The organism is Gillisia sp. Hel_I_29 (genome assembly GCF_000744275.1).
Classification (GTDB): domain Bacteria; phylum Bacteroidota; class Bacteroidia; order Flavobacteriales; family Flavobacteriaceae; genus Gillisia.
Genome location: NZ_JQLP01000003.1, coordinates 57672 through 173014, shown reverse-complemented (window position 1 = coordinate 173014; position 115343 = coordinate 57672). Strand labels below are relative to the sequence as shown.

At 34.9% G+C, this 115343-nt stretch carries 88 protein-coding genes (1 of these 88 only partly in view); 35 read left to right on the top strand and 53 right to left on the bottom strand.

The genetic code is table 11. From position 1 onward, the window contains the following. Nucleotides 1–565, bottom strand: the 5' portion of a protein-coding gene (locus tag P163_RS04440; protein WP_034888087.1) for a cell surface protein. It extends 1808 nt beyond the left edge of the window; the window shows 565 of its 2373 coding nt (coding positions 1–565); its start codon is at nucleotides 563–565; the stop codon falls past the left edge of the window. A 136-nt stretch (nucleotides 566–701) separates the two neighbouring features. On the opposite strand from P163_RS04440, the gene P163_RS04435 reads away from it, so the two are divergent. Further along, nucleotides 702–1817: a TlpA disulfide reductase family protein gene (locus P163_RS04435; protein ID WP_034888085.1), complete on the top strand. Its 1116-nt coding sequence runs from the start codon at nucleotides 702–704 to the stop codon at nucleotides 1815–1817. Nucleotides 1818–1891: 74 nt separating this feature from the next. On the opposite strand, the gene P163_RS04430 is transcribed toward P163_RS04435, so the two are convergent. Beyond that, nucleotides 1892–2578: an SIMPL domain-containing protein gene (locus P163_RS04430; protein WP_034888083.1), complete on the bottom strand. Its 687-nt coding sequence runs from the start codon at nucleotides 2576–2578 to the stop codon at nucleotides 1892–1894. Nucleotides 2579–2629: 51 nt separating this feature from the next. After that, complete coding sequence (locus P163_RS04425; RefSeq protein ID WP_034888081.1) at nucleotides 2630–3277, bottom strand: rhomboid family intramembrane serine protease; 648 nt, start codon at nucleotides 3275–3277, stop codon at nucleotides 2630–2632. A gap of 53 nt (nucleotides 3278–3330) precedes the next feature. Between P163_RS04425 and P163_RS04420 the strand changes: the two genes are divergently transcribed. Next, entirely contained in the window at nucleotides 3331–4242 is a 912-nt protein-coding gene (locus tag P163_RS04420) for a lysophospholipid acyltransferase family protein (RefSeq protein WP_034888077.1), read from the top strand. A gap of 6 nt (nucleotides 4243–4248) precedes the next feature. Here the strand turns inward: P163_RS04420 and glmM are convergent, their stop codons facing one another. Then, entirely contained in the window at nucleotides 4249–5634 is a 1386-nt protein-coding gene (gene glmM, locus P163_RS04415; protein WP_034888075.1) for a phosphoglucosamine mutase, read from the bottom strand. A gap of 102 nt (nucleotides 5635–5736) precedes the next feature. Here glmM and P163_RS04410 point away from each other — a divergent pair, with 102 nt between their 5' ends. Both P163_RS04410 and ggt read left to right on the top strand, forming a co-directional pair. Further along, nucleotides 5737–6321, top strand: coding sequence for an ACP phosphodiesterase (locus P163_RS04410; RefSeq protein ID WP_034888068.1), 585 nt, complete (start codon nucleotides 5737–5739; stop codon nucleotides 6319–6321). A 9-nt stretch (nucleotides 6322–6330) separates the two neighbouring features. Continuing rightward, a complete protein-coding gene (ggt, locus tag P163_RS04405; protein WP_034888065.1) occupies nucleotides 6331–8037 on the top strand; it encodes a gamma-glutamyltransferase in 1707 nt (568 codons plus the stop codon). A gap of 67 nt (nucleotides 8038–8104) precedes the next feature. Here ggt and P163_RS04400 read toward each other — a convergent pair whose 3' ends face one another. The 7 genes from P163_RS04400 to P163_RS04370 all read right to left on the bottom strand — a co-directional run bounded on the left by P163_RS04400 (nucleotide 8105) and on the right by P163_RS04370 (nucleotide 18972). Continuing rightward, nucleotides 8105–9757, bottom strand: coding sequence for a hypothetical protein (locus P163_RS04400; protein ID WP_034888064.1), 1653 nt, complete (start codon nucleotides 9755–9757; stop codon nucleotides 8105–8107). A gap of 80 nt (nucleotides 9758–9837) precedes the next feature. Continuing rightward, nucleotides 9838–10467 (bottom strand): hypothetical protein, encoded by a 630-nt coding sequence (locus P163_RS04395; protein WP_156100652.1) that lies wholly within the window; start codon nucleotides 10465–10467, stop codon nucleotides 9838–9840. 537 nt (nucleotides 10468–11004) lie between these two features. After that, a complete protein-coding gene (locus P163_RS04390; protein WP_034888060.1) occupies nucleotides 11005–12066 on the bottom strand; it encodes a M12 family metallopeptidase in 1062 nt (353 codons plus the stop codon). A 494-nt stretch (nucleotides 12067–12560) separates the two neighbouring features. After that, the gene (locus P163_RS18700; RefSeq protein WP_034888058.1) at nucleotides 12561–14312 is read right to left on the bottom strand and encodes a thrombospondin type 3 repeat-containing protein; all 1752 of its coding nucleotides are present in this window, start codon (nucleotides 14310–14312) and stop codon (nucleotides 12561–12563) included. Between the two features lie 137 nt (nucleotides 14313–14449). After that, the gene (locus P163_RS17750) at nucleotides 14450–15940 is read right to left on the bottom strand and encodes a hypothetical protein (protein WP_051931115.1); all 1491 of its coding nucleotides are present in this window, start codon (nucleotides 15938–15940) and stop codon (nucleotides 14450–14452) included. Nucleotides 15941–16072: 132 nt separating this feature from the next. Continuing rightward, nucleotides 16073–17749 carry a thrombospondin type 3 repeat-containing protein gene (locus P163_RS04375; protein WP_197055423.1) on the bottom strand — a complete coding sequence of 559 codons (1677 nt, stop codon included), beginning with the start codon at nucleotides 17747–17749 and terminating at the stop codon, nucleotides 16073–16075. A 206-nt stretch (nucleotides 17750–17955) separates the two neighbouring features. After that, nucleotides 17956–18972, bottom strand: a complete 1017-nt coding sequence (locus tag P163_RS04370) for a response regulator transcription factor (RefSeq protein ID WP_034888324.1) — start codon at nucleotides 18970–18972, stop codon at nucleotides 17956–17958. 515 nt (nucleotides 18973–19487) lie between these two features. On the opposite strand from P163_RS04370, the gene uvrA reads away from it, so the two are divergent. From uvrA to P163_RS04350, 4 genes are all read left to right on the top strand, one after another. Further along, nucleotides 19488–22319, top strand: a complete 2832-nt coding sequence (uvrA, locus tag P163_RS04365; RefSeq protein ID WP_034888322.1) for an excinuclease ABC subunit UvrA — start codon at nucleotides 19488–19490, stop codon at nucleotides 22317–22319. 25 nt (nucleotides 22320–22344) lie between these two features. After that, entirely contained in the window at nucleotides 22345–23034 is a 690-nt protein-coding gene (locus P163_RS04360) for a TIGR00730 family Rossman fold protein (RefSeq protein WP_034888053.1), read from the top strand. A gap of 122 nt (nucleotides 23035–23156) precedes the next feature. Continuing rightward, nucleotides 23157–25940, top strand: a complete 2784-nt coding sequence (locus tag P163_RS04355) for a metalloprotease (RefSeq protein WP_034888051.1) — start codon at nucleotides 23157–23159, stop codon at nucleotides 25938–25940. A 216-nt stretch (nucleotides 25941–26156) separates the two neighbouring features. Next, complete coding sequence (locus P163_RS04350) at nucleotides 26157–28568, top strand: thiamine pyrophosphate-dependent enzyme (protein ID WP_034888048.1); 2412 nt, start codon at nucleotides 26157–26159, stop codon at nucleotides 28566–28568. 184 nt (nucleotides 28569–28752) lie between these two features. On the opposite strand, the gene P163_RS04345 is transcribed toward P163_RS04350, so the two are convergent. Beyond that, a complete protein-coding gene (locus P163_RS04345) occupies nucleotides 28753–29592 on the bottom strand; it encodes a 1,4-dihydroxy-2-naphthoyl-CoA synthase (protein ID WP_034888045.1) in 840 nt (279 codons plus the stop codon). Nucleotides 29593–29724: 132 nt separating this feature from the next. On the opposite strand from P163_RS04345, the gene P163_RS04340 reads away from it, so the two are divergent. Beyond that, nucleotides 29725–30204 carry a hypothetical protein gene (locus P163_RS04340; RefSeq protein ID WP_034888044.1) on the top strand — a complete coding sequence of 160 codons (480 nt, stop codon included), beginning with the start codon at nucleotides 29725–29727 and terminating at the stop codon, nucleotides 30202–30204. On the opposite strand, the gene P163_RS04335 is transcribed toward P163_RS04340, so the two are convergent. The 5 genes from P163_RS04335 to P163_RS04315 all read right to left on the bottom strand — a co-directional run bounded on the left by P163_RS04335 (nucleotide 30201) and on the right by P163_RS04315 (nucleotide 34911). Beyond that, a complete protein-coding gene (locus P163_RS04335) occupies nucleotides 30201–31037 on the bottom strand; it encodes a S1 RNA-binding domain-containing protein (protein ID WP_034888041.1) in 837 nt (278 codons plus the stop codon). The genes P163_RS04340 and P163_RS04335 overlap by 4 nt on opposite strands. A 109-nt stretch (nucleotides 31038–31146) precedes the next feature. Beyond that, nucleotides 31147–31485, bottom strand: coding sequence for a DUF2853 family protein (locus P163_RS04330; protein WP_034888039.1), 339 nt, complete (start codon nucleotides 31483–31485; stop codon nucleotides 31147–31149). A 69-nt stretch (nucleotides 31486–31554) separates the two neighbouring features. Continuing rightward, nucleotides 31555–33288: a 2-succinyl-5-enolpyruvyl-6-hydroxy-3-cyclohexene-1-carboxylic-acid synthase gene (menD, locus tag P163_RS04325; RefSeq protein WP_034888038.1), complete on the bottom strand. Its 1734-nt coding sequence runs from the start codon at nucleotides 33286–33288 to the stop codon at nucleotides 31555–31557. Nucleotides 33289–33338: 50 nt separating this feature from the next. Further along, the gene (locus P163_RS04320; RefSeq protein ID WP_034888036.1) at nucleotides 33339–34490 is read right to left on the bottom strand and encodes a chorismate-binding protein; all 1152 of its coding nucleotides are present in this window, start codon (nucleotides 34488–34490) and stop codon (nucleotides 33339–33341) included. Then, entirely contained in the window at nucleotides 34483–34911 is a 429-nt protein-coding gene (locus tag P163_RS04315) for a PaaI family thioesterase (RefSeq protein ID WP_034888034.1), read from the bottom strand. The genes P163_RS04320 and P163_RS04315 overlap by 8 nt, the downstream gene beginning before the upstream one ends. A gap of 43 nt (nucleotides 34912–34954) precedes the next feature. Between P163_RS04315 and P163_RS04310 the strand changes: the two genes are divergently transcribed. Continuing rightward, on the top strand, nucleotides 34955–35599 hold the full coding sequence (locus tag P163_RS04310) for an alpha/beta hydrolase (RefSeq protein WP_034888032.1): 645 nt from the start codon (nucleotides 34955–34957) through the stop codon (nucleotides 35597–35599). Between the two features lie 60 nt (nucleotides 35600–35659). Here the strand turns inward: P163_RS04310 and P163_RS17745 are convergent, their stop codons facing one another. After that, a complete protein-coding gene (locus tag P163_RS17745; RefSeq protein ID WP_051931112.1) occupies nucleotides 35660–37714 on the bottom strand; it encodes a thrombospondin type 3 repeat-containing protein in 2055 nt (684 codons plus the stop codon). A gap of 410 nt (nucleotides 37715–38124) precedes the next feature. Next, on the bottom strand, nucleotides 38125–40038 hold the full coding sequence (gene dnaK / locus P163_RS04300) for a molecular chaperone DnaK (RefSeq protein WP_034888030.1): 1914 nt from the start codon (nucleotides 40036–40038) through the stop codon (nucleotides 38125–38127). A gap of 312 nt (nucleotides 40039–40350) precedes the next feature. Between dnaK and P163_RS04295 the strand changes: the two genes are divergently transcribed. From P163_RS04295 to P163_RS04285, 3 genes are all read left to right on the top strand, one after another. Next, a complete protein-coding gene (locus P163_RS04295; RefSeq protein ID WP_034888029.1) occupies nucleotides 40351–41784 on the top strand; it encodes an L-serine ammonia-lyase in 1434 nt (477 codons plus the stop codon). Between the two features lie 56 nt (nucleotides 41785–41840). Beyond that, nucleotides 41841–42527, top strand: coding sequence for a type II CAAX prenyl endopeptidase Rce1 family protein (locus tag P163_RS04290; protein WP_034888028.1), 687 nt, complete (start codon nucleotides 41841–41843; stop codon nucleotides 42525–42527). A gap of 70 nt (nucleotides 42528–42597) precedes the next feature. Then, nucleotides 42598–43602 (top strand): alcohol dehydrogenase, encoded by a 1005-nt coding sequence (locus tag P163_RS04285; protein WP_034888027.1) that lies wholly within the window; start codon nucleotides 42598–42600, stop codon nucleotides 43600–43602. A 40-nt stretch (nucleotides 43603–43642) separates the two neighbouring features. Here the strand turns inward: P163_RS04285 and P163_RS04280 are convergent, their stop codons facing one another. Continuing rightward, nucleotides 43643–44104, bottom strand: a complete 462-nt coding sequence (locus P163_RS04280; protein WP_034888026.1) for a nuclear transport factor 2 family protein — start codon at nucleotides 44102–44104, stop codon at nucleotides 43643–43645. A gap of 62 nt (nucleotides 44105–44166) precedes the next feature. Here P163_RS04280 and panB point away from each other — a divergent pair, with 62 nt between their 5' ends. From panB to P163_RS04265, 3 genes are read left to right on the top strand one after another with little or no spacing between them, the layout of a single operon-like run. Beyond that, the gene (gene panB, locus P163_RS04275) at nucleotides 44167–44985 is read left to right on the top strand and encodes a 3-methyl-2-oxobutanoate hydroxymethyltransferase (protein WP_034888025.1); all 819 of its coding nucleotides are present in this window, start codon (nucleotides 44167–44169) and stop codon (nucleotides 44983–44985) included. A gap of 17 nt (nucleotides 44986–45002) precedes the next feature. Beyond that, nucleotides 45003–45710: an RluA family pseudouridine synthase gene (locus P163_RS04270; protein WP_034888023.1), complete on the top strand. Its 708-nt coding sequence runs from the start codon at nucleotides 45003–45005 to the stop codon at nucleotides 45708–45710. A 48-nt stretch (nucleotides 45711–45758) separates the two neighbouring features. After that, nucleotides 45759–46610 (top strand): neutral zinc metallopeptidase, encoded by an 852-nt coding sequence (locus P163_RS04265; protein WP_034888020.1) that lies wholly within the window; start codon nucleotides 45759–45761, stop codon nucleotides 46608–46610. 69 nt (nucleotides 46611–46679) lie between these two features. On the opposite strand, the gene argH is transcribed toward P163_RS04265, so the two are convergent. The 29 genes from argH to P163_RS04115 all read right to left on the bottom strand — a co-directional run bounded on the left by argH (nucleotide 46680) and on the right by P163_RS04115 (nucleotide 81890). After that, nucleotides 46680–47954, bottom strand: a complete 1275-nt coding sequence (argH, locus tag P163_RS04260; protein ID WP_034888019.1) for an argininosuccinate lyase — start codon at nucleotides 47952–47954, stop codon at nucleotides 46680–46682. Nucleotides 47955–48013: 59 nt separating this feature from the next. Next, nucleotides 48014–49081 carry a M20 family metallo-hydrolase gene (locus tag P163_RS04255; RefSeq protein ID WP_034888017.1) on the bottom strand — a complete coding sequence of 356 codons (1068 nt, stop codon included), beginning with the start codon at nucleotides 49079–49081 and terminating at the stop codon, nucleotides 48014–48016. Next, a complete protein-coding gene (gene argB, locus P163_RS04250) occupies nucleotides 49081–49860 on the bottom strand; it encodes an acetylglutamate kinase (RefSeq protein ID WP_034888015.1) in 780 nt (259 codons plus the stop codon). The genes P163_RS04255 and argB overlap by 1 nt, the downstream gene beginning before the upstream one ends. A gap of 18 nt (nucleotides 49861–49878) precedes the next feature. Then, complete coding sequence (locus P163_RS04245) at nucleotides 49879–50820, bottom strand: N-acetylornithine carbamoyltransferase (protein WP_034888013.1); 942 nt, start codon at nucleotides 50818–50820, stop codon at nucleotides 49879–49881. 2 nt (nucleotides 50821–50822) lie between these two features. Next, the gene (locus P163_RS04240) at nucleotides 50823–51968 is read right to left on the bottom strand and encodes an aspartate aminotransferase family protein (RefSeq protein ID WP_034888011.1); all 1146 of its coding nucleotides are present in this window, start codon (nucleotides 51966–51968) and stop codon (nucleotides 50823–50825) included. 27 nt (nucleotides 51969–51995) lie between these two features. Beyond that, complete coding sequence (gene argC / locus P163_RS04235) at nucleotides 51996–52961, bottom strand: N-acetyl-gamma-glutamyl-phosphate reductase (RefSeq protein WP_034888009.1); 966 nt, start codon at nucleotides 52959–52961, stop codon at nucleotides 51996–51998. Continuing rightward, entirely contained in the window at nucleotides 52961–54145 is a 1185-nt protein-coding gene (locus P163_RS04230) for an argininosuccinate synthase (protein WP_034888006.1), read from the bottom strand. Before P163_RS04230 ends, argC begins: the two co-directional genes overlap by 1 nt. Before the next feature lie 43 nt (nucleotides 54146–54188). After that, complete coding sequence (locus P163_RS04225) at nucleotides 54189–54815, bottom strand: GNAT family N-acetyltransferase (RefSeq protein ID WP_034888004.1); 627 nt, start codon at nucleotides 54813–54815, stop codon at nucleotides 54189–54191. A 545-nt stretch (nucleotides 54816–55360) separates the two neighbouring features. Continuing rightward, nucleotides 55361–56884, bottom strand: a complete 1524-nt coding sequence (locus P163_RS04220) for a bifunctional GNAT family N-acetyltransferase/carbon-nitrogen hydrolase family protein (protein WP_034888002.1) — start codon at nucleotides 56882–56884, stop codon at nucleotides 55361–55363. A 125-nt stretch (nucleotides 56885–57009) separates the two neighbouring features. Continuing rightward, nucleotides 57010–57648 (bottom strand): response regulator transcription factor, encoded by a 639-nt coding sequence (locus P163_RS04215; protein WP_316930059.1) that lies wholly within the window; start codon nucleotides 57646–57648, stop codon nucleotides 57010–57012. Beyond that, entirely contained in the window at nucleotides 57635–58423 is a 789-nt protein-coding gene (locus tag P163_RS04210; protein WP_034888001.1) for a sensor histidine kinase, read from the bottom strand. Before P163_RS04210 ends, P163_RS04215 begins: the two co-directional genes overlap by 14 nt. A 1103-nt stretch (nucleotides 58424–59526) precedes the next feature. Beyond that, a complete protein-coding gene (locus P163_RS04200; RefSeq protein WP_034887996.1) occupies nucleotides 59527–60270 on the bottom strand; it encodes a hypothetical protein in 744 nt (247 codons plus the stop codon). Nucleotides 60271–60280: 10 nt separating this feature from the next. Beyond that, entirely contained in the window at nucleotides 60281–60652 is a 372-nt protein-coding gene (locus P163_RS04195; RefSeq protein ID WP_034887993.1) for a hypothetical protein, read from the bottom strand. A gap of 273 nt (nucleotides 60653–60925) precedes the next feature. Continuing rightward, on the bottom strand, nucleotides 60926–61789 hold the full coding sequence (locus tag P163_RS04190) for a biotin-dependent carboxyltransferase family protein (protein WP_034887992.1): 864 nt from the start codon (nucleotides 61787–61789) through the stop codon (nucleotides 60926–60928). Next, complete coding sequence (gene pxpB / locus P163_RS04185) at nucleotides 61782–62516, bottom strand: 5-oxoprolinase subunit PxpB (RefSeq protein WP_034887990.1); 735 nt, start codon at nucleotides 62514–62516, stop codon at nucleotides 61782–61784. Before pxpB ends, P163_RS04190 begins: the two co-directional genes overlap by 8 nt. Continuing rightward, on the bottom strand, nucleotides 62506–63249 hold the full coding sequence (gene pxpA / locus P163_RS04180; RefSeq protein ID WP_034887988.1) for a 5-oxoprolinase subunit PxpA: 744 nt from the start codon (nucleotides 63247–63249) through the stop codon (nucleotides 62506–62508). Before pxpA ends, pxpB begins: the two co-directional genes overlap by 11 nt. 10 nt (nucleotides 63250–63259) lie before the next feature. Beyond that, nucleotides 63260–64483 (bottom strand): Nramp family divalent metal transporter, encoded by a 1224-nt coding sequence (locus P163_RS04175; RefSeq protein WP_034887986.1) that lies wholly within the window; start codon nucleotides 64481–64483, stop codon nucleotides 63260–63262. Then, complete coding sequence (locus P163_RS04170; RefSeq protein ID WP_034887985.1) at nucleotides 64480–65640, bottom strand: DUF2891 domain-containing protein; 1161 nt, start codon at nucleotides 65638–65640, stop codon at nucleotides 64480–64482. Before P163_RS04170 ends, P163_RS04175 begins: the two co-directional genes overlap by 4 nt. A gap of 83 nt (nucleotides 65641–65723) precedes the next feature. Continuing rightward, complete coding sequence (locus P163_RS04165; protein WP_034887983.1) at nucleotides 65724–67262, bottom strand: YifB family Mg chelatase-like AAA ATPase; 1539 nt, start codon at nucleotides 67260–67262, stop codon at nucleotides 65724–65726. A gap of 46 nt (nucleotides 67263–67308) precedes the next feature. After that, nucleotides 67309–68166, bottom strand: coding sequence for a BadF/BadG/BcrA/BcrD ATPase family protein (locus P163_RS04160; protein ID WP_034887981.1), 858 nt, complete (start codon nucleotides 68164–68166; stop codon nucleotides 67309–67311). A 93-nt stretch (nucleotides 68167–68259) separates the two neighbouring features. Then, complete coding sequence (gene gap, locus P163_RS04155) at nucleotides 68260–69258, bottom strand: type I glyceraldehyde-3-phosphate dehydrogenase (protein ID WP_034887980.1); 999 nt, start codon at nucleotides 69256–69258, stop codon at nucleotides 68260–68262. Nucleotides 69259–69279: 21 nt separating this feature from the next. Beyond that, nucleotides 69280–70266, bottom strand: coding sequence for a 6-phosphofructokinase (pfkA, locus tag P163_RS04150; protein WP_034887978.1), 987 nt, complete (start codon nucleotides 70264–70266; stop codon nucleotides 69280–69282). A gap of 126 nt (nucleotides 70267–70392) precedes the next feature. Next, nucleotides 70393–71832 (bottom strand): alpha-amylase family glycosyl hydrolase, encoded by a 1440-nt coding sequence (locus P163_RS04145; protein ID WP_034887977.1) that lies wholly within the window; start codon nucleotides 71830–71832, stop codon nucleotides 70393–70395. Nucleotides 71833–71851: 19 nt separating this feature from the next. Then, complete coding sequence (locus tag P163_RS04140; protein WP_231556153.1) at nucleotides 71852–74263, bottom strand: TIM-barrel domain-containing protein; 2412 nt, start codon at nucleotides 74261–74263, stop codon at nucleotides 71852–71854. A 17-nt stretch (nucleotides 74264–74280) separates the two neighbouring features. Beyond that, complete coding sequence (locus tag P163_RS04135; protein WP_034887976.1) at nucleotides 74281–76137, bottom strand: glycoside hydrolase family 13 protein; 1857 nt, start codon at nucleotides 76135–76137, stop codon at nucleotides 74281–74283. 121 nt (nucleotides 76138–76258) lie between these two features. Then, nucleotides 76259–78565, bottom strand: a complete 2307-nt coding sequence (locus P163_RS04130; RefSeq protein WP_034887975.1) for a glycoside hydrolase family 65 protein — start codon at nucleotides 78563–78565, stop codon at nucleotides 76259–76261. A 3-nt stretch (nucleotides 78566–78568) separates the two neighbouring features. Beyond that, a complete protein-coding gene (gene pgmB, locus P163_RS04125) occupies nucleotides 78569–79228 on the bottom strand; it encodes a beta-phosphoglucomutase (protein WP_034887973.1) in 660 nt (219 codons plus the stop codon). Then, complete coding sequence (locus tag P163_RS04120; RefSeq protein WP_034887972.1) at nucleotides 79218–80738, bottom strand: MFS transporter; 1521 nt, start codon at nucleotides 80736–80738, stop codon at nucleotides 79218–79220. The genes pgmB and P163_RS04120 overlap by 11 nt, the downstream gene beginning before the upstream one ends. Before the next feature lie 132 nt (nucleotides 80739–80870). Then, nucleotides 80871–81890, bottom strand: coding sequence for a LacI family DNA-binding transcriptional regulator (locus P163_RS04115; protein WP_034887970.1), 1020 nt, complete (start codon nucleotides 81888–81890; stop codon nucleotides 80871–80873). Nucleotides 81891–82104: 214 nt separating this feature from the next. Between P163_RS04115 and P163_RS04110 the strand changes: the two genes are divergently transcribed. The 4 genes from P163_RS04110 to P163_RS04095 all read left to right on the top strand — a co-directional run bounded on the left by P163_RS04110 (nucleotide 82105) and on the right by P163_RS04095 (nucleotide 89399). Continuing rightward, a complete protein-coding gene (locus P163_RS04110) occupies nucleotides 82105–85017 on the top strand; it encodes a SusC/RagA family TonB-linked outer membrane protein (RefSeq protein ID WP_034887969.1) in 2913 nt (970 codons plus the stop codon). Nucleotides 85018–85027: 10 nt separating this feature from the next. Then, nucleotides 85028–86653: a RagB/SusD family nutrient uptake outer membrane protein gene (locus tag P163_RS04105; protein ID WP_034887967.1), complete on the top strand. Its 1626-nt coding sequence runs from the start codon at nucleotides 85028–85030 to the stop codon at nucleotides 86651–86653. Nucleotides 86654–86668: 15 nt separating this feature from the next. After that, nucleotides 86669–87826, top strand: a complete 1158-nt coding sequence (locus tag P163_RS04100; protein ID WP_034887965.1) for a SusF/SusE family outer membrane protein — start codon at nucleotides 86669–86671, stop codon at nucleotides 87824–87826. Between the two features lie 127 nt (nucleotides 87827–87953). Then, entirely contained in the window at nucleotides 87954–89399 is a 1446-nt protein-coding gene (locus tag P163_RS04095; protein WP_034887963.1) for an alpha-amylase, read from the top strand. Nucleotides 89400–89466: 67 nt separating this feature from the next. On the opposite strand, the gene P163_RS04090 is transcribed toward P163_RS04095, so the two are convergent. After that, nucleotides 89467–90447, bottom strand: a complete 981-nt coding sequence (locus P163_RS04090) for an aldose epimerase family protein (protein WP_034887961.1) — start codon at nucleotides 90445–90447, stop codon at nucleotides 89467–89469. 457 nt (nucleotides 90448–90904) lie between these two features. Here P163_RS04090 and P163_RS04085 point away from each other — a divergent pair, with 457 nt between their 5' ends. The 5 genes from P163_RS04085 to P163_RS04065 all read left to right on the top strand — a co-directional run bounded on the left by P163_RS04085 (nucleotide 90905) and on the right by P163_RS04065 (nucleotide 98847). Continuing rightward, nucleotides 90905–91243, top strand: a complete 339-nt coding sequence (locus tag P163_RS04085; RefSeq protein ID WP_034887959.1) for a P-II family nitrogen regulator — start codon at nucleotides 90905–90907, stop codon at nucleotides 91241–91243. Nucleotides 91244–91268: 25 nt separating this feature from the next. Then, nucleotides 91269–92507 (top strand): ammonium transporter, encoded by a 1239-nt coding sequence (locus P163_RS04080; protein ID WP_034887957.1) that lies wholly within the window; start codon nucleotides 91269–91271, stop codon nucleotides 92505–92507. A 57-nt stretch (nucleotides 92508–92564) separates the two neighbouring features. Beyond that, on the top strand, nucleotides 92565–92816 hold the full coding sequence (locus tag P163_RS04075; RefSeq protein WP_034888314.1) for a DUF1456 family protein: 252 nt from the start codon (nucleotides 92565–92567) through the stop codon (nucleotides 92814–92816). 539 nt (nucleotides 92817–93355) lie between these two features. Then, entirely contained in the window at nucleotides 93356–97918 is a 4563-nt protein-coding gene (locus P163_RS17740) for a gliding motility-associated C-terminal domain-containing protein (RefSeq protein WP_051931111.1), read from the top strand. 2 nt (nucleotides 97919–97920) lie between these two features. Further along, the gene (locus tag P163_RS04065) at nucleotides 97921–98847 is read left to right on the top strand and encodes a type IX secretion system membrane protein PorP/SprF (protein WP_034887955.1); all 927 of its coding nucleotides are present in this window, start codon (nucleotides 97921–97923) and stop codon (nucleotides 98845–98847) included. Between the two features lie 87 nt (nucleotides 98848–98934). On the opposite strand, the gene sucC is transcribed toward P163_RS04065, so the two are convergent. After that, nucleotides 98935–100125: an ADP-forming succinate--CoA ligase subunit beta gene (sucC, locus tag P163_RS04060; protein ID WP_034887954.1), complete on the bottom strand. Its 1191-nt coding sequence runs from the start codon at nucleotides 100123–100125 to the stop codon at nucleotides 98935–98937. 228 nt (nucleotides 100126–100353) lie between these two features. Between sucC and P163_RS04055 the strand changes: the two genes are divergently transcribed. From P163_RS04055 to P163_RS04025, 7 genes are all read left to right on the top strand, one after another. After that, nucleotides 100354–101523, top strand: coding sequence for an MFS transporter (locus P163_RS04055; protein WP_034887952.1), 1170 nt, complete (start codon nucleotides 100354–100356; stop codon nucleotides 101521–101523). A gap of 127 nt (nucleotides 101524–101650) precedes the next feature. Further along, complete coding sequence (gene lysA, locus P163_RS04050) at nucleotides 101651–102859, top strand: diaminopimelate decarboxylase (RefSeq protein ID WP_034887950.1); 1209 nt, start codon at nucleotides 101651–101653, stop codon at nucleotides 102857–102859. 225 nt (nucleotides 102860–103084) lie between these two features. Beyond that, complete coding sequence (locus tag P163_RS17735; protein ID WP_051931107.1) at nucleotides 103085–106162, top strand: PAS domain S-box protein; 3078 nt, start codon at nucleotides 103085–103087, stop codon at nucleotides 106160–106162. Beyond that, nucleotides 106149–106562: a response regulator gene (locus P163_RS04040; protein WP_034887949.1), complete on the top strand. Its 414-nt coding sequence runs from the start codon at nucleotides 106149–106151 to the stop codon at nucleotides 106560–106562. Before P163_RS17735 ends, P163_RS04040 begins: the two co-directional genes overlap by 14 nt. A gap of 161 nt (nucleotides 106563–106723) precedes the next feature. Further along, nucleotides 106724–108592: a DUF389 domain-containing protein gene (locus tag P163_RS04035; protein WP_034887947.1), complete on the top strand. Its 1869-nt coding sequence runs from the start codon at nucleotides 106724–106726 to the stop codon at nucleotides 108590–108592. Between the two features lie 269 nt (nucleotides 108593–108861). Beyond that, nucleotides 108862–109146 carry a rhodanese-like domain-containing protein gene (locus P163_RS04030; RefSeq protein WP_034887945.1) on the top strand — a complete coding sequence of 95 codons (285 nt, stop codon included), beginning with the start codon at nucleotides 108862–108864 and terminating at the stop codon, nucleotides 109144–109146. A gap of 2 nt (nucleotides 109147–109148) precedes the next feature. Then, nucleotides 109149–109463, top strand: a complete 315-nt coding sequence (locus P163_RS04025) for a rhodanese-like domain-containing protein (RefSeq protein WP_034887943.1) — start codon at nucleotides 109149–109151, stop codon at nucleotides 109461–109463. A gap of 33 nt (nucleotides 109464–109496) precedes the next feature. On the opposite strand, the gene P163_RS04020 is transcribed toward P163_RS04025, so the two are convergent. Then, nucleotides 109497–110243 carry a DUF6503 family protein gene (locus P163_RS04020; RefSeq protein ID WP_034887941.1) on the bottom strand — a complete coding sequence of 249 codons (747 nt, stop codon included), beginning with the start codon at nucleotides 110241–110243 and terminating at the stop codon, nucleotides 109497–109499. Nucleotides 110244–110489: 246 nt separating this feature from the next. On the opposite strand from P163_RS04020, the gene smpB reads away from it, so the two are divergent. Further along, nucleotides 110490–110945, top strand: coding sequence for an SsrA-binding protein SmpB (gene smpB, locus P163_RS04015; RefSeq protein ID WP_034887939.1), 456 nt, complete (start codon nucleotides 110490–110492; stop codon nucleotides 110943–110945). Between the two features lie 53 nt (nucleotides 110946–110998). Beyond that, nucleotides 110999–113482, top strand: a complete 2484-nt coding sequence (locus tag P163_RS04010; protein WP_034887937.1) for a DUF5686 and carboxypeptidase regulatory-like domain-containing protein — start codon at nucleotides 110999–111001, stop codon at nucleotides 113480–113482. Nucleotides 113483–113574: 92 nt separating this feature from the next. On the opposite strand, the gene P163_RS04005 is transcribed toward P163_RS04010, so the two are convergent. Continuing rightward, nucleotides 113575–114219 carry a protein-L-isoaspartate(D-aspartate) O-methyltransferase gene (locus P163_RS04005; protein WP_034887934.1) on the bottom strand — a complete coding sequence of 215 codons (645 nt, stop codon included), beginning with the start codon at nucleotides 114217–114219 and terminating at the stop codon, nucleotides 113575–113577. Nucleotides 114220–114373: 154 nt separating this feature from the next. Between P163_RS04005 and P163_RS04000 the strand changes: the two genes are divergently transcribed. Continuing rightward, entirely contained in the window at nucleotides 114374–115339 is a 966-nt protein-coding gene (locus P163_RS04000) for a Gfo/Idh/MocA family protein (protein ID WP_034887932.1), read from the top strand. The last annotated feature ends 4 nt before the right edge of the window (nucleotides 115340–115343 follow it).

The following is a 115343-nucleotide window of genomic DNA, read 5'->3' as shown; positions in this document are numbered from 1 at the left end:
CATCTTCTTCTGTAATATCTATAGCTGTTTCTGTAGGGGTAATATCTATAAAATCGGCATTTAAGGCGATCTTATAATGCTTCAGAATTCCGTTAGCATCAGGAATATCATAATACAAAGGGCGTGAAAAATCTATGGTGTAGCCATAATGATGATTTAGAATTAAGATACATCCATATACATAGAACATATCTTCGTCTAAATTTCTGATAGAAAGTTCAAATTCTTCTCCCGCATTTGCAAGAATCCCTTTTAATCTTTTTGTAGAATTAAAAACGATATTATGGAAAGGTAGAGAAGCCGCCTTAATCTCATTATTAGTAAGAATATTTGGAAAAAGATCGTCCAATAAAATTCTAATAGCATCCTTATATTTATTCAGATCTTCAGGATCATCCAAACCTTCCACAAGCTTGGGAAAAGAAGATACATAATCCAAAACATCTTCCATATAGCTTTTAGCGATACTGCTATGTTCATTATGGATCAAATCCTTGTATTGATCTATAATTTTATGGAAACTAATTTTAATATCTAAAGGAAAGTCCTGTATCTGATTCTTCATAATTGGTAATATAAGATAAAATTACTATTTCTTTTATCCATGCTACTTCACAGCTTATAAATTAACAATTTTTTATAAAGAACCAATCGTTATCCAAAGCTAGTTACGTACTTTTGCAAAAATAATAAATCAATTTATGAAACAATTCTTATCGCTTATATTACTTGTAAGTATTATAGCATGTAATAATGAAAAAAAAGGGTATTCTATTACTGGAGATGCAACCAATATTGAGGATGGAAAAATGGTTTATATCTCTGAGCTAGATTCCAACCTTCAACCCGTTAAAAAAGATTCGGCTGCCATAAAAGATGGTAATTTTACCATAGACCTTCCTGAGGTTACCCAATCTAATCTTAGTATTTTAAATATTGAAGGTATCAATGGAAATGTGATCTTCATTTCTGAAAATGAAACCATCGATTTTAAAGTTTACAAAGACAGTCTTCAAACCTCTGAAGTTACCGGTGGTAAAGAAAATAAATTGTTCTTCTCTTATTTAGATCACTTAAAAGAACTTAATAAGAAAGTAATGAATTTAAGAATGAAGGGGCGTGAGATCATGACAACTTCTAGAGACACCGCAAAATTAGCAGATCTTGGTAAAGAAGAAGGTGCTCTAAAGGATAATGACATGACCTTTAAAAAGCAATTAGTACAAGAAAACCCAAACATGTTTGTTTCTGTTCTTGTGCTTACAGATATGGCTAATCTTGGAGCTCAAGTAGGGGAAGTAAATGAACTTTATGAGTCACTTTCTAACGACGTTAAGAATACTCCTATTGCCAAAAGCTTAAAAGAAAATTTAGATAAAAGAAATGCGGTAGAAGTTGGAAGCAAAGCTCCAGACTTTACAGCTCCCAACCCAGAAGGCAAAGAGATCTCTTTAAATGAATCTTTAGGTAAAGTAACACTTATAGATTTTTGGGCAGCATGGTGTAAGCCTTGTAGAGCAGAAAATCCAAATGTTGTACGTATCTATGAAAAATACCACGACAAAGGATTTAATATTTTAGGAGTTTCTTTAGATAGAGAAAATCAAAAAGACAAATGGATACAAGCTATAGCAGATGATAAATTAACATGGAACCAAGTATCAAATCTAAAGTTCTGGCAAGATCCTATTGCTCAACTTTACGGAGTGAGAGCTATTCCTGCTCAATTTATCTTAGATGAAAATGGAGTTATTGTAGCCCGAAACTTAAGAGGAGATGAGTTAGAAGCGAAAATTAAAGAGTTATTAGAAAAATAGAATCTTATAATATTTTGAATAAAAAAACCGCAAGAATCAACTTGCGGTTTTTTTTATAAGTGATTTTTCAGGTTTTAGTTTAGTTGAAACCCAACATTTACTTTAGCAGTAACTTCTAACTCCCCTGGAGCGATAGTTTCTTGTTGAGCACCATCTGCACTTGCCTTCATCATTTCATTTGCTCTATACATAGGGGGAAAATTATTAGTTTCTATCTCACTAATAGAAATAGCTTTCCCAATAGTTTGCCCTAATGGTTTTACATATTCTTCAGCTTTCGTTTTAGCATCTAATACCGCTAATTTTCTAGCTTCAGCTTCATATTTCTCCATTTCTGAGGATTTGAACTGCACACCATCGATTCTATTTAAGCCCGCTTTAAGCAGACCGCTCATTATTTTTTCATAATTCTTCAGATCGTCCAACTTTATAGATATTGCCTGATTAGCAACATAACTATACGTCTTACTATCATAATTGTAATTCTTATTTAAATTCACATAATCTGTTTGAATGTTCTTTTCTTTCACTCCTTCAGACTTTAGATATTTAATAACCTTATCTACCACTTCATCATTTTGCTTCTTCACCAGTTGTGCATCATCTCCTGTATGCTCGATACGAGATTTAATGGTGACCTGGTCTGGAGTAACCATAACAGATCCTTCTCCCGTAACCATTACCATAGGGGGACTTGGCATTTGTTGAGCTTGCAATGCGAACGTGCTAATTGCTGCAAATAAAATTAAAATTGATTTCATAAGATTGAGTTTTACTGATTTTAAATAAATATTACAATAAGAGTACCAAGCTTAGATCTTTCCTAATTTTTGTAAAATAAATAACACTACAATAGGAATTGCTAGTAGAAAAACCATCAATAGATGCTGCTCTATTACATAAGGTGCCAAAATTAAAGTGATAACATATCCGCCAATTGCACCACCAAAATGGGCATCATGACCTATATTCCCTAATCTTTTCTTCATTCCATAAAGGGTGTACAACAAATAACCAATTCCAAAGATGTAAGCCGGGATTGGTATAATAAAGAACAGTCCTAACATCATATCCGGCCTCAATAAAATTGCAGAGTACAACACTCCCATAACTGCACCACTAGCACCTACGGCAGTATACTCCGGTTCATTCTTATGAAAGAAATAACTTAGCAGGTTTCCAAAGATCAAACTCACTAGGTAGACTAGTAAAAAGCCAATTGGTCCCAGCCAAAATTGAACTACGTTGGCGAAGAAATACAGCGTTAGCATGTTCACGAATAAGTGTGAAGTATCTACATGCAAAAATCCTGAAGTAAAGATTTGATATTTAGCACCCCTATTAATATCTGCAATATTGAATTTATACTTTTCAAAAAAGATAGAATCGTTAAAACCCTTAAATGATATAAGCACGTTTGCTGCTATTATTACAATAGTTACTATACTTAAATCTCCCATACATACCTGTGTTTAGTGCCAAATATACCATATATTTGCTGAAATTTTTATTGATGCAAGGTTTAGTTTTCTGGCTGGTTTATCCTTTTTTATGGCTAATTTCTATTGCACCGTTCTGGCTATTCTATAAGATCTCAGATCTTATTTACTTTCTCGTGTATCACATTATTGGTTACAGATCTAAAACTGTAAGTGAGAATTTACGTCTTGTTTTTCCTGAAAAATCTGAATCTGAGATAAAGGAGATAAAAAAGAAATTCTACCGTCATATGTGCGATATGTTTCTGGAAATGATAAAGAGCATCTCTATCTCTAATAAGCAACTAAAATCTCGCTTTACCTTTACAAATATAGAGGAGATTGAAAAGATCCTAAAAACTAATAAAAGCATTGTTCTTATCTGTGGACATTATGCCAGTTATGAATGGGTAAATGCATTACAATTATATGGTCTTGATTATAAAGGCTATGGAGTATATAAGAAGATAAAGAATAAATATTTTGACAAAATGGTGAAGGATATTCGCGGAAGATTTGATGGCGAACTTATTACTACCATTCAAGCAACACGCACCATAGAACAAAATCAAGAAAAAGGAAGATTAGGTGTGTATGCGATGATTGCAGATCAATCTCCTAAAATTTCCAGAGCTAAGTACTGGACAGAATTCTTAGGTTACCAGGTTCCTGTATTTATTGGAACAGAAAAGTTAGCCAAAACTACAGATATGGTGGTACTTTATTTACATGTTGTAAAATTGAAAAGAGGCTTTTATGAGGCTACCTTTAAGCCTATCACTTATGAACCGCGCGAAGAGCCAGATTATAAGATTACCAATGCTTTCTTAACAGAATTGGAAAAACAGATCAGAGATGAACCGGAATATTATTTATGGACTCATAAGAGATGGAAGCATAGAAATACTCCCATCCCAAATAAAGCCATAACTTTTAAAAGAGACTAAATAAAATTAGGCAATAATAGCCTCTATCTCTTCAATCATTTCTTGAGCAAGATCATCTGCTTTTTGCTGACTTTTTGCTTCTGTATAAATTCTAATAATTGGTTCTGTATTTGATTTTCTCAAATGAACCCAATTTTCTGAAAAATCAATTTTCACCCCATCTACTGTAGAGATCTCTTCTGAATTATGATTGTTCTTTACAGTTTCTAAGATAGCATCTACATCTATTCCTGGAGTCAATTCAATTTTATTCTTACTCATAAAATAAACCGGATATGATTCTTTTAAAGCAGATATGGTTGTTTTTTTCTCAGCAAAATAAGTTAGAAACAATGCTACTCCTACAAGACTATCTCGTCCGTAATGAGATTCTGGATAAATAATACCCCCATTACCTTCTCCTCCAATAATAGCATTTGTATCTTTCATAAGTTGAACAACGTTCACCTCACCAACAGCACTTGCATTATATTTTTGTCCATGTTTTTCAGTTTGATCTCTTAAAGCTCTGGAAGACGATAGATTACTAACTGTAGCTCCAGGAGTTTTGCTAAGTACATAATCTGCACAGGCAACTAAAGTGTATTCTTCACCAAACATCTCCCCTTTTTCATCTATAAAAGCAAGTCTATCTACATCTGGATCTACCACCACACCTAGATCTGCTTTTTCTTTTACTACCAGTTTACTAATATCCCCTAAATGTTCTTTAAGAGGTTCAGGATTATGAGGAAAATGACCATTAGGCTCACAATATAGCTCTACAACTTCAACTCCCATTTTTCTCAACAATGCTGGTATTGCTATACCACCGGTAGAATTAACTGCATCTACAACAACCTTTAAATTCGCTTTAGCAATAGCATCTGCATTTACTAATTTTAGATCAAGAACTTGATCTATATGCCTATCTATGTAATCTTCTATAACAGTAACTTCACCAAGATCATCCACATCTGCAAAATCAAAACCTTCGTTGTCTGCAATTTCTAAGATCTTAGCACCATCATCTCCACTTAAAAACTCTCCTTTATTATTCAGTAATTTTAAAGCATTCCATTGTTTCGGATTGTGACTTGCCGTCAAAATTATTCCTCCGTTAGCCTTCTCTAAAGGGACTGCAATTTCTACTGTAGGAGTTGTAGAAAGTCCTAGATCTATTACATCAATACCAAGACCTATTAAGGTATTCATCACCAACTGTTGGATCATAGAACCTGAAATTCTTGCATCTCTACCAACTACCACCTTAAGTTTCTGATTAGGATGTTCTGTTTTTAACCAACTTCCATAAGCCGCCGCAAATTTCACAGCATCTATAGGAGTTAGATTTTCTGAAGGCTTTCCTCCAATAGTTCCACGAATTCCTGATATTGATTTTATTAAACTCATACTTTTAAAATTTCTGTTTTTATGATTTCGCAAATATACCAACCTATCCCGCTACACCCCAAAAGTTAACACAAATTAAACTATAATTGTTACCTTGTCGGCATGAACTATCTTGCACATATTTATCTTTCAGGAGAAGATAATGATTTGAAGATCGGCAATTTTATTGCAGACTCTATTAAAGGTAAAAAATATCTTACTTATCCGTTAGAAATTCAAAAAGGCATAGTTCTACACCGGACTATAGATAGTTTTACAGATTCTCATCCTGTTGTAAAGCAAAGCGTTCATAGATTGTTTCCAGAATACAGTCATTACAGCGCCGTAATTATAGACATTTTGTATGATCATTATCTTGCAGCCAATTGGAAAGATTTCTCTGATATTCCTTTAGATGTTTATGTAAATAATTTTTATCAATTACTTACAAATAGAAAGTCTGATCTACCCAAAAAAGTTCAGAATTTTCTTCCATATATGATAGAGGATAATTGGCTATTAAGCTATGCCAGTATAGAAGGAATTGGAAAAATACTTTTCCAGATGAATAGAAGGACAGAAAATAGATCTAGAATGGATCTTGCTGTAAAAGAATTGAAACTTTATTATGAACTTTTTGAAATAGAGTTTAGAACATTCTTCCCAGAATTGGAACAATTTGCTGCCCAAAAAATAATCACCTTATAACTTCATTAAATGAGAAGATCATTTCTTTTTTTACTCCTAGCTTCATTTGTTGCTTGTAAATCTCCAAAAGTCCCTGAAAATTTTAAAAGTGCTTCTAAAGAATTAGGACTTATTGCAGATAAGGCAATGGTTGTTTCCGCTCGAGAAGAAGCTTCTAAAATTGCGTCAGATATTATGAAACAAGGCGGAAATGCTTTTGATGCTATGGTTGCCACAGAAATGGCATTGGCAGTTAGTTATCCATTTGCCGGTAGTTTAGGTGGTGGAGGTTTTATGGTTTACAGAAAAGCAAATGGAGAAATTGGAAGTTTAGATTTTAGAGAAAAGGCCCCTTTAGCTGCTTCAAAGGATATGTATTTAAATAAGGATGGCAGTGCAATCCCAGAGAAAAGTCAATTAGGAGCTCTTGCAATTGGAGTTCCAGGAAATATTGCGGGGATTTTCGAAGCTCATGAAAAGTTAGGATCCTTACCTATGTCTAAATTACTTGCTCCAGTAATTTCGCATGCAAAAGAAGGATATGTTGTGACCCAAAAACAAGCTGCTAGCTTCAACGAGTATCTGCCCAAATTTAAAACAGTTAATAAAAGCACTATTTTATATTCTAAACCAATTGAAGCAGGAGATACTATAAAGAATATTGCGCTTGCCAATACATTACAGAGAATTTCAGATAATGGGAGATCTGAGTTTTATGGTGGTGAAACAGGACAAAAATTGGTGCAGCTAATTCAAGATCATGGTGGAATTATAACATTAGAGGATCTATTAGCGTATAAAGCTAAATGGAGAACTCCTGTTACCTTTAACTATAAAGGTCTAAAAGTGATCTCGATGGCACCGCCTTCTAGTGGAGGTGTTGCCCTAGCTCAGATCATGAAGATGATAGAACCATATCCGCTAGAAAAATTTGGACATAATCAGCTTCAAACAATTCAAGTTATAACCGAAGCAGAAAGAAGAGCTTATGCAGATAGAAGTTATTATTTAGGTGATCCAGATTTTTATGAAGTTCCTTTAGACATTATAACCGGGAATAAGTATTTATTGAATAGAATGAATACTTTCTCTTTTGAAAAAGCAACTCCTTCTTCAGAATTAGAACATGGCGAAATATCTGGATATGAAAGCAATGAAACTACTCATTATTCTATTGTAGACCAATACGGTAATGCCATTGCTGTTACCACTACACTTAACGGAGCGTTTGGCTCTAAACTTTATTCTGAAGAATTAGGATTTTTCCTTAATAATGAAATGGATGATTTTAGTGTGAAGCCTGGTGTACCAAATATGTTTGGATTAATTGGGGCAGATGCCAATGCGATTGAACCACAGAAAAGAATGTTAAGTTCTATGACCCCCACAATTGTTGAAAAAGACGGAAAATTCTGCATGAGCGTGGGAACTCCAGGAGGCTCTACCATTATTACCTCCGTACTGCAAACAATTCTTAACGTGCATGATTTTGGAATGACAATGCAGGAAGCAGTTAATGCTCCAAGATTTCACCATCAATGGTTACCAGATGAGATTATGTTCGAGCCTAAAGCTTTTAACAAGGACATCCTGCTAGAACTTCAAAGTAAAGGATACAATATAAATGAGGGAGATGCCAGAATTATAGGTAAAGTAGATGGTATCTTAAAAATGCCAAATGGAAAGTTAGAAGGTGGTGCAGATAAACGAGGTGATGATACTGCTGTGGGATTTTAACTTCAAAAAATTTAAAAATAAAAGAGGACCAAATTGGCCCTCTTTTTTTTATGATATACTACGATTTTTAATCTTGAATAACAGAAATATCAAGTCCTGTCATAATTGAAGGATCATTGGAGATATGAATGTTATCTAAAGCAAAATCATTACCGCTTGGCTCTGTATTACCATCAATTAGAGATAACACTAAAGATCCACTGGCATCTGCTTTTACTTTTAATCCTACTTTAACCCATCCATCAGAATAAGTTACAGTAATAATATCTGCTGGATCATCAAGATCAACCCCATCTACACTAGCAGCTAGTACAATATCATTACTAGGACTCGCGCCATTATAAACATTTCTAACTTCAAAAGTTACGTAATAATCTGAGTTTGGACAAACATCTGCAAATGTAGTTACAAAATATGCATCTACACCTTCTTCTGTAGATCCGTTCAATATAAACATATTCCCATCATGAGTTTCATTTACCCAATGGTTGTGAACAAAATATGGATTGGTAGTGAAGGTATAAGCTCCTTCATCCCAAAGCGGTGCTGCTGCATCTGGAGAAGAACCTGGCACCCATCCTAATGTAGAACGGTAATCATAATTAGTACCGGTTTCCACACTACTATTGTCTAAGAAATCATTATTATCCTGAGAGCTCGCAGTATCATCAAAATCATTCAAATAACTTGTTGGTCTTGAGAAAAGACATGGATCTGAATCATCCTGAAGTCCACAACTTCCTTCTCTGAAGTGATAATATTTAGTTCTATCAACTCCACCTTCATCTGTGTAAAATAAGGTTTCTACATCTTCTTGAGAGAAAACTCCCATTCTAATTGGTTCTGCACTTCCTGGATTACCTTCAGATTCTACTAAATATAATTCAGCATAATACATATCATTTACATTTTGACGATCTGGTAAAGCTACACATAATGGTTCTGCGTAATAATCGTCATTATCATAAGTACCAGTCACGTTTACGTATGGATCTTCTTCGTTAAACAAAGGAGTACCTTTTGGATCTTCAGTATTTCCGCTGTAATTCCAAACATCTAATCTAAATTTTGCAGGATAATGACGACCTGTTTCATCGCAATAATTTCCGAATACACAAAGATAGATAGCTCTTACAGTATCAAAATCAAAAAATAGATACCCATATTCATCAGCAAATCTTATATCATAACACAACACTTCTACGTCTACATATTTTTTAACTCCATTTCTAAGGTCAATGGAAATTGGTAAAGCGGCTGCTACAAAATTTTGGAACATCGCAGGACCATAGTTATCATCCATACGAGGTGCTATATAAATAACATTATCTCCGCTATCCAGCACTGCAAAATACTCTAAAGAGTACATGCCGGCATCTAAAGTTAGTAAGGCAGATTCTTGAGTCATCCAACCTCCTTCACCGTTGTCCATAACTGGTACATCAATATATCCTCCAGAAACCCAGGACATAGTTGTAGAATTCATGATTCCAACTCTAATTTTTGCAGGAGCGGCATCAGAACATTCCGGAACATCACTTAAACTTTGTTCTTGTTTCTGTACAGATTTATTGAAATCTTGAAGCATTGCTCCAAAGGTTAGACTTACTTGCTCTAAGTTCTCACCGGGAGTATCTGCACTACTCTCATCCTTACTACAGGATGTAAACAACATTGCAAATGCTGCAATGGTCATTAAATAAACTTTGTAATTTTTCATAATGGTTTAGTATTAGTTAATATAAAATAGAATGGTTAATAAAATCTTTGATAGTCCTTCTAAGACCTATATGTTTTTCATTAATTAGAATTTGAAGAATATCCAAATTCTTCAGCAAAACGCCTGTTATAACAGAGAACTTCTACCGGAACATAATGCTTTACTCCTTCCCTTATGGGAATATCTAACGGAAGCGATTCTTTTACAAAATTTTGAAATACAAATGCGCCGTAATTTTCGCTTTTTCTAGGTGTGAGATATAATACTTGCGCATCTACTCCACTTTTATCTAAAACCGCAAAATACTCTAAGGTATATGTATCTACAGAAAGTTCTATTTGATCTGATTCTTGAGCAAACCAGGAATCCAATTCCCCATCATTATTAGTATCTACTCCAGCTTGTTTAATCTTTATATCTATAAAGTGATTTTCACTATTTGTTAAATGTACCCAGGAACCTTTGCTGTCTTTTATGGCTACTCTCATAATCAAAGGCCTATTTGGTTTACAATCTGGAATTTCTAATTGAGAAATATCTATTAATTTAGAATTTTCGCTGTTTCGAAGATTACTCAAAATACTTCCGAAGGATATGGAGCCTTTATTTAATTGCTGCTCCGGCTGTATCTGCACCTCCTCTTTTGTACAACTTGTAAGAATAATTGCCAAAACAACTATAATATTTAGATTCCTATAAATTGTATTCATCAGTTCTATTTTAAATTTCATTTAACTGTAATCACTTAGGCACCGATTATCTATCGGTTTTAAAGCAAAAAATAAAAAGTAGGGATATACTAGACGTGGGGGAAAATTATAAGCAAGTATTTATTAAAGTGAATAAAACGCTGCTTTTCTACTAGTCTAATATATAATTATCTTACGTGAGGGAGTATGGGGGAAATCCCCTAATGTTGAAGAATTTGATTAAAGTAATTATCTGAAGGTGAAAATTTTGAGGATGCTCTAAACTTTAACATTTTTTCTATTAACTGAAAGATGCCATCTAATTATACTTAAAATTTGTGAGGAATTTCTACACGAGTGTTTTGTAGAAAAAGTACTTTTACAGTGATATAATGCATCGAAAAACATAGATCTATTGTCTGTATTGCACTTAATTTATTGACTAAAAACAAATATCTCTTAATTATAAAATAAGGATCATTAAAACTTTTATAAATAACTACAAAAAAAAAGATCGATGAGAAAACTCACCGATCTTATATAAATATATGAAATTAATTATCTAGCATAATACCAGCGACCATCAATGATCTCTACTACTTTCCATCCATAAGCACGAGAATAGTAATACCAAAGGTCGTTATGTCTAAGAACCGTCACACCATACAGTGTATAGTACTGTCCGTTAGTATAAGTTGGTGCAGGAGGATTTGGACTTCCACCTTCATTACCTGGATACATACTCTCAATACCTTGCACATCTCCAGAAGATAATCCAGATCTTTGAACGTCATAAAGGCTTCCATCTACTTTAGTAATAGTTGGCTGGCCATTACTTGAGAAAGAATATGGTCCATACATCATTATAGAGCTAAAATCTAAATTAGAGGTAAACTCATCTCCACCCATTCCGCTTTGTGCGTAGGTGTCAAAATTACGCTCTCTTCCACTCTGGATATTAGCGTAGTTAACAGTTATTTGACGATCTCTGTCTACTCTACTCTGCTCATGATAAAGTCCAACTGCATGGCCAATCTCATGAATAGTATTTCCGGTACTACAACCAGAAGCAAGAGTAATAACCTGACCTCCTCCTATCATTCCTACGTAAGAAGAACATCCAGATCCTGGGGTAAAATTAATATAGTTAGATTGATTTGATCTTTGAACAAATTTTAATGAGGTGTTTGCCTCCCAGTGTGCAATTGCATCATTAACTCGATCTTGATCTGGTAAGTTACTGTCTATAGTATAATACACAGTATTATTAGGCCACATACCAGAGGTTCTTCCAACACTTTTTTGCTGTGGTTCTTCACCTTTGTTATACACTAAAGTTTCTGCTTGTTTAGACGTCATACTCTTTTTTATAAGAATATCACCTTCATAAACCAGGTCTCCATTAACATTAGCAACACTTATTTTTTGCCCTCCGTAATAGATCTCTGAAATGCTTCCGGCTTCATCTGGATATGCAGCTTCTACATTGGCTAATGTAGATGTGGTTTCTGCAATTTGGGTAGTAGATTGTTCTGTTTCTTCTAATTCGTTAACTGAATCTTTACTACAAGACAGAATTGCTAGAGCAGGTAGTAAATAAAATAAATTCCTTTTTCTCATAAGTAGGGTAAATAATTTTTAATGAACAGGATTTTTTTTTAAACTGTTCGGGGGTTAAAAAAATTTTCTTTTATCACAGTTCCAAAGGTCATTCCAAAAAATAGAGACACTATCAATTCAAAAGTTTAAAAGTCAATAGCTTATGAAATATACTAGTATAGAACTCTCTAAAAGTTTATACTTATAATAAGCACTCGTACTTTTAAAATAACTACCAAAACATGTAATAAAATTAACTAGATGCAACACCGGTGGGGGGGGAAGAAATACGGTGTATAATTTTAAAGCGATGCGAACATAATAAATTTTATTTAGGTAATCATCATAGATTTAACAACTTAACATAGAAAAGCTGCCCGAAAAGTATTCGGACAGCCTCTTCTATTAACACCTCTAATTATTTAGATAACTAACGGTGATTAATAAAACTAACTCAATGCAACCATCATCCCCCCGGTTGATAGAAGCATTAGAGAAAGTTTTGTAAGAATTAATTATTGTGGTCCAGGAACATCTTCACAGATCACAGCATCTATTGTTATATAGACTGGATAACTATAATTGGCATTAGAAAATGTTAGTGGAATTGCAGCCTGATCACCATTAGATGGAACTATATCATTAGCGCAAAGTGTATGGTAACAATCTGGCAATCTCTCGGTAGAATTTTCATCACTTTGCCATACCTTAACTTTGTAACCTTTGATTTTGTCTGTATCTAAAGGAGTATCTAGCGTAACAACAACATCAGATCCATTAATCTTTACATTAGCAGTTCCAAAAAGTACACTAGGGTTAAGATCTCCCTTGCTTCCTAAAAGCTCTAAATCTGTTTCGCTACTGATCTTATAAATAATGCTAGAATCTTCCAGATCTACAGAAACATTGTAGCATAGACCAATAGTATCTGTAGTAAGTTCACAATCTGAAGATGTACATCCAACAACTACAGGATCTCTCCAACATCCTAATTGTCCTTCTACAGCAACTTGGCCATCCAATCTTAAGGTTGCAGGACAATTATCTTCATCATTAGCTACTCCATCACCATCTATATCGAGATCACAAATATCTCCTATATTATCTCCATCTAGATCTGCCTGATTGCTATTAGAATTTGAAGGGCAATTATCATCACCATTTAGAATTCCATCGTTATCACAATCTGCATCATCATCTTGAAGATCACATTCTCCTCCATTCCCACCACCGGTAGAATCGAACATTGGTGTATCTTCTCCGCACAAACTTCCTTCTCTAAAGTGATAATAAGTATTGTTACCAGATTCTTGATTGTATAGTGCTAATACCTCTGCATCTGTAACTACAAATTGACGTATAACACCCTCATCTGCATCGTAAACATTGTTAAAATCTAACAAGGTTATCTCTATATAATATTTATCTACAACTCCTTTTCTATCTGGTAAAGCTATACAAACTGGTTTTGCGAAGGCATCATTATTATCATAGATCCCTACTTCGTTCATTTGTGCTTCAGATAATAAAGATTCTCCTTTAGGAGCTTCCGGGTCTCCTGAATATTTCCAGGCATTGATATTAAAATGTGCCGGGAAATGTCTTCCAGATTCGTTACAATAATTCCCAAAGGTGCAGAAGGTAATTACATCCACCGTATTAAAATCAAAGAATAAGTATCCATACTCATCTGCAAAACGCTCATCATAACATATCACTTCTACATCTACATATTTCTTAACTCCAGATCTTAGATCTATACTTATAGGCAAGGCATCATCAACAAAATTTTGGAAATTTGCCGGACCGTAGTCATCATTTTCTCTAGGAGCGATCCATAGTACGTTCATTTCTGAATCTAGCACTCCAAAATATTCTAAAGAATAAGTTCCAGCTGTTAATTCCAGATCAGAAGATTCTTTAGTGAACCAGCTTACAACCCCATCATCATTATAATCTCCAGAACCAGCTATGGGTATTTGAATAAAACCACCTTCATCTCCATTTTGTCCTGCAACCCATGTGTCTCCGTTCTTTAAAGCTACTTGTACATATGCCGGCACACCATCAGAACAACTTGGAACATCAGATAGATGTGCTTTTAACTCTGCTCGTTTTGAGACAAAGTCATTTAAAACTGCACCAAATGAAAGAGAAGATAAATTTTTATCTGCATCATCTGTCATATTATTTTCATCCTTACTACAGGATGTAAATAGGAGAGCTATAATAGCCAACCCACTTAAATATTTATTGAAATTTTTCATAATATAATTATTAGAAATATTAGATGATAAAGCATCCAAAGAATGCCAACAAGCTTAATGACTAGATGAACACCTAATATTCGATTTGTTAGAATTAAAAACCTCCTGCAAAATTTTTCTGCAGGAGGTTTAGTTTATTAGTTCAGTTTTTCTAACTCACCGCAGGCAATTGGCAAGAGTGCTTCATAAGAACCGTTTACTGTTTTACCATGTAGAACTATGGCTCTTTTAGTAAGCGGGTTCATTGCACTATTTAATTCTGCTGCAGAAATTAATCCGCCTTGACCTAACATAAAGGTTTCTTGATAATCAATCTCACCAGCAGGACCCATTGCAATAGGTGCAATATCTAGAGGTAATAAAACATTACCGTAGAAAGGAAGTCCTTCTCCCAGAGTTAATATTCCGTCTACTCCAGCAGCATCTGCAGGAGGACAACTTGCATTAGCTCCATCTGCTTTTCCATGAATGTGTTGAGCATGTGGTTTGTCTGCTCCAGATTCTGCACCAATAGCAAGAATACTCACTGTTAATTCATTCCCAAACAATCTTAAGATTGCCGCTCCTTGAACTTTAGAATTGTTCAATGGATCTAGATCTACGCAGTAAAAAGAAGCTTCTACTCCAGGTGTATCAAATATTGGAGGGGTATCCTGTCCTTCACAATCTGATCTAAAGTGATAGTAGGTATTAGTTTCTCCGTTATAAAGTGCTTTTACCTGAGTATCATTAAATACACCATATCTAATTAATTCTCCCGGTCCATCACCATCAAAATCCAATAATCTAATCTCTCCATAATATAGATCTTCTCCATCTCTATCTGGTAAAGCAATACATAATGGCTTAGCATAATCATCTCCATTATCATAAGTACCTACAGTATTCTGTAAAGCTCCATTTGTAAGAGCAGCTCCTTTTGGATTTGCTTCGTCTCCACTATAACTCCAAACTTCCATACTAAAATGTGCTGGAAAGTGTCTTCCACTCTCATCACAGTCATTTCCGAATACACATAATGTAATTGTATCTACATTATTGAAATCAAAGAATAAATAACCATATTCATCTGCAAATCTTTGGTCATAACAAAGAACCTCAACATCTACATATTTTTTCACTCCTAACCTTAGGTCTATACTTAAAGGAAGTGCATTGGTTACAAAACCGGCATAATTAGCAGGACCATAATCATCATCGCTTCTTGGTGCGATCCAAAGCACATTATCTGCTGCATCAAGCACTGCAAAATATTCTAACATATATGTTCCGGCGTCTAGAGTAAGATCGCTAGACTCTTGAGTCATCCACCCTCCATCTCCATTTGGAATTATAGGAATTTCAATAAACCCACCTTCATCACCATCTGCCCCAGATACCCATGATCCATTTTGCATAAGTGCAACTCTAATTTTAGTAGGTGCTCCATCAGAACAGCTAGGAACGTCCCCGGTTAAAGGAGCTTTGGAAACAGCTTTAGTGGCTGTAAAATCATTTAGGACTGCCGCAAAAGATATTGATGTCTTTCCTTCCGGGTTGTCTGCCATAGAGCTTTCATCTTTAGTACAAGAGGAAAACAGCAGTGCAATTATGGCTAAGAAGCCAAAATAAAGTTTAATTTTTTTCATGACACATAGTTTTTAGTTAATAATTAAGAATGGTTAATAAAAGAAGTTTATGCTATCAATTCATAGAACTGATTTTATTTACTAATTGCCTGAGTGTTGTGATATACTAACTCGGTATGATTTATAACTGATTTACTGTTGGGCACAGACATCTGCATGTACTGCCACCCAGAATTCTCCATCTCCAGAATATTTAAAATTGTATATGTTTGGATCTACTGATGATGGGTCTGGGTCTATAATACCATCTGAGTCTGGAAGTTTATCGAATTGACCAGGTGCATCTGTAACAGGCATATTATCACTAGTATAAATATGAATTAGCTTCAGATCTATACCTCCTAAAGATTCAACACTTATAATGATATTAGATCCTTCAGCAGTAATCACTGCTGTACCTACCAATTTTTCAGGGCCTATCTTATTATTTCCTGCTCCGGCATAAATATTAAATGAAGTATTATTTTGAGTTTGCACAGAGAAAAGTTCTGCCCATCCCCATTTAGCACTTACATTTAACCCATCATCATCTTTTTTAGTCCATGTATGGTCTCCAAACATCCAGGCAGTATTACAAGAATCTCCATTTGTAATAGGGCATCCATTATTACTCTCCGGTCCTGGGACTGTCTTACATTCATCTTTACAATCTGGAATACCATCGTTATCTTGATCTAAATTATCATCTACATCAGGACATTCATCACATGCATCCCCAATACCATCAGCATCGCTATCTAGCTGTGCTGGATTATAGGTATTTAGGCAATTATCAATCTCGTCTTCTATCCCATCACAATCAGAATCATTATCTGCACAAGGCTCATCCTCACATCCTTCTCGGAAATGATAATAGGAAGAATTACCATTATCATTGTATAGTGCAAGCACCTCTGCATCTGTAATTGTAAAGCTTTGTTTTAAACCTTCTGGAGCATCATAAGCCCCATCAAAATCTAGAATTGTGATCTCTATGTAATATGTATCTATACCTTTTCCATCTGGTAATGCTATACACAATGGTTTCGCATATGCCTCAATGGGAGTATCATAAAATCCTGTTGAGTTAATCAAGGCACCATTTGTTAAAGCAAAACCTTTAGGATCATTAGGTTCTCCACTAAAGGTCCACGCTTCTAAACTAAATCTCGCCGGAAAGTGGATCACTTCTTCATTGCAATAATTTCCAAATACACAAAGTGTAATAGTCTCTACGGTGGTAAAATCAAAAAACAGATATCCATATTCATCTGCCATTCTTTGATCATAGCACAAAACTTCTACATCTACATATTTCTTTACTCCTGCTCTAAGATCAATTTCTATTGGAAGTGGAGAACTCACAAAGGCCGCAAAATTTGAGGGTCCATATACATCATTAGACCTAGGGGCTATCCATAAAGTTGTATCATTCGCATCAAGAACAGCAAAATATTCTAAGGTATAAGTATCTTCTGGAAGCTCCAATTCTTCTACTTCATTGGTTATCCATGCATCTCCATCAGAAATTATGGAAATTTCTATATAGTTCCCAAGGTCTCCATCTCTACCTGCAACCCATGCACCTAAAGAATTCTTTAATGCTACTCTAACTTTAGTAGGAATTGTTTCAGAACATTCCGGAACATCGCCAGTTACACCTTGCTTTAAAGCAGCTCTGGTAGCTTCAAAATCTTTTAATAAGGTACTAAATGAGATAGACGCAAGATTTGAAGAATCGATCACACCACTTTGCTCATCTTTACTACAAGAAGAAAAAAACATGATTAAACATACCGAAATGGTAATACAGAGTTTAAATTTTTTCATAATCAGATTAGCATTAGATAATGATATTTAGAATGGTCTATAGTTGAAATAATTTATCTTATAGAGATAAATATTAATATTAAATTATAAAGATTTGGGATTTTTAAGACTCACTTAGGGTAGCGGGGGCTAGTCTTATTACAGTAAATGTAATTTCAAAATGTAGGATATGGTATAGGGGAAATCACTTATATTTTAATGTTCCATTAAGCATGACTAACATCAATAAGATTGTGATTAATAGCGTATATGATACTTTCTAAGATAGTTTCAGAATTTGTTCTCTTAATGATATTGGCTCTATGCTTTTCTATAGTTTTTGGAGAAATGAACAAGCGATCTGAAATATCTTTGGTCTTATATCCTTTGCATAATAATTGAATGATCTCTTTCTCTCTAGAGGTAAAACTATAATTGGTTAATTGACTATTTTCTTCAAAACAGGTATTTACCATTTCACAAATACTTCCAATTTCTTCCTTAACGTAAGTATCGTCTTCGGTAAATTGTATCATCATTATATACTGGCCTTGCAGCATTTTATCTAGCTTAGAAAAGCTGATTTTAGCATTTCTAATTTTATGATCTCCAAGCCTTAATGCGGTTCTGGTAGTAGCTTGCATATGCTTACCTCGAGCAAAATTTCTTAAACTTGCCTTTACTTTCGTTTTATTCTCACAGTTTACAAAATCAGTCAATTTTACACCATCTGCGCTGTCAATTTTAAAAGTTTGCTTAAAAGAATCATTCATAGAAACTATTACTTCCTGCTGTAAAAGCACCACAGGATTACTTAATAGGTTGAACAACCCTAAAAATGCATCCTTCCAGTAATTAGAAAGTGATAGATTTGCATAAACTTGATCTATTAAACGTTCACTTAGAGCTGTAGAAGACGCTGCATCATAAAAGATATCATCTAAAAGAGGTTTATAATTAAGATCTATCTCTGCCTTATCTAAAATATTGGCATACATAATTAACCAACTCTTATTCAGAAAATGTGTAGACTTGAAATTCTCCAAATTCTTTAGATCCTGAGTTGTAAAAGAGGTCTGGTCTATAAGAATTATATCTGGTAATAATTTTAAAGCTAATGTATAAGCGGTATGTATAGAACTTACCACGTTCACCTCAAAATATCTACTTAGACCTTCCTGTAATTCACTAATAATTTCTTGCTTATTACTAATGAAAATTAGTTGCTTTTTCTCTGTTCTCATCCTCAAATTTTTTAACAATAAAGATTCCTTACCTTTTAGGTTGATAAACTTCAGATTTGGGCGAATTGTCTTTAATACCATCAGGGCAGATGACATTAAAATTTTCAGGGGGAAAATTGACTATTAAAATAAACGATATCGTAATATATAGTTTGAGCTGGGGAAAACCTTTCAGAAATTTTCAGATTCTTAAAAGGATAGCTCTTTTAGGGATTTTAAATATAGGGGATTCTACCCATTGAAACCAAAAAGTTCTCGTAATATTATCCTTACAAATCAGAGTTAATTCTCTCGTTATAAACGTATTAGAATCAGATAAAAGAAATGCGATCTCTGCTTTTTCCTATCAAAAAATTGCAATTTATTTATCTTTTAAACTAATTTGAGACAGGGTCTTCCTGAAGTAAATATACAAGTTTGAACTAAAAATTTTACCTATAAATTAACAGCTGCTAATTGAGGGTTACTTTTTAGTTTGCAACAGTTTAGGTACCTTTGCCGCCTTGAAAGAAAATATGGCTAGAGCTGAAGAAAATATTGAAGTATTAGGGGCCAGGGTTCATAATTTAAAAAATATTGATGTAACCATTCCCCGAGAAAAATTAGTGGTTATTACAGGACTTTCAGGTTCTGGAAAATCGTCTTTAGCATTTGATACTATTTATGCTGAAGGCCAGAGAAGATATATTGAAACATTCTCTGCTTATGCAAGACAATTCTTAGGAGGTTTAGAAAGACCGGATGTAGATAAAATTGAAGGATTATCACCGGTAATTGCTATAGAGCAAAAAACAACCAGCAAAAACCCTCGAAGTACCGTTGGAACTATTACAGAGATCTATGATTTCTTAAGATTGTTATTTGCGAGAACTGCAGATGCTTATAGTTATAACACCGGGGAGAAAATGGTGAGCTATACAGATGAGCAGATAAAAAATCTTATTATAGAAGATTTTAAGGATAAAAGAATAAGCATACTAGCTCCCGTAATAAGATCGAGAAAAGGGCATTATCGTGAACTCTTTGAGCAAATTGCCAAAATGGGATTTGTAAAAGTGCGAACAGATGGAGAGATTCGAGATATTGTTAAGGGAATGAAACTCGACAGGTATAAAACCCATGAGATCGAGATTGTAATAGACAGACTTAAGATTGATGATAGTGTTCAAAATCAGAAGAGATTAGAAGAAAGCATCAATACTGCCATGTACCATGGAGATGATGTTCTAATGATCATGGAACAGGATTCTGGAGAAATACGTTATTTTAGTAGGAATTTGATGTGTCCTACTACCGGTATCTCCTATCCTAATCCAGAGCCAAATAATTTCTCTTTCAATTCTCCAAAGGGTGCTTGTCCAACTTGTAATGGTATTGGGACACTTCATAAGGTGAATATAGACAAGCTCATTCCAGATGCTTCAAAATCTATTAAGAAAGGAGCATTAGCGCCACACGGACCTCAGAAAAAGAACTGGGTTTTCTCACAACTAGAACTTATTGCAGAACGGTTTGACTTCTCTTTAGCAGATGCTGTAAGTACCATCCCTGCAGATGCGATGAACATGATCTTATATGGAGGGAAAGAAAAATTTTCCAAGGAGTCTAAAAGTATAGGAATTACCAGAGATTTTAAAATTGATTTTGAAGGGATTGCTACTTTTATTGAAACTACCTATCATAATAACGATTCTACTTCTTTAAAGAGGTGGGCGAAAGAATATATGGACAAGATAGAATGTCCAGATTGCAATGGTTCCAGATTAAGAAAGGAATCGCTGTATTTTAAGATCGAAGATCAAAACATAGCAGAGCTAGCATCTAAAGACATTGTAGATCTTGCAGATTGGTTTAATGATCTTGATGCTAAACTTACAGAAAAGCAGCTAGCTATAGCTACAGAAGTTATAAAAGAGATCAAAACGAGATTGCAATTCTTAGTAGATGTGGGTCTTACCTATTTATCTTTAAATAGAGGATCTAAATCTTTATCTGGAGGAGAAGCGCAAAGAATAAGACTAGCTACACAAATTGGTTCTCAACTGGTGGGTGTGCTTTATATTTTAGATGAACCTAGTATTGGGCTGCACCAACGAGATAATGAGAAACTTATCAATTCTCTGGTTGCCTTAAGAGACATAGGTAATTCTGTTATTGTTGTAGAGCACGATAAAGACATGATAGAAAGAGCAGATCATGTTATAGATATAGGCCCGAGAGCTGGAAAACACGGAGGAGAAATAATTAGCCAGGGAACTCCAGAAGAGATCATGAAACATGATACCATTACGGCTGCATATCTTAATGGAACCATGAAAATGGAAATTCCGGATAAGAGAAGGAAAGGAAACGGAAAAACTTTAGAACTTAAAGGAGCCACCGGTAATAATCTTAAAAATGTATCTATAAAAATCCCTTTAGGAAAAATGATCGCGGTTACCGGTGTTTCAGGAAGTGGAAAATCTACGCTTATTAATGAAACGCTATATCCTATAATGAACGCTCATTATTTTAACGGCGTAAAGGTTCCAAAGCCTTACAAGAGTATTAAGGGATTAGAACACTTAGATAAAGTTATAGATATCAATCAAACGCCAATTGGAAGAACTCCGCGTTCTAATCCGGCTACGTATACTGGAGTATTTTCTGAAGTGAGAAATCTTTTCGCAAAAACTCCAGAAGCTATGATTCGCGGTTATAAACCTGGAAGATTTAGTTTTAATGTAAAAGGAGGTAGATGTGAAACTTGTAAAGGTGGCGGGTTACGAGTTATAGAAATGAATTTTCTTCCTGATGTTTATGTAGAATGTGAAACCTGCCAAGGAAAAAGATTTAACAGGGAAACTCTAGAGATTAGGTATAAGGGAAAATCTATTTCTGATGTGTTGGAGATGACCATTAATGAAGCTACTAGCTTTTTTGAATTGATTCCGAAGATCTACAGAAAAGTAAAGACCATACAGGATGTTGGTCTTGGATATATTACATTAGGGCAACAAAGTACTACGCTCTCTGGAGGAGAGGCGCAACGTATTAAATTAGCTACAGAACTTTCAAAAAGAGATACCGGAAATACTTTTTATATTCTTGATGAACCAACTACCGGATTACATTTTGAAGATATACGTGTTTTAATGGATGTTTTGAATACATTAGCAAACAAAGGAAACACTGTGTTGATCATAGAACATAATATGGATGTTATTAAAATGGCAGATCATATTATAGACATTGGTTACGAAGGTGGCAAAAATGGTGGTAAGGTACTTGTAACAGGAACTCCTGAAGAAGTTGCCAAACATAAAAAGAGCTACACCGCTCATTTTCTTAGAAAAGAATTAAATTAAAACTTAGATTTTGAATAAAGACTTGATGAATACAAAGCAAGGCAATAAAGCCTGGAACGAAATTAGAACCAACGATTCTTGGGCCATTTTTAAAATAATGGGAGAATTTGTAAAAGGTTATGAAAAACTTAGTCAGATTGGTCCATGTGTATCCATTTTTGGATCTGCAAGAACAAAACCAGATCAAAAATATTACAAGCTAACAGAACGTATCGCGCAAAAAATTGTAGATCACGGTTATGGTGTAATTACTGGTGGTGGACCAGGGATCATGGAAGCAGGAAATAAAGGAGCACATCTTGGAGGAGGAACTTCTGTTGGTTTAAATATAGACCTACCGTTCGAACAACACGATAATCCTTATATAGATCAGGATAAAAGCTTAGATTTTGATTACTTTTTTGTTAGAAAAGTAATGTTCGTAAAATACTCTCAGGGTTTTGTTGTTATGCCAGGAGGATTTGGAACTTTAGATGAATTATTTGAAGCTATTACACTAATACAAACTAATAAAATAGATAAATTTCCTATTATTCTTGTAGGTACAGATTTTTGGGGTGGCCTAATAGATTGGGTTAGATCTACACTTTTAGATACTTTTGAAAATATAAGTGCTGGAGATATGGATCTTGTTCAAGTGGTAGATACAGAAGATGAGGTTATAGACATTTTAGATAAATTCTATGATGAATATAATCTAAGTCCTAATTTCTAAATTTTTAGTATAGGTTGTTAGCAAGCTAAATTGCTTTAATTATCTTTAATTTCAATTTATATTACTAATAAATTAATGCCCATTCTCCCTTGAACGCTAAGTCAATATTTTTAATTGTTTTTTTGTACGTAGGGGGAATCCTTGGGTATGCCCAAACCCGTACAGAAATTACTGCGGTCTTGAATGACTCTACCAATATTTTTAATATTCAGCAGAAGATCATCTACAAGAATAGCAGTACTTCGGTATTGAAGGATATTTATTTAAATGATTGGGCAAATAGCTTTAGAGATAGGTCTACTCCATTAGCCAAGAGATTTGCAGAAGATTACCTTAGAAGGTTTCATTTTGCGAAAGAACAAGAGCGAGGCTACACTAAGATTTATGGTATTAACGATGCTAATATCCTTCCTTTATCATGGGTGAGATCAGATAGTCTGCCAGATATCGTGCAGGTAAATTTAAGTAAGCCACTTCAACCGGGAGAATCTACAGAGATCAACTTACTCTATCAGGTCAAGATACCTTCAGAAAAATTTACTCGTTACGGTTATGATGACGATGGAAATTTTAAGCTGAAGTACTGGTATATCACTCCTGCAGTTTATGATGGTAAATGGGTTTTGTATAGCGATAAGAACTTAGGCAATCAATACTCCCCTCCTATCAATATTAAACTTAAGTTATCTACTAGACCTTATTTATACGTTGCGTCTCCTTTAACCCAAGAGAAATTAGTTACCGAAGACCAATACAAAACGTCTTATCTTTCTGGTACCAATGTAGTAACATCAGACCTTTACCTCACCAAAACATTTAGATTTGAATCGCTTTCTGCAAATTCAAAAGAAATACTTACTAATTTAGAAGATGAAGGGTTGAACCCGGAGATCAAAACTTTCTTGCTAGAAAGGATCATGAAATTCCTTCAGACCAGGCTGGGCGAGTATCCACACAAATCTTTGATGATCACTAAAGATGATTATCAGGATAAGCCTGTATATGGTCTTAATCAGCTTCCTAAATTTATAAGACCTTTTCCAGATGGTTTTAATTATGATATGAAGCAATTAAAAACCATCATTCATACCTACCTAAAAAATACCGTTTTAATAAATCCCAGAGAAGAACAATGGTTATATGATGCCATACAGATTTCCTTAATGATGGATTATGTAGATGAGTATTATCCTAAAATGAAGTTGCTGGGTAGCTTAAGCAATATTATTGGAATTAGATGGTTCCATGCTTCAGATCTAGAATTTAATGATCAGTATCCTTTCCTGTATGAGCATATGGCTAGAATGCATATGGATCAATCCTTGGCTACTACTCAAGATTCTTTGGTAAAATTCAATCAGAATATTGCCAATGCATATAAAGCGGGAGCAGGATTTCATTATATGAATGACTTTTTAGAAACAGATGCTGTAAAAAGATCTATTTCAGAATTTTATAAAAAGAATGTTCTACAACCAACAAGCAGTGCAGAATTTGAACAAATATTAAAGAAGAATGCTGATAAAGATGTAAACTGGTTCTTTAAAGATTATGTTCAAACCGATGATAAAATAGATTTTAAGATCTCAAAACTTAAGAAAAGTAAGGATTCTCTAGAGGTTACCATTAGAAATAAACGTGCTAATGGTATGCCTGTTTCGTTATATGGGTTAAAAGATGGAAAAGTAGTTTATAAAGAATGGGTAGAAGATATTGGTTCCAGAAAAACGGTTACCATTCCAAGAGATAGCATAGAGCGATTGGCTCTAAATTACAATGCAGCCATTCCAGAAGTTAACAAAAGAGATAATTATAAAGGAGTTACTACTCTTTTTAATAAACCTATACAGTTTAGAATTTTTCAGGATGTAGAAGATCCTCATTACAACCAGATGTTCTTTATGCCAGAATTTAGTTATAACCTTTATGATGGCTTGGCAATAGGACCAAAATTATATAATAAGACCTTTTTAAGCAGAAACTTTGATTTCAGGATTTCTCCAAAATTCGGATTTACGAGTAAGACAATTGTAGGTTCTGCCGCTATTGCCAATACTCAATTTTTTGATGATCAAAATCTTTTTGCTGTAAAATATGGAATTGGAGGAACAAGATTTTCTTATGGTTATGATTTATTCTATAATAAGTACACTCCCTTTTTAGGTTTTTATTTTAGAAACAATTACTTAAGAGATAACTTAAGACAGAGTTTATTTATAAGAAGTGTAAATGTAGAACAAGATCTAAATCCATTAAATCCTGTAGATCAACCAAAATATAATGTATTTAATATAAGCTACAATTTTAAAGATGCCAATTTAGTAGATTACTTCTCTGGAGGAATAGATTATCAATTGGCAAAGAACTTCAGTAAAGTTGCTCTAAACTTAGAATACAGAAAGCTATTCAGAAACAATAGGCAATTAAACTTAAGGTTCTATGCTGGAACGTTCCTATATAATGATGAAACAGACAACGATTATTTTAGTTTTGCATTAGATAGACCTACAGATTATCTTTTTGATTATAATTACTACGGACGTAGTCAAAGTTCCGGACTTTTTAGCCAACAGATAATATTAGCGGAAGGTGGATTTAAATCTAAGCTAGAACCTGCGTATGCAAATCAATGGATCACTACGGTAAATGCAAGCACCAACATTTGGAAATGGATCTATGCTTATGGTGATGTGGGTGCAGTTAAAAACGAATTGAAGAATGCAGAATTTCTTTACGATTCTGGGATCAGACTAAGTTTTGTTGCAGATTATTTTGAACTATATCTTCCAGTTTATTCCAATCTAGGTTGGGAAATTGGTCAGGAAAATTATGATCAAAAAGTTAGATTCATAGTCACTTTAGATATTAATACGCTCATTAAATTGTTTACTAGAGAGTGGTATTAAAGATCAATACCTTTCCAAAAAAACAAAGTCTTAATTTATCTACAATTTTTACTTCTGATTATACAATTCCTAAAATTTAGGCGATATTTGCAAAAAAAATGCAGATATTTTAATCTAAGAACGATTTTACATATTATACCAATAAAAATGGTAAATATCTTGAATTGTATTTAACCTTAGTTTTAGCTATATTTGTTACAATTCAAACTTAATTTCATGCAAAGCGAAACACCATCTAAAGAAACTATATCTTTTGAAGATTTTAAAACAGAAGTTTTAGAAGATTATAAAATTGCAGTCACCAGCCGTGAGTGTAGCTTACTTGGGAGAAGAGAGGTTCTTACCGGAAAAGCTAAATTTGGAATTTTTGGCGATGGGAAGGAAATCCCACAATTAGCAATGGCTAAGGTTTTCAAAAATGGAGACTTTAGATCTGGTTACTATAGAGATCAAACCTTTATGATGGCTATTGGAGCATTAACTATTCAGCAATTCTTTGCCGGTTTATATGCAGATACATCTATAGAAGAGGAGCCAATGTCTGCCGGTAGACAAATGGGTGGTCATTTTGCTACTCATAGTTTAAATGAAGATGGAAGTTGGAAGAACTTAATGCTACAAAAGAACTCCAGTGCAGATATTTCACCTACAGCTGGCCAAATGCCAAGATTATTAGGGCTTGCTCAAGCTTCCAAGATCTACAGAAATGTGGAAGGAATAGATGCAGAAATGTTCTCTAACAATGGAGATGAAATTGCATGGGGAACTATTGGGAATGCAAGTACTAGTGAAGGTCATTTTTGGGAAACCATAAATGCTGCCGGAGTATTACAAGTGCCAATGGTTATGAGTGTTTGGGATGATGAATATGGAATTTCTGTTCACGCAAAATATCAAACTACAAAAGAAAACATCTCTGAGATCCTTAAAGGTTTCCAAAGAGATGAAAATAATAAAGCATACGAGATCATTATCGTAAATGGTTGGGATTATGTAGCTCTTGTGGAAGCGTACGAAAAAGCTTCAAAAATTGCCAGAACAACGCATTCTCCTGTTCTAATTCATGTTAAAGAACTTACCCAACCTCAAGGTCATTCTACCTCAGGTTCTCATGAGCGTTATAAGGATGAAGATAGATTAAGTTGGGAAAGAGCTTATGATTGTAATGTGAAATTCAAAGAATGGATCATTGAAAATAATTTTTCTACGGAAGAAGAATTAGATGCCATAGATAAAACTATTAAAAAGCAGGTTAGAGATGGAAAGAAAGCTGCCTGGACAGCTTACTCTCAGCCTATGAAAGATAAGTTGAAAGAACTTTTACCTCTTCTAAAAGCTGCTGCAACAGATAGTAGTGATGAAGCTACCATAGAAAATCTAACTAAAGAGCTTTCAGAAATTAAAGATCCTCTTAAGAAAGATCTTTTAGTAGCTGCTAGAAAGAGTTTAAGATATCTTATAGGAATAGACAGCGATGCTAAAACAAAACTTGCTAACTGGATTACAGATTACACCAATCAATCTCAACCTGAATACAGCAGTCATCTTTATAGTGAATCAGAAAATATCGCTCAAAATGTTGATGAAATAGCAGCAGTTTATTCTGAAGATTCTAAAGATGTTGATGCTAGGATAATTCTTAGAGATAACTTTGATAAGATCTTTGAAACCAGACCTGAAACTTTAATTTTTGGAGAAGATAGTGGAGAGATAGGAGATGTAAATCAAGGTTTAGAAGGACTTCAGGAAAAGTATGGAAAGTTAAGAGTTGCAGATGTTGGAATTAGAGAAGCTACCATATTAGGACAGGGTATTGGAATGGCCATGCGTGGACTAAGACCTATTGCTGAAATTCAATATTTAGATTACGTGCTATATGCATTGCAAATAATGAGTGATGATTTGGCAACCCTACAATATAGAACTAAAGGAAAACAAAAAGCACCGCTTATAATTAGAACCCGTGGACATAGATTAGAGGGTATCTGGCATAGTGGATCTCCAATGGGAGCTTTAGTTCATTTATTAAGAGGAATTCATATTTTGGTTCCTAGGAATATGACCAAAGCTGCTGGATTTTATAATGCATTGCTCAAAGCAGACGAGCCTGCATTAATTGTAGAATGCCTTAATGGATATAGGTTAAAAGAAAAATTACCAGAGAATCCGGGAGAATATACTACGCCAATTGGAGTAGTAGAAACTATTAGAACTGGTACAGATATAACTTTGGTTTCTTATGGATCTACCCTAAGATTGGTAGAGGAAGCTGCACAAGAATTAGAGCAAGTAGGTATCTCTGCAGAAATTATTGACGTTCAATCTCTTTTACCTTTTGATCTAAATCAGGACATAGTGAAGAGCGTTGCTAAAACTAATAGATTATTGGTAATAGATGAAGATGTTCCTGGGGGAGCTTCCGCATATATTCTTCAGAAAATTGTTGAAGATCAAAATGCATATATCCATCTAGATAGTAAACCTCAAACGCTCACAGCTAAAGCACATAGACCGGCTTACGGTACAGATGGAGATTACTTCTCTAAACCTTCTACAGAAGATATCTTTGAAAAGATCTACGAGATAATGAATGAGGCCAGACCTCAAGATTTTCCACAGCTTAGATAAGTTAAAAGGAATAAAAAAATAAAACCCCGCTCTAAAATTTAGAACGGGGTTTTTTAATTATATCTAACTCAAGTTGTTTCAGCATCTATAAATCATTATAAGTAGATTTCTGCAACCAATACATCTCGACTTCTATCGATATTACATTTGAATATAAAAGATGTAATTTAGTCTAAAGCAATAGCTATGGTAACCACTTTTTCTCAAAATTAGGCTTTCTCTTTTCTAAGAATGCATCTCTACCTTCTTTAGCTTCATCTGTCATATAAGCCAATCGTGTTGCTTCTCCTGCAAAAACTTGTTGCCCTACCATCCCATCATCGGTAAGATTCATGGCAAATTTTAGCATTTTTATTGAAGTTGGAGATTTAGCTAAAATCTCCTGAGCCCATTCATACGCTGTATCTTCTAGTTCTGCGTGAGGAATAACGGCATTCACCATCCCCATTTCAAAGGCTTCCTGAGCATTATAATTTCTACCTAGAAAGAAGATCTCTCTTGCCTTCTTCTGTCCTACCATTTTCGCCAGATATGCAGACCCATACCCTCCATCAAAACTAGTTACATCTGCATCTGTTTGTTTAAATATAGCATGTTCTTTACTCGCCAAGGTTAGATCACAAACCACATGTAAACTATGTCCGCCACCTACAGCCCATCCCGGTACTACTGCTATTACTGCTTTAGGCATAAATCTAATCAATCTTTGTACTTCTAGAATATTCAATCTGTGCATTCCATCTTCTCCAACATACCCTTGATGTCCTCTTGCTTTTTGATCTCCTCCACCACAAAATGAGTAAACTCCATCTTTGGATGAAGGACCTTCAGCAGAAAGCAATACAACTCCAATAGAAGTATCTTCCTGTGCATCATAAAAGGCATCATATAATTCACTGGTAGTTTTAGGTCTAAATGCATTTCTTACATCTGGTCTATTGAAGGCGATCCTCGCAACTCCATTCGCTTTTTTATAGGTGATATCTTCGTACTGCTTTGCAGTTTTCCAATCAATTTTTGTCATTTTGATAATTTTAAAGTAAAAATAAGATTTTTTAAAATAAAACAATGATTCACTACAAAGGCTTAATCAGTAGAAAAAATCTAACAGATCAAAATTTGCACAATTCTTGTTATATTTAGGAAAATAATTTTAATGAAATTTATCGGTTTTATTCTAGCTTTTATATGCTTTTCTTTTATAGGCTTCTCTCAGGAAATTCCTTTAGCAAAATCTGAAAGGTCTGGTTTTATAATTAAAAGGTTAGAAGTAAGACCTTCCCTCTCCAATTTAGCTCCGGAAATTCCTAATGCGGGGAATTATAGAATTAGAACTGTAAATTTTAATGTTGAAGATAAACCTCGCGAAGTGAATATCGCAGAAGCTATGGAGCGTGAACGTAGAATGAAATCTAGAACCGTAGATTTAGATCCTCCTGTGCAGATAAATAAACAATCTTCCAGCATTTCAATTACCGGAGGTGAAAATGCAAGATTTAATCAAAGTTTTGAGCCTCGCCTTAATAACAGTAGTACCAGAGGAACAAGAAATTCTGTTTACATAGATGCTTCAGAAAGTACGGGAGCAGCCTATTTCCAAAGCTACTCCCCTTTTTATAGAGGTAATCGTTATTAGTCTTTTACTAAATAGATCCCATCTTCTTTAATATCTATAAGTCGTTGCTTATAGAGCGTTCCAATTGCTTTTTTAAAGCTTTTCTTGCTCATCTGCAATTGTCGTTGGATTTCGTTAGGATCAGATTTATCGGTTAGTTTTAAACTCCCACCTTTTAATTCCATTTCATTTAGAATATCCTGCGCATTTGGCTCAATACTTCTATAGCCTGGACGTTGCAATGTGATATCTATTTTTCCATCTGGACGCGTTTTTTTCACCCATCCTTTTAACCTATCTCCCGGCTGAAGATCTTGAAAAACATCATCTTTAAAGATCAACCCCTGGTGAATTTCATTTACAATAACATTCACTCCAAGATCTGTTGGATTGGCAACAATTAGATCTACTTCTTCAAAAGGCTCTACTGTAAGGTCTGAATTAGTAAGAAAAGAATTGGTCTTACTTGAAGCAATCAATCTATTGGTTTCTTCATCTAAATGACAAAATACTAGGTACCAGCTTCCTTTTCTCATCTTAGAAGCCATCTCCCTATAGGGCACAAAAAGATGTTTTTCCAGTCCCCAATCTAAAAAAGCTCCAATATCATTAACCTCTACACATTTTAAAAATGCAAATTCGTCTAATTTTACAAATGGAGTTAAGGTTGTAGCAACCGGTCTTTCTGAATGGTCCAGATAAACAAAAACTCTTATTTCATCTTCTAATTGAAAACTCTCGGGTTTATATTTGTTAGGCAACAAAACTTCATCCCCTTCAGCATTTTTAAGAAACAATCCGGGATCTGTATCCCGATCTATTATCATTGTGTGATATTCACCAATATTAAGCATAGTTCAAATTTAAAGTGTAAAGATACTTCATATTTTATGGGTTTTGGCATAAACCAAAAAATCCGTCTTCTCATGGTGGAGAAAACGGATTTCTATATAATAAAAGGTTCTAATTAAAGACGCTTTCTTTTTTAAAGTGCTTTGTAAGCAGGTAATATACAGTAACCCTATTCTTATTCCTATTAGATTTACCATACTTCTCCATTACGGCATCCATAGCTTCATCAAGCTTTTCATCATCTTTCAAACCTAATTTCTTAATAAGGAAATTCTTTTTTACAGTTTCCATTTCAGAACTACTTGAACTTGAAACAGTTTCCGCGTCATTTTGAAAAACAGAAGGACCGCAATATTCGGTGATTTTCCTTATAAGATCCACATCTGGCTCCCCTATTTTATCTCTAACATCTTGAATATACTTTCCTACTTTTTCATCGGTTTTACTCATAATTTAAATTTTAATGATTTAACAGTCATCAATTTAAAAAAATTAAAGTAAGATTTTCGTAAACTATTCTTAAGATTTCATGAAACTGAAATAATTCAGCAGTACTTCGTCATTTAATTTTCTTGGAGTAAAAATTTCTAACAACTTAGGTCTATCAGAAGCCTTATAGAAATCCTGAAAAGCTTCGTTTATTTCATCTGAGTTTGAAGCAGCAACATATTCTAAGTTATGCATCTCACAAAGAGAATTAGCTTTAAGCTGATGCGTTGTTTCGAAATAAGTATCAAAATTCTCGGTATTCTTATTACCCGGAAGAATTCTAAAAATTCCACCTCCTCCATTATTCAGCACAATGATTCTAAAATTTGAAGGGATATAGTTGTTCCAAATTCCGTTACTATCATAAAAGAAACTAAGATCTCCGCAAATAAGCAGCGTTGGCTCTTCAGAAATAGTTGCGGCGCCAACAGCTGTAGAAACACATCCATCTATTCCGCTTGTCCCTCTATTGCAAAAGATCTTCTGAGAAGCCTTCCATTTGAATAATTGGGCATATCTAACGGTAGAGCTATTTCCTAACTGCACTACATAATTTTCAGGAACTGAAGGTACAATGGCCTGCATTGCTTTAAAATCTGAATATGGAATTTCTTCTATATATAGATCATGTCTTTTTTGTCTTTGTTTTCTGATATTTTTCCAATGTGCAGCGTAATCACTCTTCCCTTCTTCAAGTAATGGAAAGAATCCTTCAAAAAATGAATTCACTGAAGTTTCAAAATGTTTATTCAGGCAGAAGAACGTATTGTATGCTTTTTTAGGATCTATATGCCAGTGTTGTTGTGGTTGATAATTCCTTAAAAACGCCTTTATCTTCTTTGAAACTATCATCCCGCCAAAGGTCAATAATATATCGGGTTGAAGTGCCTCGAATTGTTGCTTGAAATCTTCTGATTTTTCTATAGGCCCTATCAAGGTATCTATTCTGGTAAAGAATTCTTCATGTTGCAGGTTAGACGTAGTCTCTGTCAATACCAGAACCGATTCATCTGTAGCTAAATAATCGAGGAATTTCTGCTCTATGGCATTAGGTTGCGCCACTCCTACGATCACCATCTTTCGTTTTGCCTTATTCCAAATATCAGCATAACTCTCCAGTTCTTTCGCACTATAGATGCGCTCCACTTTTTCCGGTAATATCTGCAACGGATTTACAGTAACATCTTCTACAAGATCATATAGAGGCTCATAAAAAGGCACATTTATATGCACCGGCCCATTAACCTCTAACGCTTTATTCAAAGCCAAATTGATCTCACGCTCGTTATGCTTTTGAGATTCAAATTGCTTTTGTAAAAGTTTCTTATCAGTAGAACTTGTCTCTAGCACGATTTCAGAATAAAGATTTGCAGAGTATTCTATATGATTTTCAAAAACATTTTTTTGGCGAATTGTCTGCCCGTCTCCAATATCTATTCTCTCAATAGGTCTGTCTGCAGAGATCACCACTAAAGGGATATCGCTGTAGTAAGCTTCAGAAATAGCGGGATAATAATTTAATAAAGCAGAACCAGAACTACAAACCAATGCTACTGGTTGCCCCAATTGCTGCGCCATTCCTAAAGCAAAGAATGCAGCACAACGTTCATCTACAATACTATAAGAATTAATTTCAGGATGGTGCGTAAAACCAATGGTTAAAGGTGCATTTCTAGAACCTGGAGAAATTACTACATGTTTAATATTCTTAGCTACACACAAGGCAACTATAGATTGAGCTACGGGAATTTTGGAATACTTCATACTATCCCAAAATTACAATTTCCATCGAAAAAAACAGGTATCTCTAAGGCTTATTTAACAAGTACTGCCTTCATAGTTTGTGCTTTATTCATAGTTTCAATCCATTCTTGTTCCGGATCTGAATCTTTAGTGATTCCTCCTCCTATATATAAGATTGCTTCATCTTCGTCTAATTTTAAACAACGTAGATTCACAAATAAACTGGTTTGTTTTACTACACTTAGATAAGCCTGATTCTCTCGATTCCTACGATTACTGCTTCGTTGAACTTTTTCTTTGATGTTCAATTCACCTAAAAAACCGGTATAGAATTCCCTGTTATACTTTTCATTTTTCAGAATAAAGTCTTTTGCTTCTTTTTTAGGCAAACCACAAATAGCAGGAGTTGGATGAATTGCTTGAATTAAATGTTCCAACTTCACTTTATCATCTATTTTAACGCTGATATCTGTTCTAAGATGAAGCAATTTTCCGGCTTGAACGGTATAAGGTCCGGATTTTAAAATATCATTTTTATCAAGATCAAGATCTCCAATATTTTCAATGATAGAATTGGTTACAAATTCTTGTTCTTCGATCTCTTTTAAACCCCATTCCACGTCTGTAGTATTCTCGAGCTTTTGAGTACCGGCAAGCGCCATGGTCTTTAGTCTATTTCTTTTTATCTGAAGTAAGGTTTCTGGAGTAGCACCTAACCAAATCCCAACCTTTGGATGGTACCAGAGGTATACAAAGGCGGTAGGATATTTTGAAAGCATTTTTCTAAAAAGCAAAAGTGCATTTGGAGCCTCCAATTTTACACTTTCCTTTCTGGAAAGCACTACTTTTTTAAGATCGCCATTCTTAATAGCGTCTAATGCTTGCTGAACAAGATCTAAATGATTTTGTTTTCCTGCTTCACTTTCTATCTCTATCGAAATTGAATTATCGGACATATTATCATCATCCACTTGAAAATCAGCCTCTAAAAACTCTGATTCATCTGAAGGAATCAAAAAACTATCTTGTTCATTATCAAAAGGAGCGAAAACAAATCCGCTTTCTTCAAAATCGTGAATGAGATGTGTTTGATCATCTTTTTGAAAAAAACCTCTTAAATTTTCCTGATTTGGAGTATTAGAAGCTTTTCTATATGCTACAAATGGTAAGTCTAGATCGAGTTGCTCTTGAATTCGGAGATAAAAATTTGTAAGATCAATCATTATTTTTCTTTTTCGGGAGTGCAATGGTGGTAAGTTTTACTAAAGAGATCAAATTATCTTCTGCATCTGTAACTCTAATATTCCAGAGCTGCGTGGTTCTTCCTTTATGAATAAATGTTGCCTTCGCATACACCATTCCCTCCTTAATACTTTTTAGATGATTGGCAGAAATCTCAATTCCGCGAACATAATATTCCGCAGAGTCAATAAAAATATGAGAAGCAACACTTCCCACACTTTCTGCCAAAGCTACTGTGGCACCTCCATGTAAAACCCCATCCGGCTGATGAACTTTAGCATTAACGGGCATCTCTGCAGTCACAAAATCGTCTCCAATATCGGTGAATTTAATATCTAAAGTATCCATCAATGTATTTCTACACATTTCATTACACTTTGCCAGAATTTCCTGCTTCTCCATTGCTATAAGATTGTTTACTTTGTAAAAATACAAAACACCGCAGATGAACAGAGAAGAAAAACAGGTTTCTTATAAGATAACCAATACCTATAGCACTTTAAACGAGTATACCTCAAAAACAAAAAATGTATGGCTGGTTTTTCACGGAATTGGATATCTAAGCAGGTATTTTCTGAAGTATTTTAAAGACCTCAACCCTGAAGAGAATTACATTATCGCCCCGCAGGCACAATCTAAATATTACCTAAATAATAAATATACCCATGTTGGTGCGTCTTGGTTAACCAAAGAAAATACGGAAGAAGAATTTGAAAATGTTCTGAACTATTTAAAGGAAGTCTTTAAGGCGGAAGGATTAGATAAAGTAGAAAACCTAAATGTTTTGGGATACTCTCAAGGAGTTTCTATAGCAACCAGATTTGTTGCCAGAGAAAAGATACAATGCAAGAATTTAATTCTCCTCTCAGGAAAAGTACCACAGGAATTAGCTACTAAAGATTTTGAATTTCTAACCGATACTAAATTCTCTTTTATTTACGGAACTCAAGATGAATACCTGAAAGCTGGAGTTGTAAAAGTAGAACACGAACGTTTAAAAGAATTGTTTCCAAAGAATTTAAACGTTATCACTTTTGATGGTGGCCATGAAGTTAGACCAGAAATTCTATCTAATATTGGTGAAAGCTAATCAAAAAAAAAGCCGCTAAATAGCGACTTTCTTTTATCTTACATCTCATCTTTACCCGTTTTAAGGTTGAATACCCGATGACGTAGATTTTGAATTTCTATTACGTACAGGATTGTCAAATCTGATAGAGGAAGCCTTTAATTCAGATATTGGGGTGGTATCTATTTTCGCAACTCCTGCTAATACTTTTGTATTAGTAGTATCATAGAACAATGCGAAATCATCTACTCCTATTTCTATAACAGAGGCACATGCAATGGTAAGATCTGTGATTCCTGCCATTATTGGATGCACTCGATTAGATGATTGCGGTATAACAGTATAACCACAATCCACCAATCCACCAGTATTCGTTAATACTGCTCCCATATTCAATAAGAACTGATTTTGTACATCTATAAAGAAATAGAAACTTGAATGTTCTCCAACAAAAATGATTCGTCCTCCTTCAGCAGCAAAAGCTTTAAAAGCATTTATCTCTGCAACGGTGTATTGAAGAGTTGGCATCACTAAAAATATCACCTTAACATCTGCAGGAATGTTAGTTAATGAACCAGCATTTGAGAAAACGCTAGTAACAGTAAGTCCTGTATTGGTAATTGTTTCCTCCATTTTACTCCATCCATCTTCGTCACATTCCCCGTTAGAGTAACAAGCTGCGCTGCGGCCCCTATCAATCCAAACAACATCACCAGCATTACGAGAACCTGTAGTGGTATAAGTAACCAAATTTTCTACAAATCTAATATTGTCTGGATCTTCCATTGCATTATCGTCAAACATATTGGCGTCATTAAATACTACAACATCTCTTCCTGGTACTTGAATGCTTTCACACCCTTTAATATCTACAGGCGTTCCTGAAGGAGTGCCTGGACACTCATCAATATCATTAGGAACTCCATCTCCATCATCATCTGTTGAAAGATCTTCGCAAGCATCACCAATTCCATCTTGGTCTGCATCTACCTGATCTGCGTTAGCAATATTCACGCAATTATCACAAACATCTCCCACACCATCTCCATCTGTATCTGTTTGGTCTGCATTTGCTTTCATTGGGCAATTATCCACATCATCTGCAATACCATCACAATCCATATCATTAGCACATTCTTCGGTTTCTTCACAACCTATTCTAAAGTGGTAATAAGTATTGGACTCGCCATTATACAAGTCTAATATTTCTGTATCTGTGATCACTAAAGTTTCTACAGGTACTTCAGGATCTGTATATACTCCTTCAAATCCTAACAATTTGATCTCAATATAATAGGTATCCTCATCAGAAGAATTTGGCAGCGCTATACACAAGGGTCTTGCAAAAGCGTCTTCCGTATCTTCATAAATTCCGGTCTCGTTTGTTAACATACCATTGGTAAGAGGTTCTCCTAATTTTGGATCTGCCAGATCTCCAGAGAATATCCAAGCTTCTACACTAAATCTTGCTGGGTAATGCCTTCCTGTTACATCACAGTAATTTCCAAATAAGCACAAGGTAATTACATCTACTTGAGAAAAATCAAAGAATAGGTATCCATACTCATCTGCCATTCGCTCATCATAACATAGAACTTCTACATCTATATACTTTTTTACACCCGCTCTAAGATCAATAGCAATTGGCAAGGCATCACTTACAAAATTGGCAAAATTGGCTGGACCATAATCATCATTTTCTCTGGGAGCGATCCAAAGAACATTATTATCTGTGTCCAAAACTGCAAAATATTCTAAAGTGTAATCTCCCGGCGGTAATTCTAGATCTGCAGATTCTTTTGTCATCCATCCTCCTTCATCATTGGCAATAACTGGAATTTCAATAAACTCTCCAGCATCACCATTTGCCATAGAAACCCATGCTCCCTCGCTGTCTTTTAACGCTACTCTAACTTTAGATGGTACATTATCCAGACATTCTGGAATATCTGCTAACTGGTTTTGTTTAGTTAAGCTTCGATTTGTATTGAAGTCTTTCAGCACAGCATCAAACGATATGGAAACAAGCTCTGAGTTTGTCTCACTATTTTGATCATTGACATCATCTTTACTACAATATGTAAAAAGTAAGATGATCATTGCCGCAAAGGCAATTAAAAATTTAAAATTTTTCATAATAATATATTGAATGGTTAGGAAAGTATAACTGCATTTATCATTAGATGATAAGCATTCAGAGAGCCGATAATAAAATGCGGGAGGCTTTGTAATTCAATAATTGGAGGGAAGAAATTTATAGGATAATCTGGAGGGAAGTTTAGCCTATTATAATTTTTATAAAGATATGAATGAAGATGAATTCATATCAATAGGGGTTTTCCATTATAAATAAGAAACATAAAATCGAAGACTAAAATTATGTTCTATGTTCAATACATAATTTTAGAATCTGTAAAATCTAAAGATTCAATAATCTGAAGCGAGCAAAACATTTTTATTTAAAATATTTATAAAAAAAAAGATCCCGACTTGCATCGGGATCTTTTAGTTAAACCTTAAAAGCAAGGTCTAATATGTAAAATGAATTACTTCACTTCTTCGAAGTCTACATCTTCAACGTCGTCGCTTGCGTTTCCAGCAGCTTCTCCGTTAGATTCAGCTCCCGGTGCACCTTGTTGCGCGCCACCTTGAGCTTCTGCTTGTGCTTTATACATCTCTTCAGATGCAGTTTTCCAAGCTTCATTAAGCTTATCTAAAGCTGGAGAAATTGTTTCCACTTCTTTAGTTTCATAAGCTTTCTTCAAATCTTCTAAAGCACTTTCAACTGGCTTCTTCTTATCTTCAGATATCTTATCACCAAATTCTTTTAATTGCTTCTCAGTTTGGAAGATCATAGCATCAGCTTCATTAAGCTTATCTACTTTTTCTTTCGTTTTCTTATCAGATTCAGCATTCGCTTCCGCTTCCTGCTTCATTTTTTGAATTTCTTCTTCTGTTAATCCTGAAGAAGCTTCAATTCTAATATCCTGAGTTTTATTGGTAGCTTTATCTGTAGCACTTACTTTAATAATACCGTTAGCATCAATATCAAAGGTTACTTCAATTTGAGGAGTACCTCTTTGAGCTGGTGGAATACCATCTAAGTGGAATCTACCAATAGTATTATTATCTGTAGCCATTGGGCGTTCCCCTTGCAATACATGAATCTCTACAGATGGTTGATTATCTGCTGCGGTAGAAAATACCTGAGATTTTTTGGTTGGAATAGTTGTGTTAGACTCAATTAATTTAGTCATAACTCCACCCATTGTTTCAATACCAAGAGAAAGAGGCGTTACATCTAGTAACAATACATCTTTTACATCTCCTGTTAATACACCCCCTTGAATAGCTGCTCCAATTGCAACAACCTCATCTGGGTTAACTCCTTTAGAAGGTTTCTTTCCGAAAAATGCTTCTACTTCTTCCTGAATTTTAGGAATACGAGTAGATCCACCTACCAAGATAACTTCATCTATATCACTCTTAGAAAGTCCTGCATCACTAAGTGCTTTTTGCACAGGATCCATAGAACGTTTTACAAGCTCATGAGCTAATTGCTCAAATTTAGATCTTGTAAGAGTCTCTACCAAGTGTTTTGGTCCGCTAGCGGTAGCCGTTACATATGGTAAGTTAATTTCTGTTTGTGTAGAAGAAGACAATTCAATCTTAGCTTTCTCTGCTGCTTCTTTTAAACGTTGAAGTGCCATAGGATCTTTTCTAAGATCTATGTCTTCCGCTTTTTGAAAACCATCTGCTAGGAAATCGATAATAACTTCATCAAAATCATCTCCACCTAAATGCGTATCTCCGTTTGTAGATAATACTTCAAAAACTCCATCTCCTAATTCAAGGATAGAAATATCAAAAGTACCACCACCAAGGTCATATACTGCAATTTTTTGATCGGTAGATTTTTTATCAAGACCATAAGCCAAAGCTGCTGCTGTAGGCTCATTTATAATTCTTCTAACTTTTAAACCAGAGATCTCTCCAGCTTCTTTTGTTGCCTGACGTTGAGCATCGTTGAAGTAAGCAGGTACAGTAATAACCGCTTCGGTTACTGTTTGTCCTAAATAATCTTCAGCTGTCTTCTTCATCTTTTGTAATACCATTGCAGATAATTCCTGCGGAGTATACAAACGTCCATCAATTTCTACTCTTGGAGTATCATTATCTCCTTTTACCACTTTGTAAGGTACACGTCCTGCTTCTTTTGAAGATTCTGTGAATTTGTTCCCCATAAATCGCTTTATAGAAGATATTGTTTTTGTTGGGTTTGTTACAGCCTGACGCTTTGCAGGATCTCCAACTTTAATTTCTCCACCCTCTACAAATGCTATTACAGAAGGAGTAGTTCTCTTACCTTCAGCATTAGGAATTACCGTTGGTTCGTTACCTTCCATTACGGCAACGCACGAGTTGGTAGTACCTAAGTCAATTCCAATTATTTTACTCATAACTTTATACGTTGATTATTATTATTGTTCTAATTTAACACTCAGTAATAGTCAATCATTATGCCAGCGGTTTCATTATGACAGGTTGTCATAAATTTCTTTACTAATGGCATTCCCTCTTTCCCTCCATATTCAATACGGGTAAGAGGTCGGGCTTTTCGCTTTATCTTTTAATTTTAAACTAAAAAATTAAAAGGATGCCGCTACAATCCCTAATGCAAAAAGACACTGCATATTTCTTAATAAGAATTCAGAAAAAATGAAGTCCTATATTAACAAATTCATATTTTTGTCTTCAAATATCGATTTAGAATGCGAAAAATAGAATGTATAAGCGTTTTTGATATGCTTAAGGTAGGCGTTGGCCCATCAAGTTCCCACACCCTTGGACCGTGGCGGGCTGCTCAACGTTGGATTGGAGAATTAAAGCAGAAGAAAACCTTTGATGATGTAGAAAGCATTCATGTAGATCTTTATGGTTCACTATCTTTAACAGGAACCGGACACGCTACAGATATTGCTGTAATGCTAGGCCTTTGCGGATTTGATCCAGTAAAAATGGATATAGAACTTATAGATCCTGAAATATTTAATATTAGAGCTACAAAATCTATTCTGCTTAACGGTGAAAATCCTATTAATTTTGATCCTAAGGAAAATATAAAATTCAATAGAAAATTTCTTCCTTTTCACCCAAATGGAATGACCTTTAGAGCTTGTTTAAAAAATGGAAAGAAAACCTTTTCTTCTTTCTATTCTATAGGTGGTGGTTTTGTAGTTAAAGAAGAACGTAAAAATGCTAAAAAGAAAATGGAGATCTTTGAAGATTTCCCTTTTCCAGTAGAAAAAGCAACAGAGCTTTTGGCCTATTGCAATTCTGAAAATAAAACAATTTCTGAGATCGTTCTGGAAAATGAAAAATCTCTAAGAACTGAAGAAGAAATAGATAATGGCCTGAAACAGGTATGGCAGGTAATGCTAGAATCTATGTATACAGGCTGTCATACCGAAGGAACTTTACCTGGCGGACTCAACGTACACAGACGCGCTTTTGATATTCATAAAAAACTTATTGGAGATTCAAAATATTCCACCCCACAAGAATGGCTGGAAAGCATCAGACTTACTGAAGTTAAATTTAGACAGATCCTTAAATGGGTAAGTTGTTTTGCTATTAGTGTAAATGAAGTAAACGCATCTTTAGGAAGAGTTGTTACTGCTCCTACTAATGGAAGTGCAGGTACCGTACCCGCAGTATTAATGTATTATATGGTAATTGAAAACCATGATGCTACTTTTGAAGATATAAAAAGATTTATGCTGGTAGCTGGAGAAATTGGAAGCCTTTTCAAAAAAGGAGCTACCATATCTGCCGCTATGGGTGGATGTCAGGCAGAAATTGGTGTTTCCTCTGCCATGGCCGCAGGAGCACTTACCGAAGTTATGGGCGGAACTCCTGCCCAAGTTTTAATGGCAAGCGAAATTGCTATGGAACATCATCTTGGTCTTACTTGTGACCCTATTGCTGGACTTGTGCAAATTCCATGTATAGAAAGAAATGCTATGGGTGCAATTAAAGCTATTAATGCAGCAGAAATTGCAATGGATAGCGATGCTACTAAAGCAAAGGTTCCGTTAGATAAAGTAATCGAGACCATGTGGGACACAGCAAAAGACATGAACTCTAAATACAAAGAAACTTCTGAAGGTGGTTTGGCGGTAAAGGTGAGTTTAAGCGACTGCTAAATAAATTTAAATATCTTTATAGAAATTAAGCCCAACCTAGGCTATAAAAATTTACATTGTCTTACGCCAACCTTAAACTTAAGATCAAACTTAAAAATCTGTTTCTTAACTACGGATTAATGTTGGGATCTTATTTCGTTTTTTTTATTGCCATTGGAATTCTTCATGCAATTTTTCCAAGCTTTGATATCAATCAATATCAACAAACCGATCTTAATACTCTTATAAAAGAAGCTCCTTTTAAATTTATGATCCTGGCTGTAATTTTAGCTCCTATAATGGAAGAAGGCATGTTTAGATCTATAGTAAAACCTTCAAAGAATGAACTCATTTTCTTTATCTGTACTTGGATAATCGTAATTGCAGCACCCTACATTCCAGAAGATATACACTGGGCGTTAAAATTTGGATTTTTAATACTACTAGCAGTACTTCTCTTTGTTTTTCTAAAAGAATTTATTCCAAATACTTGGCAAGTAAATATTTCATATTTTCTGAATAAATACCACATATATATCTGGCTCCTAACATCAGTGATCTTCGGAATGGTACATGTATATAATTATGTAGATGGATTTCAATTAAATTTTATACTCTTCATCATGATTTTTCCAAGAATTATTGCCGGATTCTTCTTTGGCAAGATAAAGATCGAAAATAAAGGACTTGGATGGTCTATGGCCATGCACGCCATGAACAATGCTACCGTATTATTCTTGCTATTCCCCAAATTGCTTTCTTAGTTTAACAAAGTCTTAGATATAGTAGAAGCACATATTTTGTAATTTCAAGACTCACCAAAAAATTGCAATAATGAAAGCTGTACAAGTACAGGAAAAAGGTGGAGACTTTGTGTTAGTAGACATGGAGAAACCATCTCCTAAAAAAAACGAAATTTTAATAAAAGTAGAAGCTTGCGGAATTTGTCATAGCGACGATTTTGTAAAGCAAGGAGCCTTTCCGGGAATAGAATTTCCTAGAGTGCCTGGCCATGAGGTTGTGGGTATTGTAGAAGAGGTTGGAGAAAATGTGAATAAATGGAAAGTAGGTCAACGTGTTGGAGTTGGATGGCACGGCGGACATTGTTTTGAATGTGAACCTTGTAGAAGAGGAGATTTTATAAGTTGTGAAAATGCAAAGATCAGCGGAATTTCTTATGATGGTGGTTATGCCGAATATATGTGCGCCCCTCAAGAAGCTATTGCCGCAATTCCAGAAGAATTATCTTCCGCAGATGCCGCACCTTTACTTTGCGCGGGAATAACCACTTTTAATGCCTTAAGAAATTCTGGGATTAAAGCCGGAGATGTAGTAGCCGTTCAGGGAATTGGTGGTCTAGGTCACCTTGCTATTCAGTATGCTTCCAAAATGGGAATGAGAACGGTAGCTATTTCTACCAGCGACGATAAAAAGAAACTAGCTGAAGAGTTAGGTGCTCATCACTTTATAAATACAGGAAATTCCGATCCTGCAGAAGAACTTCAAAAATTAGGAGGCGCAAAATTAATTTTGGCAACAGCACCTTACGCAAAAGCAATAACATCTGTAGTAGATGGTTTGGCTATAGATGGAAAATTATTAATGGTAGCAGCTACGGGGGAACCAATTCAGGTTTCGCCAATGCAATTATTAATGGGTAGAAAATCTGTTGCCGGATGGCCTAGCGGAACTGCTATAGATTCTGAAGATACTTTGAAATTTAGCGCTATGACGGCAACTAAACCTATGATAGAGGAATATCCTTTAGAAGAAGTAGAAAAAGCATATGATAGAATGATCAATAATAAAGCGAGATTTAGAGTGGTCTTAAAACCATAATCAAACTTAAAGATTTAAATACAGAAGGCAGTAAATTTAATTATTTGCAGCCTTCTTTTTTTCTGGTGTCTACAATATGGATTATTTTCCATTCACCTTCTGTTTTATATAACTGAAAAGAATTTACTCCGCAATGACTCAAAATATCATTTACGTAAAAAGAATATGGAGTAATTACACTAGCTAATGCTCCATTCATTCTTATATCAAAAGAGATTAATCTTTCTTCAAATTTTGTAGTGCTCGGTATAGAAACTATAGATTTCAAAAATTTAGAATATTCTTCCGATTCTAATTCTGAATTTCCAGAACTATCTACTGCTATAGATTGCATATAAATTGAAGGAACTACCATAGCTCGTAGCTTGATTGAATCCTGCTCATGAAAAGCCTGAAAAAATTCCTGAATGGTTTCTTTCACTTCTGTTTCAGCTTTATTTTCTTGAGCAGCCAATGAACTAATGGATATCAAAATCAAAAGGCATGAGCTTAAAATCTTCATTTTTTAAGTGTTTGAATGTGGTGTTCTAATTTAGTACTTTTACTCCACTTAAAAACTCACAAATGTCAGTTGCAAAAAAACAATACAAGCGCATCACCACCAAATCTTTGGTAGAGATGAAAAAAAACGGAGAAAAAATAGCGATGTTAACGGCTTATGATTACACCATGGCCAAGATCGTAGACAGCTCTGGAATAGACGTGATTCTCGTTGGTGATTCTGCCAGTAATGTGATGGCCGGACACGAAACTACGCTTCCAATAACATTAGACCAGATGATCTATCATGCAGCTAGTGTTGTGAGAGGAATTGAAAGGTCTTTGGTGGTGGTGGATCTTCCCTTTGGAAGTTACCAAAGTGATCCAAAAGAAGCTTTGCGTTCTTCTATTAGAATTATGAAAGAAAGCGGCGGACATGCTGTGAAACTTGAAGGAGGAAAAGAGGTTAAAGATTCTATAAAAAGAATTCTGAATGCAGGAATTCCGGTGATGGGACATCTAGGATTAACGCCGCAATCTATCTACAAATTCGGAACGTATACCGTAAGAGCCAAAGAAGATGAAGAAGCAGAAAAATTGAAAGCAGATGCTTTAATGCTAGAAAAACTAGGTTGTTTTGCAATGGTATTGGAAAAAGTACCTGCAAAGCTGGCTAAAGAAGTGGCAGAAAGTGTTTCTATTCCAGTAATAGGAATTGGGGCAGGAAATGGCGTTGATGGTCAGGTTTTAGTAGTTCATGACATGATTGGAATGACGCATGAATTCAACCCTAGATTTTTGAGAAGGTATCTTGATCTTTATTCAGAAATGACCAATGCTTTTGAAAATTATAGAAGTGATGTGAAATCTGGTGATTTCCCTAATGATCAGGAACAATATTAAGCGCTTAAATTCAGAATTTGAAATCAGATAAAATTCTATCTACACCAAAGAATCTTCAAGTATTACATGAAGACAATCATATTATTATAGTAAATAAACGCCCTGGAGATATCGTTCAGGGCGATAAAACAGGTGATACACCATTAAGCGAAGTTGTTAAAGAATTCATCAAAAGAAAATATAATAAGCCCGGTGCGGTTTATCTTGGGGTAGTGCATAGATTAGATCGCCCAACCAGCGGAATTGTAATGTTTGCTAAAACTTCAAAAGCATTACCTCGTCTAAACAAGTTATTTAAAGATAAAGAAGCTAAAAAAACGTATTGGGCAGTTGTAAAAAATATGCCTCCACAAGAGCAAGGAACTTTGGTACATTACATGAAACGTAACCAAAAACAGAATAAATCCTTTGCTCACATTAAAGAGGTTCCGGAAAGTAAAAAGGCGATTCTTGATTATAAGATTCTTCAGAAATTAGATAATTATTACCTTCTAGAAATAGATCTTCATACCGGGAGACATCATCAAATTAGAAGTCAGTTATCATCCATTGGTTGTCCAATAAAAGGCGATCTAAAATATGGATTTGATAGAAGTAATAAAGACGCAAGCATACATCTTCACGCTAGAAAGCTCACTTTTGAGCATCCTGTTAAAAATATACCAATAGAAGTTATAGCACCAACTCCTAGTGATCCTATTTGGAATGCGATCAATATTTTATAATTTGCTTAACGTATAAAATAGTATTTTTAAGCAAAAATATACAAGATCATGAAATGGCAAGGTAGAAGACAAAGTTCGAATGTTGAAGACCGAAGAGGTAGCTCTAGTAAAGGTAAATTAATTGCCGGAGGAGGAGTTATAGGACTTATTATATTAGCTATTCAGTTATTTTCTGGCGGAGATACCTCAGATATCTTAAATCAGATCGAGAGTCAATCTTCTGCTCCAACAGAGCAAAGAGAACTTACCGCAGAAGAAAAAGAATCTGGAAAATTTATTAATGCAGTTGTGGTAGATACAGAAGATATCTGGAATAAGATCTTTGCAGATATGGGATCTGATTACAGTGAACCTGGAGTAGTTCTTTTTACTGATGCTGTACAGACAGCTTGCGGTGGTGCTTCTGCGGCTACAGGACCATTTTATTGCCCTTCAGATCAAAAAGTTTATATGGATCTTGCCTTTTTTGACGAATTGAAAAATAGATTTGGAGCCAAAGGTGGAGATTTTGCCATTGCATATGTTATAGCTCATGAAGTGGGACATCATGTACAAACCTTGGTTGGAACTTCCAGACAAGTAAGACAATTACAACAGGGTAAAAGTCAGGCAGAAGCCAATGAATTTTCTGTAGCCTTAGAACTTCAAGCAGATTTCTACGCTGGAGTTTGGGCTCATTATAATAAAAAATACTTAGAAGAAGGTGATATTGAAGAAGCTATGAGCGCAGCAAATGCCGTTGGAGATGATGCTATTCAAAAACGTACTCAAGGTAGAGTTGTTCCCGATGCTTTTACCCATGGAACTTCAAAACAACGTATGGATTGGTTTATGAAAGGATATAGAAGTGGAGATGTTAACCAAGGTGATACTTTTGGCGCATTAGGCTTATCAAGATAGACGTCAAATAATAATATTAAAAAAGCCTCTAGTTAAAAACTAGAGGCTTTTTATTTAGTGAAAGATTATTTAAAGCGATTTTTTCTTTGCGATTTCACCTAATGCTAAGTTGTCTTTGCTCCCAATGTGAGTATGTTTCTTACCCATTGCAGGCTTGTAAGTTCCATCTTGAACTTGCCCTCCAATTTCTTTATAGGCGTCTCTAAAAGTTCCTCCATTAATCACCAAATCGTTTATACTATCTACAGTAAATAAATACTTATATTTTTCATCCTGCATATTGATATCTTTCACTTTGATCAAAGCGATAGAATAGATAAAAATATCTAAGATCTCTTTTATATTTTCAACCGCGTAGATGCTATTCTCTTTTATAAGCTGAAAATCTCTATGATATCCACTTGGCAGGTTATTAGTGATCAAGATCATTTCATTTGCAATAGCTTGCAGCTTATTACATTTTCCTCTAATCAGCTCAAAAACATCCGGATTCTTCTTATGCGGCATAATGCTAGAACCGGTGGTAAGCTCATCGGGAAAGGTAATAAAGTCAAAATTCTGACTCATATATAAGCAGATATCCATAGCAAATCTAGAAAGCGTATTAGCCACCGATGCTATATTAGAAGTAACCGTACGTTCACATTTACCTCTGCTCATCTGTGCCGCTACCACGTTATATTTTAAAGTTTTGAAACCTAATTCTTTGGTGGTGAATTCTCTGTCTATTGGAAAAGAAGAACCATACCCAGCAGCAGATCCTAAAGGATTTTGGTCTACAATCTTTAAACCTGCTTGTAAAAGATATAGATCATCTATCAACAATTCTGCATAGGCTGAAAACCATAACCCAAAGGATGAAGGCATCGCTACCTGTAAATGTGTATATCCCGGAAGTAATTTTTCTTGATGCTTTTCAGCAAGACCAAGGAGCACATCTATCAATTCTTCGGTTTTAGCATGAATGCTTTTTAAATTCTCTTTAAAATAGAGCTGCATCGCAACTAAAACCTGATCGTTTCTAGAACGAGCCGTGTGTATCTTCTTTCCGGTATCTCCAAGAACTTTTGTCAATTCAAACTCGATCTTAGAATGAACATCTTCAAAATCTGCTTCTATCTTAAATTCGCCATTTTCAAGCTGAACTAATAGTTTATCTAATTCTACAACAATATTATCAACCTCATCGGCTGCAAGAATTCCAACCTTCCCTAGCATTTTAGCATGTGCTTTAGAAGCGATCATATCGTATTCTGCCAAGAACATATCCAATTCCCTGTCGTTTCCAACGGTGAATTTTTCAATTCTTTTATCTATAGAAATACCTTTATCCCAAAGTTTCATAATGTAATTTTTGATCTCGTTTCAGCTAAAAAATTTAAACTTCAGCTGAACGATATTAATTATTTTAAAGCTTTTTCAAGCAGTTGAATATATTTTTCGATGCCAACTTCAATCTCATTCAGATAAATAAATTCATCTGCAGAGTGAGATCTTAAAGAATCTCCCGGGCCTAACTTTAGAGAAGGGCAACTTAGCATTGCTTGGTCTGATAATGTTGGAGAGCCGTAAGTATCCATTCCTAATTCTAGACCTGCTTTTACCAACGCATGATCTTTTGGAATTGAGGATGAATTTAAACGCAAAGATCTTGGCTTAATAGAATCTACTGGAGCTTCCCTTTTAAGGATCTCGGCAACTTCAGCATTGCTGTAGCTATCATTTACCCTTACATCAATTACCAGATCTACATTCGCCGGCACCACATTATGCTGTACTCCGGCATTTATTTGAGTGACCGTTAGTTTTACTGCTCCCAGACTTTCAGAAATTTTTCCAAAAGAAAAATTCTCAAACCAGCTAAGCACTGAAGCCGTTTTATAAATAGCATTATTGTCATTTGGATGTGCGGCGTGAGACGGTGTTCCTTTTACCACCGCATCAAAAACAACCAAACCTTTTTCTGAAATTGCCATTTCCATCAAGGTTGGTTCTCCAACAATAGCAACATCGATCTTAGGAAGAATTGGTATTAAGCTCGCAATTCCATTTTCACCATTGATCTCTTCTTCTCCAGTCCCTGCAAAAATCAAATTATAAGTTAGATCTGTAGCATTATAGAAATAGGTGAAAGTTGCAAGTAAAGAAACTAAGCACCCACCAGCATCGTTACTCCCCAATCCAAATAATTTCCCTTCTGAAACCTCAGCTTTAAAAGGATCTTTGGTATATGCCGAATTTGGTTTAACTGTATCGTGATGAGAATTTAAAAGCAATGTAGGTTTTGCAGTATCAAAATGTTTATTTACTGCCCAAACATTATTAAGATCTCTGTTATAAGAAATCTCATTTTTCTGCATCCATGCTTCCAAAAGTTGTGCAGTTCCTTGTTCCTCTCTCGAAAAAGATGGAGTTTGAATGAGATCCTTCAGCAAATTTATAGCTTGTTCCTGCAGCTCCTTAATATTCATTATTTAATGATTTTTGTATGAATTGCACTCTTTTTTAAAAGTCCGGCATCTCCCAAACTAACTTGAGACACTCCGTTATTTAAAGCCTGAAAACAATTATGAAGCTTAGGAAGCATTCCATCGCTAATCACTTTATTTTCCAAAAGCTCCTGATATTTTTTCTGATCTAAAATTTCTATTACAGAATCGTTATTAGTAGCATCTGCCAGCACTCCTTTTTTCTCAAAACAGTACAATAATTCTGTTTCGCAAATTTTAGCCATGGCTGTAGCGATATATGCAGCAACAGAATCTCCATTTGTATTCAACAACTGACCTTCATTATCATAAGAAATAGCAGAGAAAATCGGAGTAATGCCTTGATTTAATAATGAATTGATAAATGAGGTATTAATTGAAACCACATCTCCGACGAACCCAAAATCGATCTCCTTTACCGGTCTCTTTTTAGAAATAATACTCTTTCCATCTGCACCACAAAGCCCAATGGCATTAATATCTAAAACCTGCAGTTTTGCGACGATCTGCTTATTTATTAATCCGGCATACACCATAGTGATCACTTGCATAGAATTCTTATCGGTGATCCTTCTGCCATCTACCATTTTGGTTTCGAATCCAAGTTTTGATGCTATTTCCGTTGCCAAATTTCCTCCACCATGAACCAAGATCTTAGGCCCTTGTAATGATGAAAAATCCTTCAGAAAAACAGAAAGAGATTCTTCATTTTCAATGAGCTTCCCTCCTATTTTTACAACTTTTAAAACTTGATCATTCATGCTGAGTTATCTTGATAATTATGATTTAAGTAAATTCTTTAAAACAGCTTGTGCAGCAAAAGTTCTGTTATTGGCCTGATGAATCACTTTTGAATTTTCACTATCTAAAACCTCATCTGCAATTACCACATTTCTCCTCACCGGCAAACAATGCATGACAGAAGCATTATTGGTTACTTTCAACTTTTCAAGATCGAACATCCAGGTTTCATCGGAATTAAGAATCTGTCCGTAATTATCGTAACTGCTCCAGTTCTTTACATATACAAAATCGGCATCTTTTAAAGCTTCTTTTTGATCGTGAACTACAGGAGTATCGCCGGTAATTCTTTTATCAAGATCATAACCTTCAGGATTGGTAATTACAAAATCTACATCCAGCCTTTTCATTACATCAGCAAAAGAATTTGGAACAGATTGCGGCAAAGCTCTTGGATGCAGCGCCCACGTAAGTACAACTTTAGGTTTTTCTGTCTTTTTGAGCTCCATCACAGTAATAGCATCGGTTAATGCTTGTAACGGATGACCGGTAGCGCTTTCTAAGTTAACCACAGGCACAGAGGCATACTTTTTAAAACTATTGATAACTTGTTCAGCCTCATCTTTATTCTTGTCTTTAAGACCTGGAAAAGCTCTTACTGCAATAATATCGCAATATTGAGAAAGTACGGCTGCCGCTTCTTTAATATGCTCTGCTTTATCTGAATTCATAACAGCTCCGTCCTCAAACTCCAACGCCCAACCATCGGTGCCGGCGTTCATCACCATCACTTCCATTCCTAATAATTTCGCAGCTTTTTCTGTACTCAATCTGGTTCTTAAACTTGCATTAAAGAATAACATTCCTAAGGTCTTTCCTTTTCCAAGTTGTGCCTGATCATTATTCTTTTTAAGTTGAATTGCCTCCGCTATCAAAGCTGGCAAATCTTCTATATCATTTAGATCTATATAATTCTTCATGCTTATATGGTTTCTTTAGATCTCTTAAGTTCTGCTTTAAGAGCATCAAAGAATAGATTAATATGTTCTTTTTTAATATTTAGTGGAGGTAATATTCTCAATAATTTTTTATTTGAAGCGGCTCCAGTAAAAACTTTGTGCTTGAATAATAGGTCTTTTCTTAAGTGAGCAACTTCAAAATCGAATTCTAATCCTAGCATTAGACCTCTTCCTTTTATTTGGACGATCTCTGGAATTTCTGCAGCCTTTTCCTTGAACATCAATTCAAGTTCTTTGGCATTATTCATCAAATTCTCCTTCATTAGAACATCCAAGACTGCTATTCCTGCAGCACATGCTAAATGGTTTCCTCCAAATGTAGTTCCTAACATTCCAGATTTAGCTTCAATAGATTTATCTATCAAGATCCCTCCAATTGGAAATCCATTTCCCATTCCTTTTGCTATAGAGATTATTCCTGGGCGAATGTCATGTTTTTGAAAAGCGAAAAAATCACCAGTTCTACCATATCCAGACTGAACTTCATCTGCTATTAGCACAGCTCCATATTTCTCACAAGCTTGAGAAGCCTTCTTATAAAATTCTGAAGTAGCTTCATCTAAACCACCAACTCCTTGAATTACTTCAAAGATCACTGCAGCCGTGTCTCCCTTTTTCAATTCATTTTCTAAAGCTTCCGTATCATCAAAAGCCAATCTTACTACATTGTGATCTTTATTGAAAGGTGCTTTAATACTTTCATTATCGGTAACCGCAACCACTCCGGAAGTTCTTCCGTGGAAAGCTTTTTCAAAATAAATGATCTTACTTTTTCCTGTGTGGAAAGAAGCTAGTTTCAACGCGTTTTCGTTAGCTTCTGCACCAGAATTGCATAAAAACAACGCATAATCCTCCAATTTTGAAGCTTTTTGCAATTTATCTGCTAATTCCTGTTGCATTGGATTTTTAATAGAATTGGAATAAAACCCCAATTTTGCAACCTGCTCGCTAATTGCCTTAATGTATGTTGGATGTGCATGCCCAATAGAGATCACGGCATGACCACCATAAAGATCTAAATATTTTGTTCCATCTGCCTCATAGACAAATACGCCCTCCCCTTTTACAGGAGTGATATCGTAGAGCGGATAAACGTCAAATAATTCCATTTTCAAGTTTGTATTTTGAATCTAATTCTAAAAATAATTTGCCTTTAACTGTAGCCCAAGACTTTCTTCCAGACCAAACATCAAATTCATGTTCTGCACAGCCTGTCCGGAAGCTCCTTTCAACAAATTGTCTATAACACTCGTTACTAAAAGCTTATTATTGAATTTCTGCAATCTTACAAAACACTTGTTGGTATTCACCACTTGCTTTAAATGTAATTCTTCTTCAACCAAATGAGTAAACACTGCATCTTTGTAAAAATCAGAATACATAGCTATTGCATCTTCTAAACTTCCAGAATAATTGGTATAAGCCGTAGCGTGAATTCCTCTAGAAAAATTTCCTCTATTGGGAATAAAATTTACCTCGGCAGCATGATCTGGTTGTAAAAATTTAATGCTTTGTCCTATTTCATTTAAATGCTGATGTTCAAAAGCTTTGTAACTGGAAAAGTTATTATCTCTCCAAGCAAAATGGGTTGAGTCTGATAAGGAAGTACCAGCACCAGTGGCTCCGGTTACTGCATTTACGTGAACTTCATCTTTAAGTAATCCATTAGCGGCTAAAGGCAAAATTGCTAAACTTATAGCGGTTGCAAAACATCCCGGATTAGCAATATAATTCGCGTTTTTAATAGCTTCTTTATTCATTTCCGGAAGGCCGTAAACAAAGGAATGATCTTCAGAATTCATTCTAAAATCGGTACTTAGATCTATGATCTTAGTAGTTTCCGAAAATCTATGTTCTTCTAAGATTTTCTTAGAATTTCCATGCCCAAGACATATGAATACTACATCTATTTCTAAATTGATATGATCCCCAAATTTAAGATCGGTATCTCCCAAAAGATCCTGATGAATTGAGGAAACCATTTTCCCGGCTTGAGATGTGCTATAGATAAAGTCTAGAATCACTTCCGGATGTCTTAATAAGATCCTTACCAATTCTCCGGCGGTATATCCCGCTCCACCTATAATTCCTGCTTGAATCATTATTGTTGTTTTACATATTCATAGATCTTCCCGGCATTCGACAAGATTTTTATAAATCCTTTGGCATCATCTGCTGTCCAGGCTTTATTCTCTTCTCCATATTTCCCAAAATTACTATTCATAAGATCGAATGGAGATTCTATTCCGTCTAAAGCAAATCTGTACGGATGCAGCGTTAAAAACACTCTTCCGGTAACCTGGGCTTGAGAATTCTTAAGAAAGGCTTCAAAATCTCGCATTACAGGATCTAAATATTGCCCTTCATGCAAATGAGTTCCATACCAGTTAGCGATATAATCTTTATGCTGAAGTTGCCATTTACTCAACGTATGCTTTTCCAATAAATGATGAGATTTAATGGTGATTAGTGCCGCAGCAGCTTCAAAACCAACTCTTCCTTTAATTCCAATAATGGTATCTCCCACATGAATATCTCTACCAATAGCATATTTTGAAGCGATGTTCTCCAAAATTTCAATATTCTTCTCCGGAGAATTTTCATCATCATTTACTGCGGTAAGTTCTCCTTTGGTAAAAGTTAAGGAAATTTGCTTAGACTCCTTTTCTACTAATGGAGAAGGATAAGCACTTTCCGGCAATGGAGATGAAGAAGTTAAAGTTTCCGATCCTCCAACACTTGTTCCCCAAAGACCTTTATTTACAGAGTATTTTGCTTTTTCCCAGTTCATATCTAATCCGTTTTCTTGCAGATATGCTATTTCTTCTTGTCTGGTAAGTTGCTTATCTCTAATAGGAGTAATAATGTTGATTCCAGGTGCCAAGATCTGAAAGATCATATCGAACCTTACCTGATCATTCCCAGCGCCTGTACTACCATGAGCAATATATTCTGCTCCAATTTCTTTAGCATAATTCACGATCTCTATAGCTTGAACAATTCGCTCTGCACTTACAGATAATGGGTAAGTATCATTTTTAAGAACATTTCCGAAAATGAGATACTTTACTACCTTATTGTAAAAGTTAGAAACCGCATCTATATTCTTGTAGGTTTTTGCTCCTATCTGTTTAGCGTTGTTTCCAATCTTTTCGATTTCTTCTTTGGTAAATCCACCGGTGTTTACACTTACTGCATGTACTTCAAAATTTTCTTCTTTTGAAAGATATTTTGCACAGTAAGAAGTGTCCAATCCGCCGCTATATGCTATTACTATTTTTTTCATGCTTAATATTTTATAACTGAAACTCCTTGCAATACTACAAGAGTTAAACGTTTTCTTTATTAGTTTTATAAAAAAGGGTTTGCTTTATGCTTTTCAATCTTTTGAAAGCTTTCTCATTCAATTTCTCTTTTTTCTCTAGATTTTTCTTCTTTGCGGGATCATATAACATTCCTGTACACAAACACATTTTTCGTTCGGTACGTGTAAGGATGTCATAATTTTTGCAGGTTTGACAACCGTTCCAAAAACTTTCATCTTCGGTTAATTCAGAAAAAGTTACGGGTTGGTATCCAAGATCGTAATTGATCTTCATTACTGCCAATCCGGTTGTAATACCAAAGATCTTAGCATTCGGATACTTACTTCTGGAGTGTGAGAAAATTGCTTTTTTGATATCTTTTGCCAGTCCTAAATTTCTATAATCAGGATGAACGATAAGCCCCGAATTAGCCACAAATTTCTCGTGACTCCAAATTTCTATATAACAGAAACCTGCAAATTTATCACCCTGAAGAGCGATAATGGCGTTGCCATTTTCCATCTTTTTCAGGATATATTCAGGGGATCTTCTTGCAATACCGGTTCCTCGGACCTTAGCCGATTCTGCCATGGTGTCGCATATAACCTCAGCATATTTAGCATGAGATAGATTAGCAATAGTAATCTTCATCTAATAAAAGATTAAAGTTGAAAAATTTAAATAAGATTGATTTGAATTGGAGAACCGGACTCACCTTAGTTCCATAGAATATAGACGCACACTAGGTGCGGCGGATGAAGCGTGGACGCCTTAAAATGATCTCGGTAAATAAACCGAAATTAGAATTTAATAAAATGTGGGAAAAGTGTTTCAAAATGGTAAAAATTCAAATAATAATAAATCAAAAAATCGAGATGCAGCTATGCCTAGCGGCGAGACTGCCTTAAGCGTAAACTAGATTTTATTATTTGAGTAGTTGAAATCACAGTGTAAATGTACATTAATTTTTTAATTACAATTAAAAAACTAAATTAAAATTGAATAATCTGTATTGTTAGAAGCTCAGACTCAGTTGTACATGGCATCATTCACAGTTAACCTTATATCTGTGGAATGGTATTAAAATAAAAGTAACTGTGGAGAATTTACGAAAACAACTTTAAAGCAGTAAATTTTTGTTTAAATATGCATGTTACTATAACAAGGCATATCTAAACAAAAAATTTCTATAAAAATTATTTTTTTCGTTTTAGAGAATATAAGTCCTTACGGCGATCTTTCATATTTCTAACGCTTCCAAAATTATGAAGTTCTTTTAAAAGATCCAGATCTACATCTACCAACAAAGTGCTTTCTGTATTTGGTGTAGCTTCTGCTTTAATACCGTTCACAGGAAATGCAAAATCTGAAGGTGTGAATACTGCACTTTGAGAATATTGAATATCCATGTTATTAACTTTAGGTAAATTTCCTACAGAACCTGCAACAGCTACATAACACTCATTTTCTACCGCTCTAGCTTGGGCGCAGATCTTCACTCGAGAATATCCATTTTGTGTATCTGTCATAAATGGTACGAATAGAATATTCATTCCTTCTTCTGCTAATAAGCGCGGTAATTCCGGAAATTCTACGTCGTAACAGATCAGTACTCCAATTTTACCACAATCTGTATCAAAAGTTTCTAACTTTGTTCCACCTTTCATACCCCATGCAGATTCTTCTGCAGGCGTTATATGAAGTTTTTCATAGCGCTCTACACTTCCATCTCTTCGGCATAAGAATCCAACATTATGCATATGTTCCCCAACCGCTTGCGGCATGCTTCCGGTAATAATATTGATGTTATAATTTATGGCAAACTCTCTGAACGTTTCCAGCAACCTATCTGTATAAGAAGAAAGTCCTCGAATGGCTTCGGCTTCATTTAAGTGATTGAATTGCGCCATTAAAGGAGCATTGAATAATTCCGGAAATAGAATAAAATCACTTTGATAATCGCTTACAGCATCTACAAAAAATTCTATTTGCTCTACTAAAGAATCATAATCTTTAAATAATCTCATTTGCCACTGCACCAAACCTAACCTTACTACTTTTTTCTTGGTGTCAATTAATTTTTCCGGCTTGGTATAATAGATATTATGCCATTCCATAAGAGTGGCATATTCTAAACTTTCATGATCTCCAGGTAAATACCCTTTCAATACTTTCTTAACATGAAAATCATTTGATAGTTGAAAAGACAGCACCGGATCATGAATTTCCTTTAGCTTCACTTTATCTATATATTTCTTAGGTGTAAGCTCCTCTGAATATTCTTTGTAATTTGGAATTCTCCCTCCAAAAATTATAGATTTTAAGTTCAATTGTTCACAAAGCTCTTTACGTGCTTCATACAATCTTCTTCCTAATCTCATCCCTCTATAGTCTGGATGAATAAATACATCTATACCATAAAGTACATCTCCACTCATAGAATGAGCTGCAAAATTTTCACCGCCAATAATATCTATGTATTTATGATTTTCATCAATTTTATCATAATCTACAATTATAGACAATGCACAACCTGCTATTTTACCATCTATAATAATGCAAAACTGCCCATCAGGGAATTTGCTTACCAAGGTTTTAATATCGGCTTTGCTCCAATATGCGGAATCTAAAGAACTATAGACTTCCACCATAGATTTTTTAAATTCTTCGTAATCTTTTACACGTAAATTCCTTAATTCTACTTTGGCTGAATCTAACACAACTATACTTTTTATTTATTAGCGAAGATACTCTAGAAATAAAATATTTGAACAATTTTTTTTAGATCTGAGATCCTATATTTTTTTTGTCAATTAAAAGGAGAAAATTCAAGGTATTGAATGCTTTAAACTTTTACCAATTGATGTTTAAAGGCATATAGAACTAGACCTACCCTACTTTTTAACGAGAGTTTATGGAATAATGATTCTCTATAACCATCTATGGTCTTCGGACTTAAATTCATCTGTTCTGCCACCTGCTTATAGGTCAATTCTGTACAGGCTAATTTTATAAAATCTAATTCTCTAGCTGTAATATCTTTGATAGCATTCGGGGTAGCTTGATGGAGTCTAATCCTTTCCGGTTCTCCTGTAAAATAATAACCACTTTCCAACACGGTTTCTAAGGCATAAAGAAATTCTTCCGGATCTATATCTTTTAAAAGATACCCCCTACACCCATAGTTTACCATTGAAAGTATCGTATACTCATCATCTTCCATAGTTAAGGTCAAAACTTTTTGATCTGGATGATGTTGATTTAACCACTGCATGGTTTCCAAGCCAGAGAGAACTGGCATTTTAATATCTAATAGAACCAGATCTGGTCTTTTCTTATTAGCTTCAAAATAAGCAACCAACTCGCTGCCATTTTTAAACACTTCTACCACTTCATAATTCTGATAAGAATTCACAAGACCTTTTAAAGATTGTGCAAAGAGAACATGATCATCTACTATTATAACCTTTTTATTCAAATTCATGGATCTCTGTGGGATATATTAAGGTAACTATGGTTCCATTATTTATAGAAGATTCTATATCTAGATCTGAATTTATTAGTTTGGCTCTACTCTCCAAATTAAACATTCCAGAACCTCGATTGATCTTATTCATATTAAAACCTACTCCGTTATCTTTTACAATAATCTTTAACGATTCTCTACTATAATCAAAAGTGACTTCTAATTTAGATGCTTTGGAATGTTTAATAACATTTGAAAATAATTCCTGAAGGATTCTATATAAGATAATGGTGTCTTTTTGATCTAAATCAAATCCATCCCCCTGCAATCTAAAAACTGGTTCTATTACCTGTAATCTCTCAAATCTGGACAATTCGTTTTTTACAGACTCTTCCAATCCACTAAATTGAATCACTTCAGAATTTAAAGATTTAGATAATGATCTAACTTCCTGAAGAGAACTGGCTACCACCTCTTTAATATCTGATACGGCCATGGTAGATTTATTATCTATACTTTTAGAAAGTATATTTAGCTGCATACTCGCTACCGAAAGTAATTGGCCAATATTATCGTGTAATTCCCAACCTACATTTTTTAATGTTTGCTCCTGAATTTCCAATTTAGACTTGACGATCTCATCTTCAAATCTTTTTTCAGCTTCATATTTTTCTAACAATAGCTTATTCTTTCTCTTCTGATAAGTGATAAAGAATACAATAGTAAATGTGGTAAGTAATAAAATTACTACAACAAAATAGATTATTAATAAGAACTCTTCTTTAGCTAACATTAGGGTGAAACTATCAATCTGAGCATAAATTTAACTAAAAACCTGATACGAGTTAATATAACTATGTTTCATTTCCTCTACATAGCTAATACTGTAGTGCTTTTCTTACAAATATTACATAAATTAGATATCGTCTCATCATTTAGGGGAAAAATACCCTTGATTTAGCTGTAGGTTTCAAATACATTTACTTAGTCATTTTAGTTAGCTAAAATGTTTTGGGGCAAAAAAGTGCTGTGAAGGTGTAGATATTAATAGGTAGGGCTGTTAATATTGGAATTACTGGAACAGCACTTTTTTATTGATACCCATTAGAACTCTTTCTAATGGAACAAAGATTTCACTTTCCAGATCGCGCACATATTAAAAAGCCAAGGGAGAAAGTGCAATACATAAAAATATTGCAAAACCTCAAAACAGAACTGTAGAACAAGAGAAACTCTTTATTTTCCCAACTAAAGTATGTGTTATAAATGTAAATAGGTGTTACACATAAGTTCCAAACTACGGTCCCAATGGCAATATAAAAAAGCAAATCTTTAGTAAAATATAGAATATCATCGTTGTTAAGCAGCTTCAAAAAATAAGTGCCCACACATGCCAAAAGCAATAAATTACCCAAAAATATATTAGGAATAAGATATTCTACAAATAAATTTCCTGAAAACAGAATTACAGCTAAAGCAATTATAGCATATAAAAACATTGCAAGCCTAAACCACTTTCTGAGCAAAAAAGTTTTGAAAGAACTAACAAATACCGAACAATACACTAGATACGTAATTGGTTTTAAAAGATTATACAACCATTCATTTCTTACAAGTACAGAATTTCTTAACCAGGGAAAGGTTTTATAATTATCAAAATAATTCCAAATAGTATAAAACCCAGCAGTGTCTACGAAAAAAACAAACCATAAAAACCAGACAAAAATTCTATTTTTTTGTGGAGCAGTTCTGATTTTTTAAAGATAATAACTACCACAAATAGCAGCCATTAGCTCTAATATCGCCCCAGAATATAATTTATTTTCTAATATATATTCTAGCACTTCATAAGACTTAATAAGTTATTCTATGTTTAATTTTGCACCTAGACTTAGGTTACTCAGGTTTCTTCCATATACCAATCTTTTTAAAAGGGGTAACACACACCACAAATCCAACTGCAAAAGCAGAATACATAAATATGTTGCAGTATCTCAAGATTGCTGCGTATAATAATATAAACTCCTCATTCTCCGTATTAAAATAATCATCGTAAATATAAATTGGAGTAACACAAAGATTCCAAATAACTACTCCAATAGCTATATAAAACAATAGATCTTTAGAAAAATAAAGAATTTTATCGCTTTTTAACAGCTGTTGGAAATACACCGCTATACTACTCAAAAGCAGCATTGTTCCCAGAAAAATATTTATGATAATATATTCCTTAAAAACATCTCCGATAAATAAGATTTCTATTACTCCAAATATCAAATAAAATAATGTTGCAGCCTTTAATACACATTTCATCTTTGAAGCAATTAAAGAATCAATAAACATTAAACTTTGAACTAAATAAGAAATAACAATTAAACAGTTAAAATACCATTCATTGCGAGCAAAGGGAGAATCTTGTAACCATGGAAAGGTTTGGTAATTATCAAAATAATTCCAAACTGCATATAATCCAACAATATCTGCAATTAGCACAAACCATAAATACCAAGCAAAAAACTTGAATCTGAATGCTGTATTTTTGCTTTTAGTAATATAATAACTGCCCGCAAGAGCAGCTAATAATTCAAAAATATGGGTTATATATATATTATATTTTAAATAGTAATCTAAAGTATCCATTTAATGAATATTAGTACATAGTTGGAGGCCACTTTCCAGTACCGTTATTTAATGGATCTATTTCTTCGTTATCTACATCTTCAAATTCTATAGAATCATCAATTTTCACTCTCTTTGTTGGTGAGAAGAATACCGTAGCTAAACTTGGTTCTGTATCTGTTGCCTCGTAAGCACCAAACCATACATTTATACCTGGTGTATCTACACCTTGCATTTCAGATTTCTTTTTAACATCATCTAAATAAGCTTGCAATTCTTCTACAGTAAAATAAAATTGACATGTATCTTCATGTGTAGTACCCCCAGTGGTAACCAGAGATCTAGTTTCCCACCATTTCTTTTGCAACTTTTTAGCCTTTGCCACAGTAATTTTTCTACTCATATCATTAATGATTTTAAAAATTAATAATCTTAAAATTTAAATATTTTGTTAAAATTAGAAAATTATTTAAGTATATAGAATATAAAATGATAAAAGGGGAAAAACACCCTTTCCAAACTCCAAAGTTGCTATTACTTTTGAAATATCATTTTAGTCTTCTAGAATGATCAGGATTAAAAAGTGCCGTAAGGTCTTAATATTATTAGGTAGGGCTTTTAATATTAATATTGAAAAGGCACTTTTTTATATTCTTACTTTCCATTTTAAAAATATCTAATTTCCAAAATCTTTAAAACTGAACATTACTTGATCTCCCATAATCTTCTGAGACATTGTATTTATTCCATTTTCTGTTAACTGTAATATTCTTGGATAACCGCCCGTTGTTTGGCAATCTCTCATCAAAACGATTAAATTTCCGGAAGGAGTTAATTGCACCGTACCCGGAACTACCGGAGAAGTAATAATTGGCAATAATTCATTTTTAAGTTTTTCTGTAAGCTGGATAGCCATTCTACTGTTATTCTTATCGATCGTAAAAAATCTATTTTTAATTTCTTCCTTAGTTGAAGTGGATAGTTTATAAAATTCCGGTCCTTCCTCTAATTCAATTTTTGTTTCAAATACATGTTTACTATTTATTTTAACCGAAGCATTTGTTGCTGCATCCTTTTGTTCGAAATCTTGAAAATAAAGGATCATTCCTTTTTCTAATTTGATATTTTCAGAAATTCCCTCATACCAACTTTTGCTTTCAAGAATAGTTTCCGTCTTAAATCCGCCGGAAATAGATAGATAAGTTCTACAGCCATTTACTCTTTTACCAAAAGAAAGTTCATCTCCTTCTTCCAGAAAATATACCTGATCATTTTGTATTTCTTCGTCGTTGATTTTAGGGGAAAGATTGGCGCCGGTAATTCCAATTTTCGCGGCAGAATGAAACTTTAATTTTGGCCCCATTTGCGTAATTTCTAACACCGCATAATCTTCAGAATTCTGTAAAATAAGGTTTGCCATTTTAGCAGAAAACATATCCATAGCGCCACTAATTGGAACTCCATATTTTCTAAAATTATGCCTTCCTAGATCTTGAATAGTTGAAAATAAACCGGGTCTTAAAACTTCAATTTTAGCCATTAAATTCTTCTGATTTTAATTGAAAATTACCACTCATTTTTTCAATCATAATTTCATCATGTTCCTCTAATGAAACTTGATAAAATTTCACTTTATCTCCTGCATAAATTTGACAAGGAGGATTGCTATTTTTATCAAATAATTGCACTGGAGAATTACCAATAATTTGCCAGCCGCCTGGACTTGATTTTGGATAAATTCCTGTCTGTTTTTCACCTATTCCAAGGGCTCCTTTTTCCACCATTAATCTCGGTTCATTTTTACGAGAAATTTGAAGTCTTTTATCTAGCCCTCCCAGATATAGAAACCCAGGTAAAAAACCAATGAAATAGACAGTATAAATTGGAGCGGTATGTAAAGTTATAATATCTAAAACAGATAACTTATTGTGTGTTGACATAAGTTGAAGATCAAGACCATATTTTTCATTATAACATACCGGAATATGAAAAATAGTGTAGTTGTTATTTTTTGTTATATTCGTGTCTTCCAAGAGCTCTTTTAAGCCCCTAAACTCACTATAGATATTCTCTATATTAAATATGTAAGTAATTAATAACGAGCAATATGTATTAATTACCTCAACCTTTACTTTAGAATAATATTTTACTAATTTATTTTTGAAAAATAAAAGCTTTTCTAAGCCATTATATGAGATTTCAGGCTCAAATTCTATTAGAATTGAGCGTTCCCCCATCTTTGTAAATCGTGGAAAATCACTGTTCATATCTGCGTATTTCTATTTCATTTTTTTGAAATTTCTCCTTTAAATACCTCATGATGTTTACCGAATTTTCAGTATCGCTATGCAAGCAAAATGTATCTGCAAAAGAGGTAATTTCCTCTCCATTCTCACATCGAATTTTAGACGCTGAAAACATAGAAAAAACATGTTTGAAAACCTCTTCTTTTTTAGTTATTAGCGCGTTCGATTTTTCTCTTGAAACCAAGCTATAATCTGGATTATAATTTCTATCTACAAAGGCTTCAAAAAACACTTCAACTTTAGTTTTTGCCAAGTCAGCAATAATAGAATTTTGAGGCGCATAAAGGATCAAACTTTCATCTAATTTTAAGATGGAATCCACAACAATTTGAGCGATATTTTCATCTTTTGCAGCTTCATTATATAGCGCTCCGTGAGGTTTAAAATGACTGATCTTGGCACCTTCATTTTTGGCGATTTTCATCAAAGATAAAACCTGTGAGCAAATGGATTTTTTAAGATCTGAATTTGAAATATTAAGAATCTTTCTACCAAAATTTTCTTTATCTGGATAAGAAGGATGGGCTCCTATTTCCACCTGATTTTTCATGGCCATTCTTATGGTTTGCAACATCAAATTTTGATCTCCTGCATGACCTCCACAAGCAATATTACAAGCAGAAATAAGAGACATTAATTGCGCATCGAATTTGCCACCTTCTCCTAGATCGCAATTGATATGTATAGTTTTCATGATAGAAATTTTATAAAGATTGGAATACTGTATAAATGGATTTTGCTCCCAAAAAAATAGCGATGATAATAATTATCATCCCCAAAATATTTTGAACCTTATTATTTTTATACCTACCAAGTACTGAAGATCTATTTACTATCCAAAATAAGAAAATAGCTATTATAGGCAGTAATAAGCCATTTGCAATTTGAGCAAAACGGATGATTTCTATAGGATTTAATTTAAGAGAAGAAAAGGTCACACCTAAAAGAATGATGCTAGCCCATACAAGTTTAAATTTAAATGTTTTTAAACCACCTTGCCACCCTAGACAACCTTTAACCACATATGCTGCAGCTAAGGGTGCAGTTATAGAAGAAGTAATTCCTGCTGCTAAAAGACCAACTCCTATAAACCATCCTGCAAAATCTCCGAATAAAGGTTTTAAACCTTGCGCAAGATCTGCAGCGCTATTCACATTAGTTAAGCCAGGAACTGCAGAGGTAATAACAATAGCCATTGAAACTAACCCGCCTAATGCAATGGCAACTATCAATTCTTTTCTTGCAATGGGTAATTGCGAGGATTTATTCCACTTTTCTCCAACCAAAGAGGCATGTAAAAATAGGTTATAAGGAACCACGGTAGTCCCCACCAATGCAATTACGGTTAGAATTTTATCTGCACCTAATTCCGGAAGAAAAAGACCTTTAAATATTTTAGTTAGATCGGGATTGGTAATAATTGCGGTTACAACAAATGAAACACTCATTACCAGCACCAAACCAATAAATACTCTCTCTAATATTTTATAATTCCCCAGAGATAATAATCCAAAAGCAATTGCGCCTACAGCAATACTCCAAAGATTTATAGAAAAGAAACCAATATCATAATATTTTGGAGTTACTACAGAAGTTATTCCAAGTACCGCTCCGGTAATATTCCCTGCTTCATAAGCAGCATTACCTATTACAATAGCAGAAAATATAAGTACAATTGCAAGTTTTCTTAGAGAAGGTGTTTTAATTTCATCTCGAATACATTCACTCAAACCTTTTTGTGCTATAATTCCCAACCTTGCAGCCATTTCTTGAAGCACAATACAAGCAATTATAGATAAAAGCAAGGCCCACAGTAAGGCATATTGAAAATTAACGCCGGCTAAAGTACAAACGGTAACTGTACCGGGACCTATAAATGCCGCCGAAACTAAAACTCCCGGTCCTACATTATTAAGCCAGTTTTTCACTTATTAACTTTGGCTTCCTGCAATGCGTATATAGCAAAACTTCCTAACCAATGCCCTCCTTCATAACTATCTCCTGTGAGATTATTAAAAGAACTACTCACGTGTTGATCTGCAACTTTCTTTAAATGACCATAGATTTCAGGATATTGATTGGTTAGACCATACATCACCCAAGCTCTGCTAAAGTTAAGTCCGTCCAGATGCACTAATTTTCCATCAGTTCTATCTGACACTTCTCCCGGTTCTAAAGCGAAATCTTTATTTTTTAGGTCTGGCATAAAATCTTGGATCCAAAGGTCGAAAGCAGCTTTAGGAAGTACTTTTCGCATAATATCTACCTCTTCTAAACAAGGAGATAGAAAATCAAATCCGCTTGGTTCCCAAGACATTGGGCAATTATCATCTTTTAAATAATAATCTTTGGCTCGTTTTTCTATAATAGATAAAAAGTTTTCATTGTTTGCAGTTACCGCATAGTCATGAGCAAAGCTTAAGGCAAAAGCAGTATTAGTATGCTCTCCAACTCTTATGGGATAATTTAATTTTGGTAGGAATTCTGAAAATCTATCAACTATTATTCCTGTAAGCGGTTGCATATTTTTAGAAAGCTCCACTCCTAGATCGCTATCCCATGTACGCAATTCTTCATCTAGTTTTAAAAGCCATGCCCAACCATAGGTACGTTCATAATCTGCATTGTGCTCCCCTCTAAAATAAGATACTTCTGCATCTATATTTTCTTTTGATAGAGATTGCTGCAAGGCTACTTTAATATCATTGGCTTTATCTAATTTTGGAAATTCTTTTAATAGTCTTACTAAAGACCAATGCGCATGCACAGAAGAATGCCAATCAAAACAGCCATAGAATGCTGGGTGCAATATTTTAGGGTTTTTAATATCTGCTTCGCTGCCTAGGGTTTGCCCTAATTTATTTGGATATTCTGTATTGATACAAGCCAATGGCAACTCCACCAATTTGTTTGCTTCTTCTAAATTTAGTGCTATAGCATCAGAACCAATCAAAGCGTCTATAGATATTACAGATTTTGATACACTATCTGATGCAGCATTTGTAGCGTTTTCTGGATCATCACGATTTTCACCTTTGCAACCAATTAATAAAACAAGCAGTAACGATAGGAAAGTTCTTTTCATTTTAGATGGGATTCTGTCAACTTAATTGTTAATTTCTCAAATGTATTAAAATCATTCGGATAGGTTAAAAAAGTAAGAAAAAATTAACCTAACCAACCCTCTCTATCTAGACTTCTGTATTGAATAGCTTCAGAAATATGCGCACCTTTTATGTTTTCTGAATTTTCTAGATCTGCAATTGTTCTGGATACTTTTAAGATCCTATCATAAGCTCTGGCTGATAGATTTAATTTCTCCATAGCATTCTTCAGTAATTGCTTAGAACTATCTTCCAACATACAAAATTCTCTAATCTGCTTTACGCTCATTTGGGCATTATAATGAACATTCTCAAAACTTTCAAATCTATCTGTCTGAAGCTGCCTAGCCCTAGTTACTCTTTTTCTGATCTCTACACTACTCTCTCCTGTTCGTTCTTCGCTTAATTTCTCAAAAGGAACGGGAGTTACTTCAATATGAATATCTATCCTATCCAGTAAGGGCCCGCTAATTTTGCTCAAATACCGTTGCATTTCTGCCGGAGAAGAATTCATTGGAGCTGAAGGATCATTGAAGAACCCACTCGGACTAGGGTTCATACTAGCTACCAACATAAAACTGGATGGATATGTAACAGTGAATTTCGCCCTCGAAATAGTAACTTCTCTATCTTCTAAAGGCTGTCGTAACACTTCTAAAACACCTCGTTTAAATTCTGGTAATTCATCTAAAAATAAAACCCCGTTATGAGAAAGAGAAATTTCCCCCGGTTGCGGATATGCACCACCACCAACCAAAGCTACATCAGAAATAGTGTGATGCGGGCTCCTGAAAGGCCTTTGAGACATAAGACCTACATTGTCTTTAATTCTGCCCACTACGCTGTGTATTTTAGTTGTTTCTAAAGCTTCATGTAGCGTCATAGGAGGAAGAATACTGGGTAGTCTTTTAGCTAACATCGTCTTCCCTGCACCTGGTGGACCAATAAGAATTACATTATGACCACCGGCAGCTGCAATTTCCATACAGCGCTTTATCGATTCCTGGCCCTTCACATCAGCAAAGTCATGATCTAGATGTTCCTGGGCATTTTTAAATTCTTCTCTCGTATTAATAACCGTAGCTTCTAACGGAATATCCTTATCAAAGAAATTAGTGACCTCGGTAATATTACTTATTCCGTATACATTAATTCCACTAACAATAGCAGCTTCTTTCACATTTTGCTGAGGAAGAATAAATCCTTTAAAACCTTCAGCTTTTGCTTTGATCGCAATTGGAAGAGCGCCCTTAATTGGTTGTAAGCTTCCATCTAAAGAAAGCTCACCCATGATGATATAATCTGAAATGTTCTCGGCTTTAATTTGCTTGGAGGCAGCAAGAATGCCAATAGCTAAAGTAAGGTCGTAAGCAGAACCCTCCTTTCGAAGATCTGCCGGAGCCATATTAACTGTTATTTTTTTACCAGGAAAATTGAAGGAATTATTCTGCAAAGCAGCAGAAATTCTAAAGCTACTTTCTTTAATGGCATTATCTGGCAAACCCACTAAATGATATCCAATACCATTAGCAACGTTCACTTCTACTGTTATTGTGGTAGCTTCTACCCCAAAAACAGCACTCCCATATACTTTTACCAACATTTAAATAGGTTTTACTTAAATGTAGCAAAATTAAGTTAGCTAAATACTAAACTTTAATAACGTTTTTACGGTAATGTTCTAGTAATGCGTCTATTGGGCGTCTAATTATATTACCTATCTCTAATTGATAAGGTTGTGCTACAGCTCTAATAATATCTTCACTAAAGTAAGCTATGGTACCAATAAAGTGAATTGGCACATTTTGAGCTTGCTTAAAACAAAGCACTCTAGAGTGAATAAATTCTTGCAAACCTTCATGAACAAGCTTGTAGAAATATCCATTACGCTCATTAGAGAAAATAAATTCAGCGAAAGATGCTAAATAAGTATTTGGGTTTTCTTCTTTGTAAAGATTCCTTTTAATATCGTCGCTATCCAGATTAAAAGACTGTTCAAACTTAACAGCCAATTCTGGAGGCATACGTTTGTAGTAATAATCACGAATTAATCGTTTTCCAAAATAATTACCACTAGCTTCATCCATAAGCATATAGCCTAAAGATTGCACTGTCATTTCAATGTTCTCACCATCAAAATAACAACTATTAGAACCGGTTCCTAAAATACAAACTATTCCAGGCTCTGTGGTTGCAGCATATACCGCAGCTACCATATCTTCTTTTACCATAACATCATCTGCATGGGTAAAATAAGAAGCAATAATATCTTCTAATAATTTCCTTGGAGTTTCTGTTCCACATCCGGCACCAAAAAAATGAACTTTTTCTACAGTGTCAATAACTCCTCTAAGATCCTCATTTTCTGCTAAACGCTCTTCGAGTTGTCTTTTTGGAAATACCGCTGGATTTAGTCCTTTAGTACGAGTCTTAAAAACTACTTCTCCCTCCATATCAAGAAGGATCCAGTCACATTTGGTGGAACCACCGTCGGCAATTAATATCATTATTATTTCTTTATATAGTAAAAAAGGCTGTTTTAAACGCAGGTTTAAATATTGCTTTTAAAACAGCCTTCAGAATTATTTTAGTGTGCTTTATTAAATTGAAGCCACGTGTGCTGCAAGTTCAACAAGTTTAGCAGAATAACCATATTCGTTATCGTACCAAGCCACTAATTTAAAGAAATTATCGTTTAATGCAATTCCTGCATCAGCATCAAAATTACAAGTATTTGTATTTGATACGTAATCTTGCGAAACTACCATCTCTTCAGTATAAGAAATCACTCCTTTATAAGCTCCTTCTGAAGCTTTTTTGAAGGCTGCTTTTACTTGCTCGTAAGTTGCAGCTTTTTCTGTTCTTACTGTAAGATCTACTACAGAAACATCTGCAGTTGGAACTCTAAAAGCCATTCCTGTAAGTTTTCCTTTAAGAGAAGGTATTACTTTAGTTACTGCTACTGCAGCTCCAGTTGAAGTAGGAATAATGTTGTTTAAGGCACTTCTTCCTAATCTGTAATTTTTCTTGTCTGGACCATCTACGGTAGACTGAGATGCAGTTGCTGCATGCACAGTTGTCATAAGACCTTCTACCATTCCAAATTCATCATCAATCACTTTAGCTAGTGGCGCTAGACAGTTTGTAGTACAAGAAGCATTAGAAACGATGGTATCTTCAGCCTTAACATCTTTATGGTTTACTCCCATTACAAACATAGGAATATCTTTAGAGGGTGCAGATATTACCACTTTTTTAGCTCCCGCTTTTAAGTGAGCTCCGGCAGAATCCATAGACGTGAAAATTCCTGTACAATCTAAAACAATCTCTGCTCCAACTTCATCCCACTTAAGATCTTCGGGATTGCGCTCTGCAGTAATTCTTACGGTGTTTCCATTAACTACTAAATGCCCGTCCTTCACTTCCACTTCTCCATCAAACTGACCGTGAACTGAATCATATTTTAATAAATAAGCAAGATGGTCTACATCTAAAAGATCGTTTATAGCTACAACCTCAACTTTTCCACTAGAAATAGCATTTCTAAAGGCTATTCTTCCAATACGGCCAAAACCGTTAATTCCAACTTTTACACTCATTTTTTCTAAATTTAATTTTTTTTAAATAGAAGTGATGTCTGCCACCCTTCTCAAATTCTTATCATATTTAGGTTCTCCTTGAATAGCAACTTTTAATGGAACGGAGACCACTTGCTGATGATGAATTCCAACCATAATGGTTCTCTCCCCTCTTAACAAAGCATCTACTGCTCCAACTCCTAATTTACTTGCTAATACTCTATCATAACAGCTTGGAGAACCCCCTCTTTGAATATGTCCGAGCACAGAAACTCTTACCTCATATTCATCCAGGTTTTGTTCTATAAATTCTGCCAGCTCAAAAATGTTCTTTCCACTTTTATCGCCTTCAGCAACTACTATGATACTGGATGTTTTTCCAGTTTTCTTACTTTTTCTTAAAGATTCTATAAGTCTATCTACCCCTGTATTTTCTTCAGGTATCAAGATCTCTTCTGCCCCGGCCCCAATTCCACTGTTAAGTGCAATATCTCCAGCATCACGCCCCATAACCTCCACTAAGAAAAGTCGGTTATGAGAACTTGCGGTATCTCTAATTTTATCTATAGCTTCTACTACTGTATTTAAAGCAGTGTCATATCCTATAGTGAAATCTGTTCCGCTTATATCGTTATCTATGGTACCTGGAATCCCGATAACCGGGAAATCAAATTCTGTATCAAACAAAAGCCCACCGGTAAAGGTTCCATCCCCACCAATAACTACTAATGCATCTATGTTAGCATTCTTTAGGTTATTATAGGCTTTCTGTCTTCCTTCTTTGGTTTGAAATTCTTTAGATCTTGCCGATTTCAGAAAAGTTCCTCCTCTGCTTATAACATTACGTACCGATCTAGCATTTAATTCTTCAATATCATTTTCTATAAGACCTTGATATCCTCTATAGATCCCTGCACATTCAATATTATTAAAAGCACAACTTCTTACTACCGCTCTAATTGCGGCGTTCATTCCGGGAGCATCACCACCAGATGTTAACACTCCTATTTTCTTGATTTTTTCTTGCATTAATGTAAAAATATTCGATTTGAGCCTTAAAACCTAATTTCAATCAGCACTCAATCGTTTTCGGTTGATAACTCATAAAAAAAGCCTCATTTCTGAGGCTCATTAATAATATATTAGGAAAAAAACCTATCTATTTGTTAATATGATAAATTCCCATGGCTTAAAATTCATCTTTTGATCTGCCTTAAGTTCAACAGATTGACCTTTAATATAGTCATGAAAATCTCCTTTAAGATCTAAAGTAAACTCTGCAGGAGCTTTGGTCATATTCGCAATGTAGATCACTTTTTCATCTCCATTTGCTCTTTCAAAAGCCAATACATTTTTATCATTACTTGTGGTTAACCTTTTATATGCTGATGCCTTTTTACCACCGGCTAAAGCTGCATCATCATTTTTAAGTTTTCCTAATTTCCCCATTAAATCCCAAACTTGACCTTTAGTTTTTGGAATACTGTCTTTTTCGAAGAATTTTAATCTATGGTCAAGACCATATTCTTGTCCGCTATAAATTAAAGGCATTCCGGGAATTGTATAGGTAAGCGCCAACATAGTTTCAGAAGCATCTCCCATTCTTTCCTTAACAGTTCCACTCCAGCTATTCTCATCGTGGTTGGTTACAAAATTCATTAAGATATCATCTTTTTGAAAGGTAGTGTCTATCTTTTTCATGTAAGCATCCCACTTTTCAACCGTAGCTTTTCCTTGAGCAATATCATTCATAATATGATGACCTTCCCAGTTGTACCCCATATCAAAAGCTTTGTGAAAAAGATCTTTATCTTCAGACTCTGCCAACATAAATACCGGACGAATAGCTTTAATCTTATCTACAGCTTGTTCCCAAAATTCTGTTGGAACTTCACCTGCAACATCAGCTCTAAAACCATCTACTTGATGTTTATCTACCCAATATGTTAAACTATTGGTCATTGCAGTCCAAAGATCTTTATTGTCATAATTAAGATCTGCAGTATCTGTCCACCCCCAAGATTCTCCAGTTTCAGGATTAATAGGATCTATGATCTCTCCTTTGTCATTCTGAGTATAATATTCTGGATGCTCTGTAATCCATTTACTATCCCATCCTGTGTGATTTGCTACCCAATCCAAGATCACGTACATGCCATTTTCATGAGCGGTATCTACCAAATCTTGAAAATCTTCTTCAGTACCAAATTCAGGGTTTACAGCAGTATAATCTGTTACTGCATAATAACTTCCTAAATATTTCTCACGCTCTTTTTCATCTTTAATATCACTCACAAACCCTCCTCCGGTTGCTTTTCTATTTTTTACCGAAACAGGATAAATTGGCATTAACCAGATCACTTTAACTCCCAATTCTTTTAACTGCGGAATGTCTTTCGTAAATGCTTTAAAAGATCCTTCTTTTGAATACTGACGAATGTTTGCCTCATAAATTACAGAACTTTCAAGATCTGAATCTGCTACAGGAGCTAATGTTTCCTGCTCATTTTCCTGAGTTACAGTTTCTTCTTGCTTGTCATTCTTGCAAGAAGCCATAAATGCTACTGTTACCAGCGCTAATGCTATTCTTTTCATAGTTAACTTTTATAAATGATTAATTGAATTTTAAATGGATCGTGGAGTTTTCTGTGACTAATTCTATTCTGAAACTAAGTTCTTTAGCGTTCTCATTCCAGCTGAATTTTTGAGATTTCCCATTGAAATCTAATTCTTTTGGTTTTGCTGAAATATTATGAATGATGATATCTAAATGCTTAAATTCTGATCTGAAATTTGCTCCTAACTCTTTTTTAATTTCAATATCAAGCTCGCTTGCTGAAGTCTTACTCTTCATTTTCAAAAGTTCATAAGCTCCATCTTTAAACGCATTTGGAGTTTTTCCATCATCATTATAAACTTCAGCTTCGCTTTTTTTTGCTTCAGCATCATAATAAAAATGAAGATCAAGATCTGAAACGTTATAATCAGTAGTATTTTGCATAGGCTTAGCCATCGGAATGATAGACCCACCTCTTACAAATGTTGGAATATGATCTTTTTCTAAATGCACTTCAGCAGTTGTTCCTTTCTTATATTGTTGTCCTGTGTAAAAATCGAACCAATTAGAAGTTGCCGGAAAATAGATCTCTTTTTCAGAAACATTTGGTTCAACCACCGGAGAGATCAAAAAATTATTCCCCCATAAATAAGTGTTAGAAATGCTATAAAGCTTATAATTTGCAGATTCTTCAAAGAATAAAGGTCTCATTAAAGGCAACCCAGAATTGCTGTTTTGATAAGCGAGCGTATAATTATAAGGCAATAATTGATACCTCAACTCAATAGATTTTTTAGCGAGTGCTTTAGTTTCAGCATTCTTAAATACAGGTTCTGAGGCTACTGCTTCTTGCGCATGCGGACGAAAAATGGGTTGAAAAACGCCATATTGTAACCAACGTGTGTAAAGCTCATTATCTTCCAGATCTCCAGCAAAACCTCCAAGATCTGAATGCATATAAGCCAGCCCTTGAAGTCCCATTTGTAAAGAGATCTCCGGTTGTGGTTTTAACCCACCCCAACTTCTGCTCACATCTCCAGACCATGGAATCAAACCAAATCGTTGCGACCCTGCTGCTCCTGCTCTCATTAAAATAAACGGACGTTCTTTTGGAAATTCTTCTCTATAACCATCATAGATAAGTTTTGCCCAATAATGCCCGTAGATATTATGAACTTCGTCTGCGCTGCCAATACTGTGTTGCAATTTAGATGGATGAACTTCTGGTTCTCCCAGGTCTCCCCACCAACCTTTTACACCATAACTTTTAAGATCTTTATAAATATCCCAAAACCAATCTCTCGCTTTCGGTTTAAAAATATCTACCAAACCGGTGTTCCCAAAGTAAAAATCAAATTTAAAAGGTTGGCCAATAGAATCTGTTCCTAATACATTTTTAGCAACCGCATTATCCCATTTTTTGGACGTTGTTAATATAAATGGTTCTGTTACTAAAATGGTATTCACGCCCTTATTAAGTAATTTGGCAATCATCTTTTTAGGCTCCGGGAAAGAATCTTTTACAAATTCGAGATTTCCCATGGTGCCTTTAATATCATGACCAAACCAAAACAGATCCAAAATAATAGCATCTACCGGAATGCTGTCTTTTTTAAATTTCTCAATGGTATTCAAAACTTCTTGCTGAGAGTGATATCCAAATCTACTCGAGAAATTACCTAATGCCCAACGAGGCGGCATTGGCTGGCGACCTGTTAATAAGGTATAATTTGAAATAATATTTTGCCATGTTTCTCCAACAATTACCTGATAGGTCTTTCTGCCACTTATTGTCTCATAAGTCAGCGTATTGTTGTGCTCACTGTCCAAATCTAAATATCCAATAGGAGCATTATCAAAATGCAACAAATATTTCTTTGAAGAAATAGCAATTGGAAGCGTATAGTTGAGTAATTCAGATTTGGTGGTATAGCCATAATGTGCACGATTGTATAGTTTAAGTCTGTTGCCTCTTCTATTCATTCCCAAGGCACGAGCTCCTCCTCCATAAAGCATTTCAGATTCATTTAAATTGAAGTCTAATTTTTCATATTCTTCAGTTTTGGTATAACCAGCTTTTTCTGAAAGCACTTTTTCACCTTCAAAATAAAAGCTTACCTGAAATGGAGCTTTTGTAATTACAACATCAAGGCCATCGGTATCGATTTTTAATGAATTATCATCTTCAGAAACATTTACCTTCACATTTTTAGACGATAATATCACCGCAAAAGATTCCGGATTGTACTTTTCACCTTTTGGAATAAAAGAGGTTTCCATTATCTCATTGGTGAAAGGCATAAACCGGTATGCTCCATCGTTGGTAGAAATGGTGATCACATTAGCTTCTACTTTATGTGCTTGATATTTTCTGTCAGGATTTTGTGCCTGTAATGAGAAGGAAATTATTCCTATAAACAGAGCAACAAAAAGCTGTTTTGAGATTATGAATGTTAGCTTATTTTTCAAATTTTATTTTTATAAAATTACTTCAACTCGATCACCATCGGTGATTTTGCATTGATCTTTAATTTCCCAGAAAGATCTACTCCTTCTCCGGTTAAAATATCTGTTCCGGAAGTATGATCTTTAATTCCTTCAGCAAAACGATCTAATGAGATCTCTTTATCTTCAGAATTATTATTCATTACCACCATTACCGTTTCTTTCTCGTTATATCTGAAATACACATACACATTGTCTTCCGGTAAGAACTGCATCAATTCACCAAAATGAAGTACTTCTTTATTCTTTCTATAATTCAACAGTTTCTTGGTGAAAGAATAAAAATCATTCTGATTATCTGTTCTTCCTGCTTGAGTAAAAGCACTTGCATTATCACCTTGCCATCCTCCGGGAAAATCGCGACGAATGTCTCCATCTCCTTTAGAGTCTTTGTCTCCCATCATTCCTAACTCATCACCATAATATACCTGAGGAATTCCTCTAGTGGTGAAAACAAGTGTCATTGCCAATTTGTACTTATCAAGATTTCCATTATAGATCTGATTGATCCTGTTGGTATCATGATTTCCGGCAAAGACTAAAATATTATCGATATCTGCATACAAGAAATCATTTACAAAATTCTCATAAGCTTTCATCATTCCATTTCCCCAACCTTGATCTTCTTCATTAAACATAGAGGTTAACGCATCATGCAAGGTGAAATCCATCACAGAAGGCAGGTAAGAATTATAACTTTGAATGGCGCTAATTGGGCTGTCTTTTTGCCAAAAAGAGATCTGCGCCTGATCGTGCATCCAAACTTCCCCAACGATATTGAAATTTGGATATTCATCCATAATTCCTTTCGTCCATGCAGCAATTCCCTGTTTGTCATTATAAGAATAGGTATCCACTCTAAATCCGTCTAGATCTGCATACTCTATCCACCAAATTGCATTTTGAAGTAAATATGTAGTCACTAAAGGATTGCTCTGATTTAGATCTGGCATTGTCTTGGTAAACCAACCATCTACGCAATATCTCAGATCTCTTGCAGAAGCATTTTGATCCATTTGCGTGGTCATTCTGTAATTAGAGTTGGCGTATCCCGGAAACTGATGAATCCATGTGTAGGTAGGAAGATCTTTTATCATCCAGTGCTCTGCGCCCCAGTGATTGGTAACATAATCCATAATAAGTTTAAGATCTTTTTTATGCATTTCGGCGGAAAGACGCTTGTAATCTTCATTGGTACCATAACGAGGATCGATGTTGTAAACATCGCTTTGCGCGTAGGTATGATAAGAATATGTAGGATCATCATCTTCTAATAACGGGGTACTCCACAATGCTGTAGCTCCTAATTCTTCTATATAATCTAAATGATCTATAATTCCCTGAATATCTCCTCCATGTCTCCCTCCTAAATTCTCACGATCTGCTTTTTCCAACATTTCTTTGGAAGAATCATTTTTAGGATCTCCATTTGCAAACCTGTCTGGCATGATGAGATACATAACATCACTAGCATCAAAACCTTGACGTAAAGCTGAACTTTCACGACGCTCCTTTACTTCATAATTCTTGCTGAAAGTCACTTTCCCTTTTTTCTTAAAATCGATTTTTAATGTTCCTGCTGCTACATCTTTCAAATCTAAGGTTACAAAAACGTAGTTTGGGTTTTCGGTTTTTGTAATGCCGTTGATCACAACATCATTGCTCACAGCTACATCATATTGGGCGATATCTTTCCCGTGGAACATGATCTGCAATTCATTTTGTTGCATTCCAGACCACCAAAATGGCGGTTCCATATGATCTATTTGCGCGTTCACAGAAAATCCGCAAACTAAAAAGACTAAAAAGACTAAAAATAAAAGGTTAGATACTCTCATAAATTCGATATTCTAAGAAATAAAAGATCCAGAGAGCGCAATACATTTAAATGTTAAAGAAGATATCTTCCAACTAAAATGCAATATGTGCTTTCCGGATCTCTCAATATTTATTAATTTTTTAAACGGTGATCAATTCATTTGGAATGACTTCTACCAACCTATCTTTTACCAAGATCTTAATAGCCTCCTCTCCTTCTAAACTGAAAGTAGTTTTATCTGCCGCTACCTTGATCTTTAAGATCTGATTTCTAAAATTCACTTTAAAAGAATAGCCTTTCCACTCTTCTGGAATTCTTGGGTTGAAGGAAAGCTTATCGTCTACGATTCTCATTCCACCAAAACCTTCTACAATGCTCATCCAAGTTCCCGCCATACTTGTAATATGACACCCTTCTTTTACCTCGTTGTTATAATCATCAAGATCTAATCTAGAAGTACGAACGTAAAACTCATATGCCTGGGCCATTCTTCCCAATTTCGCAGCCTGAATACTGTGTACACAAGGAGAAAGAGAAGATTCATGAACGGTTAATGGCTCATAAAAATCGAAATGTTTTTCTAACTCATTTTCTTTAAAATGATCTTCAAAGAAATAGAAACCTTGCAATACATCTGCTTGTTTAATATAACAAGATCTCAAAATTCTATCCCAACTCCATGTTTGGTTTATCGGGCGCATTTTAGGATCTAGATCTTCCACAGGAATGATCTCTTTATCTAAGAAACCATCTTGTTGTAAGAAAACTCCTTTTTCTTCTGAATATGGGAAATACATATTTTCAGCCACATCCTTCCATTCCATTAATTCAGAATCTGAAAGATTGGTATGCCCCATAATTCGATCATAATCTATTTTATGACCAGATTTTACCTTGTCTATCATTTGCATACAATACTCGATACACCATTTTGCTAAATAGTTGGTATACCAGTTATTGTTCACGTTATTTTCATATTCGTTAGGCCCGGTAACTCCAAGGATCACAAATTTATTCTTCGCTTTGCTGAAGTTTGCACGTTGCTGCCAGAAACGAGCCACAGCAATCATTACTTCTAAACCTTTTTCTGGGATGTAATCAAAATCTCCTGTATAGCGCACATAATTGTAAATTGCGAATACCATAGAACCGTTACGGTGAATCTCCTCAAAGGTGATCTCCCACTCGTTATGACTTTCTTCCCCGTTCATAGTAACCATTGGATATAAAGCAGCGCCATTAGTAAAGCCTAATTTTTCTGCATTTTCAATAGCTTTTTGAAGGTGATTGTATCTGTACGTTAATAAGTTTCTTGCAACCTGCTGATCTTTTGTAGCCATGTAGAATGGAATACAATAAGCCTCCGTATCCCAATAGGTGCTTCCACCATATTTTTCTCCGGTAAATCCTTTTGGTCCAATATTAAGACGTTCATCTTTACCAGAATAAGTTTGATTTAGCTGAAAGATGTTGAATCTAATTCCCTGTTGTGCTTTTACATCTCCTTCAATAGAAATATCTGCCATTTCCCAGATCTTAGCCCAGGTTTCTTTTTGCATTTGCAACAAAGCGTCAAAACCATGATCTAAGGCAGTAGCAAGCACATTTTTAGCTGCATCTACCAACCCATTTTTCTCATGATTCATGTCTGTAACATAACCCGCATATTTACGGATCTTTACTGTGTCCCCTTTTTCAGCAAAAACAGCATAAGAGAATTCTATTTTGTTTTCTTCTTGTTTAGAATTGAAGTCTGCTTGAACTTTCTCTTCATTCACAAAAATTTCAGACTGCATATACGTACACGCCAAAAACTCAGTTTTAAGCGTTTGAGATGTAATAAAAGCCTGATGACCTTCTTCTTTTATCGCTACCGTTTTCCAGAAACGTTCTTCCCAGTTAGCATCGGTATTACTAATTCCGCTGTCTAAATAAGGTTTGAAAACGATCTTCGCTTTCCCGCTTAAAAGTTCTACATTATAGTCTATAGCTCCTAACTCATCCAATTCCATAGACAGGAATCTGGTAGCAGTTACTTTAATTTTTATATCATTTGGAAGGGTAGCCACAAAACTACGTTTTAACCATCCTTCTTTCATGTTCAATTCTCTGCGGAAATCTTCAATACTTTTACACGTATTAAGATCTAAAGCCTCACCTTCAATTTCAACATCTATCCCAATCCAGTTTGGAGCATTCAATACTTTTGCGAAATATTCCGGATATCCATTTTTCCACCAGCCAACTTTTGTCTTATCTGGGTAATAAATACCAGCTATGTAACTTCCCTGAAAAGAAGAACCTGTATAAGATTCTTCGAAATTGGCACGTTGCCCCATGGCTCCATTTCCAATACTAAAAAGACTTTCTGAAGATTTCACCCGTCCTTTCTCAAATCCTTCTTCAATGATAGACCAGCTATCCGGTTTTATATAATCTTGATTCATCGCTTACTTGGTAACTAATTTTTTAATAAAATCTATTTCAATTTCTGTGAAATCGGTAAAAACGTGATCGGCTTCATTTAAAACAGCTTCTTCACCAATTCCAATACTTGTCATTTTAGCTAAATTTGCAGCCTGAATTCCGGCAACCGAATCTTCAAAAACTACACAGTTTTCAGGTGCAACATTTAACTGATCTGCTGCACTAAGGAAAACTTCAGGATTAGGTTTTGCTTTGCTTACATCGTTCCCATCAACTATAGCATCAAAACTTTGATACAAGCCTACTTTTTCTAATATATTCCTTGCATTCTTACTAGCAGAGCCTAAAGCAATTGGAATATCATTTTCTTTTAAAAAATCAATGATTTCAGAAACGCCTGGCAGAATGTCACTTTTAGTCATTCCAGAGATATAAGAAAGATAATTATCATTCTTCATCGCCATTTGTTCCATAAATTCGTCTTCGGTAAGTGTTACGCCACCCCAGCCCAAGATTATTTCTAAAGATTTCACTCGGCTTACTCCTTTAAGCTCTTCGTTTTGGGTTTCTGTGATATCAAATCCAAGATCATTTGCTAGCTTTCGCCAAGCCAAAAAATGAAATTTTGCAGTATCTACAATTACCCCGTCCAGGTCAAAAATGACTCCTTTACTATTGCTCACTTATATTAATTTTACGTTGAGTTTTTACTCTTAATGTTAATAATCCTGCTACAATCATAGAAACTCCTCCTATAATTAGCGCATAGATTGGCTCGTTATTGAAAAGTTCTTTAACTAAAAATCCTAATATGGTTGCTGCAACTATTTGCGGAATTACAATAAAGAAGTTAAAAACTCCCATATAGTAACCCATTTTTGCTGAAGGTAGTGATCCTGAAAGCATGGCATATGGTATAGACAAAATACTCGCCCATGCAATTCCAACTCCCACCATGGCCATTAACAGTCCTATTTTATCTGAAAGAAAATAGATAGAAATAAGCCCTAATCCTCCTGCACAAAGTGCCAGCATGTGTGTGAATTTATTACTTGTTCTTCTAGCCAGTACCGGTAACAAAAATGCTACTGCTGCTGCAACTCCATTATAAACAGTAAACATTACTGTTACCCAATCTGCCGCATCATTATAAAGTTCTGAGGTAGTGTCTCTTGTTCCAAAAACATGTCCGGTTACGGCCTGCGTGGTATAGATCCACATGGAGAATAGTGCAAACCATGAAAAGAATTGCACCCACGCCAGTTGCTTCATAGCAGATGGCATGTTTAACATGTCTGTAATAATAATTGTGAATCCGTTTCTCGTATTATTCTTACGTAATTGAGAAACTATCATAAATAATAGACCTATTATAATGAGACCTATAAATAAGATATAAAGTTCTTTTGTATATTTTTCATAATAGATAAAAGCAGAAACTACAGTTCCCAAGATGGTCATTCCAAGACCAGACATAAACTGTACTTTAATGTTCTTTGCTTTATCTATAACAGGCTCTACTCGAGCTGGATTTTGCTCTTTATGAGACTTCTCAAAAGCTGCAAGCTCTGCCGGAGAATATTCTTTAGATTTAATAACCGTCCAAAGTACTGCTAGGAAGAAAACTATACCACCCACGTAGAAAGACCATTTAACAGAATCTGGAATGATACCTTCTGGAGCTGTGTTGCTTACACCAAACCAGTTGGTAAACATATAAGGTAATAAAGAGCCAACCACAGCACCAATTCCTATAAAGAAACTTTGCATGGAAAACCCTAGAGTACGTTGCCTTTCTGGTAAATTATCACCTACAAAAGCACGAAATGGCTCCATAGAGATATTTATAGAGGCATCCATCATCCATAATGTTCCGGCTGCAACCCATAAAGTTGGAGAATTTGGCATGATAAATAGTGCCAGAGAGGATAAAATTGCACCAATTAAAAAGTAGGGTCTTCTCCTACCTAATTTGGTCCAAGTACGATCACTAAAGTATCCTATAATAGGCTGAATGATCAATCCTGTAACCGGCGCGGCGATCCATAGTATAGGAATATCCTCTACATTGGCGCCTAAAGTTTCAAAAATTCGGGAGGTGTTTGCGTTTTGAAGCGCAAAACCAAATTGTATACCCAGGAAACCGAAACTCATGTTCCAGATCTCCCAAAAACTAAGGGTGCGTTTTTGCATATCGTAAGTTTAATTTACTATTACGACAAGCACTAGACTCGTCAAAACATATAATCAGGAAGTGAAAATATCAGTTTTGAGAGGTATTAAAGTTGGTAAAGATATATATTTTTTTAAAACTCCAATGTTAAATTAAATTTTTGTAGAAGTACGTTCCACAAGTCCAGTTTCTACTATAACTGTTTGATAATGCTCCTCATCATCTTGATTTTCTAATTTTCTTATTAGAATTCTGGCTGCCTGCGCTCCCATTTCTGCCCCATGCTGATTTACGGTTGTTAAGCTAGGAATGAACCTTTTAGATAGTTCCCCATCAGTAAACCCAATTACCTTCACATCTTCTGGCACCTTCAATCCATTTTCTTGGAAAGATTTAATGGCATAGATCGCAAAATGTTCGTTCACGGCAAAAAGGCCATCCATATTTTTTTCCTTCAGAAATTCTTGGATCTCATTCTCACTTAGATCAAAGTTATCTACCTTTAAGATCAAATCTTCATCGACCTCGATATTATTCTCCTGCAGCGCCTTTTGGTAACCTTCTGTTCTTAATTTTCCAACACTTACATAATCTACGGTAGTTAACAATCCTATTCTTTTACAACCCAGATCTATCAATTTCTGAACAGCTTTTTTTGCACCATTTAAATCATCTATTATCACCTTGTCACAATATATTTCATCAATCACCCTATCAAACATTACCAACGGCATCCCTTGGTTAATTACCTCATTTAAGTGATGATAGTCTTGCTTCTGCTGGGTTTCTTTGGCCACAGATATTATAAAACCATCGGTACTTCCATTAGCCAGAAGTTCCATATTTATAACTTCTTTATCAAAAGAATTATTAGACATACATATAATAACATGATATCCTTTTTCATTTGCAACTTGCTCAATACCGCTAATTACGGTGGTAAAGAAATGATGCACGATCTCCGGAATAATCACCCCTATGGTCTTGGATTTCCTATTCTTTAAGCTTAAGGCGATATTGTTAGGCTTGTAATTATATAGTTTAGCAAAGGCCTTAATCTTTTTTCTAGTATCCTCACTAATTTCTGCACTATCTCTCAAAGCCTTAGAAACTGTAGAAATAGAGACGTCTAATTCTTTGGCGATTTGTTTTAAGGTTAATTTTCTTTTCATAGAATTATTATTCTTAGGACGGCAAATTCAATTTTCAGTAAAATTATCATAAAAAATCTGCTTGATCGTTAATTTACAAAAGTTTTCAACACGAAAACGTTTGCGTTGTGCCAATAGCTGAAATGACCCAAAAGTTGACCTAAAATTTACATACTTTTAACAACTGGAAGTGGAAATATAAAGTTAATTTTTAGTCAAACTAACAAAATCATTTATGAAAAAATTATTTAAAAGCACGTTGTATCTGCTGTTTTTGCTGCCAATGAGCTTTTTTGCCCAACAAACCGTAACAGGTACTGTAACGGAAACTTCTAACGGAATACCTATTCCGGGAGTTAACATTATCGTAAAGGGTACCTCAAATGGAACAGTTACCGATTTTGATGGTAATTATACCTTAACTAACGTTAGTAACGAAAACGTTTTAGTGTTTTCTTTTCTTGGATTTACGGCAAAAGAAGTTCCTTTTACTGGACAAAAAACAATTAACATAACGCTAGACGAAAGTCAGAACGCTTTAGATGAAGTTGTTCTTGTAGGTTATGGTTCTGTAAGAAGAAAAGATGCTACCGGCGCCGTTAGCCAAGTATCTACAGAAGATTTTAACAAGGGTCAAATTAGTACCGCGGGAGAATTAATTACGGGTAAGATAGCCGGGGTTAATGTAACTTCTGGTGGTGGTGCTCCTGGTGAAGGTCAGAAGATCATTATTCGTGGGCAGGGATCTTTATCCTTAAACAGCTCTCCATTATTTGTTGTTGATGGAGTTCCATTAAGTAATGATAACGCAGGTGGATCTAGAAACGCACTAGATTTTATTAACCCTAGCGATATTGAAAGCATGACCGTTCTTAAAGATGCATCTTCTACTGCAATATATGGAGCAAGAGCTGCAAACGGAGTAATATTAATAACTACTAAAAGAGGAACAGGTCAAGAATTTAAATTCAACTATTCTGGAACTACCAGTATTTTCCGTCCTACAGATTATGTAGATGTAATGGATGCAGATCAATTTAGATCCTTAATCAATGAGAATGGAGCTCCATCTGATATTGAGAAACTAGGTTCTAGCAATACTAACTGGCAGGAACAAATTTATACAGAGGCTATTGGTTTTGATCATAGCTTAAGTACTACCGGAAATATTGGAGGTTTTATGCCAACCCGTGCAAGTATTGGGTATACAGATCAAGACGGTATTTTACGAGGTGACAACTTTTCTAGAACAACAGGTTCTGTAAGTTTACGTCCTTCATTTATGGATGGCCATATAAAAGTAGAAGTTAATGGCCGTGGAATGTATACAGAGAATACATTTGCAGATCGTGGAGCTATTGGAAGTTCTGTAGATTATGATCCTACTCAATCTATATACGATGCTAACTCTCCTTTTGGAGGTTACTTTACATGGTTAAATTCTGATGGTGTTCAAAATAGTTTAGCCCCTACTAACCCGGTTGCATTATTAAATTTAATAGATGATACTGCAGAAGTTAGAAGATTAATTGGAAATGCGAAGGTAGATTACAAATTGCATTTCTTCCCAGATCTTACAGCTACTGTAAATGTAGGTTATGACAAAACAAATAGCCATGGTAGAAAGATCGTTTCAGATCAATTGCCTTCTTCACAATTAGACTGGAATGGTTCTTATTCAAATTTTGTGAATAATTCTACCAATAAATTATTTGATGCGTATTTAACGTATTCAAAAGACATAAACGAGCACTCTATTTCTGCAGTTGCAGGATACTCTTACCAGAGTTTTGAAAATGATAACTATAGCTTTGATAGCGAAGCTCAGGAAGATGGTAACGATTTTGAATTTATAGATAAGTGGAGAAGCACATTATTGTCTTACTTCGGTAGAGCTAACTACAACTATGACGATAGATATTTACTAACTGCCACACTTAGAGCAGATGCATCTTCAAAATTAAATCCAGACGATCGTTGGGGATATTTTCCTTCTTTTGCAGTTGCATGGAATGTGGTAAATGAAGATTTCTTCAATTCTAATACAATTAATCAATTAAAATTAAGAGTTGGTTATGGAGAGATAGGAAACGTAAATGGTTTAGGGGATTATAATTTCTTAACTAAATACACAGGTAGTAGATCTAATGCAAACTATCAATTTGGATCTGGATATTTCCAAACCTACCGTCCAGAAGCTTATAATGAAGATCTTAGATGGGAAGTTGGTAAAACTCTGAATGCAGGTATAGATTACTCGCTATTTGAAAATAGAATTTCCGGTTCTGTAAACGCTTATTACAAGAAGACAGAAGATCTAATTAGCTTTGTAACTATAGATCCTTTCACTAACTTCTCTAATGGTATCGACAAGAATATTGGAGATATGGAGAACAAAGGTTTAGAATTTGAACTTAATGTAGTGCCTGTAAGAACAGACGATTTTACTTGGAGCATTGGATATAACATTGCTTACAATGAAAATGAAATTACAAATCTGCCAGATCAGGTAGAAAAAGGTGGAATTAGTGGTGGTACCGGAAACAACGTTCAATTACATAAAGAAGGTTTTGCACCATTTAGTTACTGGGTTTATAAACAAGTTTACAATGAAGCTGGCAACCCAATTGAAGGCGCTTATGTAGATAGAAATGGCGATAATCAAATTAATGATGATGACAAGTATTTATATAAAGACCCTAACGCAGATATTACAATGGGATTAAACACCAATCTTAATTTTAAGAATTGGGATCTATCTATCGTTTCTAGAGCAAACCTTGGTAATTATGCATACAACAACATGGCCTCTAGTAGAGCTCATTTAAATAGAGCAACTGCTAATAACATTTTAACTAACCTGCATACAGATTATTATAATGCAGGATTTCAAAACATTACAGAAACCAATTTACAGAGTGACTATTATGTACAAGAGGCATCTTTCTTTAAGTTAGACAACATAACTTTAGGACATACTTTTGATAACATTATGGAAGCATCTAATCTTAGAATTTACGGAACTGTACAAAATGTTTTGACAATTACAGATTACGAAGGTCTTGATCCAGAAATAGATGGAGGAATAGATAATAACTTCTACCCTAGACCTAGAACTTTTACTGTTGGTGTAAATCTGAACTTCTAATAATAGAATTATGAAAATGAATTATATAAAAAAATTAATATTAGTCATTCCGGCACTTATTATAGTATCATGCCATGACGATCTAGATCAGACACCTATCGATCCGGATAGTTTTACCGAGGCTGATGTATTTGTAAATGCAGATGAAGCTAAGGGTGCTTTAGCAAAATTATATGCTAGTTTAGCACTTACAGGTCAGGAAGGTCCTGCTGGGCAGCCTGATATTTCTGGAATAGATGAAGGTACATCTCAATATTCTAGAATGTTGTTTAGTTTAAACGAGCTTACTACAGATAATGCAGTGGTAGGATGGGGTGACCCGGGTCTTCCAAATCTTCATGCCATGAGCTGGGGAGCTAATAATGACTTTACTACAGCAATGTACTATCGTCTAGCACAAGAAGTTTCTTTTTGCAACTCCTTTATTTCAAACGCAGAATCTTTAAGTGATAATGATGAAGTTAAAGCTTACATAGCAGAAGCTAGATTTTTAAGAGCATTTGCTTACTACAACCTAGTAGACCTTTATGCAAATGTGCCGCTAGTAGACAAAGTTTCTACAGACTTACCATCACAATCTTCTCGTACAGAAGTTTTCAATTACGTAGAGTCTGAACTTCTTGAAGTTCAAGATCTTTTAAAAGAAAGTGGTGCTAATGAATATGGCCGTGTAGACAAAGTTGCTGCATGGGCACTTTTATCTAAGCTGTATCTTAATGCTGATGTGTATGTAGGTGAAGATAGAAATACCGATGCTGTTACTTATGCTTCAAAAGCGATAAATTCTTCTTATAGCATTAATACTACAGATGCAAACGGAAATGGATCTGCTTATGATGAATTATTCTTAGCAGATAACAATTCTAACGGAGCTCAGAAAGAATTTATCTTCGCTCTTAATTTCGATGGAAATCAATCTAGAACTTATGGAGGAACAACATTTCTTGTGCACGCTTCTATAGGTGGTAGTATGGATGCTTCTAATTCTGGAGTTAATGGTGGCTGGGAAGGTCTTAGAACTACCAAAGCACTAGTTAATAAATTTGACTATGCTGTAACTGCCAAAGATGCAGATGGAAATCCAACAGAATGGTCTGATGGTAGAGCTTTGTTCTACACAGAAGGTCAAAATCTAGAGATCAATAAGATCGCTAATACATTTACAGATGGTTATGCTGTTACTAAATTTACCAATATCAAATCTAATGGTGAACAGGGTAATGATGCAAGTGGAGAATTTGTAGATACAGATCTTCCTGTAATACGTGTAGCAGAGATGTACCTTACTTATGCAGAAGCTGTATTAAGAGGTGGTGCCGGAGGTGATCTTCAAACAGCTACAAGTTATATTAATGAGTTAAGAGAAAGAGCTATTGGTGACGATTCTGGAAATATCAACAGCAGCGATCTTACCTTAGATTTCATTATAGATGAAAGAGCAAGAGAACTTTATTGGGAAGGTCAGAGAAGATCAGATCTTATCCGCTTTAACGATTATACATCAGGAAACTATTTATGGCCTTTTAAAGGGGGTGCTAAATCCGGAACTGCAGTAGAATCTTTTAGAGATCTTTTCCCATTACCAAGTAACATTATCTTAATAAATACTAATCTAAAGCAAAATCCAGGCTACTAATAAATAATAAAGAAAATGAAAAAAATAACTAACTTATTCATAGCTTTCATCGCGATCATTAGCTTAAATGCGTGTTCTGAGGATGATGATTTCACGTTCACCGCTAAACCAGATCCGGAAGGAATATCATTTACAAATTCTACTTCAGAAGTTTATACTCTTAGAGCTGCAAATGGAGATAACCTAGCAGAAAGATTTGTATGGAATGAAGTTGATTTTGATGTACAAACTCCTATTAACTATGAACTTCAGGGATCTGCTTCAGAATCTTTTGACAGCTATACCGTTTTAGGTGATGTTTCTACTACCAACGTTTCTGTAACTGTTGCCTCAATGTTAGAGCTTGCTGCAGAAGCAGGATTAGACAACGATGTAGAAACAGATCTTCCAAATACTGGTAACCTTTATTTTAAAGTTAGAGCTTATGCAGGAAGCGATGCAGGAAACGTAGTTGAGCAAACTTCAGAAGTTTTAACTCTAACTGTTCTTTTACCTGAAGGGGATACAGAAGGTCCATCTTATAAAGAATTTTATTTAGTTGGAGATGCAACTGCTGCAGGATGGCAAAACAATAATAACAATACACCATTGTTTAGAGACTTTGCAAATGAAAATGTATACTACTATACCGGTAGATTTAAAGGTGGAGCAGATGTTGAAGGTTTCAAATTACTTGAAACTAAAGGTGAATGGCAACCACAATGGGGTCTTGACGCTGGTACTTTTACTAGCAGCGAAACCTTAGGTGGAGATCCATCTGCATTTGGTGTAGCTACAGATCAGTATTACTCTTTAATGGTTAACAGAGAAGATTTTACGTATTCTTTTGAAGCTTATGATGCTAGTGCAGCTCCTACTTATGATGTAATAGGAATTGTTGGAGCGGGAACTTCTGTTGGATGGCCTGGTGATGATAACCCAACTCCAGACATCAAAATGACAAATTCTGATTTTGACAAGCATATCTGGCAAGCTAATGATGTAGTTCTTACAGATGGTCCATTAAAATTCAGAGCTAATTTAGCCTGGGATGTAAACTGGGGAGGTGGAGAAAGTTTCCCAAGTGGAATCGCAAATGGTGATGACATTATGGTGAAAGCTGGAACTTATACAGTTTGGTTTAATGACCTTACCGGACGTTACACTTTCATTCCAGTTGTAGATACAGAATAGATCTTACAATAATATAATCCTAAAGCTGTCTAAAGATTAAGGCTTAACCTATTTCTAATTATTAGAAGTTAAGTTAAATCTTAAAAGTCTTCAGACAGCTTTTTTGTTTTTAAAAACTAAACTTATGATGAAAAGAAAATTAATTTATGGTACTGTATTTACTGCACTACTATCTTTAAGTGCCTGTTCTAGTGATGATGCAGATACTCCTGATACCGATGGTGGCAATGGTGGAGAAAATCCTCCCGTTACCTCACAACCTCAAGCATTAGATCTAAATGCTTATAAAAACGGACAAGGTGTAATGATGCAAACCTTTTATTGGGATGTGGAACCTCGTGGAGATTGGTGGAACGTTATAAATGACCATATTGAAGATTGGGCAGATGCAGGAGTAAATAGATTATGGCTTCCTGTAGCAACCAAAGGACAATCCGGAGGGTATTCTATGGGATATGATCCTTCAGATTATTTTGATTTTGGAGAATTTAACCAACAAGGTACCGTAGAAACTCGCTTTGGAAGCAGAGCAGAATTAGAAAGTCTTATAAGCAATGCTCATGATCACAATTTGGAAGTTATTGCAGATATTGTACTAAATCATAACTCTGGTGGTGGAGAAGAATTTAATCCATACAGAAATAAGAACACTTACACACTTTTTGATGAAACTCATGGAAATGCTTCAGGAATGTTCAATAGAAGTTATAAAGACTACCATCCTAATGATATTCACGAGCGCGATTCTGGAGATCTTTTCTATGCAGAACAGGATGTATGTCATGATCAGGAACGTGTACAGGAGTGGTTCTGGAAAAAAGACAACTCTGTAGCTAAATATTATAAAAATGTAATGGGCTTTGATGGATGGAGATTTGATTATGTAAAAGGATTTGAACCTTGGGTAGTAAAGGCCTGGTTAAATGAAGTAGGTGGTTTTGCAGTAGGAGAAAATTATGATGGTAACGGCGCCGTATTAGAAAAATGGGTAGAAGCTTCTGGAGCTTCCGCTTTTGATTTTGCTTGCTTCTATAAAATGGAAGAAGCTTTTGACAGAAATAAAGATCTTACCTTTTTAGGAAAAGATATGCTTCGCAAAACCTATCCTGAAAAAGCAGTAACCTTTGTTGCAAATCATGATACAGAAAAAGATGACAATGTAGATAACAGAATAGATGAAAGTAATAAAATGAAAGCTTATGCTTATATTTTAACGCATGATGGTTATCCTACAATATTCTATTCCGACTATGAAAATGCAATTTTTCAAGATGAATTAAAGAATTTAATATTAATTCATAATTCTCTTGCCACCGGTGAAGTTGAAGTTCTTTTTAATGATAATGATGAATATATTATGAGAAGAAAAGGAACAGCTACCAACCCCGGGATTATCTTATACATTAACACCAACAGTAATGTTAAAAGACGCGAGATCAATTCAAATTGGGCAGGGAAAAAAATAATGGATTATGCTAAGCAAACAAGCTATTCTACTACAGTTGCAGAAGATGGAACTGTAACATTAGAAGCTCCAGCAAACTCTTATAGCATCTATTCTATAATGGAATAAATTTTAAAATATTTAATAAATAAAAAGGCTGAATGTTATCATTCGGCCTTTTTATTTTATCCCGATCTTATTTAAAACTAAATGTATAAGAGATCTTATTAGAATAGGTTTCTCCAGGTTGTAATACAGCGGAAGGAAAATGAGAGTGATTTGGAGCATCTGGAAAGTTTTGCGCCTCCAAACAAATAGATGGAAACTCTTGTGCAATACTTGTATTGTACTTCCAATTTGTTGGTAAATCTTTAGGAATAAATACCACCACGGCTGGTTGATTGGTCTTAAAGACCATTTCTAAGTTAGCATCTGGAGCATAGACCTTGGCTTTTATTCTGCCTTCTTTCAAAATAAAAGTATCATCTACAAATGTGTTCCCAATTCTTTTAGAACTTGAAAAATTCTTTAGTTCAGAATTTAGTGATCTCAAATTTCCTGTGGGTCTCAATCTTTCATCTACTTCTAAAATTTGATCTGCGTTAATATAAAGTTCATGATCTCTTATACTCCCCTCCCCGCTCAAATTAAAATAAGTATGATTCGTTAGATTAACTATTGTCCTTTTATCGGTACTTGCTGTGTACACAATTTCCAGCTTATTTTCTTCTGTAAGTGTATATTGAACCTGCACATTTAAATTTCCTGGATATCCTTCCTCTCCGTCTTCAGAATTGCAATATAAAATTATAGAAGGATTTTTACCTGTAGTTTCAGAATGCTTCTGCCAGATCTTATGCTGAAGGCCTCGCTCTCCACCATGAAGATGTACTCCATTATTTTCATAAAGTTGATAGTCTTTATTGTCCAATTTAAATTTCCCTTGAGATATTCTTCCGGCATATCTTCCAATTGAAGCTCCAAAACCCATATTTTTCTGAAGATATTCTTCTGTTATATAATCTTCTTTATTTTTGGGTCCAACCACAACATTAATAAAATTACCTTTTGGATCTTTTAATTTTAAGCTGAATACTGCAGCGCCTAAATTCAAAATTTCTAAAATTGTTCCAGCTTCATTTTCAAGTCTAAAAATCTTAATATCTTTTGAGGTCATATTTCTTTACGTGCAATTTAAATATCTAAGATCTCAAAGGTCGTAATTAATTTATTTCTGATTACTCTATTCTATTTATAGAATTCTTAATTCTTCAAAAAATAGAGCAGAATTTTATGGCAGTTAGAAAAATTTAAAATTTGTGATTAGGCAGATTAAGTGATCTTTTTTTCATTCCAATAGATCAGATTTTAATATTTGCGCACCTAAAACTATATATAAATAAAACTCTCAGGTCAGACAAAATTCAGAAATAATATGAATACCTTAAACAAAAGGATATTTAATGAATAATAATACATACCCCCTAATTTTAACTACTAAAAATTAATATATATACATTTTTAATCAGTAGCCCCTCAAAATAAGGGGGTGTATTGATATTATTTATATTTTAGCCAATGTGTTAGTAGTTATAATTTTATTCTGATTTGAAACAATTTCAAAATAGATTTCCATGAAAAAAATAGAAGCAATCATTAGAAAGTCAAGATTTTCTGCTGTTAAAAAAGCCTTGCATCAAAAAGGAATTAACTTTTTCTCTTACTGGGATGTTACCGGTGTTGGAAATGAGAAAATAGGGAGTGTTTATCGCGGGGTATCTTATAGCACAAGTGACATTCAGAGAAGATATCTATCCATAGTGGTTGAAGATAAATTTGAAGATGATACTATTAATGCAATTATTTCTGCAGGCAAAACTGGTGAAGTTGGAGATGGAAAAATTTTTGTATCCCAGATCATGGAAGCTTATAGAATAAGAACCGGCGAGAAAGGCACGGATACTCTTTATTAATATACACTACGAAGTTCAAAATTCTATGGAGACAGCTATATTTACTGCGAACAATGTTTGGATGATGATCTGCACCGGGTTGGTATTTTTTATGCATCTGGGGTTTTCATTTTTAGAGATAGGACTTACCAGACAAAAAAATACAATTAATATACTTTTCAAGAATCTATTTATTATTTGCGCCGGACTCCTAATGTATTATATAGGAGGTTTTAATTTAATGTATCCGGGCTTTGGTGAAAATTCTACAGGTATTATAAAATTTGCAGGATTTGGACTTACTATTCCAGAAAACGGATTATCTATAACTTATGCTAATGGTGGTTATACGTATTATACAGATTTTCTTTTTCAAGGGATGTTTGCTGCAACCGCTGCCACAATAGTATCTGGGGCAGTTGCAGAACGTATAAAGATTGGAGGTTTTATGATATTTACTATTATTTATGTAGGTCTAATATACCCAATTGTTGGTTCTTGGAAATGGGGAGGTGGATTTTTGGATACGCTTGGTTTTTATGATTTTGCCGGCTCTACCCTAGTTCATTCTGTTGGAGGTTGGGCAGCCTTGGTAGCCGTCTATTTATTGGGACCAAGAATTGGAAAATTTGACGAAAATAAAAATCCTAAACCTATTCCGGGTCATAATTTGCCCTTAGCAGCTGCAGGGGTGCTCATACTTTGGTTGGGATGGTTTGGATTTAACGGAGGCTCTGTACTATCGGCTGAACCTGGAGCAACCTCCTTGGTTTTAGTAACTACATCTTTAGCCGCAGCAGCCGGTGGAATATCTTGCTTTCTTTTTTCTACCCTTCGATACAAGAATTATGATATTACGATGTTCTTGAACGGAATACTAGGAGGATTGGTAGGAATTACTGCAGGAGCAGACCAAATGTCTCCTAATGATGCTGTTATAATAGGAATACTCGCAGGGATCATTATTGTGTTTGGAGTTTCTCTGGTAGATAGATTAAAGCTAGATGATCCTGTAGGTGCAATTGCTGTTCATTTAATATGCGGTATCTGGGGGACATTAGCCGTAGGAATTTTCGGTAAAATGGCGGGCATAGCACAATTTATAATACAGATGGAAGGAATAGCCATCATCGCGATCTTTTGCCTCTCCACATCATATTTTATTCTTTACATTATTAAGAGAACTAGTGGCTTGCGAGTTTCGGAGAAAGAAGAAATGGAAGGTCTAGATCAACATGAGCATGGAATGAATGCTTATCCAGATTTTAGATCTAATGAGCATTAGCACTATTTGTAAGGCAAATTATATGCGTAAAACATTATAATGTCTATTTTTGTATCTATGGGTTTAACAAACAATGATATTTTCAAGAAACTTCGTGTGGCGCTAAAATTGCGTGATGACGATATAGTAGCTATTTGTGGTCTTGTAGACTTTAAAGTTACCAAAAGTGAATTAGGCGCGATCTTTAGAAATGAGGATCATCCAAAATATGTAGAGTGTGGAGATCAATTTCTTAGAAATTTTTTAAATGGATTGGTCATTCATATGCGTGGACCAATGCCTAAGAAAAAGCCGGCAGAAGAAAAATAACGTAAACATTTTATACAATTTAAGCATCCTTTCTAATAAGATAGGATGCTTTTTTAATTTACCCCTCTAATTAAAAATTAAATTCTTACCTAGAATACCTTTTCAAATGATCATTATCCGCATAAATATTAATTCTTCAATATAAAATAAGGTTCAATTTTTGGAAAATTCCGCTTAAAAACAGATCAGAATTTTAATTAAATACAGCTTTAACATAATATTAACGCTGGTAAATTTTGAGTAATTTAGATGAAAAAATCAAAATAAAATTTTTTCGAAATTATCAACAACAATAAGCTTTTTGTAAAGATTCAATAATTCTAATGATCAAATTATTTAACATTATATTTTAATTTGTTCAAGAGCTAATAGTATCGATAATTGACATATGATAGACTTAGTAGTTGATTAATTCAATAAGATTTTTTAGTTTTAATCTAACCAAACAGATCAATCAATTTAATAATTCTTAGCCCTACATCAGTTTTACAACTGTTGATTATTAAGCATTTGCGAATATTAATTTAATAATATAGCTTATGGTTAAAGAATTACCTACTCTCAGATTTCGTTATGCGTTTTTCTTAATTTTTGTATTTATTGTATTTGGTGATTTAGACAACACTAGTGCACAAAGTAAGAATTTAGCTACATCTATTCATTATCAAGATAATGTGGATAATGCAAACAATGCGCTATTAGATAACGATAGTTTTGCTACTCTCAATTCCAATTCCGGGATTATTTTGAATGCGGGAAGAGAATCGGGAATATTGGAATTACAATATCCAACATTTTTAGATCCTAATACCGTATCATTTGTTCAAATTGATTTTGACCAAGATCTATTTAATTTCTTACTTCAAGGAACTTTAGGCTCTAGACTTGCAGATATTGTAGATAATGTGCTCTTTGGCGACCATTATTTAGAAGTAAATGCTAGTAACAATAGCAACCAAGTTTTTTCTGCCAGTAGCCAATTTGGCGACATCTCAGATAGATTTCGAGTGGTTACAGATGCAAATTCAAATACCTATGTTGCAATTGTTCCTTTAAGCAACTACAATAGGATTGAAATAAGAGATGAAACCTCAGCCGCTTTAGGTCTTAATACTAAGAATTCCTCCAAAGTATATAAGGCTTTTTATGGTGGAGATACCCCAACAGAATGTTACTCTCCTTCTTACACCTCTAGTGATGCCACCGGAATATCTGTAGAGGTGTTGGATTTAGGTGGTGCTGGTGTTAGTAATCCACAGTTTGCTATAGATAACAACATCAATACCTTCTCTGAAATTAGCAATGGAACTTTAGGAGTTGCCGCGAGCGTATCTCAATTATTCTATTTACAGAGCAGCTCTGCTTCTACAGATAAAGTTTCTCTTGCTTTTAAGATGGATGGTGCACTGGTAGACCTGAAATTATTTGACAATATTGACGTGCTTTTATATCAAAATAATTCTCAGGTATATTCTGTAGGCTTATCCTCTTTATTAAACTTGGAATTACTTACAGAACTAAAATCTGAAAAGATCATTCGTGTAAACATAGCTCCAAATTTGGCATTCGATAAAATTGAAATAAAGCTATTAAATTTATTGAATGTAAGCTTAGAGCAATCCTTTGATGTTCATGAAGTGACCATTTTAACCTCACAATGTGAAGCAGATCAAGATCCGGATAATGATGGTTTAACAAATTCAGAAGAAGCAGATCTTGGCACCGATCCTAACGATCCTGATACTGATGATGATGGAATTAACGATGGCGATGAAGTAGCTAATAATACCGACCCGCTGAATTCTTGTGATCCTGATAGTACCAGACCAGAATGTGATCCTGACGATGACGGACTTACTAATCAGCAAGAAGCAGATCTAGGAACAGATCCTAATGATCCTGATACTGATGGCGATGGAATTAACGACGGAGATGAAGTAGCTAATAATACCGATCCACTGAATTCTTGTGATCCTGATAGTACCAGACCAGAATGTGATCCAGACAATGATGGACTTTCAAATCAGCAAGAAGCAGATCTAGGTACCGATCCTAATGATCCTGATACTGATGACGATGGAATAAACGACGGAGATGAGGTGGATAACGATACCGATCCGCTGAACTCTTGTGATCCTGATAATACAAGACCAGAATGTGATCCTGACGATGACGGACTTTCAAATCAGCAAGAAGCAGATCTAGGAACAGATCCTAATGATCCTGATACTGATGACGATGGAATAAACGATGGAGATGAAGTAGCTAATAATACCGATCCACTGAATTCTTGTGATCCTGATAGTACCAGACCAGAATGTGATCCTGACAATGATGGACTTTCAAATCAGCAAGAAGCAGATCTAGGAACAGATCCAAATGATCCTGATACTGATGACGATGGAATTAACGATGGAGATGAAGTAGCTAATAATACCGATCCGCTCAATTCTTGTGACCCTGATAGTACCAGACCAGAATGTGATCCTGACGATGACGGACTTTCAAATCAGCAAGAAGCAGATCTAGGTACCGATCCTAATGATCCTGATACTGATGACGATGGAATTAACGATGGAGATGAGGTGGATAACAATACCGATCCTTTAGACCCTTGTGATCCAAATTCTTCCGGAGCTGAATGTGATCCAGACAATGATGGAATTTCAAATCAGCAAGAAGCAGATCTAGGAACAGATCCTAATGATCCTGATACTGATGACGATGGAATAAACGACGGAGATGAAGTAGCTAATAATACCGACCCGCTGAATTCTTGTGATCCTGATAGTACAAGACCAGAATGTGATCCTGACGATGACGGACTTACCAATCAGCAAGAAGCAGATCTAGGTACCGATCCTAATGATCCTGATACTGATAATGATGGAATTAATGACGGAGATGAAGTAGCTAATAATACCGATCCACTCAACTCTTGTGATCCTGATAGCACCAGACCAGAATGTGATCCTGACGATGACGGACTTTCAAATCAGCAAGAAGCAGATCTGGGAACAGATCCTAATGATCCTGATACTGATGACGATGGAATAAATGACGGAGATGAAGTAGCTAATAATACCGATCCGCTCAATTCTTGTGATCCTGATAGTACCAGACCAGAATGTGATCCGGACGATGACGCACTTTCAAATCAGCAAGAAGCAGATCTAGGAACAGATCCTAATGATCCTGATACTGATGATGATGGAATTAACGACGGAGATGAGGTGGATAACAATACCGATCCTTTAGACCCTTGTGATCCAAATTCTTCCGGAGCTGAATGTCAAGTGGATACCGATGGAGATGGATTAACAGATACCCGAGAAGATGTTATAGGAACAGATCCCAATGATCCTGATACTGATGATGATGGAATTAACGACGGAGATGAAGTAGCTAATAATACCGATCCGCTCAATTCTTGTGATCCTGATAGTACCAGACCAGAATGTGATCCAGACAATGATGGACTTTCAAATCAGCAAGAAGCAGATCTAGGCACCGATCCTAACGATCCTGATACTGATGACGATGGAATAAACGATGGAGATGAAGTAGCTAATAATACCGATCCTTTAGATCCTTGTGACCCAAATTCTTCCGGAGCTGAATGTCAAGTGGATACCGATGGAGATGGTCTTAATGATTCCGAGGAAGATGTTATAGGAACAGATCCCAATGATCCAGATACTGATGATGATGGAATAAACGATGGAGATGAAGTAGCTAATAATACCGATCCACTCAATTCTTGTGATCCTGATAGTACCAGACCAGAATGTGATCCTGACGATGACGGACTTTCAAATCAGCAAGAAGCAGATCTGGGAACAGATCCTAATGATCCTGATACTGATGACGATGGAATAAACGATGGAGATGAGGTGGATAATAATACCGATCCGCTAGACCCATGCGATCCAAATTCTTCCGGAGCTGAATGTCAAGTGGATACCGATGGAGATGGTCTTAATGATACTGATGAAGATACTCTGGGAACAGACCCAAATGATCCTGATACCGATGATGATGGAATTAACGACGGAGATGAAGTAGCTAATAATACCGATCCGCTCAACTCATGTGATCCTGATAGTACCAGACCAGAATGTGATCCAGATGAGGATGGTCTTTCTAATGCGGAAGAAGATACATTAGGTACAGATCCGAACGATCCCGACACTGATAATGATGGAATTGGTGATGGCGAAGAATTTATGAACGGAAGCAATCCTTTAGACCCTTGTGATCCAAATTCTACAGGAGAGCAATGCAATATAGATACAGATGGGGATGGCCTTGATGATACAGATGAAGATACTCTGGGAACAGATCCTGAAGATGCAGATACTGATGGGGATGGAATTAACGATGGAGATGAAGTAGCTAATAATACCGATCCGCTAGACCCATGCGATCCAAACGCTGAAGGAGATAGTTGTACAGAAAGATCTTCTGTAGCTATAACAATTAGCGTTAACACCACCACTCCTACCATTGGAACTATAGTAGAATTTACAATTACAGTTCAAAATGATGGAAATGATGTTGCTAAGGATCTCATTGTAAAAGAAATTTTAGAAAATGGACTCGAATTAATAAGTGCTAGTTCAACAAAAGGAATTTTTAATCTTGCTTTAAAAGAATGGCGAATTTCAGAATTAGCAGCTAATTCTAAAGCAGAACTAATTATAAAAGCGAAAGTTCTTGATATAGGTATATATGTCAATCAAGTAATGATCGAGCAAGTTTCTCCTAGGGATGATTCCCCAGAGAACAATGTTAGTGCGATAGAATTATTCCCGAATTGTTTAACAGTTTACAATCAATTTTCACCAAATAATGATGGAATGAATGAGTCATTCAAAATTAACTGCATCGAGAATTATCCAAATAATCTCTTACAAATATTTAATAGAGACGGAAATCTTATTTATAAAAGGCGCGGTTATAGAAATGAATGGAGAGGTGAAGCAAATGGAAACCTTAGCATAGGATCTGAAAATTCAGCTCCAAATGGAACCTACTTCTATGTTCTAGATCTAGGGAATGGTTCTCCAGAAGTTAAAGGTTGGATTCAAATAATAAGATAATTATGAAACATATATATATAAAAGCGCTGCTAATAAGCTGCCTATCTACGATGCCATTTATAGCAGCCCAAGCACAGATAGAAGCAAAATTTTCAAACTATTTCTACAACCTTCAAAATGTGAACCCTGCTTCGATTAGTTCATTAGAAAATACCACTATTACTGGGATCATTAGATCTCAGTGGCAGGGTATAGAAGGAGCTCCGGAAACACAATTACTATCTATTGGAATACCTATTAATAATAATAAGATGGGAGTAGGCTTTAATATTCTTCACGATGAAATTGGGCCTAGCTCCTATAGTTCTGTAGATGGGCTGTATTCATATTCTATTAGACTTTCTGAAAAAAGTAATCTAGATTTTGGAATTAACTTAGGTATTACCCTATTAGATGTTGACTTTACTAAGGGAAATTTTGAGAATGAAGGAGATCTTGCTCGAAACAATATAGATAATAAAACCTATTTTAGAACAGGAGCAGGAATTATGTATCATACCTATAGATGGTACGCAGGACTTTCTGTACCCAACTTCTTTAAACAGGATTTTTATGATGAAGAAATAAGCAATGTAATTGCGAACAAACTTCAGTACAACTTCCAAACAGGATATTTACTTAACCTTAATCAGAATTTTGATTTTGTTCCAAGTATACTCGCTACCGTGGTAAATGGAAATCCTATCACTCTAACTGTTACCGGAAATCTTATGTATAATCAGAAATTCAATTTCGGTATTGGATATCGATATGATGAAGCTTTAAATGCAACTATAGGTTTTCAATTCCTTTCCAACTTTCAGGTGGGATATGCTTATGATCTAAGCTTGCAAGAATTTGGTAAATATAATGATGGCTCTCATGAGCTTATTCTAAAGTATAGGTTTGGATCAAAAAGTTCCAGACCAGGTGTATTAAACATTTTTTAGCCCCCCGATTCTTTTGCCCTATCCAAAAGAAAAAAGTCCCAAGAGAGATCTTGGGACTTTATAAATTCTATAATGTTGCGAAAAAGTTTAAGCTAAAACCGCCTGAACTTTATCTGCAGCTTCTTGGAATTCTGTAGCACTTTGTACATCCAATCCGCTGTTGTCTATTAATTCTTTTGCAATATCTGCATTGGTTCCCTGTAAACGAACAATAATAGGCACATTAATGTTCCCCATATTCTTGTAAGCGTCTACTACACCTTGAGCAACACGATCACAACGTACAATACCACCAAAGATATTGATAAGAATTGCTTTTACGTTTTCATCTTTTAAGATCAAACGGAAAGCTTCTTCCACTCTTTTTGCATCTGCAGTACCACCAACATCTAAAAAGTTAGCTGGCTCACCACCTGCTTGCTTAATAAGATCCATAGTAGCCATTGCAAGTCCTGCCCCATTTACCATACATCCAACGTTCCCATCTAGATCTACGTAGTTAAGTCCAACTTTTTTAGCTTCAACTTCTACAGGATTTTCCTCACGAATATCACGCATCTCAGCATAATCCTTATGACGGAAAAGTGCATTATCATCTAAAGATACCTTTGCATCTACTGCAAGGATCTTATCATCACTTGTTTTTAGAACCGGGTTGATCTCAAACAAAGAAGAATCAGACTTTTCATATGCAGTGTAAAGTGCTATTACGAATTTTGTCATTTCTTTAAATGCAGCACCACTCAATCCCAAGTTAAAAGCAATTCTTCTAGCTTGGAAAGGCATTAAACCTACGGCAGGATCAATTTCTTCTGTAAAGATCAATTCTGGAGTATTTTCTGCAACGGTCTCTATATCCATTCCACCTTCTGTAGAATACATCACCATATTTTTTCCTGTTCCTCTGTTTAAAAGAACAGACATATAATATTCTTCCGGCTCACTATCTCCAGGATAGTAAACATCTTCTGCAACTAATACCTGATGTACTTTTTTACCTTCAGCAGAAGTTTGAGGAGTTACCAAGTTCATCCCGATAATTTGTCCTGCAATTTCTTCAACCTCTTTAAGGTTCTTAGCAAGTTTTACCCCACCACCTTTTCCACGTCCACCTGCGTGAACCTGAGCTTTGATTACATGCCAACCAGTACCGGTTTGCTCTGTAAGTTCTTTGGCAGCATCAACTGCTTCTTTTGCATTATGAGCAACAATACCACGCTGTATGCGCACGCCAAAGCTGCTTAAAATTTCTTTTCCTTGATACTCGTGTATGTTCATAATCTGCTTTTTCTTCAGTATTAATTATGGAACGCAAAAGTAACAAATGTAAAAGTATTGTACCAATCTTTTTTGGGTTATAACATACTTCTCCTGAAAACTTTGTAAAAGCACCGATTCTGCGGCTATTATTGACTTCAAAATCACTAAATCGATATCGCTTTTTCCCATTAAAATCTTACGTTAGATTATTAATCTACATTATTTTTGCCCCTTAATTTTTTTGAGATGAATAAAGCGTTAATAGCACTGGCAATAGGAGGATTTGGAATAGGGATGACCGAGTTTGTGATCATGGGAATCTTACCTGATGTTGCAAGTGCATTAAATATTACAATCCCTCAAGCCGGTCATTTCATATCTGCCTACGCCTTAGGTGTAGTGGTAGGAGCCCCCCTACTTACAGCCATTGGAGGAAAATGGCCTGCACACAAGGTCTTATTACTGCTCATGTTATGGTTCACTGTTTTTAATACCTTATCTGCTTTTGCAAATAGCTATGAACTACTAATGATCTCTAGATTTTTGTCTGGGCTTCCACATGGTGCCTTTTTTGGAATTGGCGCTGTGGTAGCAGGAAAATTAGCTAAACCCGGAAAATCTGCCAAAGCAATAGCCACCATGTTCACCGGTCTAACCTTAGCAAATGTACTAGGCGTGCCTTTAGGTACTTATCTAGGGCACCATTACAGCTGGAGCATCTCATTTCTAATGGTAGGTGTAATAGGAATCTTAGCCATGTTAAGCATTAGATTTTGGATGCCCAAACTCGATAAATCTTCTCCAGACGGATTTAAAAAAGATATGAAAGTGCTTAAGAAGTTGGAACTTTGGATGGTAATCTTACTCACCACCGTTGGTACAGGAGGATTTTTTGCGTGGTATAGTTACATCGCTCCTTTAATTACCGATGTTGCCGGGCATGATGAGAGTGTAGTGAGTTATGCAATGATCTTAGCGGGAACAGGAATGGTAGTAGGAAATCTAATTGGCGCGAAATTAGCAGAGAAGTTTAGCCCTATTTACGCTGTAATTCTCACCCTTATAGTAATGGTAATATTATTGGTCGCGAATACATATTTAGCACATGATCCTTTTATTATCCTAATTATGACGTTTCTTATTGGTATGGTAGCTTTCTGTATCTCCACTCCTATTCAGATGGCAGTTATCAATTCTTCTAAAGGTTCTGAAATGTTAGGTTCTTCCTTAAACCAGAGTGCTTTTAATATGGGGAATGCTTCGGGAGCTTATCTTGCCGGATTGCCAATTGCCGCGGGGTATGGCTTTACATCTGCAACTTTGGTAGGTGCAGCAATGGCGGGAACGGGAGTGCTAATAGCGCTGGGAGTTATTTTTATACGAAAAAGAAAACCTTCGCTAGCTGTAGAAGTTTAATCGCAATTAGATCTATTTATACATCCTCCAATAAATATAACAGATATCTTTAATGTGTAATATTTGGATATTACTTATATATAATTAAAATTGTGGGTTAATTTTGCAACGTAAAATTCTACTTTAAATGACAAATCAAGACTTACTTGCTATAGCAGATGAATTTGGTACACCGGTTTACGTATATGACGCCGAAAAGATAAGATTTCAATACAACAGATTAAAAAATGCTTTTAGTAACGTTGATGATCTTCAAATTAATTATGCAGTAAAAGCGTTATCTAATCTCTCCATCTTAAAACTGATAAATTCCTTAGGCGGCGGCTTAGATACTGTATCTATTCAGGAAGTAAGACTTTCGCTAAAGGCTGGTGCAGATGCTTCTAGCATTATATACACTCCAAATGGAGTTTCTTTAGAAGAAATTGAACAGGTAGCACAAATGGGTGTTCAAATAAATATAGACAACCTGTCTATATTAGAACAGTTTGGAACTAAGCATCCAAAAGTTCCGGTTTGCATTAGAATAAATCCGCATGTTATGGCTGGTGGAAACTCTAATATCTCGGTAGGTCATATAGATTCTAAATTTGGAATTTCCATTCACCAAATGCCTCATTTACTAAGAATTGTAGAAAATACAGGGATGAATATTAATGGTATTCATATGCATACCGGAAGTGATATTCTAGATATTGGTGTTTTTATCTATGCTTCAGAAATTCTTTTTGAAGCAGCCAAGAATTTTAAAGATCTTGATTTTATAGATTTTGGAAGCGGCTTTAAAGTGCCTTATAAGCCAGGAGATATAGAAACAGATATTGAAGAATTAGGTGAAAAGCTTACCCAAAGATTCGAAACCTTCTGTAAAGAATATGGCAAACAACTAAGGTTGGTGTTTGAACCTGGAAAATTTCTGGTAAGTGAATCTGGGAAATTCTTAGCACGTGTAAACGTTATTAAACAAACTACCTCTACCATCTTTACAGGAATAGATACCGGTTTTAATCATTTAATTAGACCTATGTTCTACGGGTCTCATCATGAAATTCATAATATTTCTAATCCGGAGGGTAAAGAGCGTTTTTACACAGTAGTGGGTTACATATGTGAGACCGATACTTTTGCAAACAACCGAAGAATTTCCGAAATTAAAGAAGAAGATATCTTGGCTTTTAGTAATGCCGGAGCCTATTGCTACTCTATGGCGAGTAATTTTAACTCACGCTATAGACCTGCAGAAGTGCTTTGGAATGATGGAAAAGCGCATTTAATTAGAAAACGAGAAACTTTTGATGATCTTATTCAACATCAGATCATGGTAGATATTTCTTAGCATTGGTAAATTAAGACCTTACTTTTAGACCTTTGGTATCATCCAAAAGTCTTATTATGTCGTATATGATCTTATAAGAACTCCTTCAGAGAAATTAGCATTAAAAAATCACATCATTTAATCGCTCACTTTCAGCATGATGCAAAATAATTGCTTTTTAATTGAAGGTTTTTATAAAATCATTATATATATTAGTAAAAGTGTCCTCAATATGAAACCCTACTAATGACTTATCTTAAGGAAGAATTACATGCACTAATTCAAAAGGATATCAGAATATTTGACTTTATTCAAGAATCCGGATTAGATGGAATCATATTTCGTGATCTTATAAATGAAGATCATGAATGGCAGGATATGAAGTTTTGGAATAGCCTTGGTTATTTAAAGAAAGAGGTTTCAAAATTAAAAAGCTCTAAGGAGTTATACAAAAGCTCTAGGCTCTTAAGAATAGATTCTAAAGCAGAGTATTCAGAAAACCTAACCACTATTAATTTTGATCTTCAGGAGTTTGATGAGTTTAAAGAGTATCATCATAAATCTGGGAAGGTTCTTACATTTAAAGCTGCGCAATATCTAGTTTATAATGAGAAAAATGAACCTATACGCCAATTGATAGGCTTAAAGAACATTACCTCCAATGACGATCTTGCCAAAAAAATAAAACATTACGAACAAATAATTGAAGGTACCGGAATTGGAGCCTGGGAATGGAACCTACAAACTCACGAAGTAATTTTTAATGAGCAATGGGCTAAAATTCTAGGATACTCTTTAGAAGAACTTCAACCCATTACTCCAGACATTTGGAATAGATTCTGTCATCCAGACGATACAGAAAGATGTGCTAAATTGTTAGATGACCACATTTCAGGAAAAAACGATGTCTACGAGAGCGAAGCTAGAATGAGACATAAAAATGGCTCGTGGATCTGGGTGCTGGATAAGGGTAAAGTTGTAAGTTATACTCCAGATGGAAAAGCTGAGTGGATGACAGGTTTTCATGAAGAGATTACTCAGCGAAAAAAAGAATTCGAACGAAATAAATTATTTATAGATAAGGCTCCAAGTGAGATCGCCATGTTTGATAATAACATGAGATATCTTGCGGCTTCACAGCGTTGGAAGATTGGTTACGGCATAGATGAGATCGAAATTATCGGAAGATGTCATTACGATATATTTCCTAACATCAGTGATGAATGGAAAGCTATACATAAGGAATGTTTAGGCGGGAAGACCTTAAAAAAAGAGGAAGATTCTTATATAGGCCTTGATGGTGAGTTGCATTGGTTAAGCTGGGAAGTAAGCCCTTGGTACAATCACAATAATGAGATTGGCGGAATTTTAATGCACACTTCAGACATTACACCAATTAAAGCAGCAGAGCAAGCCATAAAAGAAAAACAAGCTTTATTGGAAGCTGTTCTCAATAATATTGAAGTTGGAATTGTTTGTTGCGATACACAAGGCAAACTTACCCTTTTCAACAAAGCCACTCACGAGTGGCATGGTTTACCCGCAGAACCTATAAATCCAAGCGAATTTCCGGAGTATTATAATCTATTTGAAGCAGATGGGGAAACCCCGCTTGCTACAGAGAACATCCCGCTCATAAAATCTTTAAGAACAGGCTCTGTTAAAAATCAAGAAATTATAATTCAAAAAGTAGACGGAACCTATAAGATCGTGAGCGTAAATGGCTCGCATTTAAAAGATATTGATGGAAATGTTCTTGGTGCTGTAGTTGCCATGCATGATATTACTACAAAAAAAATAGCCGAAGATCGACTAAGAATTAGTGAGCAGACATTTAGAGGTAACTTTGAAAATGCAGCTATTGGAATGGCAATAGTAGACATTACAGGACAATGGGTGGAAGTGAATAAAAGTCTATGCTCCATATTTGGATATACTGAAGAAGAACTTCTAGAATCTACTCTGGAAGATCTCACGCATCCGGATGATCTGGAAATAGATCTCCAACGTCTGGAAGAACTAATTAGAGGGATTAGAAATTTCTATCATATAGAAAAACGTTACATTCATAAGAATGGAGAAACTATTCACGGAATACTTTCTGTCTCCATAGTTTTAGATGAAACAGGGGCTCCGCTACATTTTGTTTCGCAGATAACAGATATTACCCTTAGGAAAAAGACACAACAGAAGCTACAAAATACGCTGGCTTATTTAGAAAGTATCTTTCAGGCTAGTTCTAGAGTGAGTATTATTGCTACAGATACCAACGGTATAATAACTTCCTTTAATAAAGGAGCAGAGAATTTACTGGGATATTCTAGAGAGGAAATGGAAAATAAATGTTCCCCTCAAAAAATTCATCTAAAAAAAGAGATCAAAAAAAGAGGTAGAGAACTTGAAAAACTTCTTGGAATAGATGTAAGAGATATCAAACCGCTTACAGCTTTGGCAGATAAAGGTCAATTTGATACCAGAGAATGGACCTATGTTAGAAAGAACGGCACTCAATTTCCTGTACTTTTAACCGTAACTCCTATAAAAGATGAGAAAGAGATTATTGGATATTTAGGAATTGGGACAGAGATCACGCAGCTTAAAAATGCAGAGAAAGAAATTATTTCATTATTAGAAGTTACAAAAGATCAAAATGAGCGCTTAAAGAACTTTGCACATATTGTTTCTCATAACCTAAGATCTCATTCCGGAAATTTTGAAATGCTATTAGATCTTTACGTTCAGGAGAATCCGGAGGCTAAAGAGAATGAAATGATCCAATATCTGAACGTAGCTTCAGAAAACCTTAAAGAAACCATTGCTCACCTTAATGAAGTTGTTCTCATCAACACTTCTATGAAAGACAATCTTGTAAAGATAGACCTAAAGGAATGTATAGATAAATCTTCAAAAAACATTGGCGCCATTGCTAGAGATATTGATGTGAAGATCATTAATGAGGTAGATGCTACCATAAGAGTTTTAGGAATACCTGCTTATATGGATAGTATCTTGCTAAATTTCCTTACCAATGGAGTTAAATATAGCTCTCGAGAAAGAGATAGTTATATAAAACTAAGTACATATATAGAAGATGAATTTGTTGTTTTGAGTATAGAAGATAATGGTATTGGGATCGACCTAAAAAAGAATGAGTCAAAATTATTTGGGATGTATAAAACCTTCCATAAAAATAAGGATGCCAGAGGGATAGGTCTTTTTATCACTAAGAATCAGGTTGAAGCTTTAGGCGGTAAGATAGAAACAGAAAGCACCGTTGATAAAGGAACCACTTTCAAAATATATTTTAAGTATGAAAAAAATTGATATTGCCTGCATTATAGACGATGATCCTATTTTTGTTTTTAGCGCCAAAAAGATCATGCAAATTGCAGATTTCTGCAATGGATTTCTTGTTTTTCATAACGGTCATGAAGCCATTAGTAACCTAAAAGCTATTATCTCCAATAAGGAACAGAATATGCCAGATGTTATCTTATTAGATCTTAATATGCCTGTAATGGATGGTTGGGAGTTTTTAGATGAATTTGTAAAGATCCCTTCTAATAAGGAGATCACCATTTATATAGTAACCTCATCCGTAGATCCTTACGATGTTATAAAAGCTAAAGCTTATGATCATGTAAGCAATTACATTGTAAAGCCTATCTCTATGGAAAGTTTAAAAGAATTGATGATTAGCGAAAGTCAGCAAAAAGTGAATTAGTTTTTCTTAATAATATAAAATTTATTTTTTAGCGCTGTGCTAATATTAAATTTTAAGGATCTCAAGTAAACAAAAGCATTTCCCTCCCAACATAAGGTTAAATGAAAAATTGGCGGTTTTAAATTATCTTATATTGCAGTAAGAAAAGCCCATAACAGCCAATGCTTTATATACTGCATCAAAATACTGATCTAGAAGAGGTTAAAACTGAGATCTTACCTTTGTTAGAAAACAAGGAATATCAATTACTTACCTATGATAATGTTTTAGATATAGAAGATTCAGAAAAGTCTGTAATTCTTACCTACCTAGGAGATCAGGAGCTATCAGAATTTTTACCTAAAGCAGCAGAGCAAAATTGGCAAGTTGCCATACTCCCCCACCCCGAACTTATTTTTACTGGAAAAGGACTCGGTATAGAAAATGACCTTAAGCAAAGTCTGGAAGATATTTTTGGTCTAGAGGAAAGTTATAATCTAGACATGTTATTCTGTAATGGAAAACCCGTATTTCAATCTGTGAATATTGGAAGTGTCTTTATTTTGAAAAGAAAGGATCATAACAACAACCTTTTTTCAGAATTCTATAATTTTCTAAAGAATATTAGAAAACTTTCCCATTTATCACATAGGCGATTTAATTTGAGCGTAGATGGAGAAAAATTAATTAATACTTCTGGTTTAGGGATTGTGATTGTAGAACGTTCCTCTAGTTCTATTATTTCAAAAAGATTAATAGAAGATAGTTATATGAACGATGGAATGTTTCATACACTCATTATTTCTCCTCAGAACATTTTAGAACTTATATGGTTCTTATTTAGAAGTTTGGTACCAAATACCAAAACCTTTGATCAGTTACCAGATTTTATTGGCAGAATAAAGACATCAAATTTATGTATAAATAAATGTGGATCTTTAGATTATACAGTAGATGGTAAGCAGGAAACAAACGAAGAGATTGAAGTTCATATAGAACCCCAAACCTTAAAACTTAGGCAAAGCAGCCTTTACATTAACGATAAAAATGGTAAGGAAGCTAAGAAAAGTATTAAAATAGAAAAATTGCCAACGGGAGAAAAAACCGAGGAGCTTACAAAAAGAACACTGCCATGGTGGCCACGAGCTACCACAGAAGAATTTCAAGATCTTTTCAAAGTCTTGCGAGAGAATGCTAAGCTTACCTCCCCATTTATCGTAATGATGGTGCTCTCCACATTAATAGCCTCTTTTGGCTTGTTCGGAGATTCTTCTCCTGTAATTATAGGGGCAATGATCCTTGCACCTATTATCTCTCCAATAGTTTCATTTTCTATGGGAATGGTTAGATATGACACCAATATGCTAAAAACTGGAATTTCAACGATTCTCATTGGAACTGCTGTAGCATTACTTGTTGCCGCAGGGGTAAGTTTAATAATCCCCCTAAAGGTTCTTACATCAGAAATAGATGCACGTCTTTCTCCTACGCTCTTAGATATGGGAATAGCAGTAGCCTCTGGAATTGCAGCAGCTTATGCGCATGCTAAAGAAGGTATTGCAAAAAGTTTAGCCGGGGTGGCAATTGCTGTGGCACTAGTTCCACCATTAGCTGTTGCAGGAATTGGGATTGGTTGGCTGGATTGGGAAGTATTCTCTGGAGCTTTTCTTCTCTACCTTACCAACCTTGCCGGCATCATCATGTTTGCAGGTATCACTTTTCTAGTTTTAGGATTCGCACCATTTAGAAGAGCTAGAATGGGATTGATCTATACACTTATTATTCTGGTTTGTGTAATGATACCACTATCACTTTCCTTTAACAGGATACAAACCGAAGCACAAATTACTAGTCAGTTAGAAGGTATAAAATTAGATGAAGCCATTTTAAAAGATATTAAGGTTAGAATAGGGAAACCGCTTTTGATCTCAGTAAAATTGGTAAGTTCAGAATCTTTAGATGCAAATAAGATGAAAATGATAAAAACCAAGATCGAAGAAAAGATTAATAAACCTATTAAGTTAGAAGTGATTTCCGCAATAGAATTTTAGAAGTATAGGAGTTACATTGTTTTGGCTAATAGTATAATTATCTCTCAGTTAGCATTTAGCATATTTAACTAAGGATATAAAATTCTGTTTATCAATATTTTAATGGATATAAATTGAAATTAATCAATTTTCTAATCAAGAAATATTATCTTAGAACATACACATCACCTCAACTAAGTATCTCTGTAACAAAGGTTACCGAAAAATTGCATCTATAAATTTAAATTTGTCTTAAGCGATTTGAAAACAGTCGCGTAAAAATTAAGTTTATGGAAATAGAAGAAATGATTAAAGATCATTGCGGGACGATTATAGATGTAAGGACCCCTGCAGAATTTATTGGAGGTAGTGTAGTAGGAGCTATAAATATTCCGCTTAATGAAATACCTTTAAGAATGGAGGAAATTAAAGAATTAGAAAAACCTTTAATTTTATGCTGTAGATCTGGAAATAGAAGCGGACAAGCTCAGCAATATATCTCTAAAAATGATATTGAATGTTATAATGCCGGCTCGTGGCTGGATGTAAATTTCTATTTATCACAAACCGATTGATCATGTTAGAAAGAATTAAAAGCTTATTAGGTATTACTCCTGCACCAGATTATGCTGAATTGGTGAAAAATGGAGCACTTATTTTAGATGTTAGAAGTCCTAATGAATTTAATCAAGGGCATGTACAAGGTGCCAAAAACATTCCTCTTGAACATATACAAGGAAAGTTGAATACCTTAAAAAATAAGGAACAACCTATAATTACCTGTTGCGCTTCCGGAATGCGAAGTGCTTCTGCTAAAGGAGTGCTAAAAGCAAATGGTTTTACTCAGGTTTATAACGGCGGTGGATGGCAAAGGCTAAATAGTAAGCTCTAAAAGAACAAAATCTATAGCACCTACCTTCTAAGATCATTTTCTAATTTGTACTTGAACATTCTCATTTTCAATATTTGACACAAATTCTAGCGCCCCATTTTCGTACATCTTACCAAGGTCTCTAAGATCTATATTAAAATCTTCTACACTATAATTCTCATAATCCACAAAACGAATTCCTTCTATAACTCGCGGATTGTAAACTACTCTAAATCTAATTCCGCGTTCAGACCCATGAAATTTATACGCTAGATAATCTACCGTAAAATTATCTTTATGTATCCAATACATAAATTCATCATGATGATCTTCTCCTCCTCCATCTTGCTGAAAAGTAATTTTTAGCTGATAATATGGCTCTCCTTTTATTATAGTTTCTCCAGCAAGTTGTTTATTAACAGCTCTGTCATTAAGGCCGTACGGAAGATTTGCGAAGTAATGAACAGAATTTACGCTACTCCCAATTCTTAGCGCCATAGAATCCTGCACCTTCACCAAAGAATCTCCCCTTAAACGTTCGAAACCTGTATTGCTCAACACATCTACAAAAGTTCCTGTAGAATCTACCGTAGTACGCTCTAAGCGATACTCTCCTCCATTTCTAACGCTCTTATAAGTATGCTCTCTAAATTTGAACTCGATAGTAGCTTTTTTGTAATTGGCTCCTCCGGACTTCTCAATAGTTTTATCGATGATCTCTTGAGCAGTGATCTCTTCTTTTTTATCTTGACATGAGGAAATAAAGAGCACTAAAGAAAGGACTAAAAGTAGGTTTTTCATAGGAATATTATAACAACTTCAAATATAAACAAAAACATACATCTATTAAATATAGATAGCTCTTCATTGAACGTTTACCGCATGTATCTTTCATCATCCATCTTCATTCATTTAAATAAGATCAAGCCAAAATTATAGGTACACTTAGAATTACCTTAGGTTCTTTTAAAATATTCGAAGCATTTATTAGAACGAAATCTTAATAATGATGCTAATTTATAGAAAGCTTCCTATTTTTGTGGTGGTATGAAGAATAACATCAACATAAAGAATAAGAAAGCTAAGTTTGAATATGAATTTCTGGATAAATATATTGCAGGAATCAAATTGGCAGGAACAGAGATAAAAGCTATCAGATTAGGAAAAGCTTCTATTACAGAAAGTTTTTGCGAGTTTCAAAATCACGAACTCTTTGTTATTAACATGCATGTGGAGGAATATTCTCATGCCACCCATTTCAATCATAACCCTAAGAGCGAGCGTAAATTGTTACTTCAAAAACGTGAATTAAGAAAACTCGAAAAAGAGGTTAAGAATTCTGGTTTAACGATTATTCCGCTTAAAGTCTTTATTAACGACCGCGGACTTGCAAAAATGCAGATAAGTCTTGCAAAAGGTAAAAAGTTATATGACAAGCGAGAGACCATTAAAGATCGCGAAAGCAAACGTAGGCTAGACCGAATTAAAAAAGATTTTAACTAAGCCTAAACCCTATTGAGTAATTTTCGCTAATTTCCCGACAGAAATTTATCTTAATGATCTGGAAATTACGCATCTTATTTGTGCTCTTATTTATCTCTAATCTTAGCTTTTCTCAAGTTTCGGGCACCGTTACAGACAAGAATGGAGAAACCCTGCCATATGTTAATATCTATACTGAAGATGGCCTATTTGGAACTACTACCAACGAAGACGGAAAATTTCAGATAAACATAGACAAAACCGGCACCTATAATATTGTATTTCAGTTCCTGGGCTATGAAACGCTTAGAAAAAATGTAGCAATAAAAGAGTTACCACTTATATTAGATGCTACCCTTCAAGAAACTACTACCAATCTTGAAGAAGTTACTATCAATTCAAAAGAAAATCCTGCAAATAAGATCATAAAGCAGGCTATAGAGAATCGCAATAAAAATCTGGCAAGATTAGAACAATATACCGCTAATTACTATTCTCGAGGTTTATGGCGTATTAAGAATGCTCCCGAAAAAATCCTAGGCCAAGAAGTAGGAGATCTTGGGGGAGGTTTAGACTCTACCCGCAGTGGCATAGTCTATCTTAGTGAAACTATTTCTAATATTGCATTTAAAGCGCCAGATGATTTTAAAGAAACTATCCTCGCATCTAAAGTTAGTGGAGATGATAATGGCTTTAGCCTTAACTCTGCCAGAGAATCTGAATTTTCTTTTTATAAGAACACTATAGGCCTCAACGCTAAAATAGTATCTCCAATTGCAGATTATGCTTTTAATTACTACACCTATAAATTAGAAGGTATCTTTTATGCTGATACCGGACAATTGATCAATAAAATTATGGTACAACCAAAAAGACCTAATGACAGGGTTTTCTCCGGATACATTTATATCGTAGATAATTCTTGGCAGATCTTTGGGGTAGAACTGGATACTACGGGAGAAGCCATCCAATTTTCGCCTATAGAGCGACTTACCTTCACTCAAAATTTCAAATATTCTGAAGAGAACAAGTTCTGGATAAAGATCTCGCAAACGGTAGATTTTAGTTTTGCAATGTTCGGAATTTCCGGAGATGGAAGATTTACCGCGGTATACAGCAATTACAATTTCACCCCTCAGTTTGAAAAGAGCAGCTTTTCTAGAGAAGTAATGTCTTTTGCAGAAAAGGCTAATAAAAAGGACTCTTTGTTTTGGAAAAGCTTAAGACCCGTGCCCCTTACAGATGAAGAACTTACAGATTATGTTAGAAAAGACAGCATACAAATATTAAAAACCTCTAAAAAATATTTGGACTCTGTAGACACTGCACAAAACAGCTTCAATATTTCTAATCTAGCTTTTGGCTACAGTTATGCCAACTCTTATAAAAAACAGCGATTTAGTATATCTTCTCCCTTATTTGGCACTCATTTTAATACCGTGCAGGGATGGAATACGAATGTGACTATAAGTTATAGAAAAGAACAGCAGGAGAATTCTGGAAAGTACTGGAGACTTAAGACTCAACTTAACTATGGATTTAGTGAAGATAAACTTAGATATACCGCGGAGTTTCAACAAAAATTCAACAATTTCAGCAAACCAGTGCTAAGTATCTCAGGTGGAATTGAAACTGCAGAGATCAATGACACCAATCCAATTTCAACAAGAATGAATGATATTGCAAGTTTATTCTTTGAGAGAAATTACCTTAAACTATATCAACGTAAATTTGGAAAGATTGCCTGGCAACAAGAAGTCTTTAACGGACTAGAAATTCAAACAGATCTTAGCTTTCAAGATAGATCTGCCTTGCTAAATACTACAGATCAATATTGGGTTACTAATGATGATGTGCAATATACCTCTAACAACCCGTTACAACCCGATAATTTTGACTCAAAACCATTTCTAGATCATCATATTTTTAAATTTAATTTGGCTGGTAAGATCAATTTCGATCAGAATTATATGAGCTATCCGGACGGAAAATATAATATTTCTTCCAATAAATATCCTACTCTGTATTTAGGTTACGAAAAAGGATTTGCAGCAGATATCTCAAATTACAATTATGATCAGTTCAAATTCTGGATCCTTCAAGATCTAGAACTAGGCAATAAAGGGTCTTTTGGGTATAGCATAAAAGGAGGAACTTTTATAAATGCGGAAGCTATAGCTTTTGTAGATTACAGACATTTTGATGGTAACCAAACGCGTATTGGAAACGGTTCTTACCTCAACAAATACAACCTATTACCTTATTATCAATTAAGTACCAATAACAACTATTTAGAAGCACATGCAGAGCATAATTTTAAAGGGTTTATCTTAGGAAAGCTCCCTTTATTAAATAAATTGAATTACAATTTGGTGATCGGGGCGCACTTGCTTGCTACCAAAGACAATAATCCTTATACAGAATATTCTGTAGGCTTAAATAATCTAGGCTTTGGAAAATACAGATTTTTAAGGTTAGACTATGTGGTCTCTAATTTTAATGGGCAACAAGAAGGTGCTTTTATATTTGGGCTGAAATTCTTGGGTATTTTTGAATAGATAATTTTACACTCAGATGCTGAGGCAAGCTAAACATAAAGAGAGATCATCAAATTGAATAGTTGTATTAAATACAAAAGAGGAAATTCATTCTAATTTCTATCCTCCAAAAGCGGAACAAATCTAAAATCTCCAAACTCTCTTTTTTCAAACTCTTTTGCAGATTTTCTAATAAAAAGAGTCATTACCTGTACCTTATCTCCAACAGGGATCACTAACCTACCTCCTACTTTTAATTGAGCTAATAATGGCTTTGGTACATAGGGTGCACCTGCTGTAACAATTATCTTATCAAAAGGAGCATATTCTGGCCATCCTTTGTAGCCATCTCCAAAACTTAAATGCTTTGGCCTGTATCCAATTTTAGAAAGAAATAATTTTGTTTTTCTATAAAGTTCTCGCTGCCGCTCTATACTATAAACTTTTGCTCCAAGTTCACAAAGAACCGCTGTTTGGTATCCGCTTCCGGTACCAATTTCCAACACCATATCTCCTTTCTTGATCTCTAAAAGTTCAGACTGAAATCCTACGGTATAGGGTTGTGAGATGGTTTGATCTGCAGCTATTGGAAAGGCCTTGTCTTGATAGGCATGGTCTTCAAAACTACTATCCATAAATAAATGCCTTGGGATAGTTCTAATAGCTTCCAAGACTTTAGCATCCTTAACTCCCTTTGCCTCCACAATGGCAGCTAACTGTTGTCTTTTCCCTTTATGTTTAAATGTATCTCTTAGCAATTTTTTATGTTTTACGGGATAAAATTAATCAAACATACCCTAGGGTTCAAGCTAAGTTTTAATTATTATTTAACTCTCGTGCTAACTCATTTACAGCCAAAATGATATTGGCTTTAACTCAAGAAATGCTATTTTTGTGAAAAATGTAACAAACATGCTTAAAGCTGGAGTATTTGGTGCCGGACACCTAGGAAAGATCCACTTAAAACTTCTTCAAGAATCTTCTAAATATGAGTTGGTTGGTTTTTATGATGATAATAAAGAACTAGCCGCAAAAGTGGAACAGGAATTTGGATATAAAAGTTTTAATTCTCCAGAAGAGCTACTAGCACTAGTAGATGTTATAGATGTTGTTACACCCACAAACGCTCATTTTAAAGTTGCTAAAGAGGTAATTTCTGCCGGGAAGCATCTTTTTATAGAAAAACCTATTACCTCCACTTATGCAGAAGCCGAAGAACTTATAGCTTTAGCAAAAAAGCATAAGGTAAAAGGCCAAGTTGGGCATGTAGAAAGATTTAACCCTGCCTTTAGAGCGATTAAAGATAAAATAGAGCAACCTATGTTCATTGAAGCACATAGATTGGCAGAATTCAATCCTCGTGGAACCGACGTGCCGGTGGTTTTAGATCTTATGATTCATGATATTGACGTTATTTTAAGTGTAGTAAAATCTGAAGTGAAAGATGTTTATGCCAGTGGAGTTTCTGTAATAAGTGAAACTCCGGATATAGCAAACGCCAGAATTCAGTTTGAAAATGGATGTGTTGCCAATCTAACGGCTAGTAGGATTTCTTTAAAGAATATGAGAAAAGCGCGCTTCTTTCAGCGTGATGCTTACATTTCTGTAGATTTCTTAGAGCGAAACTGTGAGGTGGTAAAGATGAAGGATGCACCGGAAACACCAGATGATTTTGCCATGATCTTACAAAATGCTGAAGGTATCAAAAAGCAGATCTATTTTGACAACCCTAAGGTTGAAGAGCACAATGCTATTTTAGATGAGTTAGAAACCTTTGCAGATGCCATAAATAACGATACTACTCCCATAGTAAGTTTAGAACAGGGTGCAGAAGCATTGCGTGTTGCCAATATGGTTATAGATAGTTTTAAAAAATAAACGC

Excerpts from the sequence above, each read along its gene's own strand:
- P163_RS04435 (WP_034888085.1), top strand. The coding sequence starts at position 702 with ATGAAACAATTCTTATCGCTTATATTACTTGTAAGTATTATAGCATGT.
- P163_RS04430 (WP_034888083.1), bottom strand. The coding sequence starts at position 2,578 with ATGAAATCAATTTTAATTTTATTTGCAGCAATTAGCACGTTCGCATTG.
- P163_RS04425 (WP_034888081.1), bottom strand. The coding sequence starts at position 3,277 with ATGGGAGATTTAAGTATAGTAACTATTGTAATAATAGCAGCAAACGTG.
- P163_RS04420 (WP_034888077.1), top strand. The coding sequence starts at position 3,331 with ATGCAAGGTTTAGTTTTCTGGCTGGTTTATCCTTTTTTATGGCTAATT.
- glmM (WP_034888075.1), bottom strand. The coding sequence starts at position 5,634 with ATGAGTTTAATAAAATCAATATCAGGAATTCGTGGAACTATTGGAGGA.
- P163_RS04410 (WP_034888068.1), top strand. The coding sequence starts at position 5,737 with ATGAACTATCTTGCACATATTTATCTTTCAGGAGAAGATAATGATTTG.
- ggt (WP_034888065.1), top strand. The coding sequence starts at position 6,331 with ATGAGAAGATCATTTCTTTTTTTACTCCTAGCTTCATTTGTTGCTTGT.
- P163_RS04400 (WP_034888064.1), bottom strand. The coding sequence starts at position 9,757 with ATGAAAAATTACAAAGTTTATTTAATGACCATTGCAGCATTTGCAATG.
- P163_RS04395 (WP_156100652.1), bottom strand. The coding sequence starts at position 10,467 with ATGAATACAATTTATAGGAATCTAAATATTATAGTTGTTTTGGCAATT.
- P163_RS04390 (WP_034888060.1), bottom strand. The coding sequence starts at position 12,066 with ATGAGAAAAAGGAATTTATTTTATTTACTACCTGCTCTAGCAATTCTG.
- P163_RS18700 (WP_034888058.1), bottom strand. The coding sequence starts at position 14,312 with ATGAAAAATTTCAATAAATATTTAAGTGGGTTGGCTATTATAGCTCTC.
- P163_RS17750 (WP_051931115.1), bottom strand. The coding sequence starts at position 15,940 with ATGAAAAAAATTAAACTTTATTTTGGCTTCTTAGCCATAATTGCACTG.
- P163_RS04375 (WP_197055423.1), bottom strand. The coding sequence starts at position 17,749 with ATGAAAAAATTTAAACTCTGTATTACCATTTCGGTATGTTTAATCATG.
- P163_RS04370 (WP_034888324.1), bottom strand. The coding sequence starts at position 18,972 with ATGAGAACAGAGAAAAAGCAACTAATTTTCATTAGTAATAAGCAAGAA.
- uvrA (WP_034888322.1), top strand. The coding sequence starts at position 19,488 with ATGGCTAGAGCTGAAGAAAATATTGAAGTATTAGGGGCCAGGGTTCAT.
- P163_RS04360 (WP_034888053.1), top strand. The coding sequence starts at position 22,345 with ATGAATACAAAGCAAGGCAATAAAGCCTGGAACGAAATTAGAACCAAC.
- P163_RS04350 (WP_034888048.1), top strand. The coding sequence starts at position 26,157 with ATGCAAAGCGAAACACCATCTAAAGAAACTATATCTTTTGAAGATTTT.
- P163_RS04345 (WP_034888045.1), bottom strand. The coding sequence starts at position 29,592 with ATGACAAAAATTGATTGGAAAACTGCAAAGCAGTACGAAGATATCACC.
- P163_RS04340 (WP_034888044.1), top strand. The coding sequence starts at position 29,725 with ATGAAATTTATCGGTTTTATTCTAGCTTTTATATGCTTTTCTTTTATA.
- P163_RS04335 (WP_034888041.1), bottom strand. The coding sequence starts at position 31,037 with ATGCTTAATATTGGTGAATATCACACAATGATAATAGATCGGGATACA.
- P163_RS04330 (WP_034888039.1), bottom strand. The coding sequence starts at position 31,485 with ATGAGTAAAACCGATGAAAAAGTAGGAAAGTATATTCAAGATGTTAGA.
- menD (WP_034888038.1), bottom strand. The coding sequence starts at position 33,288 with ATGAAGTATTCCAAAATTCCCGTAGCTCAATCTATAGTTGCCTTGTGT.
- P163_RS04320 (WP_034888036.1), bottom strand. The coding sequence starts at position 34,490 with ATGATTGATCTTACAAATTTTTATCTCCGAATTCAAGAGCAACTCGAT.
- P163_RS04315 (WP_034888034.1), bottom strand. The coding sequence starts at position 34,911 with ATGGAGAAGCAGGAAATTCTGGCAAAGTGTAATGAAATGTGTAGAAAT.
- P163_RS04310 (WP_034888032.1), top strand. The coding sequence starts at position 34,955 with ATGAACAGAGAAGAAAAACAGGTTTCTTATAAGATAACCAATACCTAT.
- P163_RS17745 (WP_051931112.1), bottom strand. The coding sequence starts at position 37,714 with ATGAAAAATTTTAAATTTTTAATTGCCTTTGCGGCAATGATCATCTTA.
- dnaK (WP_034888030.1), bottom strand. The coding sequence starts at position 40,038 with ATGAGTAAAATAATTGGAATTGACTTAGGTACTACCAACTCGTGCGTT.
- P163_RS04295 (WP_034888029.1), top strand. The coding sequence starts at position 40,351 with ATGCGAAAAATAGAATGTATAAGCGTTTTTGATATGCTTAAGGTAGGC.
- P163_RS04285 (WP_034888027.1), top strand. The coding sequence starts at position 42,598 with ATGAAAGCTGTACAAGTACAGGAAAAAGGTGGAGACTTTGTGTTAGTA.
- P163_RS04280 (WP_034888026.1), bottom strand. The coding sequence starts at position 44,104 with ATGAAGATTTTAAGCTCATGCCTTTTGATTTTGATATCCATTAGTTCA.
- panB (WP_034888025.1), top strand. The coding sequence starts at position 44,167 with ATGTCAGTTGCAAAAAAACAATACAAGCGCATCACCACCAAATCTTTG.
- P163_RS04265 (WP_034888020.1), top strand. The coding sequence starts at position 45,759 with ATGAAATGGCAAGGTAGAAGACAAAGTTCGAATGTTGAAGACCGAAGA.
- argH (WP_034888019.1), bottom strand. The coding sequence starts at position 47,954 with ATGAAACTTTGGGATAAAGGTATTTCTATAGATAAAAGAATTGAAAAA.
- P163_RS04255 (WP_034888017.1), bottom strand. The coding sequence starts at position 49,081 with ATGAATATTAAGGAGCTGCAGGAACAAGCTATAAATTTGCTGAAGGAT.
- argB (WP_034888015.1), bottom strand. The coding sequence starts at position 49,860 with ATGAATGATCAAGTTTTAAAAGTTGTAAAAATAGGAGGGAAGCTCATT.
- P163_RS04245 (WP_034888013.1), bottom strand. The coding sequence starts at position 50,820 with ATGAAGAATTATATAGATCTAAATGATATAGAAGATTTGCCAGCTTTG.
- P163_RS04240 (WP_034888011.1), bottom strand. The coding sequence starts at position 51,968 with ATGGAATTATTTGACGTTTATCCGCTCTACGATATCACTCCTGTAAAA.
- argC (WP_034888009.1), bottom strand. The coding sequence starts at position 52,961 with ATGATTCAAGCAGGAATTATAGGTGGAGCGGGATATACCGCCGGAGAA.
- P163_RS04230 (WP_034888006.1), bottom strand. The coding sequence starts at position 54,145 with ATGAAAAAAATAGTAATAGCATATAGCGGCGGATTGGACACTTCTTAC.
- P163_RS04225 (WP_034888004.1), bottom strand. The coding sequence starts at position 54,815 with ATGAAGATTACTATTGCTAATCTATCTCATGCTAAATATGCTGAGGTT.
- P163_RS04215 (WP_316930059.1), bottom strand. The coding sequence starts at position 57,648 with ATGAATTTGAATAAAAAGGTTATAATAGTAGATGATCATGTTCTCTTT.
- P163_RS04210 (WP_034888001.1), bottom strand. The coding sequence starts at position 58,423 with ATGTTAGCTAAAGAAGAGTTCTTATTAATAATCTATTTTGTTGTAGTA.
- P163_RS04200 (WP_034887996.1), bottom strand. The coding sequence starts at position 60,270 with ATGGATACTTTAGATTACTATTTAAAATATAATATATATATAACCCAT.
- P163_RS04195 (WP_034887993.1), bottom strand. The coding sequence starts at position 60,652 with ATGAGTAGAAAAATTACTGTGGCAAAGGCTAAAAAGTTGCAAAAGAAA.
- P163_RS04190 (WP_034887992.1), bottom strand. The coding sequence starts at position 61,789 with ATGGCTAAAATTGAAGTTTTAAGACCCGGTTTATTTTCAACTATTCAA.
- pxpB (WP_034887990.1), bottom strand. The coding sequence starts at position 62,516 with ATGAACAGTGATTTTCCACGATTTACAAAGATGGGGGAACGCTCAATT.
- pxpA (WP_034887988.1), bottom strand. The coding sequence starts at position 63,249 with ATGAAAACTATACATATCAATTGCGATCTAGGAGAAGGTGGCAAATTC.
- P163_RS04170 (WP_034887985.1), bottom strand. The coding sequence starts at position 65,640 with ATGAAAAGAACTTTCCTATCGTTACTGCTTGTTTTATTAATTGGTTGC.
- P163_RS04165 (WP_034887983.1), bottom strand. The coding sequence starts at position 67,262 with ATGTTGGTAAAAGTATATGGGAGTGCTGTTTTTGGGGTAGAAGCTACC.
- P163_RS04160 (WP_034887981.1), bottom strand. The coding sequence starts at position 68,166 with ATGATATTAATTGCCGACGGTGGTTCCACCAAATGTGACTGGATCCTT.
- gap (WP_034887980.1), bottom strand. The coding sequence starts at position 69,258 with ATGAGTGTAAAAGTTGGAATTAACGGTTTTGGCCGTATTGGAAGAATA.
- pfkA (WP_034887978.1), bottom strand. The coding sequence starts at position 70,266 with ATGCAAGAAAAAATCAAGAAAATAGGAGTGTTAACATCTGGTGGTGAT.
- P163_RS04145 (WP_034887977.1), bottom strand. The coding sequence starts at position 71,832 with ATGAAAAGAATAGCATTAGCGCTGGTAACAGTAGCATTTATGGCTTCT.
- P163_RS04135 (WP_034887976.1), bottom strand. The coding sequence starts at position 76,137 with ATGAGAGTATCTAACCTTTTATTTTTAGTCTTTTTAGTCTTTTTAGTT.
- P163_RS04130 (WP_034887975.1), bottom strand. The coding sequence starts at position 78,565 with ATGAATCAAGATTATATAAAACCGGATAGCTGGTCTATCATTGAAGAA.
- P163_RS04120 (WP_034887972.1), bottom strand. The coding sequence starts at position 80,738 with ATGCAAAAACGCACCCTTAGTTTTTGGGAGATCTGGAACATGAGTTTC.
- P163_RS04115 (WP_034887970.1), bottom strand. The coding sequence starts at position 81,890 with ATGAAAAGAAAATTAACCTTAAAACAAATCGCCAAAGAATTAGACGTC.
- P163_RS04110 (WP_034887969.1), top strand. The coding sequence starts at position 82,105 with ATGAAAAAATTATTTAAAAGCACGTTGTATCTGCTGTTTTTGCTGCCA.
- P163_RS04105 (WP_034887967.1), top strand. The coding sequence starts at position 85,028 with ATGAAAATGAATTATATAAAAAAATTAATATTAGTCATTCCGGCACTT.
- P163_RS04100 (WP_034887965.1), top strand. The coding sequence starts at position 86,669 with ATGAAAAAAATAACTAACTTATTCATAGCTTTCATCGCGATCATTAGC.
- P163_RS04095 (WP_034887963.1), top strand. The coding sequence starts at position 87,954 with ATGAAAAGAAAATTAATTTATGGTACTGTATTTACTGCACTACTATCT.
- P163_RS04090 (WP_034887961.1), bottom strand. The coding sequence starts at position 90,447 with ATGACCTCAAAAGATATTAAGATTTTTAGACTTGAAAATGAAGCTGGA.
- P163_RS04085 (WP_034887959.1), top strand. The coding sequence starts at position 90,905 with ATGAAAAAAATAGAAGCAATCATTAGAAAGTCAAGATTTTCTGCTGTT.
- P163_RS04080 (WP_034887957.1), top strand. The coding sequence starts at position 91,269 with ATGGAGACAGCTATATTTACTGCGAACAATGTTTGGATGATGATCTGC.
- P163_RS04075 (WP_034888314.1), top strand. The coding sequence starts at position 92,565 with ATGGGTTTAACAAACAATGATATTTTCAAGAAACTTCGTGTGGCGCTA.
- P163_RS17740 (WP_051931111.1), top strand. The coding sequence starts at position 93,356 with ATGGTTAAAGAATTACCTACTCTCAGATTTCGTTATGCGTTTTTCTTA.
- P163_RS04065 (WP_034887955.1), top strand. The coding sequence starts at position 97,921 with ATGAAACATATATATATAAAAGCGCTGCTAATAAGCTGCCTATCTACG.
- sucC (WP_034887954.1), bottom strand. The coding sequence starts at position 100,125 with ATGAACATACACGAGTATCAAGGAAAAGAAATTTTAAGCAGCTTTGGC.
- P163_RS04055 (WP_034887952.1), top strand. The coding sequence starts at position 100,354 with ATGAATAAAGCGTTAATAGCACTGGCAATAGGAGGATTTGGAATAGGG.
- lysA (WP_034887950.1), top strand. The coding sequence starts at position 101,651 with ATGACAAATCAAGACTTACTTGCTATAGCAGATGAATTTGGTACACCG.
- P163_RS17735 (WP_051931107.1), top strand. The coding sequence starts at position 103,085 with ATGACTTATCTTAAGGAAGAATTACATGCACTAATTCAAAAGGATATC.
- P163_RS04040 (WP_034887949.1), top strand. The coding sequence starts at position 106,149 with ATGAAAAAAATTGATATTGCCTGCATTATAGACGATGATCCTATTTTT.
- P163_RS04035 (WP_034887947.1), top strand. The coding sequence starts at position 106,724 with ATGCTTTATATACTGCATCAAAATACTGATCTAGAAGAGGTTAAAACT.
- P163_RS04030 (WP_034887945.1), top strand. The coding sequence starts at position 108,862 with ATGGAAATAGAAGAAATGATTAAAGATCATTGCGGGACGATTATAGAT.
- P163_RS04025 (WP_034887943.1), top strand. The coding sequence starts at position 109,149 with ATGTTAGAAAGAATTAAAAGCTTATTAGGTATTACTCCTGCACCAGAT.
- P163_RS04020 (WP_034887941.1), bottom strand. The coding sequence starts at position 110,243 with ATGAAAAACCTACTTTTAGTCCTTTCTTTAGTGCTCTTTATTTCCTCA.
- smpB (WP_034887939.1), top strand. The coding sequence starts at position 110,490 with ATGAAGAATAACATCAACATAAAGAATAAGAAAGCTAAGTTTGAATAT.
- P163_RS04010 (WP_034887937.1), top strand. The coding sequence starts at position 110,999 with ATGATCTGGAAATTACGCATCTTATTTGTGCTCTTATTTATCTCTAAT.
- P163_RS04000 (WP_034887932.1), top strand. The coding sequence starts at position 114,374 with ATGCTTAAAGCTGGAGTATTTGGTGCCGGACACCTAGGAAAGATCCAC.